Below are 115,343 nucleotides of genomic sequence, written 5' to 3' on the forward strand. Positions count from 1 at the left end.
TTGACGACATACATGGAAGCAATCATCATCAATGTCCGCTGATCTGTGACTTTCCATTTTAAATCGCTTTTTAACTCAGAGTAAATTGCTTTATATTGATCCAATCGCTGCTGCAGTTTAGCAGATGCCATTTTATCTGTCTCCTTCCTCGGTTTGCGTCGTTTTTGTATATACGAAGCAAAGGAAAATAAGTTTCATGGATTTGGCATCATACCGGGCTTTTGCTTAATAATATGGAAAAGGATACAGCGCGGCAATAATAACAAACGGGAAGATCCTGCTCCTGAACCGTCGGAATCGCCGGCGCGGATATCCGTATCCGCCGTAAAACTGCCTTTCATCTGTCACGTCTTCGGGAATGAGGAGAGATGCTTCCTGACGGTTCACCCCTTCAAGGATCCCGTGAACGGAACGGCCGTCCTTCATTTTCAGCACGACGTGATAGTGCATGTATTTGCGGCATAAATCGTGCAAAGACCTTTGATGATCATGGGGCATTGAGCAAACGGCATCTTTCGGAACACTCATATTCATTTCCATCTCCTTTTAGATTTATGGTATTCATGTAATGGATGAATGTTCCGGCTTGGAACGGTGAAGCCGTGGTATATGTAAAAAAGCCGATATGAATCGGCTTTAAAGATCAATGGTCAGCACTTCTTTCTGCGGCACTTGAAACGGTCGTCATCATCATCAGAAAAACACTTTCTTTTTCTGCATTTGAACCGGTCATCGTCAGAGCTGCGGGTTTTATCCGTTTTAACGGTTTTATCCGTATTATTTGTTTTATCCGTTTTATCGGTATCCGCCGAACGCAGCGCTTTCCTTGACTGTCTTTCTTTTTCCCGCTCAGGGCTGTATGGATCGTAATTGTCATAGTACTCTTCGTAGCTGCTCATTTTGAGGCAATCACCGCCTTTGGGTCATGATATGATAATGTATTATAAAGAGGGGCGTTTTGCCTGTGCATATGTAATGGTTTGTTGTGCCGTAAATAAGCTGATCAACTGACAAAATTCAACATTGAATAAAAGGATTTTTCGTTTCAACCGCTAATATTATTATGTATCAACTATTTTTTTTCGGCTGCGCCTGCCGATGCTTGCGAGAAAGCATTCAGGCGGACAGTCTGATAGGATAGAAGGAGCGGAATGCCGATGAAACGATCCGAAAGTGAAGGAGAGTACTTATGAAAAATAGTAGAAAAAAAGAAATCTTATCGTGGGTGAAAACACTTGTCATAGCCGCCGCGCTTGTCATGGTTTGCCGCTATTTTCTGTTTACGCCGTCAACTGTTTTGGGAGATTCAATGTATCCGACTTTAGAGGACGGCAACATGGTCATGGTTAGTAAAATCAGCGATATTCAGCGCTTTGATAAAATTATTTTTCACGCGCCTGATTCAGATGAAAACTATGTGAAAAGGGTGATCGGCCTCCCGGGGGATACGATCGAAATGAAGGACGATGTCCTTTATATTAACGGAAAAGTATATGATGAGCCTTATTTAAAGAAAAACAAACAAAAGCTGACGCTTCATGAACATTTAACAGATAATTTCACACTGGAGAAATTAACCGGCAAACAAAAGGTGCCGGAAGACCACTTGTTCGTGATGGGTGATAACCGTCAAAACAGCAAGGACAGCCGCTTTTTCGGATTTATTACAATGGACTCCGTTGTCGGCAAAGTTGAGTTCCGTTATTTTCCTTTCAATGAGATCGGCGGAATAGAATAGAAACGAAAAAGGCTTCCCATGATAGGAATGGGGAGCCTTTTTAGCATTCGCGCATTTTGGCGAGCGGGCGGTTTGAAACATTGTCTGTACAGTGAAATAATGAAAAAAGAAACTGGACAACAAGGAGGATGAACAGATGAAAGTTTTTGTAGTGGGGGCGAACGGACAAATCGGGCGCCGCTTGACGAAAAGCTTGAATGAGAGCGATGAACATCAAGTCAGAGCAATGGTGAGAAACGAAGAGCAGGCGCAGGCTTTGAAACAATCGGGAACAGAAACCGCGCTCGCTAATTTAGAAGGCACTGTGGAAAGCATCGCAGAAGCGGCGAAAGGCTGCGACGCGATTGTCTTTACCGCCGGCTCAGGCGGCAAAACGGGCGCTGATAAAACGCTTTTGGTGGATTTGGATGGGGCGGTTAAAACGATCGAAGCTGCCGAAAAAGCGGGCATCCGCCGTTTTATTATGGTCAGCACATTGCAGGCACACCGCCGTGAAAATTGGAGTGAAGCGTTAAAGCCGTATTATGTCGCCAAACATTATGCGGATCGGATTCTTGAAGGCAGCGGATTAAACTACACGATTATCCGTCCGGGAGGCCTGTTAAACGAACCGGGTACAGGCCGGGTGAAAGCGGCGGAAAACCTTGAGCGCAGAACGATTCCGCGAGAAGATGTGGCTGATACCATCTTGGCGGCGCTCACCGAAGAGCATACATTCCGGCGTTCATTCGATTTGGTTTCGGGTGATCAAACGCCCGCCGAGGCGCTTAAATCGATATAAAAGTGAATCGGGGAACCTGTGGTCAGAAGGTTCCCCGGCGTTTTTACAGAAGCGGAATATAGATGGTCATCTTCATCTCGTTCGGCGGCACCGAACGGCACACATCAGTCACTTCAAAGTCCGGTCCTTCTGTTCTCTCGTAATTGGTATTCATCAGCCATGATCCATAGATGTATCTTCTTGTGTTCTGCACGGATTCGGTCGATCCGTTCACATGAAATACGGCGTATTTGCCGCCGGGAATTTTCATATACATAAGCGGCTCCGGCACTTCTCCGGCTGCTGTTTCGCGAACGGCTTCCCCGATGATAAATGAGAAACCTCCGTCATCCTGGAAGCGGCATGACAGCCCGTAACACATATTCGGATCTGTTTTTTGAGGGATTTGCATAAAGTATCCATTTCTGCCGAAATCGTTGTAGAATTTCGGGATATCTTCGAAATACTTTTCCTCGTTTAAATTTGTCCGGTACTCATATCCGATCATATGTATATCGTTTAAATGAGTGATGTGCGGCTTTGGGATGTTCATATCTCCAGTCATCCTTTCTTTATATTCGAGAAAATTCATTTTGGTTTGAAAATCAAGCTTGACCTTTGCTTTGCGGTACTTGGCCGGAGTGATGCCGAAATACTGTGAGAATGCCCTGCCGAAAGCTTCCTGTGAGCCATAGCCGAAATCGATTGCGATATCGAGAATGGAACGGTCCGTTTTCTCAAGCAGAAGCGCAGCTTCAGACAGACGCCGGTTGCGAATGTACTGATAAACGGAAAAACCGGAGATCGCCTGAAAAAGCCTTTGAAAATGAAACGGGGAGAAACATGATTTAGCCGCAATATCCGTAATGTTTAAATCGTTTTGAAGGTGTTCTTCGATAAAATGAACCGCGTTTTGAATTCTTTCATAATCATCCATATTCATCCACAGCCTTTACGATTTGATGATCCTATTGTACAGGATCAAGCGATGGTTTTTTTGATGATTTGTGCTTTTTTAAAAGCCTCCAAATGCGGAGGCTTTTTCTTATTGATGACGAATATCCGTTACTTCAAGAGGGCGCATCATATCGTAATCTTCGTGCTCCAGAATGTGGCAGTGCCAAACATATCTGCCGCTGTACGGCGCGAAGGTTGCGATAATCCGCGTCACCGAGCCAGGAGGTACTTTGACGGTGTCTTTCAGCCCCTTTTCATTCTGTGCCGGTGGAGCTGCCGGACCTGTAAAGACTAGTTCTCCGTTTTCCTGATACTGTTCGATATCAAACGGCCGGTGGTCGAGAATCAAAAATTGGACAAGATGTAAATGGATCGGATGGATCGCTCTTCCGGCATTGATGATCGACCAGATCTCAGTGCTGCCGAGGGCGGGAGTTTCAGTTACCGGTTCATGCCATTTTGTGTTGTTTAAAAGCAGAACAGGTCTTCCATATTGGTCAAGGGACGCGCCCAACGACAGATTTCTAAGGGTATTGATCTTGTGTCTCCGGTAAAATGGGCGTTTTCTCAATATTCTCGGCAATGAACTTGTATCTTTTTGCTTCAATGGTTTTGAGATGCGGAATTGCATGATGTCGGCATCTGTATCGGGATCCGCGTCTTGTCCGCCGCAGCCGATCCGGTTTTTCAATGTCACGGTTTTTCCTTCAGCTCGTGAAAAATCAACGATGATATCGCATCTTTCAGCCGGTGCGATCACCAGTTCATTGACTTTAACCGGATGCTGCAGAAGACCACCGTCCGTGCCGATTTGGTGAAATGTGATGTCATGATCGAAATACAGCTCAAAGATTCTCGTATTGGAGGCGTTCAGTATCCGAAAACGGTATTTTCGAGGTTCCAGTTCATCATAAGGCCATACCTTGCCGTTGACTAAAATGGTATCACCGCAAAAAGCCGGAACAATCGACGGGTCGGGAAGATCCGGCGAAGGGTTGTCAGGCTGCCGCGGATAAAACAATGAACCATCTTCATGAAAGGACTTATCCTGAATCAAGAGCGGAATTTCATATTCTCCCTTCGGCAAGTTCAATGACCGCTCTTCCCTGTCGCGGATAAAATATAAACCGACAAGCCCCGCATATACATTCAGCCTTGTGATGGCCATTGCATGATCGTGATACCAGAGAGCCGTAGCATCCTGCTCATTCGGATATTCATACACCTCCCTTTCAAAAAAAGGGCCTTTGACTTGAAAATCTTTAGTGTACCAGGCTTCCGGGTAACCGTCGCTATCAGGCGGTGTCCGGCCTCCATGCAAATGAACGACCGTTTTGACTTCATGTTCATGATGGCCGTCGTCATGAATTGTATGGTCGACGGGGAGAAAATGATGATCCGGAAGCTTATTCAACCATTTGACCGCGACTTTGTCGTGTTTTTGCACTTCAAAGGTGGGGCCGGGATAGACCCCGTTATATCCAAACAGCCGGGTCGGCGGCAGATCGCGGTGGAGCTGCTGCTGAAATTCTTTCATCGTGACTTCATAATAGGTCATTTCCTTGCTTTTGCTGTGGGGTTTAAGCACTTTCGGAATGGGGAGTTTGTCAACGAATTTTTCAAGTTTCATGTTTCACCTGTCCTCTTTTGTTCTAATGAAAAGATCATTACATTATAAGACGGGTTGCATGGTCTGGTTCCTCATGATGAGAATAAGAAATGTAATTTGTGCTGAGAATGTTAAAAAAAAGAATCGATCATGACAAGAAGATGAACAGAATATTTCCTAACGATTAAAAATCGCCTTAAGGCATGTTTCGCGGAGGAAGAAAGGCGGGGATGATGATACATTATGTGTAAACCCTTTCTTATGGGGCGAAGCGGTCTGAAAGGAGATACCCGTATTGCAGAAAAGAATAGAGTGGATTGATGTTTCGAAGGGCGTGGGAATTATACTGGTCGTGTTGGGCCATACACCGACGCCGGATTGGCTGAAAACGTTCATTTTCGCATTTCATATGCCGCTGTTTTTCTTTCTGTCCGGCCTCGTTTACCATGATGGGAAGATGACTTTTACATCATTTCTTTTTAAAAAAATAAAGACGCTTCTTTTGCCTTACTTCATTTTTTCCGTTCTTGCCTATTTATTCTGGGTTCTCGTTGAGAGGCATTTTACGTTTACGGGGAGTTCGGATGTCGATCCGGTTGTACCGTTTAAAGGCATTTTTTATTCGATGCCTGATGACTACATGCTGACACACAACCCGGCGCTCTGGTTTTTAACATGCTTATTCCTCGTTGAAATGCTTTTTTTTATCGTGAAGAGATGGGGGAAAGGAAGGCTGTTTATCGTCATTGCCGTAATGGTGTCGGCCGCCTTGGGCTATTTGAATGATCAATTTGTGGGCATCAAGCTGCCGTGGAATATTGAAGTGGCCTTGACCGCCATCGTATTTTATTCGGCCGGTTTTCTGTCGAGAAATAGCCTGAGGGAGATGAGAGACAGAAGAACGCTGCTGCCAGCGCTTCTCTTATTCATCGCGGTCGGCTTTTTACAGACCCTGAACGTCAGAGTGGATATGAGGGCCAATGAGTATGGAAACATGGCGGTCTTTTATCTGACCTCATTTCTGGGAACGGCAGGCGTCATTTTCAGCAGTTTTAAACTCGAAAAAATGAAGCTACTCCAATTCCTCGGCAAAAACTCGCTGATCATTCTCGTACTGCACTACCCGGTCATCAGGATGCTGAAAGCCGTCGTCTACTACTTTACCCAGGTTTCCCTTGATGAGACATACGGTTCCCTGTTATGGAGCGCGCTTTACACCGGTATGACATTGCTTGTTATGGTGCCTTGCATCTTTTTATTGAACCGGTATCCGATCGTGCTTGGGCGGAAGAAATGCAATTAAAAAACTTGCAAAGGAGACTTTGCAAGTTTTTTTGAATTATTGAAGGTTAAAAGTGATTTTTTCATCATTCCAAAAATTAGAAGTGAAAATAACTTTATATGTTTTGCTCTTTTTTGTCTGAAAAGCGATAGTTCCAGAAACCTTACCGTCTTTTGTCAGATTTCCAGATGATAATTGGTTATCATCTGAAAGTGCATAAGTATTATGCGTAATTTGTCCATCTTCGTTTTGAATTTGAAAATCAAGCGGGTTGTAAGAAATATCTTTATCGCTTTTATTTTCTATGTTAACTGTTACAATCACATATTCATTACCTTTTTTTGGTTTGATAAATTTATTGCCCATCGATTTTTTAACGTTGGTCACTGTGATTTGGGTGCCATCCAGATCAGCTGTTTCATTTAAACCAAATTCAGTTTTTTCTTCTTTGGCATCGTCATTGCTTTTTTCTTCGCTAGTTTTTGCGGCTGTCGTCTTTGCACTGCTACCGGACGATTTGCTTTCTTGAGAAGAAGAGCCGCTTGAAGCGAATATCATGACGAATACGATGGATCCAATAATCGTGACATAGAACCACCATTTTTTAAAGACAAGGCCTTTATTCTCGCCGCTGAACAATGCTTTACATCCGCCGATTAATAGCAGAATAAGCGGAACGATATATGCCAGGCTGACGCCGACAGTTCCTCCTATTGCAGCCGCGATATAAAAAGTACCCGCTAATTTAGTATGTTTTTTTACGATACATGCACCGACGATGGCCAGTGCAGACAGCAAAATAACCGCCCAGGATGATCCGATAACTTCTCCGGCGCCATCCGCTTCTAAAGCGGCGCCTAATCCTCCGAATAATAAACCTGAAAATCCTGCAAAAATCCCGAAAATACCGCCTAGTAACCCCAGTACAAATTCTGCTGTACGTTTGACAGGGGCTTGAAAATTCGTTTGTTCTGACATGTGATGTCCCCCTTATAAGCTATGTCATAATGTCTAAAACATATTAATCCAAAAAAGGAAAAAAGTCCATATATTTTTCGTGACTATTTTACTATTATTTTATATTGTCAGAGTTTTAAGGACTATTTTCGACTTTTTTTAATATCGTTTAAATTTTGGGTTTGTTTAATGTTTTTTAGAAGAATCATGCAGGGGAACTAAAGAAAAAATATTCAGAAAGAAGATACCGACCTTTTAATCCTATGCAGCGTGAATAAATTGAGGTTTTCGCAAAATCCTTATACAGAGCGGGTTTTACCGGTTTTGACCCAACTGAAATTTGTTTCCTTAAATAAAAAAAGTTCTACTCTGACTATATTTCTGCAAGAAGTGAATCATGTTTCTATAGACTCACTCAAGTTTTGCTTTGTATGATTAAAAGCGAAAACACGGATGGGAAAGGAAGCTTTTTATGGAACGGTATGATGAATTAAAAAAAGGTGAAACCGGGGCATGGGTCAGCATCATCGCTTACATTGTACTGTCGGCTGTTAAATTGGCCGTCGGGCTTCTATTTCACTCCGAAGCCCTCAGAGCCGACGGACTGAACAATACAACAGATATTATTGCCTCAGTAGCGGTGCTGATCGGCCTCAGGATTTCTCAGAAGCCGCCTGATGAAGACCATCCGTACGGACATTTCCGCGCTGAGACGATCGCCTCGATGATCGCTTCATTTATCATGATGGTGGTCGGTCTTGAAGTGCTGTACAGCTCGGGTGAAATGCTGTTTAATCCGAAAGAAACGACACCGGACATGATTGCGGCTTGGACGGCGGCAGGCAGTGCCGTCGTGATGTTTTTGGTTTTCCTCTACAATAAAAGGCTGGCAAAAAAGGTAAACAGCCATGCCCTCTATGCAGCCGCCGCCGATAATAAATCGGATGCCTATGTCAGCATCGGAACGTTCGCAGGCATCTTTGCTTCGCAATTTAACCTTGCCTGGGTCGATACGGCAGCCGCATTTATCATCGGATTGATCATCTGCAAAACGGCTTGGGGGATTTTTAAAGAGGCGGCCCATTCTTTGACGGACGGATTCGATATTAAACATATTTCAACGTATAAAGAAACGATTCGGAAAGTTCCCGGCGTCGGCAAAATCAAAGATGTTAAAGCGCGTTATTTGGGCAGCACCATCCACGTGGAAATCATCGTGGAAGTGAGATCCGACCTCAACATTGCAGAAAGCCATGATATCGCCGATGAAATTGAGAGAAGAATGCAGGAGGAACACTCGATCGTTCATTCCCATGTTCACATCGAGCCATCTGGAGAAAAATAAGAAGCGGTCACTGACCGCTTTTTTTGTTTTTCACTCTGAAATTCGAAATAAAAAAAGACAAAACTCTATTTTCCTCCAGTTAGTTGTTTTCTGAGAGTACATCGTTTATGGTAAAGTTAAATAAATTCGATTCGTCAGCAATGAGGAGGAAGAGGATGGCATACGAAGAAACGCTGCATCCCGTTTTGGGAAAAGTAGCTGATAATATTGACAAAGTAATGGTAGGAAAGAAAGATATTGCCGTTTTAAGCCTGACTGCCATTCTTGCAAACGGACACGTCCTGCTGGAAGACGTTCCAGGCGTCGGAAAGACGATGATGGTTCGCGCCCTGGCAAAGTCAACCGGCGCTGAATTTAAGAGAATCCAGTTTACGCCAGATTTACTGCCTTCAGATGTAACAGGCGTTTCCATATATAATCCGAAAACACTGGAATTTGAATACCGTTCAGGCCCGATTATGGGAGATATCATTCTCGCAGATGAAATCAACAGAACGTCGCCGAAAACGCAGTCGGCGCTTCTGGAAGCGATGGAAGAAGGAAGTGTGACAGTAGACGGCGTGACAATGCCGCTTTCAAAACCTTTTTTTGTAATGGCCACGCAAAACCCCGTCGAGTATGAAGGGACATATCCGCTGCCGGAAGCTCAGCTTGACCGCTTTTTATTCAAGCTGAGAATGGGATATCCGACAGTGCGCGAAGAGCTTCAAGTGCTCGATCTTCAGGAAAACCGCAGCCCGATTGAGGAAGTTGAGCCTGTCATAGAGAAAGAAGAGCTTGCCGCATTTCAAAAAGAGGCTGAAAAGGTGTATGTAGACGCTGCGATTAAAGAATACATTGTTGAGATCGCCCAAAAAACGAGGAGTCATTCCGCCGTTTATCTCGGCGTGAGTCCGCGCGGCTCAATCGCCTTGATGAAGGCTGCTCAGGCGTTTGCATTTTTATATAACCGTGATTATGTCATTCCTGATGATATTCAGTATTTGGCGCCTTTTACCCTTGCACACAGAATGATTCTACGGTCAGAGGCGAAATTTGAAGGAAAGCGGCCTGAAGCTGTTCTTCAGGACATTATGTCAAAAACGGAAGTTCCGGTCAGAAGGCCGATGAGCAACTGATGAGAGAGCGCATCGGTCTTGTGAAGTACGGATGGAAGCTGTGTATCGTGTTTCTTCTGTTTGCTTCAACGTTTTGCTATGCGATGTTTCAAGGGGGATTTGTCAGCTGGTTTTTGTTCTACTCATTTCTTCCCTTTGTGCTTTATGCTTTCATGCTTGCCTTTTATCCGCTGAAGAACATGACAGCGGAGCGGAGGCTGAGCCGCGGGCAGTATAAAGCCGGTGATCAATTGGAGGCTTTTGTCGTGCTAAAGAGAAAATGGCCCTTTCCGATCATGTTTATGATCGTGGAAGACTGTCTGCCTGATTCGCTGGGGAGAAACGGGCGTTCGGCAGAAGCCAAACAGTTTCTCTTTCCTTGGTTTAAAAAAGAAATTAAGATGACGTACACGATCAATTCGGTCCCGAGAGGAGACCACCGTTTAGCAAAAATCAGGGTCCGCACAGGTGATCCGCTCGGACTGCTGGAAAGAGAATGCGAGATTCAATTGGAAGACTCCTTTCTCGTTCTGCCTTCCTATCAAGAGATTACTTTCCGCGCCAGCGGAAGCTCTTATGATGAACATGCAGGCCGCGTTTCAGAGCTTCGCCGAAAGGACAGCACACTGGCATCAGGTATCAGGGAATACCAGCCGGGTGACCGGTTTGCATGGGTCGACTGGAAGACGTCAGCACGGCGCAGCCAGCTGATGACGAAGGAATTTGAGCAGACGAAAGGGGATGACCTGCTCGTCTTCATGGATCAGTCTCCCTCTGATGCTTTTGAAGAGATCGTCGCGTTTACCGCTTCTATCATTCGTTCTGCCATGAGGAGCGGGACGAATGCAGGGCTTGTTTCCACAGGAAAAGAGCGGAATGTCTTCCCGGTACGGCAAGGGGAGGAGCATCTGAGAAAGCTGTTTTACTACTTGGCGCTTGCCGATTGCGATGCGGTCCAGCCGTTTCACAGTCTGCTGGAGGGGGAATTTGGCCATCCCGATATGAGAAAAGCCGTTAAATATATTGTGACAAGCCGCATTACCAACGAATTGGTGCAGGTTTTGAAGAAACCGCTATCCGGCGGACTGCCCGTCATTTGTTTGGTGAAGAAAAAAGGCGGAGCTCTCTCAAGTGAGGAAAGCGCCGCTGTCCAACAATTAAAAGCGCGGGGGATTGAAGTGAACGTCATTTACGGGGAACATTTTTCCCGGGGTTTTGCTGAAGCGAGGTGAGAAAATGTTGTCCGGGGGAAAAAGAAACAGTTTCGGTTTATTGCTTTTTTATGTCCTAACCTTTTTGCTGCTGTGGGAATGGCTGCGTCCTTTGCAGTATTTTACCGATACGGGGCACACCGTCTTTTTTATTTTGTTTATTGCCTTAGTATTCTTGCTTACATTTTTTAAGGTCCCTTGGTTTATCAGATTTCCGGTCAGCCTTGGCTTCGTTCTGTTTGCGCTGCACACGATTTTTTACGAAGGATCGGTGTTTTCACCTTCATGGATTGCCCTGCTTTTTCAGGATTTAAATCAAAATTTCTCCTATATTTTCTCCGGCATGTGGCGGGATATGTCGCCGTTGTTTCGGACGCTGCTTTTTTACGTCCTTCTTTGGCTGCTTGTATACTTGCTGCATTACTGGGTGATCTATCAGCGCAGAATTTTATTCTTTTTTATCATGACCGTTGTTTATATCGCGGTGATCGATACATTTACGCCGTTTGACGCATCATATGCGATCGTCCGGATCGTGCTGATCGGCTTTTTGCTTCTCGGCCTGCTGTATTTGGAACGGATCAGGGAATCAGAAGCGTTAAAATCCTCAAGATCGCGGTTTGCCAAATGGTTTACACCGCTCTTATTGATGACTGCCGCCGCCGTTTGCATCGGCGCGGTCTCGCCGAAAGCCGATCCCGTCTGGCCTGATCCGGTGCCGTTTCTGCAGACGGCTGCGACAGGCGATTTTGCTTCCTCAGGCAAAAGCAAAGTCGGCTATGGAACGAATGATGAGGCATTGGGCGGGCCATTTTCAAAAGACGATACATGGGTATTTACGTGGCAGGGAAATGAACGAAGCTATTTCAGGGTGGAAACGAAAAGCCGCTATACAGGTAAAGGCTGGATTGAAGACGAAAAAACGGGCGCGTCCATCCAGCTTGACAAGGGTGAGCTGGATTACCAGTGGTACGACGAAGGCGTGAAGACCGAAACGCGCAAAGCGATCGTCGATATCGATCCGGCTTATCGGTACGATCACGTCCTGTATCCGATTGGGACGACTGAAATCAAGCTCAACAATTTCTTTGTGCCGCTCCGCATGAACTTAAACACAGAGAAAATAAAACCGGCCGGCAAGACAGGCGCGGACATTCAGAACCTGGAAAGCTATTCGGCCACCTATAAATCACCCGTCTTTGATGTTGATCAGCTGAGGAAGGTCAGCTTTGAGTCGGAGGGAAAATGGAGCAGAAGCCATGAGAAGTATCTGCAGCTTCCCACTTCCCTTCCCGACCGCGTGAAAACATTGGCGCACGATTTAACGAAAGACGAAGATAATATATATGACAAAGCGAAAGCGATTGAGAAGTATCTCGGTTCTTCCGAGTTTTCTTATGAAACGGAAGATGTGGCTGTTCCTAAAGGAGAGCAGGATTATGTCGATCAGTTCTTATTTGAGACGAAAATCGGCTACTGCGATAATTTTTCCACAGCTATGATCGTGCTGCTGCGGTCGGCCGGAATACCGGCCCGCTGGGTGAAAGGCTATACATCCGGTGAATATGCAGGGACGACGGCAGACCGGAAACGGACGATTTACGAGGTGACAAACAACAATGCCCATTCCTGGGTTGAAGTGTACTTTGAAGGACAAGGCTGGGTTACGTTTGAACCGACGAAAGGCTTTTTAAATCCGGAGCAGCTCGTTGAAGAGTCCAGTGGCCGGCAATCTGGCGCGGCTTCTGATAAAAAAGAAGATGATAAGAAAAACGACGGAGGTCAGCGTCCGCAGGATGTAAAAGAACAAGACAACAAAGAGAAGCCCGAACCTCAGACAAAGCGTGATGCCAATGGCGGTTCTCATGCCGGCAGCGGGGATGCAGACCGTACCCTTTTGACTGGTGCGGCCGTACTCGGTCTGTTGCTGGCGTTGACAGCGGTGCTTTACTTTACAAGGGCAAAATGGATGCCGCACATCATCATCAACAGGCTGAAAAAACGGCGTGATGGCGCGGTTTTCTTCAAAGCTTACGAGGAGCTGCTCCGCCAGCTGAAGCGCCAAGGCATGCAAAAAGAAGAAGGACAGACGCTGCGCGAGTTTGCGAAGACGGTTGATGAACGCTTTCAAAACGGTGAAATGACAGCTTTGACCCGGCAATATGAACGGGCTTTGTATCGAAAGGAAGACGCCGCAAAGTTGTGGAATGATTCGGCGGAGTTATGGGAAAATTTAATTAAAAAGAGATAGTCTTGACCGCTTTCAGTCGTATTGTTAGAATAAGTGAATATTAAAAACCCTTATATATTCTTGCTGGCAGGCTCGGCGGCTTATCTATCGGACAAGCCGGGCCTTGTCCCGTGAATGGGGGCAGGACGGCCGTGTGTCTGCCGCCATTTTTTCTGTGCAAAAAGACAATTTGATAAAGAGGTGACACCATGACGAAGTTAGTAAATGAAATGATTCTTGTGTTGGATTTTGGAAGTCAGTACAACCAGCTGATTACCCGCCGCATTCGTGAGTTTGGTGTATACAGTGAATTGCATCCTCATACGTTGACGGCAGAGGAAATTAAAGAAATGAATCCGAAAGGAATTATTTTGTCCGGCGGTCCGAACAGCGTTTATGACGAAGGATCTTTCCGCTGCGACGAAAAGATTTTCGAACTGGATATCCCTGTTCTTGGCATTTGCTACGGCATGCAGCTGATGACGCATTACCTTGGCGGAAAAGTAGAAGCTGCGAGCCAGCGCGAATACGGAAAAGCGAACATTCATATCGAGGGTGAACCGGATCTGTTTAAAGATCTTCCAAATGAACAGGTCGTCTGGATGAGTCATGGTGATCTAGTTGTTGAAGTTCCAGAAGGCTTTACCGTTGATGCGACAAGCCATCATTGCCCGAATTCAGCAATGAGCAAGAAGGATAAGAAATGGTACGGCGTACAATTCCATCCGGAAGTCCGCCATTCAGAATACGGAAACGACCTTTTGAAAAACTTCGTTTTCGGTGTTTGTGAATGTGCCGGCGAATGGTCAATGGAAAACTTTATTGAGATTGAAATGCAGAAAATCCGCGAAACAGTCGGCGATAAGCAAGTGCTGTGCGCCTTGAGCGGAGGGGTTGACTCCTCTGTCGTTGCGGTCTTGATCCATAAAGCGATCGGCGACCAGCTCACTTGTATTTTCGTAGACCACGGGCTCCTTCGAAAAGGCGAAGCGGAAGGCGTGATGAGGACGTTCAGTGAAGGCTTCAACATGAACGTGATCAAAGTTGATGCGAAAGACCGCTTCCTGAACAAGCTTAAAGGCGTCTCAGACCCTGAGCAAAAACGTAAAATCATCGGTAATGAGTTTATCTACGTGTTTGACGATGAAGCGGAAAAACTGAAAGGTATTGACTTCCTTGCACAGGGAACGCTTTACACCGACATTATCGAGAGCGGAACAGCGACAGCTCAGACGATCAAATCGCATCACAATGTCGGCGGACTTCCGGAAGACATGCAGTTTGAACTGATCGAACCGCTGAATACGCTCTTCAAAGACGAAGTGCGTGCGCTCGGTACCGAGCTCGGCATCCCTGACGAAATCGTGTGGCGCCAGCCGTTCCCGGGGCCAGGCCTCGGCATCCGCGTTCTTGGAGAAGTGACGGATGAAAAGCTTGAAATCGTCCGCGAATCAGATGCGATTCTCCGCGAAGAAATCGCCAAAGCTGATCTTGAAAAAGATATTTGGCAATACTTCACTGTTCTTCCTGATATCCGCAGCGTCGGCGTCATGGGAGACGCAAGAACTTATGACTATACGATCGGCATTCGCGCCGTGACATCGATTGACGGCATGACATCCGACTGGGCGAGAATTCCTTGGGATGTCCTTGAGACAATCTCGACACGGATCGTCAATGAAGTGAAGCACATTAACCGTGTGGTTTACGACATTACGAGCAAGCCGCCTGCAACAATCGAGTGGGAATAAGACAAATGCCCCAGCCTTTATGAGGCTGGGGCGTTTTTTATTGGGAGAGGAATCAGTTATATTCATTGCTTTCATCACCGCAACAGCTCTGTTTCTGCTCAAGAAAAAAATAATTTCCCGAATGGCCTTATCAGGCGTCCTCTGTCTGTTCGCCGTACTTGCGTTCATTTTTTATTTTGCTGCAACGGTGAACTTTACATCCGTCAGTCTGGAAAACGAGAGTATTGCAGGCTTAAAAATCGGCGACAGCGTTAAAAATGACCATCGATTTGTAAAAAGTGGAACAGGGGTTGTGGAATATAAAACCAAAAATATGTCAGGCGTAAAAGCAGAAATAGATAAACAGGAGAAAATTGTGCTATTGTTCAATATTTCTTCCGCTCAAACCGTGACTATTGCAAAAGGCATCAAAATCAACGATACACTTCAAACAGTGGTATATGGAAAAGAATATAAAGAGCTTTGGTTTGTCGAAGGGTATGAAACCGGAATACAATATCAGGATAAAAAAAGAGACGTGGTGCTTGAATTTTATTTCAATGATCACAAGGTGCACTTGATTGAATTGAAGAAAACAGGGAATTAACCCGCTGCAGACCACGGTCAGAATCTGGAAAAAACAACGAACGAAACGAACATTAAAATCATTAATGTTCGTTTTTTTGTATTGTGTTCAGCGTTAGATATTGCTACAATAGTATAGTAATTCAAAAAAGACTTGTCGTATAATCATGGGGATATGGCCCATAAGTTTCTACCAAGCTACCGTAAATAGCTTGACTACGCTTGTATACAATATTTTGTCCGTGAAAAAAACATTTTTTCAGTATGAAATATGCCGTAGTCAAGCGTCCCGCCAATTGGGGCGTTTTTTGTTTAAAAGCAAAGGTTTTTGAAACAATAAAAGCGACAGACAAACGAGAGGAGTATACCATTTTGAAGCGTTACTTTCAGTTTGAAGAATTGGGTACAAACTATCGGAGAGAAATGATCGGCGGACTTACCACATTTTTGTCCATGGCATATATTTTGATCGTCAACCCGCTTACCCTTTCTCTGGCGTCGGTGGAAAATTTCCCGGATGCATTGAGAATGGATCAAAGCGCGGTCTTTACGGCAACAGCGGTTTCAGCAGCTGTCGGCTGTTTTATCATGGGGCTTCTTGCGAAGTATCCGATCGCCCTTGCGCCCGGAATGGGGCTTAACGCATTCTTTGCATTCTCCGTTATTCTGAACATGCAGATTCCATGGCAGACGGCCCTTTCCGGCGTTATGGTTTCCGGACTAATTTTTATCGCTCTTTCGCTGTCCGGTTTGAGGGAAAAAATTATCAATTCGATTCCTTATGAGCTAAAAATGGCTGTCGGTGCGGGAATTGGTCTGTTTATTGCTTTCGTCGGTTTGCAGGGTTCCAAAATCGTCGTATCCAACCCGGATACCATTGTGTCGTTTGGAAATATTCATTCAGGTCCCGTTCTTTTGACTGTTTTCGGACTGATCATTACTGTCATTTTAATGGTATTGCGCGTGAACGGCGGCATTTTCTTCGGTATGCTGCTCACGGCGATTGTCGGCATGATCTTCGGTCAGATTGATGTTCCTGATAAAATTGTCGGTGCTGTTCCCAGCCTTGCACCGACATTTGGACAAGCCTTTATCCACCTTCACGATATCTTTTCGGTGCAGATGCTTGTCGTTATTTTAACGTTTTTATTCGTCGACTTTTTTGATACGGCCGGTACATTGGTGGGGGTTGCATCACAAGCCGGTTTGATGAAGGATAACAAACTGCCGCGCGCTGGCAGGGCTTTGCTTGCCGATTCTTCCGCAACTGTTGCCGGAGCGATCCTTGGTACATCGACTACGACCGCTTATGTTGAGTCAAGTGCCGGGGTAGCGGCCGGAGCGAGAAGCGGTTTTGCGGCGATCGTAACAGGCGTTTTGTTCTTGCTGTCGCTGTTCTTCTCGCCTGTCCTCAGCGTTATCACTTCGCAAGTGACGGCGCCTGCTTTAATCATCGTCGGCGTGCTGATGGTGGCGAATCTCAACAAAATCGACTGGACGAAGTTTGAGATTGCGGTGCCCGCATTCTTCACGATGATCGCGATGCCGCTGACATACAGCATCGCCACCGGAATCGCGATCGGATTTATTTTCTACCCGATCACGATGATCTTTAAAGGCAAAGCAAAAGAGATCCATCCGATTATGTACGGATTGGCTGTTGTATTCATTCTTTATTTCATTTTCTTGAAATAAGGTGTGCTGTGCAAAAAAGGCTTGTTCATTTGGACAAGCCTTTTTTATTTTCAAATCATTAAAAACGGAACCTTCCGCCTTCGTTTTTCGTCATATATAAGGGCTGCCGCATCTATGATAAAAAGAGGTTTGTCTTGACTGTTTCACACAGCTTATGTAATTTATAAAAGTGCTTTTCATTTATGTAAAGCTTTTGAATAGAATAGGAGTTGCTTATATGATTGAAGAACATCACAAACGAAATGAAGATGATATAGAAGAACCTGCTTCGAGGATGTCGAGGAATTCCCGGAAAAAAGCGAAGAAAAGCAAGGAGACGAATCCGTCTGCGGCGAAAGTCAAATCGGTGATGGAGAGCGTGATTGCCGCTTTGTTCCGCTATTTCAGCTTTGTGCTCGATATTTTAAAATCCCCGGTGCGCAGCGCACTTGATTTTGACCGGTCTTATTTTAAGTATTCCGTTATTTCAATGACGCTTTTAGCCGTTTTCTTTTCGCTCGGCAACTTTTATCAGCTGCTTGCGGGCAGGGGGAGAATTCTCGGGTTCGGCGTGTCAGTGCCGTTCCTGGAAGTGTTTTTGGTTGTGTTTATCTATTGCATGGCTTTCATGTTTTGGATGGCAGCATCGAGCTGGGTTGTATCGAATTTTATGCTCAAGTATAAAGTTTCATTTTTCGATATCACGGCAAAGTACGGTTCTCTATTGGTTCCGTTTATCGTCCCCGCCGCTTTGTGGATGATATTCGCGATTATCAACTTCACGGCCGCGACGGTGATTCTCTCGATCGTCATCTTTATGGGATTGACATTCGGGACTTTTACGCTGATTCAATCGATTTATGAAAAAAGCGAAAAAGCGCGGTTTGACCTGATGTACTGTGTGTTTACCGTCTTTTTGCTTGAATTGGTATTCGTTGCGGCAACATGGAAGCTGGTAGGCGGATACTTGTTGTCGTCGCTTATTCCTGTTTAAGGAGATATTGCCGGTTCTTCTTGAAGAACCGGTTTTTTCTCCGCATTAATTCTGAGTTGACTCATAAGAATAATATATATTTTAACCAATAAGATGGGGGAGTGATCGATGGCTAACTTTCTTCGAAAAGCTGTAAAACAAAAAAGGAGTATTTAATCAGGCAGCTTGCAAAATCAGGGCGGCTGGACAATTTGAAAGACCTCTCGTCATACACGCTGAGCGATTTGGAAAAGGAGCACCGCAAACTGAGCGAATCCGTTGGAGATCGTCAGCGGGATCATAAGCACCAGCTCTGAAAGACGTTCATTTGAACGTCTTTTTTAATGGCGTTTCAATGCTTTGAAACCGGCAGAAAAAGGTTAAACTGATGGGAGTGAGCAATGTCGAAAAATTTTGTGGTGAAGCAGGGCCATTACAGGATTGTGTATGGAGAATTTCTCTAGTAGAATATGATTGCTTTGCATCTAAAGGAGGGATTTCAATTGCTTCACTCAGCACTATTGAATGGTGTGATCATGGTTGGAATTATTCTGGTTATCAATATTATATACGTAACGTTTTTAACCCTTCGAATGATACTGACTCTTAAAGGCCAGCGGTATCTCGCCGCTTTTATCGGGACCATCGAAATGCTTGTCTATGTCGTCGGGCTGGGGCTCGTTCTAGATAATTTAAATCAAATCCAAAACGTGATTGCTTACGCGGTCGGATTTGGAATCGGAATCATCGTCGGCACGAAAATTGAAGAAAAGCTCGCTTTGGGCTATATTACCGTTAACGCCATTACGAAAGAGCTTGATTTGGATTTGCCGAAACAGCTCAGAGAAAAAGGCTACGGCGTCACCCACTGGGTCGTCGGCGGACTTGAGGGAGACAGAACGGCGATGCAGATTTTGACGCCGAGAAAATACGAACTGCAGCTGTACGAAACGATTAAATCAATCGATTCAAAAGCATTTATCATTTCCTATGAACCGAAGACGATACACGGCGGATTCTGGGTGAAAGCCGTAAAGAAAAGGAGAATTAAAGAATAATGACAAAGCCGAAAAAAAAGCGCTTTGAAGTAACGGAAGGCGAAACGATCGAATCCGTGTTGACGAAGATGCAGGAAGAAGGCTATACACCGGTGCGCCGAATGGAGGAGCCGGTCTTCAAAGAAACAAAGGAAAATGGAACGATTCAGGTTGTTCCGTGCGGAAGAAAAATTATATTCGAAGGGAAATTACTCTAAACCCGAACATTAGAACGACAAAATATACTATCGTTCGATAATGTCGTTGACATTATCACAGTCCGTTGTTAAGATAAACATGACATGAAAACACATCCTCATATAATCTTGGGAATATGGCCCATAAGTCTCTACCCGATGACCGTAAATCATCGGACTATGCAGGAAAGTGGACAATAAACTGACATGGAGATCGCGAGAAGCGGACTAACTGACGATACACGCGCCATGCCCGGTTTGTGTTGCTTCCTACAAATGCAATACATGCCGGGCTTTTTATATGCGAAGAATAACAGCTAAAGGTGGGACAAAAAGATATGCAGCCTCTTCTTGGTGTTATCATGGGAAGCACATCTGACTGGGAAACGATGAAACATGCCTGCGGCATCCTCGATGAACTGGGAATTCCGTACGAAAAAAAGGTCGTCTCCGCACATCGGACGCCTGATTTAATGTTCGAATATGCCGAAACGGCGCGGGAAAGAGGCTTGAAAGTCATCATTGCCGGAGCGGGCGGAGCCGCTCACCTGCCGGGAATGGTCGCAGCCAAAACGACGCTGCCCGTCATCGGTGTGCCGGTTCAGTCAAAAGCGCTGAACGGTCTCGATTCGTTGCTTTCAATCGTTCAAATGCCGGGCGGTGTACCCGTTGCGACCGTTGCCATCGGCAAAGCGGGAGCGGTCAACGCCGGACTGCTTGCGGCGCAGATTTTGTCAGCTTTTGACGAAAAGCTTGCCGGAAGATTGGATGAACGAAGGGAAAGCATCAGAAAAACCGTGTTGGAAAGCAGTGATCAGCTTGTATAAACAAACGATTTTTCCGGGAGCGACAATCGGCATTATCGGAGGCGGACAGCTTGGCAAAATGATGGCGGTCGCGGCCAAACAAATGGGCTATAAAGTCGCTGTTGTTGACCCTGTCCCTTCATCACCGTGCGGACAGGTCGCAGACCTTGAAATTACGGCTGCTTATAATGATCGCGAAGCGATACGGAAGCTTGCCGAAGCGAGCGATGTGATTACTTATGAATTCGAAAACATCGATTATGATGCGCTGAATTGGCTGAAAGAGCACGCTTACCTTCCGCAAGGGAGCGAGCTGTTGCTCCTTACGCAAAACAGGGAAACCGAGAAAAAAGCGATTGAATCAGCGGGCTGCAAAGTCGCCCCGTACCGAATCATTCACGACCGGACGGAACTGGAAGCGTCCGTAGCGGAGCTCGGTCTTCCGGCGGTGCTGAAAACTTGCCGCGGCGGGTATGACGGAAAAGGGCAGTACGTCCTGAAACAACAAGCACAAATCGGGGAAGCCGCAGCACTTTTACAGCACGGCACATGCATTTTGGAAAGCTGGGTTCCTTTCAAAATGGAATTGTCCGTGATCGTGACGAGATCGGTTCACGGAGAGACAACCGTTTTTCCGGCGGCAGAGAACATCCATAAACAAAATATTTTATTCCAGAGCATCGTCCCGGCACGGGCCGATGAAGCGGTTCAGGAACAAGCGGCAGCACTTGCCCTCAGGCTTGCCGAAAAGCTTCAGCTTGTCGGAACACTGGCCGTTGAGCTTTTCCTGAAAGAAGACAGCGAACTTCTCGTCAATGAGCTAGCGCCGCGGCCGCATAATTCCGGCCATTACACCCTTGATCTTTGCGAAACGAGCCAGTTTGAACAGCATATCCGTGCTGTCTGCGGACTGCCGCTCGGCAAAACGGACCTTCTGAAGGAAGGAATGATGGTAAACCTTCTCGGAGATGAAGTGTACATGGCTGAAGAAGATCCCGAACTATTAAAAGAAGCGAAGCTTTATATATACGGAAAGCATGAAGTCAAACCGGGCCGCAAAATGGGGCATATCACATTTTTAAGAACACCCGACAATGAATGGATCGGGAAGATGACAGAAAAGTGGATTGAAAGAGATGGAGGACGAAAACAATGATCGAACGTTATTCAAGACCGGAAATGGCTGCGATTTGGACGGATGAAAACAGATTCCAAGCATGGCTGGAGGTTGAAATACTGGCTTGTGAAGCTTGGGCTGAGCTCGGCGTCATTCCGAAAGAAGATGTGAAGGTTTTGCGGGAAAAAGCGTCATTTGACATCAACCGCATCTTTGAAATCGAGCAGGACACGCGCCACGATGTCGTCGCATTTACCCGCGCCGTATCGGAAACGCTTGGCGAAGAGAAAAAATGGGTGCACTACGGACTGACATCAACAGATGTGGTCGATACCGCTCTTTCCTATCTATTAAAACAGGCGAACGATATTTTGCTCAAGGACATTGAGAGATTTGTTGACATCTTGAAAGAAAAAGCAAAGGAACATAAATATACGGTCATGATGGGACGCACACACGGCGTGCATGCAGAACCGACGACATTTGGCTTGAAGCTCGCCCTTTGGTATGAAGAAATGAAGCGCAACCTGGAACGCTTCAAGCAGGCGAAAGAAGGCATCGAAGTCGGTAAAATTTCAGGCGCCGTCGGAACGTACGCGAACATCGATCCATTCGTCGAGCAGTACGTATGTGAGAAGCTCGGCTTAAAACCGGCGCCGATTTCAACACAGACGCTACAGCGAGACCGCCACGCCGATTATATGGCTGCACTGGCGCTAGTTGCGACAAGCATCGAGAAATTCGCCGTTGAGATCCGCGGCCTCCAAAAAAGCGAAACCCGCGAAGTCGAAGAATTTTTCGCAAAAGGCCAAAAAGGTTCTTCTGCCATGCCGCATAAACGCAATCCGATCGGTTCGGAAAACATGACGGGAATGGCGCGCGTCATCCGCGGCTACATGCTGACCGCCTATGAAAATGTACCGCTTTGGCATGAACGCGACATTTCGCATTCGTCAGCAGAGCGCATCATTCTGCCTGATGCGACGATCGCGCTGAACTACATGCTGAACCGCTTTGGCAACATTGTGAAAAACTTGACCGTGTTCCCTGAAAACATGAAGCGCAACATGGACCGTACACTCGGATTGATCTACTCTCAGCGCGTTCTTCTCGCTCTCATTGATACAGGCATGGCGCGTGAAGAAGCGTATGACACTGTTCAGCCGAAAGCGATGGAAGCATGGGAGAAACAAGTGCCGTTCCGCCAGCTTGTCGAGGCTGAGGAAAAAATTACGTCCCGACTGTCTCCGGAACAAATTAACGACTGCTTTGATTACAATTACCACTTGAAAAACGTCGACTACATTTTTGAACGTTTAGGCTTAGCGTAGAATCGACCGCCCGCTTTAACAGGCGGGGGTCTAAAAGATGAAATATTTCCAACATTCGGGTTAGGAGGCCTTCTGTGAATATTGTGAAAAATGAACTTTTATATGAAGGAAAAGCGAAAAGGATATACCTGACGGATGATGACAGCACGTTGTTTGTCGAATACAAAGACTCGGCGACGGCTTTTAACGGAGAAAAAAAAGCCGAGATTGATGGAAAAGGCCGTTTAAATAACGAAATTTCCAGCCTGATTTTCACAAGGCTTCACGAGAAGGGAATCAACAACCACTTTGTTGAACGAATTTCAGAAACGGAGCAGCTCATTAAAAAAGTGACGATCATCCCGCTTGAAGTCGTTGTCCGCAATGTCGTTGCGGGAAGTATGTCCAAACGGCTCGGCATTCCGGAAGGCACGGAGCTGGAGCAGCCGATTATCGAGTTTTACTACAAGGATGACGCGCTCGGCGATCCGCTGATCACAGAAGACCATATCCGGATTTTAAACGCGGCTGAGCCTGAACAGGTGGAGAAAATCAAATCGATTACGAGACAGGTAAACGAAGAGCTGCAGACGATTTTCGCGGCTTGCGGTGTCAGATTGATAGATTTCAAGCTTGAGTTCGGGCGCGATAAAGACGGCGAGGTCCTGCTGGCCGATGAGATTTCCCCGGATACGTGCCGGCTGTGGGATAAAGAAACGAATGAAAAGCTTGATAAAGATGTGTTCAGAAGAAACCTGGGCGGATTGACGGATGCATACGAAGAAATATTCAAAAGACTTGGAGGCATGTAATATGTACAAAGTGAAAGTGTATGTCAGCTTAAAAGAGAGTGTTTTAGATCCTCAGGGGAGCGCCGTTCAGCATGCTTTGCACAGCATGTCCTACAAAGAAGTTCAGGACGTCCGCATCGGCAAATACATGGAGCTCACAATTGAAAAATCGGACCGCGACCTTGACGTTCTCGTCAAAGAAATGTGCGAAAAACTTTTGGCCAACACGGTGATTGAAGATTACAGATACGAAGTCGAGGAGGTTGTCGCACAGTGAAATTTGCGGTGATTGTGCTGCCGGGCTCAAACTGCGATATCGATATGTTCCACGCGATCAAGGATGAGCTTGGCGAAGAAGCTGAATACGTCTGGCATACAGAAACAAGTCTTGATGAATATGACGGTGTCCTCATTCCGGGGGGATTCTCATACGGGGATTATTTAAGATGCGGCGCGATCGCCCGCTTCGCAAACATTATGCCGGCCGTCAAAAAAGCGGCTGAAGAAGGGAAGCCGGTGCTCGGCGTCTGCAACGGCTTTCAAATTTTGCAGGAGCTCGGTCTTTTGCCGGGCGCGATGAGACGCAACAAAGATTTGAAATTTATTTGCCGTCCGGTTGAACTGGTTGTCCAAAACAATGAAACGCTTTTTACATCTTCCTACGGCAAAGGCGAATCCATCACGATTCCGGTCGCGCACGGCGAAGGAAACTTCTACTGTGATGAAGAAACGCTTGCCGGATTACAAGAAAACAACCAAATCGCTTTCACATACGGAACGGATATCAACGGAAGCGTCGCCGGCATTGCAGGCGTCGTCAATGAAAAAGGCAATGTATTAGGCATGATGCCTCACCCTGAACGCGCAGTCGATTCTCTGCTCGGAAGCGCCGACGGTCTTAAACTGTTTCAATCTATCGTGAAAAATTGGAGGGAAACTCATGTCGCTACTGCTTGAACCAAGTCAAGAACAAATTAAGGAAGAGAAGCTCTATCAGCAAATGGGTGTCAGCGATGACGAGTTTGCCATGATTGAATCGATTCTCGGAAGGCTTCCAAACTATACGGAAATCGGGATTTTTTCGGTCATGTGGTCAGAGCACTGCAGCTACAAAAATTCCAAGCCGATCCTGAAAAAGTTCCCGACAAAAGGCGAACGCGTCCTGCAAGGGCCGGGGGAAGGCGCAGGAATCGTCGATATCGGCGACAATCAGGCGGTTGTCTTCAAAATCGAATCGCATAACCATCCGTCAGCGATTGAGCCTTATCAGGGAGCTGCAACAGGTGTGGGCGGCATCATCCGCGACGTCTTTTCAATGGGCGCGCGTCCGATCGCTGTTTTGAACTCTCTCCGGTTTGGTGAACTCACTTCACCGCGTGTGAAGTACTTGTTTGAAGAAGTAGTCGCGGGCATTGCCGGATACGGAAACTGCATCGGCATTCCGACCGTAGGCGGTGAAGTTCAGTTTGACAGCTGCTATGAAGGCAATCCGCTTGTCAACGCGATGTGTGTCGGTTTGATCAACCATGAAGATATTAAAAAAGGGCAGGCGAAAGGCGTCGGCAATACGGTCATGTACGTCGGTGCGAAAACGGGGCGCGACGGCATCCACGGCGCCACGTTCGCCTCAGAGGAAATGTCTGACCAATCAGAAGAAAAACGCTCGGCTGTGCAAGTCGGCGATCCATTCATGGAAAAGCTGCTTCTTGAAGCGTGTCTGGAAGTCATCAAATCAGACGCCTTGGTCGGTATTCAGGACATGGGTGCGGCAGGACTGACAAGTTCAAGCGCGGAAATGGCATCCAAAGCCGGATCGGGCATCGAGATGAACCTTGACTTGATCCCGCAGCGCGAAACAGGGATGACGCCATACGAAATGATGCTTTCCGAATCTCAGGAGCGCATGCTTTTAGTCATCGAACGCGGCCGCGAACAAGAGATCATCGATATTTTTGACAAGTATGATCTTGAAGCTGTGGCTGTCGGTCACGTGACAGACGACAAGATGCTGCGCCTTTTCCACAACGGGGAAATGGTTGCCGATCTTCCGGTTGATGCGCTTGCAGAGGAAGCGCCGGTTTACCATAAGCCGTCAAAAGTTCCGGCTTATTATAAAGAATTCCTTGAAACAGACGTCCCTGCACCAAAAGTCGAAGATGCGAAAGAAACGCTTCTCGAGCTGTTAAAGCAGCCGACTATTGCGAGCAAAGAATGGGTTTATGACCAATATGACTACATGGTCAGGACGAACACGGTTGTCGCACCGGGCTCTGATGCAGCCGTCCTGCGGATTCGCGGCACGAAAAAGGCGCTTGCCATGACAACGGACTGCAATGCCCGCTACTTGTACCTCGATCCGGAAAAAGGCGGGAAAATCGCTGTCGCGGAAGCGGCCCGCAATATCGTCTGCTCCGGAGCAGAACCGCTTGCCGTTACGGATAACCTCAACTTTGGGAATCCGGAAAAGCCGGAGATTTTCTGGCAGATCGAAAAAGCGGCAGACGGGATCAGCGAGGCGTGCAACGTGCTCAGCACACCGGTCATCGGTGGAAACGTCTCTCTTTACAACGAATCAAACGGAAGCGCGATCTACCCGACGCCTGTCATCGGAATGGTCGGACTGATCGAAGATACAGACCATATTACGACCCAGCACTTTAAAGCAGCGGGCGATTTGATTTATGTCATCGGCGAAACATTCCCTGAGTTCGCCGGAAGCGAGCTGCAAAAACTGTCCGAAGGAAAGATTTACGGCAAAGCGCCTGCCATCGACTTGGAAGTCGAACAAGCGCGTCAAAAAGCGCTTCTGAAAGCGATCCGCACAGGGCTCGTGCAGTCCGCGCATGACGTCTCAGAAGGCGGCATTGGCGTGGCGCTGGCGGAAAGCGTCATATCTTCTCAAGGACTCGGCGCCAATGTAACGCTTGCAGGCGAATCTGCATTGTTATTCAGCGAAACACAATCACGGTTTATCGTCTCTGTGAAAAAAGAGCATCAAGAAGCGTTCGAAAAGCTTGTCAAAGACGCCGAGCTCATCGGCGAAGTAACGTCAGACAGCGCGCTGTCTGTTCAAAGCCAGGAAGGACAACAATGGATTCATGCGCAGACAGAAGAGCTCGAAAGCGCATGGAAAGGAGCTATCCCATGCTTGCTGAAATCAAAGGCTTAAATGAAGAATGCGGCGTATTTGGGATTTGGGGGCATGAAGAAGCACCGCAAATTACGTACTACGGCCTTCACAGCCTTCAGCACAGAGGCCAGGAGGGCGCCGGCATCGTGGCAACAGACGGCGAAAAAATGTCCGCCCACAAAGGCCAGGGGCTGATTACTGAAGTTTTTCAAAACGGCGAGCTCAAAAAGGTGACAGGAAAAGGAGCGATCGGCCATGTCCGCTATGCAACGGCGGGCGGCGGCGGCTTCGAAAACGTCCAGCCGTTCCTTTTCCATTCGCAAAACAACGGCAGCCTTGCGCTTGCGCACAATGGAAACTTAGTGAATGCCACTCAGCTGAAACAGCAGCTTGAAAACCAGGGCAGCATTTTTCAAACGTCTTCTGATACGGAAGTGCTCGCCCATTTAATTAAAAGAAGCGGCCACTTCGAGCTGAAAGATCAGATCAAAAACGCTCTTTCCATGCTGAAAGGCGCTTATGCTTTCCTGATCATGACGGAAAAGGAAATGATCGTGGCGCTTGATCCGAACGGACTCAGACCGTTATCTGTCGCAATGCTCGGCGACGCGTACGTCGTCGCTTCTGAAACGTGCGCGTTTGATGTGGTCGGCGCGACATATTTGCGAGATGTAGAACCGGGCGAGATGCTGATCATCAATGATGAAGGCATGAAGTCTGAGCGGTTCTCCATCAACATCAACCGTTCGATCTGCAGCATGGAGTACATTTATTTCTCAAGGCCTGACAGTAATATTAACGGCATTAATGTCCACAGCGCGAGAAAAAATCTCGGTAAAAAGCTTGCTGAAGAATCAGGCATTGAAGCAGATGTGGTGACAGGGGTTCCGGATTCAAGCATTTCAGCGGCCATCGGCTATGCCGAAGCGACGGGAATTCCTTACGAACTCGGACTGATTAAAAACCGCTATGTCGGCAGAACGTTCATTCAGCCGTCACAGTCGCTCAGGGAGCAGGGCGTGAGAATGAAGCTGTCAGCCGTCCGCGGGGTCGTTGAAGGCAAGCGCGTCGTCATGGTGGACGATTCCATCGTGAGAGGCACGACAAGCCGCAGGATTGTGACGATGCTGCGCGAAGCCGGAGCGACGGAAGTGCACGTCAGAATCAGTTCCCCGCCTATTGCTCATCCGTGCTTTTACGGAATTGACACATCAACGCATGAAGAACTGATCGCGTCCTCCCATTCAGTGGAAGAAATCCGTCAGGAAATCGGCGCCGATACATTGTCATTCTTGAGCATTGAAGGACTCCTTTCCGGGATCGGAAGACAGTATGAAGACGAAAACTGCGGGCAGTGCATGGCCTGCTTTACAGGAAAATACCCGACCGAGATTTATCAGGATACGGTTCTTCCTCACGTGAAAGAAGCCGTTTTGACAAAATAAACCGGCCGGCGCTCTTGAAGCGCCGCGCCTCCTGAAATGAATAAAGGGCAGCAGAAGCGATGCGGCTGCTCTTTTGATTTTGAATATTACGAATGGACAAGCGCGGAATAAGGAGTGGATTGTGTTGTCTGAAAGCTATAAAAACGCCGGGGTTGATATTGAAGCCGGATATGAAGCCGTAAAACGAATGAAAAAACATGTGGAAAGAACGAAGCGAATCGGCGCAATGGGCGGTCTTGGCGGATTTGGCGGCATGTTTGACCTGTCAGAACTGCCGTACAAAAAGCCGGTTCTGATTTCGGGAACGGACGGTGTCGGCACAAAGCTGAAGCTCGCTTTTGCGATGGACAAGCATGACACGATTGGCATCGATGCCGTCGCTATGTGTGTCAACGATGTGCTCGCTCAAGGAGCGGAGCCGCTGTTCTTCCTCGATTACCTTGCGGTCGGAAAAGCCGACCCCGTCAAAATTGAAGAAATTGTAAAAGGTGTCGCAGAAGGCTGTGTACAGTCAGGATCAGCGCTAGTCGGCGGAGAAACGGCGGAAATGCCGGGTCTTTATACAGAGGATGAATACGATATTGCCGGGTTCTCGGTCGGAGCCGCTGAAAAAGATGGCATCGTCACGGGCGAAAACATCAGCGAAGGGCACCTTTTAATCGGACTTTCTTCAAGCGGACTTCACAGCAACGGCTTCTCTCTCGTTCGTAAAGTTCTTCTTGAAGATGCCGGTCTGAACCTTGATGAGACGTATACACCTTTTGAACGGCCTCTTGGCGAAGAGCTTTTAGAGCCGACGAAAATTTATGTCAAGCCTGTCCTTGAAGCGGTGAAATCAGGTAAAATCGCAGGCATGGCGCACGTGACCGGCGGCGGTTTTATTGAAAACCTGCCGCGCATGATGCCTGATGGTCTCGGTGTTGAAATCGACATCGGCTCCTGGCCCGTCCCTCCTGTCTTTCCGTTCATTCAGGAGAAAGGCGGCCTGAAGTCCGAGGAAATGTTCAATGTTTTCAATATGGGAATCGGGTTTGTCCTTGCGGTGAAAGAAGAGGATATGACAGACGTGATTCAAACGCTCGAAAACAACGGTGAAAAAGCCTATCTCATCGGCAGAGTGAAAGCCGGAAGCGGCGTTGAGTTTGGCGGTGCCGGTCTTTCATGAGAAAATTCGCGGTATTTGCATCAGGAAGCGGAACGAACTTTGAAGCGATCGCAAGAAGAATGAGAGAAGAGAACTGGGATGCCGAAATCGTTCTTGTCGTCTGTGACAAGCCCGATGCGAAAGTGCTTGAAAGAGCTGAAAAAGCCGGAATTCCATCGTTCGCATTCCAGCCGAAATCGTTCGAAAATAAAGCGGCTTTTGAACAAGTGATCGTTGAACAGCTCCGCCTCCACGGAGCAGAATGGATTGTCCTGGCGGGGTACATGAGACTGATCGGCGATACGCTTCTGTCGGCTTACCGGAATAAAATCATCAACATCCATCCGTCGCTCCTGCCGGCGTTTCCCGGCATCGACGCGATCGGACAGGCGTACAGAGCGGGTGTGAAAGTGGCGGGCATCACTGTTCACTATGTTGACGAAGGCATGGACACCGGTCCGATTATCGCCCAGCGCGCCGTTGAGCTTGAAAAAAGCGAAACACTCGCGTCTCTTGAAGAAAAGATACACAAATTGGAGCATGAGCTTTATCCCGAAGTAATCAAAGAGCTTCTTGAACTAAATGGCAGAGGTGAAAAGGAATGACGATCAAACGCGCATTAATCAGCGTATCAGATAAAACGAACATTGTCCCTTTTGTAAAAGAATTGACAGAGCTTGGCGTAGAAGTGATTTCAACAGGCGGCACAAGCAAACTTCTTCAGGAAAACGGCGTTGACGTCATCGGCATTTCTGAAGTGACGGGCTTTCCCGAAATCATGGACGGCCGTCTGAAAACCCTTCATCCGAATATTCACGGCGGGCTTCTTGCCGTCCGCGGCAACGAAAAACACATGGCGCAGCTCAATGAACAGGGAATTCAGCCGATCGACCTTGTCGTTGTTAATTTATATCCGTTTAAAGAAACGGTTTCTAAAGAAGACGTCACATTCGAAGAAGCGATTGAGAATATCGACATCGGCGGTCCAGGCATGCTTCGCGCAGCAGCGAAAAACCACCAGGACGTGGCGGTCATCGTCGATCCCCGCGACTACAGCCCTGTACTGAACGACTTGAAAGAAAACGGCAGCGTCTCTCTTGAGAAAAAACGCGAGTTGGCAGCGAAGGTGTTCCGCCACACGGCAGCGTATGACGCGTTGATCGCTGACTATTTAACAAAGGTAACCGGCGAAAAAGAGCCTGAACAGTTCACCGTCACTTTTGAGAAAAAGCAATCGCTCCGCTACGGCGAAAATCCGCATCAGGAAGCAGTCTTTTATCAAAGTGCGCTCCCTGTCAAAGGGTCAATCGCTTCAGCTGAACAGCTGCACGGAAAAGAGCTCTCTTACAACAATATCAAAGACGCGGATGCAGCACTTCAAATCGTCCGCGAGTTCACGGAGCCGGCTGCGGTTGCCGTCAAGCATATGAACCCTTGCGGCGTCGGGACGGGCAACACGATCGAAGAGGCGTTTAACAAAGCATACGCCGCTGACGAAACGTCAATTTTCGGCGGCATCATCGCTTTGAACCGGGAAGTGGATAAAGCGACGGCTGAAACGCTTCACAAAATCTTTTTGGAAATCATCATCGCGCCAGCATTCAGCCAAGAAGCGCTTGATATTTTAACATCCAAGAAAAACCTTCGCCTCTTGACCCTTGATGTCAATCAGCCTGTGAAAAACGAAAAGCAGCTGACATCTGTTCAAGGCGGGCTTTTGATTCAGGATCTGGATATGCACGGTTTTGACGACGCCGACATCACAATTCCGACGAAAAGAGAGCCGACCGAACAGGAATGGGCTGACTTGAAGCTCGCTTGGAAAGTTGTGAAGCATGTCAAATCGAATGCGATTGTCCTGGCAAAAGACGATATGACGATCGGCGTCGGCGCTGGACAAATGAACCGAGTCGGCTCCGCGAAAATCGCAATTGAGCAAGCCGGCGGGAAAGCGAAAGGAAGCGCGCTCGGATCAGATGCGTTCTTCCCGATGCCTGATACGGTCGAAGAAGCGGCTAAAGCCGGTGTGACGGCGATCATTCAGCCGGGCGGATCGGTTCGTGATGAAGATTCGATTCAAAAAGCGGATGAATACGGGATCGCGATGGTGTTCACCGGAATCCGCCATTTCAAACATTAAGGGAGTGACCAGCGTGAACGTATTGATTATCGGCAGAGGCGGCAGGGAGCACACGCTCGCCTGGAAAGCGGCGCAAAGCCCTCTTGTCGGCACTGTATATGCGGCGCCCGGCAATGACGGAATGGCCGGGACCGCCGTACTCGTTGATCTTGACGAAGGCAATCACGAAGGGCTTCTCGCTTTCGCAAAGGAAAACAATATCGGACTGACGATTGTCGGTCCTGAGGTCCCTTTAATCGAAGGGCTTGTTGATGCATTTGAAGAAGCGGGCCTTCCGGTGTTCGGTCCGTCGAAAAAAGCAGCGGTGATTGAAGGAAGCAAGCAGTTTGCCAAAGATCTGATGAAAAAATATCAAATACCGACAGCAGAATACGAAACGTTTACATCTTTTGAAAAAGCAAAGGCGTATGTTGAGGAAAAAGGTGCGCCGATCGTCATCAAAGCTGACGGGCTTGCCGCTGGAAAAGGCGTCACAGTCGCGATGACAGCCGAAGATGCGGTTCAGTGTCTGCATGACTTTTTAGAAGATGAAAAGTTCGGCGATGCAAGCGCCTCTGTCGTTATCGAGGAATTTTTGAGCGGTGAAGAATTTTCGCTGATGGCTTTTGTCAAAGGTGAAAAAGTGTATCCGATGGTGATCGCGCAAGATCACAAGCGGGCATTTGACGGAGACAAAGGCCCGAATACAGGGGGAATGGGCGCATATTCCCCGGTGCCGCAGATTTCGGATGCGGTCGTTGAAGACGCCGTTAAAACGATTTTGGAGCCGGCGGCCGAAGCGATGGTTAAAGAAGGCCGTTCGTTTACGGGAGTCTTGTATGCTGGCTTAATGCTGACCGAAAAAGGAACAAAAGTGATCGAATTCAACGCGAGATTCGGAGATCCGGAAACCCAGGTCGTACTGCCGCGTCTTGAATCAGACCTTGTACAAGTCTTGCTTGACCTCCTCGCGGACAAAGAAGTGGAGCTGAAGTGGAAGGATACGGCGGCAGTCACCGTTGTTCTTGCATCTGACGGCTATCCGGAAAGCTATGAAAAAGGCACGCCGATCGGCATGCTTGAGCCTGATATGGAACAGACCGTCGTCTTTCACGCAGGCACGAAAAAAAGCGGCGGTCAGTTTGTGACAAACGGCGGCCGCGTCGCCAATGTCACGGCGTTTGCCGAGACGTTTGAAGCGGCCAGGGAAGCAGCCTATCAAGCGGTGGAACGAGTAAGAAAACCGGGGCTGTTTTACCGGACGGATATCGGCGCGCGTGCGCTCAAGGCAGCGCAGAAATAACCGGTGAAGAGACAGAGCGGGAGCACCCGTTTTGTCTCTTTTTTTGCCGTCAATTTTTTTGGATCATTTTAATCAACGATTCAGCCATCAATTCGGGCGGATAAGGCATGTCGTTTTCAAGCCACCATGCGGCTGTGCCCGCAAAGGCGGAAATCACAAATCGCCGCTGGATATCAAGAGGCACTGAGCGGTTAGTATCGGCAGCTGCTGTTTTTTTGATTCCCGTCAAAAAGCTGTCATTCCAAAAGTCATTGAGCAGCTCCTTAATGTTCAGCTCATATCTTCTGTTGATGATAATCGCAAAATCATCGCAGTTCTGTTGTAAATGCTGATAAAAGCGCAGCACATACCAGTACGCTTCAGGCTTTTCCCCGCTGCAATCTATATCAAGCGGCGAAAAAATATCCTCTTTCATCGCTTCAAACATGTCTCTCATATTTTGATGAAGCAAATCGTATTTATCTTGATAATGCTGATAAAATGTCGTTCGATTCAAGTTTGCCCGTTGCGTAATATCCTGTACAGAGATTTTTCCCCATTCTTTTTTAGCAAGCAGTTCAAACAAGGCTTTTTTTAAATTTGTTTTCGATTTTGTAATCCGCTTGTCCCCGCGATAGCTGTCAGCCACTTCAGCCGCCTCCTCAAACACTTTTTCGACACTTCTTTTCCACTTGTTGGTTGAATGATCCGGTGGGTTCTTTTAATTTTAAACTAACATATTGAACTTCATGAATCAGCTGACAAGAACCGAAGGAGTGAAAACGAATGAGTCAAACAAAACAGCAGAACCCTATTCAGAAAGCGCTGCTTAACGGAAAGAACAGACAAGACCCGTATGATCCGTTTCCATGGTATGAAAAAATGCGCACCGAATCACCGATTCACTATGATGAAGACAGCAAGGTATGGAGTGTGTTCCGTTATGACGATGTCAAAAGAGTGATCAGCGACAAAGACTTTTTTTCAAATCAGTTCCATCAGCTTGGAACCGGCAATACGTTTGCGAAAACGTTGATTAGCATGGATCCGCCGAAACACACGAGAATCAGATCGATCGTCAACAAGGCTTTTACTCCGCGTGTCATGAAAGAGTGGGAGCCGCGCATTCGCGAACTGACGAATGAACTGCTCGCTCAAATCCGCGGCAGGGAAGAGATCGACCTTGTACAGGATTTTTCATATCCGTTGCCCGTCATCGTCATTTCGGAATTGCTCGGCGTTCCTTCAGTATATAAGCACCATTTCAAAGAATGGTCCGACGTGTTGGTCAGCCTGCCGAAGAGCGATCGGCAAGAAGATGTGAACGAGTGGAAAAACATCAGGGATCAAGGGGAAGAAGAGCTGACCGCGTTTTTTGAAAAGATGATCGAAGAGAAAAGACAAAACCTCGGCAATGACTTGATTTCGCTCTTGATCAAAGCCGAACAAGAAGGGGACAAGCTTTCCCCTGATGAATTGGTTCCGTTTTGCAACCTGCTCTTGATGGCGGGGAATGAAACCACGACCAATTTGATTTCAAATGCGGTCTACAGCATTCTCGAAACACCGGGTGCGTATGACGAGCTCGCAAGGCATCCTGAACTGATTCCGCAGGCCGTCGAGGAAGCCGTCCGTTTCCGGGCGCCCGCGCCGATGATCGTGCGCTTCGTTAAACAGGATACCGAGATCAGAGGAGTAAGTTTGAAAAAAGGAGAAGGCGTCGTCGCTTTTCTTGCTTCTGCCAACCGTGATGAAGCGAAATTTGAGAGGGCGCACGAATTTGATATTCACCGTCATCCGAACCCGCATATCGGATTTGGCCACGGCATCCATTTCTGCTTAGGCGCTCCGCTCGCGAGGCTGGAAGCGGCGATCGCTCTTGAGGCGCTCCTCAAGCAGTATTCTTCGATGGAAAAGCTTGCGATCGCGCCGATGGCGGACAGCAGCATGTACGGCTTGAAACAATTCCGTCTGCGGGTGAAGTCAGCGGGGAAAACGGCGCCATACTAATTTTAAAAGCGCCTGAAGTGGTGCTTTTTTGTTGTTGGTGGAAAAATCGCCTAACCTTTAGTACCATTTTATTAAGACAGTGATAGGGAAGGAGAAAGCATATGAGTCATGTAACCTGCAAAAGGTGTAAAAAACAAATATCAAAAGACGAGACATTTTATTACATAGACAAGCCCGTCGGATTATCAGGAATCACCCATGTCAAAAGGTTTCTGGAGAGCAACGGCTTGATTTTATGTGAAGATTGTATAAGAGAGCATTTGCAAAAATGACCTCATTCAATATCAAAAAAGCCCCTATAAAAGATGACGAAATCCTAAAACTTTAAACCGTTTTAGGATTTCGTCAACAATCTGCCACTTTCATTCCCAAGAAGGTGTTTTTTTACGGACAGGGCATTTCTTTCATAAGCCGGCCAGCAGGAATTTGACTGGATAAGCCTTGTGCCTTAAAATGAAAGTAATAAAAATGAATACTCCAAAGGGGAGTAGCTGTCACAGTAAAGTCGTCATTACGGGATGTCCTAGATCCTCGGCTTTGCTGGCAATCTAATTGTTAGCGAGACCTTTGCCAAATCTGATTTGGTGAAGGTCTTTTTGTTTATCCACTTCACCAAATCGGTGGAGTTTTTTCATTTTTATCAAAAGGGAAAGGAGACTGACCGTGTCTAAGCTCGGGAAATGGCTGAAGCGTGAATTGGTGAAGAAAGGTCTGCCTTTGGCGAAAGAAAAATTAATTCCGATTTTGAAAGAAAAAATGAAAAAGAAACGATAAGGAGGCAAACAATGAAAAGAATTCTTATAGTTCTTGCCGGAATGGGCCTTTTAGGTGCAGGCGGATGCGGAATGCTTGATCAGGTGAATGACGGATTGAACTATACAAATGAAGCGGCCGGCTATATCCAAGAAGTGAAGACATTTGCGGAGGAGGCGCCTTCCTTGGCTGAACAGGCTGTAAACGACACGGGTGCAAAAGAAAAGCTGGAAACTCAGCTTGAGTCTATCCAGCAGGCTGCAGCCGATTTTAATGAATTAACCCCTCCCGATGCCGCAGCCGAGATTCATAACACCATCGAGAAGCATAATGAAACACTGCAAAAAAGCGCTGAGGATGTTTTGAAAAGTGTTGAGGAAGGAAAATTAACAGTCGAGAAGCTGGAGCAGTCAGAATTGGTGCAAAGCGCTCAGCAGATCAGCGATGTGATGGGCCAGATTGAAAAATTGACCGAATAGAAAAAAGCATCCCGGTTTGGGATGCTTTCAGCTTGTCGACAAAGCATAAAAAGTGGCTTCATCGACAAGCTTTTTTTAAAAAAATGTGAGTGGAATCTAGTTTTGGAGGTTTTACTATGTTGTCCAAGCACTCAAAAGATCAGCGTGAACAGCTTGAAGTCGTTGCCTTAAGTGAACTTGTCCTTGAAGATGATCTGGTCAGGAAGATGGAAGAAGTTCATGGATTTTTCATTTATTTATGAAAAAGTTGCCCCTCTTTATTCTTCAAAAGCACGTCCAAGCATTGATCCTGTTGTATTGATCAAAATGGTTCTGATTCAATACGTGCTTGGGCATCGCTCCATGCGCGAAACCATCGAACGGGTTTTTTGCGGCATGGCCTGCGCTGGACAACCCTGTGGGGAAAGAAAAAATTGTCCATGCAGGCGATGCTTGTTTTCGCTGACATGAATGGACATGGAAAGGCCCTAACCGCCGTCCTTTTCATCGAAAAAACAAAATAAACTTGACAAAAAATAGGCAGGACCTTAGAAATCCGAATTTTGTCAACGGTCTGAAATCACCTATAAAAGGTGCTTTTTACGATTGTTCGCCAGTCTCTCCCTGCTGCTTCATATAAGTTTGGCAAACATATGTCATGGGACAAAATCGCAAGATGCCGGAAGCGGCCTTCATCGCCCCCATAAACATGCAGAAAAGCGTCATTCTGCACCACGGTTTTCTCGTAAACTTTGCCGCTGCCGCCGACAGGATCGTCAGTCCGCAGGCAATGCGAAAAACGGCGTCAAACAGTCCGATGTTTTGCTTCATGCTTCATTCCTCCTATTTAAATAATTAAATAAAGTGTTTTTTCGAAAAATTGTAACGGATTGGTAATGCGTGACGATAGTAAATGTGTTAACATAGGATCATTACATGTAAAGGAGAGTATGTGAATGTCCGAACGCACCTTAATTTGGAAAAACAAACACATCAGATCGCAAGTTGATGTTGTAAGTTCAAGGCTGCAGCCAACGCTCCTTTTACGAAATGCCTCTGTACTGAACCCGTATGTAAAGCAATGGATTCTGGCAAACGTATGGATTCATCATGACAGAATCGTTTACGTCGGCCGTGACTTGCCGAAGACGGCTGTTAAAACTACAATAGATTGTGAAGGAAAATACATTGTACCCGGGTATATTGAGCCGCATGTCCATCCTTTTCAAATTTATAATCCCCAAACTTTGGCTGAATATGTGTCACAGTTTGGAACGACGACATTCGTAAATGACAACTTGTTTCTGCTTTTGCATTGCGGAAAAAAGAAAGCGTTTTCTATATTGGAAGAACTGAAAAAACAGCCTGTCCACTACTATTGGTGGTCAAGGTATGACTTGCAGACTGAAGTGTTGAATGAAGATCAAATTTTATCGATCGATTACCGAAAACGTTGGGGAGAACACCCGGACGTCATCCAGGGAGGAGAAATGACAGGCTGGCCGCGCCTCTTGGACGGCGATGATCTGCTCCTTCATTGCATGCAGTGCACGAAAAGAAGGAGAAAGCGGATCGAGGGTCATTTTCCGGGGGCATCGGAAAAAACGCTCACGAAGATGAAGCTTTTCGGCGCTGATGCAGATCATGAAGCCATGACTGGAAAGGAAGTGCTGAAGCGGCTTGAACTTGGATACCACGTCGGCTTGAGGCAGTCTTCCATCCGTCCTGATTTGCGAAAGATTTTGCGCGAGCTGCACGAAGACGGCTTTCACCATTATGACCATATGTTTTATACAACGGACGGTGCAACGCCGAACTTTTATAAAGAAGGCATGACAAACAAGCTGATTGAAATTGCCATCGAAGAGGGTGTGCCGCTAATCGATGCCTATAATATGGCTTCGTTTAATATTGCTAAGTATTATCATATGGAGGATATCCTCGGTGTGGTGGCACCGGGCAGATACGCAACGCTCAACATTTTGAATAGCCCTGATGAACCGAATCCGGAGACAGTTTTGGCAAAAGGGCGGCTGATCAAATCAGGCGGCGTAAATATGAATGCGTTTACAGTTCCGGATTGGCAAAAAGGGGGTCTTGTCCCTCTGAACCTTTCATATGATCTAACGATGGATGACTTGCAGTTTTCCATGCCGCTCGGCTTAAAAATGAGGAATTCCGTGATTATGGAGCCTTATACGATTGAGATTGACAACTCTGTCAACCAGCTTTCTTTTGACCATGATGAAAGCTATCTCTCGCTGTTCGACAAATATGGAAAATGGCGTGTCAATACGATGCTGAAAGGCTTTGCAACCCGCGTCCAAGGGTTCGTCAGCTCCTATTCGACAACGGGAGATATTATCGCGGTCGGCAAAAACAAGGAAGACATGCTTTTGGCCTTCAAGCGGATGAAAGAAATCGGGGGAGGTATCGTATTAGCGGAAAACGGAAAAATCCTGCACGAAATTCCTCTTCATTTAAGCGGCGGCGCATCAAATGAGATGTATGAAAAGGTGCTTGAAAGGGAAAAGACGTTAAAAGAGCTTTTGTTTGAAAGAGGCTATACGTTTGACGACCCGATCTACACCCTGCTCTTTTTGCAAAGCACTCATCTGCCTTATATCAGGGTGACGCCGAAAGGGATCTTTGATGTGATGAAAAAAACTGTACTCTTTCCATCGATAATGCGTTAAAATATAAAAGAGCGGGAGCTAATCTATGGTGAATCGATATGTAAGAGTACTGCTTTGTTTTGCTTCTCTTTTACTGCTTGCATCGTGCCAGTCGCAGGAACAGCAGGAAAAGGAAAAGAACATTCATCCGCTGACAGGATTGAAGGCGGACGGAGATATTCGGCAGCGGCCCATTGCCGTTGTGGTGAACAATCATTCAAAAGCACGGCCGCAGTCGGGATTAAGCAAGGCTGACATTGTCATTGAAGCTCTCAGTGAAGGACCGATCACACGATTGTTGGCGATCTATCAAAGCGACATGCCTGAAGCGGTTGGCCCAGTCCGCAGCGCCCGGGAGTATTTCATTGATTTGGCTCTCGGTTTTGACAGCCTCTTGGTGCATCACGGCTGGAGTCCGGGTGCAAAAAGCCGCCTGTTGAACGGCGACGCCGATCATATCAATGGGATGGATTACGACGGCAGCCTGTTTTGGAGGGCCGATTTTCGGGAAGCGCCGCATAATTCGTACACGTCATATAAAAATGTAAAGCAAGCAGCAGATGACAAAGGATATGCCATCGAAACCCGCACAGAACCGCTCACTTTTAAAGCAAGCCCTGACAAACCTTCGGATGCGCTTTATTCTATACGGTTAGATTACGGAACAAAATCCGTTACAAACCGTGTCGAATATGGTTATGATAAAAAGGTTGAAGGCTATGTGAGAAAGTCAGACGGTATTTTGACAACAGACCTTGAAACAGAAGAACCGGTTGTTCTTCAAAACATTCTAATAGCGGAAGCCGAACATCATATGAAAGATGCGTACGGGAGAAGGGATATTGACCTTCGTTCAGGCGGAAAAGGACTCCTTTTGCAAAACGGGGAAGTCCATCGGATCAGCTGGAAGAACGAAAACGGCCGGATCATACCGAAGACGGACGGCAAGACCGTTCCGTTTGTGCCGGGAAAAACGTGGATCAATGTCGTTCCCGATCTCAGCAAGGTTTCTATTAGCAAAGGAGAAGGTGTGTAAAGATGCAGATCGATAAATTGCGCGGGAGAGAGCTGGACCAGCTTTTTCAATCCATACTATCACTAAAAGATCTCGAAGAATGCTATCGTTTTTTCGATGATTTATGCACAATAAATGAAATTCAGTCATTGGCTCAGCGGCTCGAAGTAGCCAGAATGCTGCGCGACGGTAACACGTATCACAAAATTGAGACGGAAACCGGAGCGAGCACCGCGACCATTTCCAGGGTGAAACGCTGCCTGAACTACGGAAATGACGCTTATATCATGGCGCTGGACCGCGTCAAAGCAAATCAATCTGAATCATCTTCATGATGTCATGAAACCGCCTGGCTCAGGGCCCTGAGCACCGGCGGTTTTTTTGTGCTTTCTGCACGTTTATCGTTTATTCGTTATCCGTTTTTCGAAAGGGGCTGAATTTGTTATAATATTTAAATGGTAAGAACGAATGGAGGAGCTTTTTTCATGTACGATATTACCGAGTGGAAGCATGTCTTTAAACTCGATCCGAATAAAGATATTACGGATGATCAGCTTGAACAGCTGTGCGAATCTGGAACAGACGCGGTTTTGATCGGCGGAAGCGATCATGTCACAGAAGATGATGTCCTTCGGCTGATGTCAAAAGTGCGCCGCTTTTTAGTGCCGTGCGTCCTGGAAGTGTCGACGATTGACGCGATCGTCCCGGGATTTGATCTCTATTTTATTCCGACTGTGCTCAACAGCAGAGATACCGACTGGATTGCCGGCTTACATAAGAAGGCGATGAAAGAATACGGCGAGCTGATGTCACCTGATGAGATTGTTGTTGAAGGGTACTGTATTTTGAATCAGGACTGCAAGGCTGCCGCTTTGACAAACGCAGATACCGAGCTTGACATTGAGGATATTAAAGCATACGCCCGCGTGGCAGAACATCTTTTCCGCCTCCCGGTCTTTTATCTTGAATACAGCGGCATGCTGGGGGATTCGGAGACCGTTAAGGAAACAAAAGCGGTGCTTCAGGAAACGACGCTGTTTTACGGCGGCGGCATCAAAGATGCGGAGACGGCGGTAAAAATGGCTGAGCACGCCGATGTGATCGTCGTCGGAAACGCGATTTATGAGAATTTCGAAGATGCGCTGCAAACGGTAAAGGCCGTAAAAGGATGAGCACAACGAACCGGATTGGTTTATAATAGAACATATGTTTGAATAGGCGGTGAACGGAATTGAATTACATTAGCGACCAATTATTAAGCGGATTAAACAAGATGCAGCAGGAAGCGGTCAAAACGACGGACGGTCCGCTTTTGATCATGGCCGGAGCAGGAAGCGGAAAGACGCGGGTATTGACGCACCGCATTGCGTATTTAATGGCGGAGAAGCGCGTTGCCCCGTGGAACATTTTGGCGATTACATTTACGAACAAAGCGGCCAGAGAAATGAAAGAACGTGTGGAACGCATTCTCGGACCGGGAGCGGACGACATCTGGATTTCGACGTTCCACAGCATGTGTGTGAGAATTTTACGGAGAGACATCGACAGAATCGGCATCAACCGGAATTTCTCGATTCTTGATACGTCAGATCAGCTTTCCGTCATTAAAGGAATCTTAAAGGAAAGAAACATCGATCCGAAAAAATTCGATCCCAGAAGCATACTCGGATCGATCAGCAGTGCGAAAAACGAATTGATCGACCCGGAAGAGTACGAGAAAACAGCCGGCGGTTTTTTTGAACAAGTCGTCAGCGATGTCTACAAAGATTATCAGAAAAAACTGCGGAAAAACCAGTCGCTCGATTTTGACGATCTGATCATGACGACGATCATCCTGTTTGACCGGGTGCCGGAAGTGCTCGAATACTACCAGCGGAAATTCCAATACATTCATGTCGATGAGTATCAGGATACGAACAGGGCGCAGTATTTGCTCGTCAAAAAAATGGCGCAGCGCTTCGAAAACATCTGCGTCGTCGGGGACTCCGACCAGTCGATCTACAGATGGCGCGGCGCGGACATTGCCAACATTCTGTCGTTTGAAAAAGACTATCCGAATGCAAGCGTCATTCTACTCGAACAAAACTACAGGTCGACAAAGCGGATATTGAACGCGGCCAATGAAGTGATTCAGAACAACTCCAACAGAAAGCCGAAAAACCTCTGGACCGAAAATGACGAAGGAGCGAAAATCTCCTACTTCAGAGGCGACAACGAATTTGGCGAAGGCCAATTTGTCGCGGGCAAAATCAGGGAGCTCGTCGGCTCGGGAAAACGATCTTTCTCTGATATCGCGATTTTGTACCGGACGAACGCTCAATCGCGTGTCATCGAGGAAACGCTGATGAAAGCGAACATCAACTACAACATTGTCGGCGGCACGAAGTTCTATGACAGGAAAGAGATCAAAGACATCCTTGCGTATTTGCGCCTCGTCGCAAATCCTGACGATGATATCAGCTTTGCGCGGATCGTAAACGTGCCGAAGCGCGGCGTCGGTGCGACTTCAGTCGATAAAATTGCGGCTTATGCCGATATGAACGGAATGTCTTTATTTGAAGCGCTCGGACAGGTTGACTTTATCGGCCTCAGCGCAAGAGCGGCGAACGCGCTTGACGAGTTCAGACAGACGATCGAAAACCTGACGAACATGCAGGAATACTTATCTGTCACAGAGCTTACGGAAGAAATCCTTGAAAAAACCGAATACCGCGAAATGCTAAAAGCGGAAAAATCCTTGGAAGCGCAGAGCCGTCTTGAAAATATCGACGAGTTTCTCTCCGTAACGAAAAACTTTGAACAGCAAAGCGAAGATAAATCGCTCGTCGCCTTTTTGACGGATTTGGCCCTTATCGCCGATATCGATCAGCTTGATCAAAAGGAAGAAGAGACCGGAAATCAAGACGCGGTCATCTTGATGACGCTTCATGCCGCGAAAGGACTCGAATTCCCGGTCGTGTTCCTGATGGGGCTTGAAGAAGGGGTATTCCCGCACAGCCGCTCCCTGATGGAGGAAGCGGAGATGGAAGAAGAACGGAGACTCGCATACGTCGGCATCACGAGGGCTGAGGAAGAGCTTTATTTAACTAACGCGCGGATGCGGACATTGTTCGGGAGAACGAATATGAACCCGGAATCAAGGTTCATTGCGGAAATACCGGAAGAATTATTGGACAATCTAAACGAGAAGAAAAAAGATCTGAAAACGCCGTTTGGAAGAAAGCCGGAGCGGAGAGGCCCGGTTACCCGGCCGGCTGCATCGTACAGCAAAACCGGCGGCGACGGTGTCAATTGGGCAGTCGGCGACAAAGCCTCCCATAAAAAGTGGGGCGTCGGAACCGTTGTCAGCGTCAAAGGATCCGGCGAATCGACTGAGCTTGACATCGCCTTCCCGAGCCCGACCGGAGTGAAGCGTCTTCTCGCGGCCTTTGCGCCTATTGAAAAGCAATAAATGGCAAAAGACCTGAAATGAAAGGACGAAACCAATGGAAAAAGAAGCAGCTAAACGCCGTGTGGAACAACTGCATGCATTGATTAACAAATACAACTACGAATATCACACCCTTGACGACCCAAGCGTGCCTGATTCCGAATATGACAAGCTGATGAAGGAACTTATTGCTCTTGAAGAAGAGCACCCCGACCTGAAAACGCCGGACTCTCCTTCTCAGCGTGTCGGCGGAGCCGTTTTGGACGCCTTTCAAAAAGTGCAGCATAAAACGCCGATGCTGAGCCTCGGCAACGCGTTTAATGAAGAAGATCTGCGCGACTTTGACCGCCGCGTCCGCCAGGCGGTCGGAGATGTTGAGTACAACGTCGAATTTAAAATAGACGGTCTTGCTGTTTCACTGCGCTATGAAAACGGCGTATTTGTCAGAGGTGCGACAAGAGGCGACGGAACAACGGGCGAGGATATTACGGAAAATTTGAAGACCATCAGAAACATTCCCCTCCGAATGAAGCGCGCTCTTTCAATTGAAGTGCGCGGCGAGGCTTTTATGCCGAAGCGCTCCTTTGAATTGCTGAACAAAGCGCGGCTCGAACGGGATGAAGAGCCGTTCGCCAACCCGCGGAACGCCGCTGCCGGCTCATTAAGGCAGCTCGATCCGAAAATCGCCGCGAAACGAAATCTCGATATCTTCGTCTACAGTATAGCGGAGCTTGACGAAATGGGCGTTGAAACGCAAAGTCAGGGACTCGATTTCCTCGACGAACTCGGCTTTAAAACCAATCATGAAAGAAAAAAATGCAGCACGATCGAAGAAGTCATTGAGATCGTCGAAGAGCTCAAGACAAAACGCGCCGACCTCCCGTATGAAATCGACGGGATCGTCATTAAAGTCAACTCCCTTGATCAGCAGGAAGAACTCGGCTTTACGGCAAAAAGCCCGCGCTGGGCAATCGCCTACAAGTTTCCTGCCGAAGAGGTTGTCACAACGCTTTTGGACATTGAATTAAGCGTCGGCCGGACGGGTGCAGTAACCCCGACTGCGATTCTCGAACCTGTAAAAGTGGCGGGAACGACCGTCCAAAGAGCTTCTCTCCACAACGAAGATTTGATTAAAGAGAAGGATATCAGACTGCTGGACAAAGTCGTCATTAAAAAAGCAGGAGACATCATTCCCGAGGTTGTCAACGTGCTCGTCGAACAGAGGACGGGAGAAGAGAAAGAATTCAACATGCCGAAGGAATGCCCGGAATGCGGAAGCGAGCTTGTCAGAATTGAAGGAGAAGTCGCGCTTCGCTGCATCAATCCGGAGTGCCCGGCTCAGATCAGGGAAGGCCTGATCCATTTCGTTTCCCGGAACGCGATGAATATAGACGGTCTTGGCGAGCGCGTCATCACCCAGCTGTTCCGCGAAGACCTCGTCCACAATGTCGCCGATCTGTATAAGCTGACGCGCGAGCAGCTGATCAATCTCGAGCGGATGGGGGAAAAATCGACCGACAACTTATTGAAGTCGATTGAAAAATCGAAGGAGAATTCATTGGAACGGCTTCTCTTCGGACTCGGCATCCGCTTCATCGGCGCCAAAGCGGCCAAGACACTGGCGATGCATTTTGAAACGCTTGACAGGCTCAAAAAAGCGACAAAAGAAGAATTGGTCGAAGTCGATGAAATCGGCGAGAAGATGGCGGACGCCCTCGTCACTTATTTTGAAAAAGAAGAGATTTTAAAGCTGTTGGACGAGCTTGAAGAACTCGGGGTGAACACCGAGTATAAGGGCCCGAAAAAAGCGGCCGCTGAAGCGAGCGATTCGTATTTTGCGGGGAAAACGATCGTCCTGACCGGGAAGCTCAACGAAATGTCGCGGAACGACGCGAAAGCGGAAATCGAAGCGCTCGGCGGAAAAATCACAGGCAGTGTAAGCAAAAAAACCGATCTCGTCATTGCCGGCGAAGCGGCAGGCAGCAAACTGGCGAAAGCTGAAGAGCTGAACATCGAAGTATGGGATGAAGCAAGACTGATCAGTGAGCTAAAGAAATAAGAGGAGTGTTTTCTATTGAAAAAGATATTATGTTTGGCGGCTGCTGCGGGTATGCTCATGCTCTCGGCCTGTGCGCCGAATTTTGGGGGAGAAGAAGAGCAGGAGATGGTGCAGAAAACGGATAAGTCGAAAGAAAAAGCCATCATTCCGAAATACAACATCTCCGATTCTTATTATAAAATGGTTCTTCCTTTCAAGGCGGGGAAAGCCCGCGGCTTGACGACCGAACGCCTGAATACGCGGCTGGATATCGATGAATTTGAGACAGGCATGATGCGCCTTGCGCAAGATTCATTTTCTACTGACGATTACCTTTTTCAAGAAGGACAATATCTGGATGAGGATACAGTTACGAGCTGGCTCGCCCGCAAAAAAACGGGAGACGACCTGAAAAAAGCGGAGAAAGACGATAAAAACTTCAAAAACCTCGGACTGAACCCCGCCCTTTCCGGGAGCGGGTCAACAGAGAAGCAAAACGAAGAAAGCCCGGTATACCTCGCCCATATGCTTGAGCATGACTACCTCGTCCGCAAAGACAAGGATACGATTGAGCTCGGCGGCGTCGTGATCGGCCTTGCGCTGAACTCTGTCTACTACTACCGCGAAAATGTCGGCGACCCGCAAAAAGAAGTGACCATCAGCGACAAAAAGCTGAGGCAGGAAGGCGAAAAAATCGCCGAGGAAGTGGCGAAACGGATCAGAAACATGGATGATTTGAAAAACATTCCGCTGACCATCATGCTCTACAAGCAGGCGCCTAAGTCATCGATCGTCCCTGGAAACTTTATCGCCAAAACCGATGTGAAATCAGGGACAAGCGAGCTCGGCGGCTGGGATAAAATCAATGAAGAGTACACGTTCTTCCCTTCAACAGAAGGTTCAGAGAAACATCCGGATGACGCGGAGCTTTTCAAACGCTTTAAAAACAAAGTCGATACGTATTTTCCAAACTACACAGGGGTTGTCGGCACGGCTCTCTATAAAGACGACCAAATGCAGGACATGAAAATCAACATCCCGATGCAGTTTTACGGCAAAAGCGAAGTCATCGCCTTTACCCAGTTCTTGACCGGTGAAGTAATGGATTACTACGGCAAAAGCGGACTGAACGTTGAGATCAACATTAATTCGTCAGCCGGGCAGGAAGCCGTTATCCTGAAAAAGCCGGGAGACAAGGAACCGACTGTTCATATTTATGATTCATAAAAAAGAAGCAGCCTTCTCGGCTGCTTCTTTTTGTCACGCGGAAAAAGGAATAAGGAGACCTATCATTCATTCACGGTGCGCCAACAAGATATTTTTTTATAGTGTTCTGAATAAAATACTATTGCAAAATTAGGATACAACTCTTATAATTGATTATACAGAATATAGTATATTGTTTTGAGGAAGATGAATTATGTGGGAAAAATTTTACTCTAAAAATGGTTTGGCTGCTAAAAATATTGCTAAAGAATTGATGAATATCAAAGCAGGTGAAAAAATTCCCCGCATCTCAGACTACTGTCATAAGTTATCCATCGGCAGGGGGACTGTCCAAAGTGCGCTGAATTTATTGGTTGATATGAAAGCGATTCATTTGGAGGCTAGAGGCCATTTAGGAACGTTTTTGGTAAGTAAGGATAACAATTTATTACTTGAGATTGCAGGTATTGCACCATTAATCGGCTCAATGCCACTTCCGTATTCAAGGAAATATGAAGGGCTGGCAACAGGGATTGTGGAAGGGTTTGAATCAACCGGAAAAACAGTTAACTTGATCTATATGCGTGGCGGAGTGAATCGAATCGAAGCAGTCCGAACAAAAAGAAGTGATTTTGCAATTGTTTCTAAGATGACGGCAGATCATATCATAGCAGAATATCCAAATTTGAAAATTTTTAAGAAATTCGGGGAAAGCAGTTATGTATCTTCCCATAAAATCTTCTTAGCTCATCCAAATGAGGAAATAGGTAAGGATGTTGTAAGAGTAGGTGTTGATTTGGAGTCCCTGGATCAGAAACAATTAACATTGGCTGAATTTGAAAATAAAAATGCTGAGTTTGTCAATATGAATTATATGCAGCTTTTCGATATGCTTCTTTCAAAACAAATTGATGCAGCAGTTTGGAATGCCGATGACAAAAGAATGATTCAAACGTTTAAAGCAATCGATTTTTTTTCACCGAAAGCCAAGAAAATTTCCAAGGATACAACTGAAGCCGTTATTGTTATTGAAGGAGACAGAGAAAAAGAAATAGCAGAAAAGTGGCATTTGGTTAATGAGAAACAAATATTAGACACTCAAAAAAGTGTAGAAAAAGGAGAGAAAATACCGCGCTACTAAAATGCCGGCCCATCCGACTTGTCATTCAATACATGAGGCGATGGGTCAGCATTTGAAATTTAAAATACTAAATACAGTATATTGGAGGAACTGGCGTGAACCAAATACAGCTGGAAGAAAAGTTGTCTATTTTACTAACGAGTCGAGTGATTACAAAAAATGCTTTCAACACAACTTTGAACACATTTGTTTTCTTATCAAAAAAGCTGAAAAAGGAGGTGATCAAAGACTCTGAAATGTTTTGGACGCACATGGCGATGGCTTTAACTAGAATTGAGAGGGGAGAAAGCGAAGAAAGTCCTGCAATTGCCATCATCAATGAAGTGTACGAAACACCATATAAAAATGCTATAGAAGAAGTGATAGATTTTATACATTCACTGGCAGGTTTAGAACTTCCAGAAGGTGAGCGTGTCTATTTTTATCTTCATCTTCATAAAGTCATAGAATCTAATGAATAGGAGGGTTTTATTATGGTGAGAATCGTAATAGGCGGACAGTTGAAAAAACAAGCGATTGAAAAACTTGTTAAAGAAATTGGGGGAAGCAATGTAGAAGTTTTGGTTAAAGGTGATTTGGACGCTGTTATGGCTGTGAAAAACAATAAGGTAGATTATTATATTGGCGCCTGTGAAACAGGATCCGGTGGTGCGCTTGCAATGGCAATTGCATTATTAGGCAAAGATAAATGCGTCACCTTGGCTTCGCCAAGTACCATAAAAAACAAGGAAGAGATCGAGAAGGAAGTAGAAAGCGGCAAAATTGCCTTTGGTTTTACAGCTTCGTCTTCACAAAATATATTAAACATTTTAATTCCTTATTTATTAAAATAAATGAATTTTTTTCTTTATATTTTGTTACACCGGCTTCAACTGTATACATTTTTTTCAGTTAAAGAAAGCGCTTTCCTGGATGATTTAAGAAGCACGGATGACATGATGTACAGAAGATGAGAAAAATCATAGAGGTGAATAATGAATGGACCTTTCTTTAATTCAATGTCTTGTCATAGCGGCTGTTGGTGCATTAGGTTCTATACTAGTAAATCGCGGAGTAGCAGTGTTTAATGATGGTTTGCGACCGATTATGCCTGAATACCTTGAGGGGAGAATGACAAGAGGGGAGCTTGCTGCAACAAGTTTTGCATTAAGTTTTGGCTTAATCATAGGGTTTGGTATTCCGCTTTCAATAGGAGCAACAATCATTATTGGACACAGCATTTTATTGGCGTGTGACATTATTGGCATTTGGACTCCGGAAAACAAAATAGGCATGATAACTGCAGGGGTTATTGGTGCCGTTTATAGTATTGGAATCGTTTTAGGACTGCAATTTGTAGTAGATTTATTTGGCATGTTTCCCGTGAATTTTATAGATTCTTTAAGTCTTATTGGTCAGCCTATTATTATTGCATTTACAGTATTTCCAGCTGTAGCGGTTGGATATCAGCACGGTTTAAAAAAAGCCGCCGTCACTGCAATCGTCACTTTGGCTTCGTTTCTCTTATTCGAGAAGTTTGGAACATTTCAAGCTGCAGGATATAAAATTTCGCTCAGTCCTGAAGGAATGGCTTTATTAGCAGGAATGTTAATGATGATTTATTATGCAGCGAGAATTAGAGGCGGTGATGAATCTACTAATGCAAATTTAGTGAATATATTTAATGAGCGTGTAAATCGAATTAAGAAAAACCGCTGGTTATTAGCTCTTATGGGAGGACTTGTTTCTTTAACATCATCCATGCTGATTTTAGCAGTGGATGCAATGCCTCAAGCATTGATTAATAAAGAGCTTTACACAGAGGCGGCAATCGCTACATTTGCACGTGGAATTGGCTTCATCCCTTTAGTTTTTTCAACTGCGATCGTAACAGGAGTTTATGGTTTAGCTGGTACCACTTTGGTATTTGCAATCGGTCTTATTTTCAGGGATATACCGATTTTAGCATTTCTGTTGGGCTTTTTAGTCATGTATTTAGAGGTCGTATCATTATCCGCAGTATCAAAAAGTATGGACAAACTGCCTGGTGTAAGGGAGATGGGGGAGCATATTCGCACTTCGCTGTCAGATGTTCTAGGAATGGCTATATTAATTGGCAGTGCGATGGCAGGGGAAAAAATTGCTCCCGGTATTGGCTTCTTCTGGGTGATTGGATTTTATTTAATAAACCGAATTGCATCAAAACCACTTGTTGAATTGGCTGTCGGCCCTATTGCAGTTATATTGTTGGGGATTGTTGCCAATCTTCTCTATGCAGTCGGTTTATGGCAGGTTGGCTAAATCATCGAAAGAGGGGAAGTTTCCGAATGTTGAAAGACGGAATGACCTATATGCATGAACATACAACGATAGACCTTTCCGAAGTAAAAAACAATGAGGATTGTAAGTTGGATGTATTTTCTGAAACCGTTAGAGAATTTAAAAGTTTATACGAAAAGGGCGTACGCAATATTGTGGATGTCACGAATATTGGAATGGGGAGAAATATTACATACGTTCAAAAAGTAGCAGAAGAAACAGGCATTAATATTGTCTTTTCAACTGGTTTCTACCAAGATACTTTTTACCCGATCCATGTGTTTCGCGAACCAAAAGAAAAGTTGGCAGAAAGAATGGTAATGGAGATTGTTGAAGGAATTAGAGGAACAGATGCTAAAGCCGAGCTGATCGGTGAAATTGGAACAAGTTATAATAAATGGACGGAAACCGAACAAAAAGTATTTGAAGCGGTTGTTGTGGCGCATAAGCAAACAAAAAAACCAATATCAACCCATACTTCCATAGGAACATTAGGGCATGAACAAGTAGAGTTTTTTAAAAAACATGAAGTTGATTTAAACCGAGTGGTGATAGGGCATGTTGATTTATCAGGAGATGCCGATTATATATTGAAAATGCTGAGAGAAGGTGTGTATGTAGAATTCGATACAATAGGTAAAGAAAATTATATGCCTGATCGTGTTCGGGCAGAAATGTTGAAAAAGATACAGGCTAAAGGGTATATAGACAAGGTTCTGCTGTCTATGGACATCACCAGAAAATCACATTTGGTATATAAAGGCGGGGTGGGCTATTCATATTTGATAGACACGTTTATCCCTCTCTTGCAAACCTATGGAATAACTGATGAATCAATTGATAAGATGTTGATTAAAAATCCTCGCGCTTTTATGAAAGGGGAGAGTGAATGAGCATGGAAACTTATCCTCTATATAGTCTATCTATTGAAGAAGCCATGCATAGACAATTTAAGTTGGTGGATGTCATCACAAGACATTTTCGAGGAGAGGAATTGCTTTCACTTGGCGATTTAGGCGTTGTAAAAGGAATGAATAAACCGCGGTTCACAAAAAAAATAGAAGAGACACTAGCCGATTTCTTTGGCACAGAGAAAGCAATGTTAGTTCGTGGTGCAGGAACAGGGGCATTGAGATTTGGTTTTATGAGTTTTTTAAAGCCAGGTGACGAGATCCTAGTCCATGACGCACCTATATATCCAACAAGTAAAACAACGTTAGAGTCGATGGGGGTCTTGCCAATATACGCGGATTTTCACGATTCTGAACAAATAAAAAAAGCCATCCTCAAACACCCGAAGTTAAAAGGTGTATTGATTCAGCATACGAGGCAAAAAATAGATGACCATTACGATTTGGCTGAAACGATAAAAAAAATTCGTTCCATTCATTCTAGTCTAGTCATTATTACGGATGACAACTATGCTGCGATGAAAGCGGAAAAGGTTGGAGCGCAAGTCAAAGCCGATTTGTCCACCTTTTCATTGTTCAAGCTACTAGGTCCGGAAGGTATTGGAGTCATTTTAGGCAAAAATGATTTGATACAAAGAATAGAAAATTTAAACTATTCAGGCGGAAGCCAAGTTCAAGGTTATGAAGCTTTAGAAGCTTTAAGGGGCCTGGTATATGCGCCAGTTATGCTGGCAATTCAAGCAAGTGTCAATGATCAGTTAGTTCACTCGCTTAATAATGGAGCCATTAAAGGTGTTAAAAAGGCTTATTTGGCAAATGCACAATCAAAAGTCTTACTTGTAGAGTTTGTTAAACCAATTGCCGAAAAAGTGCTCCATCATGCTAATGAATTGGGAGCGGCACCCCATCCGGTAGGTGCTGAATCAAAATACGAGTTTGCACCAATGTTTTATAGAGTGTCTGGCACTTTTTTATCTGCAGATCCATCACTGGCCAAAAAAATGATCCGCATTAATCCATTAAGAAGCGGTCCTGAGACCATTTTAAGAATTCTAAACATATCCGTTCACCGAGCAACAGAAAATCTTAGTGTAAATCCTTCAATAGGGGATGATATAAATGAATAAAAGAGTCATTATCATAATATTAGACAGCTTAGGTGTCGGTTATATGGAAGATGCAAGCGATTATCACCCTTTAGACGTTGGCGCTAATACTTTCTATCACATACTTGATACGGTGCCTTCTTTAAACATTCCAAATCTCGAAAAATTGGGTATAAACAAAATCTTGCACCATCCTAAATTGAAAAATGTAGACCATATTGCCAGCTATGGTGTTTTGAACCTGATGCATCAAGGAGCAGACAGTTTTGAAGGGCATAATGAAATCATGGGGACAAAGCCAAAAAAGACATATTTAGCTCCTTTTGCAGAACATATCAATCATGTTAAACTCGCTTTGGAAGATCAGGGTTATAAAGTTAACATACCAAATTCAGATTTGCCGTATCTATTAGTAAACGATTTAGTAGTCGTGGCTGATAATATCGAAACAGATTACGGGCAAATTTATAATGTAAGCGCTCCGCTGGATTATATTCCGTTTGATGAAGTGTTGAAAATAGGAAGATGTGTCCGTCATCATGTTAAAGTAAATCGTGTGATTGTTCTTGGAGGAGAAAATGTAACACCCGAACACTTGCAGAGGTCAGTTGAAAGAAGAGAAGACGGATTAGTAGGAGTGAATTCGCCTAAATCTAATGTATACAAGCAAGGGTATCAAGTCCGTCACTTAGGTTTTGGTATCTCTCCCGAGAAGCAGTTGCCATCATTGGCGAAAAATGGGGGAATGGAAGTTTCTCTTATCGGAAAAATGCAGGACATTATTTATTGTAAAGGTGCAAATAGGTTTCCGGGTGTAGATACGGAACAAGTTATGAAGGATATTATACAGGAGATGGACCGTGTCAAAAAAGGCGTGATTGCTGCCACAGTACAAGAAACCGATTTAGCCGGACATGCACAGAATCCTGTGCGTTATGCGAATCGGATTGAAATGGTAGATCAATATTTGCCGGAAATTCTCCGTAAAATGACAGATCAGGATCTGATGATGATTAGTGCAGATCACGGGAATGACCCTACGATCGGCCATAACCAACACACACGGGAAAAAACGTATTTGCTGGCTTATCACAAAAAGTTATCCCCCGTAAATATCGGGGAAAGAAAAACGCTATCCGACATTGCTGCAACTTCTGCTGATTATCTAGGGCTTCGCAATACTGAAAACGGCAGTTCATTCCTTCATTTAATGCAAAAAGGAAAAGAGGAGACAGACTGATGTTTTTGGAATCTACATTAAAATATAATAAAAAATTAATAGAAGCTGCATTGGATTTTCATCAGCGGGGAATCATTTCACCTAACACTTATGTATTAGATTTGGACACTGTCAAGAAAAATGCAAAAGTTTTAAGCGAAAAAGCCAGAAAACAGGATATTGAACTGTTTTTTATGACAAAGCAATTTGGCCGTAATCCGTTGGTAGCACAAGCTATCGCCGAAAGCGGAATTGACAAAGCGGTTGCTGTAGACCCGTGGGAGGCAATCACACTCAGCCAAAATGGAATCAAAATTGGGCATGTCGGACATCTTGTTCAAATACCTATTCATATGATTCCGGCTATATTAAAGCTTCATCCTGACTATGTTACGGTTTTCAGTCTTGCAAATGCTCGAAACATTAGTAGAGCAGCTAAGGAAATGGGAAGAAAACAAAAAGTGTTTTTACGTATCGCAAACAAAGAGGATTATATATATAAAGGTCAAGAGGGAGGGTTCACTTTTGAACAAATCGTTAAGGATATCGAATCGATTGAACAGTTAGAAGGAATTGAAATTGCAGGTTTAACAAGCTTTCCTTGTATATTGATTCAAGACGGCCTTCCAACAGTTACTCCGAATGTAACATCCATGCAAACCGTAAAATCTTTTTTAATGGAAAGAGGGTATAAAAGGCTTGAGATGAATATGCCAAGTGCAACATCTTGTGGAACAATCAAATTGTTGAAGGAAAATGGTGCAACTCAAGGCGAACCCGGTCATGCTTTAATTGGAACGACGCCCATTCATGCAACGAAAAAACTCGCAGAAAGACCTGCAATGGTATATGTAACTGAAGTATCCCACATATCTAATCATCATGCTTATGTTTTCGGCGGTGGATTCTATCCGCGTTCACATATGAAAGCGGCGCTGGTTGGAACAAACAAAAATCATCTTAAGAAGGTTCAAGCTATTGAAATGACACCTGATCATATTGATTATTATGGCGCATTAAACACAGTTGAAGCAAAAGTCGGCGATACGGCAATATTTGCTTTTCGTACACAAGTCTTTGTCACGAATGCACATATTGCAATCTTAAAAAACGTTTCTGAAGATCCTGAACTTATCGGTGTATTTGATTCTAAAGGAAATGTAATCGAGTAAATGATCGTTATCAGCGGAATATCGGAGTTCTTGAATAATGGATTGTCTTACTGAGGTATAGCGAAGATGCCTTGTCTTTTTGAAGTGCAGTTTAATACAGTAGTCCGTCTTGGACATGTTATTTTGCGGAAAGGAGAACGACGTGAAAATTATTCATGTATCAGGTTATGAAGAAATGAGTGAAAAATCAGCTGATTTAATGACTGAGCTCATTAACAATTCAAAAAATCCTGTTATCGGTTTTGCAACAGGTTCGACACCGCTAGGTTTGTATAAATGCCTGATCAAAAAGTATCGGCAAAAGGAAATATCATTTAAGAATGTTACTGCTTTTAATTTAGACGAGTACGTTGGACTGGCTAAAGAAAATAAAAACAGCTACCATTATTATATGAATGAAATATTATTCAAACATCTGGATATTAGGCAAAGGAATATCAATATCCCAAATGGGATGGCGGAAGATTTGGAACAAGAATGCATCAGTTACGACAGACTTGTTTCCGAAAAAGCAATTGACATACAAATATTAGGGATGGGATTGAATGGTCATATCGGTTTTAATGAACCGGGGACAAGCTTTAAAAGCAGAACCCATATCGTTGATTTGGATAAATCAACCCGGCAGGCAAATTCCCGGTTCTTTCGTTCCTTGGACGAAGTACCGACAAAGGCATTGACCATGGGAATTGAAACAATAATGGACAGTAAGCGGATCCTTCTGCTCGTGTCTGGAAATGAAAAATCTGAAGCATTGGCACGGCTGCTGAACAGCACCCGTGTCTCCCAAGAGTTCCCTGCTTCAATTTTAAGGAAACATAATGATGTGATTGTGATGGCAGATGATGCGGCCTTAAATAAAATTCAATAACAGACATTGGTTGATGACATTTAAAAATTTCAAGAGATCTCCTAGCGATCAAACAGTAAAAAACGACTGAATATAGCAAATTTCCACCCTGCTGATAAGGACTTACATATACAGGTTTTGCTTGTCTCATATTGTTTACTCGAACAGTTGAAAAGGGGAGAATGGAGGAAAATGAATAACTCCTCTAGGCGAGAGAAAGCCATCATCCTATAGAACCGACTGTCCATATTTATGATCCACAAAAAAAGCAGCCAAAGGGCTGCTTTTTTTAAAGCGTATCGCATTTTACGCCGACGACGCCGTCGATCGCTTTGATATCGTAATAGACATCGGTGACATACCGTTTCTTATGAACCATGATTTTCGTTTCCATGACCGGAAATTCATTATCGCGCATATCATCGATCCGGACGGAATGAATCCGGATTTTTTTCGCTTTCATTTCCTTAAGGATATCCGTCAGTTTATCCTTGTCATTCAGAGACATGCGGACGCGGATTTCTTTTTCCTGCAAGCGGTTCGGGCCGATTTTGCCGACGATCCACGGCAAAAACTCGACGCTGATTAAAATGAAAATGAGACTGACAAATGCTTCTTTATAAAAGCCCGCTCCGATGGCGACGCCGAGGCCGGCTGCTCCCCAGATCATCGCTGAAGTGGTCAGGCCGGAAATGACGTCGTTGCTTTTGCGTAAGATCACGCCCGCTCCGATGAAGCCGATCCCCGATATGATTTGTGCGGGAAGCCGCAAAGGGTCCATCATAATTCTGTTCGACTTTGGAAAATGGTATGCCGCATCAATGCTGATCATTGTCAGAACACAGGAACTGATCGCAATCACGATGCACGTTTTTAAGCCGAGCGGCTTGTTTTTCAGCTCCCTTTCGAGACCGATGACCATTCCGATTAATGTTGCGATGCCAAGCTTCAACAGTGTTTCTGTTTCAATATGCCAATCCATGCCCATGATCTCCTTTCCGACAATATCTTATATGATTGATATGATTTTCTCACAGACGCTATGGATCGACAACTGTTTTTGAAGGGGATGTCGCGGAACCATTCATCAGCAAGAAGCCCAATACTCCTACCATTATATTGCCGGTGTGGCATCAAAAGAATTCCGTCTGAGCAAAAAAGCCGCCGGATATCGCCCGGCGGCTTTCATTGCCTGATCATTTAAGAATGTTCTTCCTCATGCGTCTGTTCCATTTCTTCAAACATATCTCTTGCTTCTTTTGCCGGTTTGTTCGTGATCATGCTGACAGCGTAAACGACAATCAAGCTCAGGAAGAAACCAGGGATCATTTCATAGATTCCCGTCTTCTCCTGCAGACCGGTCAGAATGCAAATCAGCACGGTCACGGCTCCTGTGATCATACCGGCCAATGCGCCCCACTGGTTCATCCGCTTCCAGTACAAGCTGAGAAGGATGGCGGGTCCGAATGCGGAACCAAACCCGGCCCACGCATAGCCGACCAAATCAAGGATCGTGTTGTTCGGTGTCAGAGACAGAAGGATCGCGATGACGGCGACAAGCAGAACGCTCAGACGTCCGACAAGAACGAGTTCCTTATCCGTTGCTTTGCGCCGGAAAAACGTCCGGTAAAAATCTTCCGTCATGGCGCTTGATGTGACAAGCAGCTGGGAAGACACCGTACTCATAATCGCCGCGAGCAAAGCGGAAAGCAAAAATCCGGTAATCAGCGGATGGAATAATACCTTTGAGAACACGATAAAAATCGTTTCCGGATCTTTAAGCGCTGTACCCGTTTCATGGACATACGCCACACCGATCAGTCCGACAAGCAGTGCGCCGATTACGGAGATGATCATCCAGCCCATTGCGATGCGGCGCGCAGGCTTCAGCTCTTTTACGGATGAAATCGCCATAAAGCGGACGATAATATGCGGCTGACCGAAATAGCCCAGTCCCCAGGCGAGAAATGAAATAATGCTAATGACGGTCGTTCCTTTGAAGAAATCGAGCAAGCTTGGATTGATTTCTTCGATCACATTGAAAGTCGGCGTAATTCCGCCTAATTGAGTAAAGGCAACGATCGGCACGAGCACTAAAGCGATAAACATAATCAAACCTTGCACAAAGTCAGTCAGACTGACGGCCAAAAACCCTCCGAACAGCGTATAAGCAATCACGACTGCTGCCGTTAAGAAAAGACCCATTTTATAATCGAGGCCGAACGCCGTTTCAAACAGTCTTCCTCCGGACACCATACCCGCCGACGTGTACAGTGTGAAAAACACCATAATGACGATGGCTGATGCCAGGCGCAAGATTCTCGTCGTATCATTAAACCGATTTTCGAAAAAATCCGGAATTGTAATCGCATCGTTTGCTACTTCTGTATATGTGCGCAGCCGGGGAGCGACAACCAAGTAGTTCACATAAGCTCCGATTGTTAAACCGACGGCAAGCCAGGCGCTCGAAAGTCCTGTCACATACATGGCTCCGGGCAGTCCCATCAGCATCCATCCGCTCATGTCCGACGCGCCGGCCGATAAAGCCGTAACAGCAGGCCCAAGACCTCTGCCGCCGAGCATGTAGTCATTCAAATTGGATGTCTTTCTGTAGGAATACCAGCCGATTAAGAGCATCGCGGCAAAATAAATCCCTAACGAAATAAATATTTCAACACTCACGTTTCATATCTCTCCTCTTTAAAAATAATGTGGCATCACCTCTTTAAAATTTTCGACAATACTGACTTGCGGTACGAAGAAAATTGCAGGGCCCCCTCTTTAAAAAATCAAGTATTGGAATTAAGGCGCTGCCGGTTAGATCGTACTTAGTTACCTAACCTATCAAACTATTCCCCATCAATCAACCGTGAAAAACATCCGATTTTATTGAAAAAGAGCGTGATGGTTCTGATAAGCATCATAATGAAAACGCTTACAAATATTATATAAAGTAAAAATATTCTGAATATTAGTACGTGCTATTTTACTGAATTTTTCATGTGCGATAAAATAAAAGCCGCCTAATGGGGCGAAGATCGTGGTTTTGTTGATTTAGAAGGCTAAAATTTGATATGATCAGTATTATGACTAAGCGAGAATAACCTTGGAGGTGTTTTTAGTATGTCGCGTATTTCTATAGAAGAAGTAAAGCATGTCGCCCATCTTGCCAGACTGGCGATTACGGACGAAGAAGCGGCGATGTTTACCGAACAGCTTGACAGCATTATTTCATTTGCAGAAGAGCTGAACGAAGTCGATACAGAGAATGTTAAACCAACAACGCACGTATTGCAAATGAAGAATATCATGAGGGAAGATGTCCCTGATAAAGGCCTTCCGGTTGAAGACGTCGTCAAAAACGCGCCTGATCATAAAGACGGCTACATCCGCGTGCCGTCAATCTTGGACTGAATAAAGGAGGGAGCGAGAAAACATGTCACTGTTTGACCATAAAATATCTGAATTAAAACGTCTCATACATAATAAAGAGATCAGCATATCAGATTTAGTCGATGAATCTTACAAACGGATTCACGAAGTTGACGGAAAGGTACAAGCCTTTTTGCAGCTTGATGAAGAAAAAGCCCGCGCATACGCCAAAGAATTGGACGAAGCGCTTGATACCCGTGATGAGCACGGCCTTCTTTTCGGGATGCCGATCGGTATTAAGGACAATATCGTAACAAAGGATCTGCGGACAACGTGCGCAAGCAAAATTCTCGAGAACTTTGACCCGATCTATGATGCAACCGTTGTTGAGCGTCTTCACGAAGCTGAAGCGGTCACCATCGGAAAGCTGAACATGGATGAATTCGCGATGGGCTCTTCCACAGAAAACTCAGGCTTTAAAAAGACAAAAAACCCGTGGAATCTCGAAACTGTTCCGGGTGGATCAAGCGGAGGCTCTGCGGCTGCAGTTGCGGCCGGGGAAGTGCCGTTTTCACTTGGATCTGACACGGGCGGATCGATTCGCCAGCCGGCATCTTTCTGCGGCGTCGTCGGCTTAAAGCCTACATATGGACGCGTTTCCAGATACGGCCTTGTCGCATTTGCTTCTTCATTGGATCAAATCGGCCCGATCACAAGATCTGTCGAAGACAACGCCTACCTTCTTCAGGCGATTTCAGGCGTCGACAAAATGGATTCGACGAGCGCCAATGTGGACGTGCCCGACTATCTGTCAGCGTTAACAGGCGACATTAAAGGACTTAAAATCGCCGTGCCGAAAGAATACCTCGGCGAAGGAGTGGGAGAAGAAGCGAGAAATTCCGTGCTTGAAGCGCTGAAAGTGCTCGAAAGCCTTGGCGCGACATGGGAAGAAGTATCGCTTCCGCACAGCAAATACGCGCTGGCGACTTACTACCTGCTTTCTTCATCTGAAGCATCGGCAAACCTGGCGCGCTTCGACGGCATCCGCTACGGCTACCGCACGGACAATGCCGACAACCTGATCGACCTGTACAAACAAACGCGTTCCGAAGGATTCGGAAACGAAGTGAAACGCCGCATCATGCTCGGCACGTTCGCGCTCAGCTCAGGCTACTATGATGCGTACTATAAAAAAGCGCAAAAAGTCAGAACGCTGATCAAAAAGGACTTTGAAGACGTATTTGCAAACTATGACGTTATCATCGGACCGACAACGCCGACGCCGGCATTTAAAATCGGCGAAAAAACGAGCGATCCGCTGACCATGTATGCCAATGACATTCTGACGATTCCTGTCAACCTTGCGGGCGTACCGGGAATCAGCGTCCCGTGCGGCTTGGCGAACGGCTTGCCGCTCGGCCTGCAAATCATCGGCAAACACTTTGACGAAAGCACAGTATACCGCGTCGCCCATGCATTCGAACAGGCGACAGACCACCATAAAGCAAAACCTGAACTGTAAGGGGTGAAAAAACATGAACTTTGAAACGGTAATCGGACTTGAAGTCCACGTGGAGCTCAAAACAAAATCGAAAATTTTCTCCAGTTCTCCAACGCCATTCGGCGCGGCGGCCAACACGCAGACAAGCGTTATCGACTTAGGCTATCCGGGTGTACTGCCTGTGTTGAACAAAGAAGCCGTTAATTTCGCGATGAAAGCCGCGATGGCGCTCAACTGTGAAATTGCGACAGAAACGAAATTCGACCGGAAAAACTATTTCTACCCCGACAACCCGAAAGCTTATCAAATTTCTCAATTTGATAAACCGATCGGCGAAAACGGCTGGATCGAAATCGAAGTCGGCGGAAAAACGAAGCGCATCGGCATCACCCGCCTTCATTTGGAAGAGGATGCGGGAAAACTGACGCATACAGGCGACGGCTACTCCCTTGTCGACTATAACCGCCAGGGAACACCGCTCGTTGAAATCGTCTCCGAGCCCGATATCAGAACGCCTGAAGAAGCTTACGCCTACCTTGAAAAACTGAAATCAATCATTCAGTATACAGGCGTTTCCGATTGTAAGATGGAAGAGGGCTCGCTCCGCTGCGACGCCAACATCTCCCTCCGTCCGATCGGACAAGAGGAGTTCGGCACAAAGACAGAGCTGAAAAACCTGAACTCATTCGCCTTTGTTCAAAAAGGCCTTGAGCACGAAGAAAAACGCCAGGCGCAAGTTCTTTTGTCAGGCGGTGTCATTCAGCAGGAGACGCGCCGCTATGATGAAGCATCCAAAACGACGATTTTGATGAGGGTCAAAGAGGGATCTGACGACTACCGCTACTTCCCTGAGCCTGATCTTGTCGAGCTTTACATTGACGATGAGTGGAAACAGCGCGTGAAAGACAGCATTCCTGAGCTTCCGGACGAGCGCCGCAAGCGCTACATCGAAGAGCTTGGCCTGCCTGCCTATGACGCGAAAGTGCTCACTTTGACAAAAGAAATGTCCGACTTCTTCGAAGCAGCCGTCGAAAAAGGCGCAGACGCGAAGCTGGCGTCGAACTGGCTGATGGGTGAAGTGTCGGCTTACTTGAACGCTCAGCAACAAGAGCTTGCGGATGTTGCGCTCACGCCTGAAGGCCTTGCCGGATTGGTCAAGCTGATCGAAAAAGGCACGATTTCATCGAAAATCGCGAAAAAGGTCTTCAAAGAATTGATCGAAAAAGGCGGAGACGCAGAAAAAATCGTCAAAGAAAAAGGCCTTGTGCAAATTTCTGACGAAGCGACGCTCAGAAAGCTTGTCACAGAAGCGCTCGACAACAATCCGCAATCGATCGAAGACTTCAAAAACGGAAAAGACCGTGCGATCGGCTTCCTTGTCGGCCAAATCATGAAAGCCTCAAAAGGACAAGCGAACCCGCCGATGGTCAACAAGCTTCTTCTTGAAGAGATTAATAAACGATAAAAAAACAGACTTATGCTACTTAAATGGAGGTCCTCATATTGGGGACCTTTTTTTATTTGTGTAAAGATGTAAATAAATAAAATTAAAATTTATTTGAACTTTATTTAGAAATATATTATCATTAATTTAAGTTTTGTTTTTAAATTTATTGATAAGAGGGGCTGTCTATGGAAAGAAAAGATGTACCCGAATGGATATTGGCTTTAGAAGAAGAGGATGTAGAATTTATTAAAAACTTTACGCTGAAATCTGGTTCGTTAAAAGAAATTGCAAAGAGTTATCAAGTATCTTATCCAACAGTTAGGGTTAGGTTGGATCGATTAATACAAAAAATTCAACTCATTGATGAATTGGAAAATGAGACTTTTGTTCATTTTATTAAACAGTTAGCTATCGATGATCAGATAAGTCTGGAAAATGCAAAGTTAATCATTGAGAAATATAAAAAAGAGCGGGGTGTTCATAAATGAATACTATATATATACTACTGATCGGATTTGCAATACTGGGAATTCAATATTTTTTATCGACCAGAAATCGTACTTTTTGGGGAGCTATACTCCCAACAGCTTATATCATTTTTCTCGTTGCATTATCCATTCATGAAGGAAAATCTTTCGCATCATTTTATCTTCCTCTTATTGGCGGACTGGCTTTATTGCTGGGGGAATGGATTAAAGGCAGAGAAGCTTTGAAAAAAAAGCAGGAAAGAGAAATGAGAGTTATGAAAGCCATGGATATTAAATAACAGGACCAGCCTCAAAAGGACAGAACAAGCTGCTTAAAAAACCTTGGAGAATAATTCTCCAAGGTTTTTTCGTTATTCCACAACAGGCGTCAAAGAACCGCCGTCCCAGATGTCTCCTTTATTCAGCGTCCATGGATGAAGATAGAGGGCGCCCGCTCCCTTATTCACAGCAGGGCTCCACCCATCGTTCCACGCCAGGAAGTACGTCGTATTCGGGTATTTCTCTTTGATTGCATGGATAAACCGCGCGTAATCCAGCCCGCCGTTTGTCGTCTGTGGCCCGACCTCTGTAAAGGCAAACGGCTTGTTCAGAGATGTGAGCTGATCGTAGCCATCAATGGCGTGCGGGTCATCAAAATAAGCGTCAAGCCCGACGATGTCAACATATGATGCGCCCGGATAAAAGTCTGTTTTAAAGTCTCTGTTGGCATCAGGCGCATACACCCACAACAGATGATCCAAGCCTCTTGTCTTTGTCATATAGTCATAGATTTTCACATAGAGCCGTTTGTACAAGGAGATTCTCGCGCTGTCTTTTTGATTATATTGCGTCAGTCCCCACCAGAACCATTCGCCATTCATTTCGTGAAGGGGTCTGAACAGAACGGGCACACCTTCATTTTCAAGCTCCTGAAGGCCATCGGCGATTTTGCTCAGCATCGCCTCAAGCCGTTTTCCTTCGGGTGTGGAAGAATCTAAAATTCTCTCATACTGGCTGTTTGAAATCTGAGTTTTATAATGACCCGAAGTAAACGCGGGGTTTGCGAGGTGCAGGCTGATTTGCGGAATGCCTCCGCTTTTCCAGTATGCGATCAAATCGCTGTTGCAGCTGTAGTCAATCGTATCGGCGATCTCTTCCGGCTCCAGCCATCCCCTTGCATAATCGCAGCCGTATACGGCTGGCAGCTGTCCTGTTGCCTGTTTGATCCGGTCGGCTTCAGCCAGCGAAAATGTGTCGAGGCTGTATCCTCCGAATGCCCCGGACATCACTCGGTTTTCCGTCCGATTGGGCAGGTGGGCAAGCCAGTTCATCACCGCTTTCGTCGTCGGCTGGGCATTCGGATTCACCGGGGAAACGGTGTGTGCGTAGCTCGGCTGCGAAACGGCAAAAGCAAGGAGCAGCGCGAAGATGGAGCAAACGATGCTTTTTTTCACTAAGGTAAAACCCCCTAAAAATCTAGATTGTCTTAAGCGATCTTATTATACATGCTGCTTCCAAAATATTCATGGTCAGATCGTCGTATTGTAGGGAAATAAAAAACAGCCATCAGGCTGTTTTATGAATGAAGGAAACGGGTGATCATTCCATAGAGATGCTGGACATTGTCCTGATGCTCCAAATTTGTCAGCATGCCCTGGAGCACGGGGACGCGGGGCGAATCTTTTCTCAGCTCTTCCTCGATCACATCCAGTGTAATGAGAATGTCTTCCGCCAGCGCTGGCTGACGTTTGGCATCTTCAAGCTCCCGCAAAATCGTATGTTTATCGGCCGTACTGCCGGCGTTCCGGTAATAGCTGTACGTCCGTCCGGCCAGGATCGGCTGCTCCCCGTTTTGAACCATGCCATCAATCATGTCATCGATTCTTCTCATAATAAAATCCGCAAGTTCGTAAAAATCGATATCCAGTTCATTAAAGATAAACAAATTTTGATAAGACTGCACGATGCCTTGAACGATCACGGACAAGTCTGACAGATAGGGCTTCACAATGTCCCCGTAGGCTGCTGACAGCGCGTTTTTATACGTCTCGTGAAATTTTTGGCTGACATTTTTAAAATATTCTTCGATCTTGCTGTTTTCCGGGATGCTGTGTTCGCTGATCATCACGAGAATAAAGTCGCGGTGCTCCTTGCTCTCACTGAATTGATAAGCAATCTGCTCCTTGAACGTTTCCTTCGGAGGAAAATTCTTTTGCTGAATGATCTTCATATTTTCCATCGTTCGATCGATATAATACTTAATGATCGCAAGCAAAAGCGCTTCTTTCGACTTGAAATGCAGGTAGAAAGCTCCTTTTGAGATATTGCATTCATTGGCGATGTCCTGAATCGTTGTGGAAGCAAACCCGTTTTTCGCGAACAGGTGCAGACCTGCTTTAATGATTTTTTCTTCTTTTTCTGTCATGAATGTACCCCTTTAACACTTCTTTAAAATTGAATAAATTTTAACATATATAAGTTGACGCTGTTTACTTTTGAAGTTTATTATTGTATAGAATGACCAGTCAGTCAATCTGTATTCTGAAAATGATATACACAATGGAGGTCGTAATGAATTCTATCATTAATTTTGTACTAAAGAACAAGTTCGCTGTGTGGCTGATGACGATTATTGTTACGGTTGCCGGCATTTATGCGGGTTTAAATATGAAGCAGGAATCAATTCCTGATGTGAACATGCCTTATTTGACCGTCAGCACGACATACCCCGGAGCCACTCCGAGCCAGGTAGCTGATGAAGTCACAAAGCCTGTTGAACAAGCCGTGCAAAACCTGGACGGCGTCAGCGTTGTGACGTCCACTTCGTATGAAAACGCATCATCGGTGATGATTGAATACGATTATGAAAAGGATATGGACAAAGCGAAGACGGAAGCCGCTGAAGCATTGGCGAATCTCGATCTGCCGGACAATGCGAAAGAGCCGAGCATTTCGCGCTACAGCATGAATTCATTCCCGATCCTCGCGCTCAGCGTGTCCAGTGATAAAGACGATCTTCAAAGCTTGACGAAAAAAGTGGAAGACAGCCTCCTGACGAAGCTTGAAGGCCTTGAAGGCGTAGCTTCCGTTCAGCTTTCCGGACAGCAGGTTGAAGAAGTCGAATTTTCATTTAAAAAAGACAAATTGAAGCAATATGGGCTTGACGAGGATACAGTCAAGCAAGTGATTCAAGGATCTGATGTGACGACTCCGCTTGGGTTGTACACATTCGGCAAAGAAGAAAAATCGGTCGTCGTCAGCGGCGATATCGAAACAATTAAAGACTTGAAAAATATGAGAATTCCAGCGGCGTCTGCCGGAGGCGCAAGCGCGCAAGCCGGAGCGCAAAGTGCGCAAGCGGCCCAGGGCGCGCAGGCTCAAGCCGGAGCACAGAGCGCCGGACAAGCTCAGCAAAGCGCTGGAATCCCGACGGTTAAGCTGTCTGACATCGCAACGATTAAAGATGTCAAAAAAGCCGAATCCATTTCACGAACCAATGGTAAAGACAGCATCGGCATCAGCGTCATTAAAGCAAACGACGCCAATACCGTCGAGGTAGCCGACAACGTAAAAGCTGAACTCGAACAATTCAAAAAAGACCACAAAGGCTTCAAATACAGCTCGACATACGATCAAGCCGAACCGATCACCGAGTCGGTCGAGACGATGCTGAGCAAAGCGATTTTCGGAGCGATCTTTGCGGTTGTGATCATTCTCTTATTCCTAAGGGATATTAAATCAACATTAATCTCGGTCATTTCGATTCCATTGTCATTGTTAATCGCACTGCTCGTCTTGAACCAGCTTGATATCACGCTCAATATCATGACGCTCGGCGCCATGACGGTCGCCATCGGACGGGTTGTCGACGACTCGATCGTCGTCATTGAAAACATTTACCGCCGCATGAGGCTGAAAGATGAGCCGCTGCGCGGAAAAGCGCTCGTGCGCGAAGCGACGAAGGAAATGTTCATGCCGATCATGTCATCAACGATCGTGACGATCGCGGTATTCCTGCCGCTCGCACTCGTCGGCGGTCAAATCGGCGAATTGTTCCTGCCGTTTGCCTTAACGATTGTATTCGCGCTTGCCGCATCCCTGCTGATCGCGATCACGCTCGTGCCGATGCTTGCGCACACCCTCTTCAAAAAGTCGTTGACAGGTGCGCCGGTGAAGGCGAAAGAACACAAGCCTGGGGTACTGGCCAACTTCTACAAAAAAGTGTTGAATTGGTCGCTCAGCCATAAATGGATCACTTCGATCATCGCGGTTCTGATGCTGGTCGGAAGCTTGTTCCTCGTGCCGCTAATCGGAGCGAGCTACTTGCCTGCTACAAAAGATAAAATGGTGCAAATCACATACACTCCTGAACCGGGAGAAACGAAAAAAGAAGCGGAAAAAGAAGCGCAAAAAGCTGAAAAAGTCCTATTGGACCGCAAACACGTCGATACGGTTCAATATACGTTAGGAGCGGGAAATCCGCTGATGGGCGGAAGCTCAAACGGCGCGTTGTTCTATATCAAATATGAGGAAGACACACCTGATTTTGATAAAGAAAAAGACAACGTCCTAAAAGACATTCAGAAGCAATCCAAACGCGGAGAATGGAAAACCCAGGATTTCAGCTCTTCAGGCAATAACAATCAGTTAACGTATTATGTGTACGGAGATTCAGAAAAAGAGATTAAAGGCACTGTAAAAGAGATCGAAAAGATTATGAAAGACCAAAAAGACCTGAAGAACGTAAACTCAGGCCTGTCCAGCACATATGACGAATTTACTTTTGTCGCTGACCAGGAGAAATTAAGCAAACTCGGGTTAACGGCATCACAGATTTCTCAGGCGCTCATGAAAGAAACATCGCAGGCGCCGCTTACAACCGTGAAAAAAGACGGAAAAGATCTTGATGTCACGATTAAAACAGAAGAAGAAACTTATAAAAGCGTCAAAGATTTAGAAAACAAGAAAATCACAACTCCGACCGGCCAGGAAGTAAAAATAGGCGATGTCGCGAAAGTGAAAGAAGGCACGACATCTGACACGATTTCAAAACGCGACGGAAAAATCTATGCCGATGTCACGGCGGAAGTCACATCTGACAACGTCACGGCCGTATCAGTCGACGTACAGAAAAACATCGACAAGATCGAGCTGCCTGACAACGTCACAATCGATACAGGCGGCGTATCCGCTGATATCGAAGATTCCTTTACAAAACTCGGACTCGCGATGCTTGCGGCGGTCGCGATCGTCTACCTTGTGCTTGTGATTACATTCGGCGGAGCACTGGCGCCATTTGCGATCCTGTTCTCGCTGCCGTTTACGATTATCGGCGCCTTGGTGGGACTATACGTATCAGGAGAAACGATCAGCCTGAACGCAATGATCGGAATGCTGATGCTGATCGGAATCGTCGTCACAAACGCGATTGTCTTAATCGACCGCGTCATCCATAAGGAAGCGGAAGGGCTCTCAACGAGAGAAGCGCTCCTTGAAGCCGGCTCTACAAGGCTCCGTCCGATCCTGATGACGGCCATCGCCACAATCGGCGCCCTGATTCCATTGGCGCTCGGATTTGAAGGCGGCAGCCAGGTCATTTCAAAAGGACTCGGCGTCACCGTTATCGGCGGTTTGATCAGTTCGACGCTCCTTACCCTTCTGATCGTACCGATCGTATACGAAGTGCTGGCGAAATTTCGCCGGAAAAAACCGGGTATGAAAGAAGAGTAAGTCGATAAAACATGAACCCCTTGGAATGCTTCTTTCCAAGGGGTTTTTTCTTTGATGAGACGATCGTCGGTGTTTAACAAATATATCCTGTGTTATGCTTTGTTTAAAAAAGGCAACAGAGGAGGCAGTGAATGGAATCGAAAGGAAACAACGAACCAAGCCCCAAAGCCGTAAAGCGGCTCACCTGGATCATACCGATCGTGTTGATCGGAGTCATTTTTCTCTTGAAAAATATAAGAAATCCTGTGACTGATGTTTTATTTTATATTGTATGTGCAGGTGTTATCGCCTTAGTCATTTTCAGCATCATGAAAGAGACAAAAAGCAGATGAAAACTTGTCGATAAAGGTTGGAATGATCTTCATCGACAAGCTTTTTTAATGCTGCTGATTTCGTTCTCCAGCCCCTCAAAGAAGCGGTTAATCATGCGGATTGATTACCGCCAGCAGCTGATGGTCTTCCCATTTTCCGTTGATCTTAACGTTTTTCCGGGCGATGCCTTCTTTGTGAAAGCCCGCCTTCTCCAGCACCCGGATCGAGGCAAGATTACGGGGCATGACGCCGGCTTCGATGCGATGGAGCTTGAGATCTTGAAAGGCGAACTCGACCATCAGCTTGACGGCTTCTGTCGTGTAGCCTTTGCCGTTGTGTTTCTGATCCAAAAAATAGCCGATGAAGGCGCTTTGCAAGGAGCCGCGCAGTACCTGGAAAAGGTTGATCGTTCCGATCAGCGTATCGTTTGCAGGATCAAAGATGCCAAAATAATAATCTTCGTCATTCTGCATATTTTCATATAAACTTTGAAGCCTCTTCTGTTGTCCTTCGATTGTATAAAACTCTTCGTTCCGCTCCATTGAAAACTGTTCAAAAAACGGGCGGTTTGCGTTCTGCAAGTCAAGGCAAGCCTCGGCGTCTTCAGCCGTGAGCGGCCTGATATAAATGTTTGTCCCTTTTTTGATCATGGAAAGTCTCCTTTTATAAAGATGGAATGTGGTCGGCTTTTTTCATCAACTCTTCAAAATACGCAAAAAATTGATCCCTGTCGACTTGATCGACGACTTCGACCATTCTGCCGTGAGGATGCTCTTCTGTCGTTCCTTGGCGCGGACTTTCCGTATGGACAACCGCCTTGACGCTGCGCGAGCGTGTCATATCGACTGTGCCGAGTGTCAGCGTCGTCAGCACATCCCAAAGGTAGTATGTCGAATTCGTCTCGTTATGGACAAGCGGCGGACACATCGCATAGCACTGGCCGATAAAATCGATCCCGACATGCTTTCTGAGGCTTGCCCAATGGGAGCGGATATCGTTTGTCAATGGCACCTGGTTCGTGCTTTCAAGCGCGACCATTTCGATCTGAATATCGCGTTCAAACACCGTCTTGACGCTGTAAGGGTCCCAAAAGGCGTTCCATTCCGCCGTCCCGTCGTGCTCAGGCTCTTCCACATTTCCTTTCTCAAGGAAAGTGCCGCCCATCCAGACAAGCTTTGCAATGTGTTTGATGATCTCAGGCTCTTCCTCAAGCGCCCTCGCCAAGTCTGTCAGCGGGCCGGTGAACAGCAGCGTCACCGGTTCGGGGCTCTGTTTGACGCATTCAATGAGATGAAGGTGGGCGGGCAGGTCTGACACCGGGGTCCGGACTTCGCCTTTTTCATTTAAAAGCGGCAGGGCGTCGACATAAAAAGCGTGCATGCGCCACTCCTTCGGGAACGGATGTACCCCTCTCGAATCGGATGCCGCAGTCTCGACCTGGTACGAACCGAAGCGGTCAATGATTTTTCGGCTGGCACTGAGAGCCGGCTCCAAATAGCAATCCGCCGGTATGACGGATGCTCCGATCAATTTGACATCTTCCATCTGCAATAGCAGAAATAAAGAGACGAGATCATCGACGCCTCCGTCATGGTTAAAATAAACGGGCTTTTTCACAGCAACATCTCCTTTTTTCTTAATATTAATTATTTTACATCAATTAGATCCTGAAGTCTTTTTTACCATGAATTAGGGCATTTTATCTAAAATTAAACAAATAATAAAACCCATTTTGTTGCGATTTTTTCAACAACTAGTATAATTAAAGGTTGTTGGTAAAGAAATGATACGGATACTCTAATAGGATGATGAAAACATGAAACGTGCACGAATCATATACAATCCGACTTCCGGACGCGAAATCTTCAAAAAAAACCTTGCCCAAGTTCTGCAGAAGTTCGAGCAGGCAGGCTATGAAACGTCTTGCCATGCGACAACAGGGGAAGGGGATGCCGTACAGGCCGCCAGAAACGCCGCTGAGCGGGAATTTGACTTGATTGTTGCGGCCGGAGGAGACGGCACATTAAATGAAGTCATCAACGGACTGGCGCCGTTGGAACACCGTCCCAAGCTCGGAGTCATTCCGGTCGGGACGACGAATGACTTTGCGAGAGCGCTCGGCATTCCGCGCGAGGATATTTTAAAGGCGGTAAACACAATACTAGAGGGAGAAGCCCGTCCGATTGACATCGGCCGCGTCAACGGCCAATATTTCATTAATATTGCCGGCGGCGGACGCCTCACCGAACTGACATATGACGTACCAAGCAAATTGAAGACGATGCTCGGCCACCTCGCCTATTATTTAAAAGGAATGGAAATGCTCCTTCCTTCGCTGAGGCCGACCGAGGTTGAAATCGAATACGACGGCAAGCTGTTTGAAGGAGAAGTGATGCTGTTTCTCGTCATGCTGACGAACTCCGTCGGCGGCTTTGAGAAGCTCGCTCCAGACTCAAGCTTGAACGACGGCATGTTTGACCTCGTTATTTTAAAACGGGCAAACCTCGCCGAATTCATCAGACTTGTCGGACTTGCCCTCCGCGGCGAACATATCAATGACGAGCATATCATCTACACGAAAGCAAACCGCGTCAAAGTGACGGTCAAAGACAAAATGCTCCTCAACCTTGACGGCGAATACGGCGGCGAACTGCCGGGCGAATTCGAAAACCTCTACCGCCATATCGATGTCGTCATGTCAAAAGAAAAAGCGAGAAAATTGGATGATTGAACTTGGTCTAAAGAGCTGGCCAAGTTTTTCTTATAGCAGGTGAAAAAGATGAAACAAAAAGCCCCCGTTCAAAAAAATGAATATTACAATGTCGTATTTGAAGATTTAACACACGAAGGAGCCGGCGTCGCCAAAGTCGACGGCTTCCCGATTTTCGTGCCGAACGCGCTCCCTGACGAAAAGGCGCAGATCAAAGTGACCCGGGTCAAAAAAGGCTTCGCCTTCGGCCGCCTCATCGACTTGAAAGAAGAAAGCCGCTTTCGCACAGACGCGCCGTGCCCGATCTACAAGCAGTGCGGCGGCTGCCAGCTTCAGCACATCAACTATGAAGGCCAGCTTCTCTACAAGCAGAAGCAAGTCAAAGACGTGCTTGAGCGCATCGGCAAGCTCGATTTAAGCCGGATCACCGTCCACCCGACCCTCGGCATGGAAGACCCGTGGAACTACCGAAACAAAGCGCAGGTCCCTGTCGGCGAAAGAGAAGGCGGTCTGATCGCAGGTTTCTACCAGCAGCGCAGCCATGAAATCATCGATATGAACGAGTGTCTGATCCAGCAGACGGAAAACGACCGCGTCGTTCAAGCAATCAAAGAGATCTGCGGCAAATACGGCATCAAAGCGTACAACGAAGAACGCCACAAAGGCTGGCTCAGACACATCATGGTCAGATACGGCGCCGTCACAGGCGAAATGATGGTCGTCTTCATCACAAGAACAAACGACTTCCCGCATAAAGCGAAAATCGTCGAGGAGATCACCGCGGCATTCCCGCACGTCAAATCGATCGTCCAAAACATCAACCCGAAAAAAACAAACGTCATCTTCGGCGACGAAACAACCGTCATCTGGGGAGAAGAATACATTTACGACACCATCGGCGGCATCAAATTCGCCATCTCCGCCAGATCGTTCTACCAAGTCAACCCTGAGCAAACAAAGGTGCTCTATGACAAAGCGCTTGAATACGCCGAACTGAACGGCGAAGAAACCGTCATTGACGCATACTGCGGCATTGGCACGATTTCGTTGTTTTTAGCGAAGCAGGCGAAGAAAGTGTACGGCGTTGAGATTGTACCGGAAGCGATTGAGGACGCGAAGCGGAATGCTGAGTTGAACGGCATTGAGAACGCTGAGTTTGCCGTGGGCGAAGCGGAGACCGTGATTCCGAAATGGTATGAGGAAGGCATTGCGGCTGACACGCTAGTGGTTGACCCGCCGCGCAAAGGCTGCGATGAAGCTTTGCTGCAGACGATTATTGAAATGAAACCGAAGCGTGTAGTGTATGTGTCATGCAACCCGGGAACCTTGGCGCGCGATTTGCGGGTGCTGGAGGATGGCGGGTATGTGACGCGTGAAGTGCAGCCTGTTGATATGTTTCCGCATACTAGCCATGTGGAGTGTGTGGCGAAGTTGGTTTTGAAAGGTACAGTTGATTAAACTGTGCCTAATAGTTTAAAACTTTACGGTGGCCAGATAGTAGTGGAGTGGATGACATCTTTTCTTCTTCAAAAATGAGTCGACAAGGCTCATTATTGTGGATCTTTCATTTGATAACTTTTTTGAAGGCCTGGATTTTATCCCGGCCTTTTTTGTTGTAATTCGTAAAAATTACAGGGTAAATTGTTGACGGGGTATTTTTAGAGTGATATGATTCAAATTGTAATTAGGTTGCGTAATTTTAAAGAAATACTCTGTCGATGAGGGTGGGATATGAAACTTGAAGATATTGTAACGGTTAAGATAGGAAGAAACCTTTCTAGAGGCAACGTTAAAAATGATCATACATTAGTTGCTTATACATATGAGGATTTAAAAAATGATTTAGATGGCTCATTTCTAGACTCACAAGCTAGGTTTGATGCTGGACTTTTAAATCAAAAAGAAAGCTATTTGAGCAATGCCGGAGACGTTGTTTTCAGTTTTGTTAGTTCCAAAGCTGGGATAGTGAGTGACTTAAACAAAGGAAAGATCATCAACCAAAATTTTGCAAAACTCATGATCGAACATGATGAATTGGATCGTAGCTATTTATGTTATGCGTTGAATGAATCGTACGCAATGAAAAGGCAAATGGCAATTTCGATGCAAGGAAGTGCTGTGCCAAAATTAACTCCAGCGATTTTAAAAGAGTTGGAAATCCAGTTACCAAGTATTGAGAAACAAAGGGTAATTGGAAAAGCTTATTTCTGTTTAAGAAAGCGTCAAGCTTTGGCAAAGAAGAAAGCAGAACTTGAAGAGAAACTTTTTTTAGAAGTATTAAAACAATTAGACCAACAATAGAAAAAGTGAGGAACAAAACCATGGCTGAATTACACTCAAAACTATTTAGTGCCGCAGACAACTTACGAAGTAAAATGGACGCATCAGAATATAAAAACTATTTATTAGGTTTAATCTTTTACAAGTACCTATCTGATAAGTTATTAGAAAAAGTAGTAGAAATAGCGGGTGAATCGTTAGAAGAATACAACATACAAGACAAACAAACTCAATTGTATATGGAATCCTTAGCAGATGAAGAGATAAAAAATGACTTGATTGAAACGTTAGTCGACACATTGGGCTATGATATTGAACCAAAGTATTTATTCAGTGTATTAGCCAACCAAGCAAAACAAAACACGTTTCAGCTGAATGACTTGAATAAGGCATTTATCGATTTGTCTACGAAGTATGATCAATTTAATGGGTTGTTTGATGATGTAGATTTGACATCAAAAAAACTGGGATCAGATGATCAACAGCGAAACATTACGATTACAGAAGTACTGAAGAAACTAAATGATGTGAATGTAATCGGTCATGATGGAGATGTGATTGGGGATGCCTATGAGTACTTAATTGGCCAATTTGCCTCAGAGGCTGGTAAGAAAGCGGGGGAATTTTACACCCCTCATCAAGTATCTGACATGATGGCGCGTATTGCCGCGATTGGTCAAGAAGACAAAAAATTGTTTAGCGTATTTGACCCTACCATGGGATCTGGTTCTTTAATGTTGAATATTCGAAACTATATTCATTATCCAGATAGTGTGAAATATCATGGGCAAGAACTAAACACAACAACTTTTAATCTAGCGAAGATGAACTTAATATTGCATGGTGTTAATAAAGAAGATATGCGGTTACGCAATGGGGATACATTGAACAAAGATTGGCCGACAGATGAGCCTTATACTTTTGATGCTGTCCTTATGAATCCTCCATACTCTGCAAAATGGTCTGCAGATACTACATTCTTAGATGATTCTCGTTTCAATCGTTACGGAAAGTTAGCACCGAAATCAAAAGCAGACTTTGCTTTTCTTTTACATGGGTTCTACCATTTGAAAGATTCGGGAACAATGGCCATCGTCTTACCGCATGGAGTACTGTTCCGTGGAGCTGCAGAAGGTGTGATTCGCAAGAAATTATTAGAAGATGGCAGCATTGATGCCGTGATTGGCATGCCAGCAAACTTATTCTTTGGCACATCGATCCCAACAACAGTCATCATCTTGAAGAAAAATCGTAGCGCTCGTGATGTGTTATTTATTGATGCAAGTAAGGAGTTTGTGAAAGGAAAAAACCAAAATAAACTTTCCAAAGAAAACATTGATAAGATTGTCGAAACGTATAAGAAGCGAGAAGATGTGGAGAAATATGCCCACGTTGCAACATTCGATGAAATCAAAGAGAATGATTTTAATTTGAACATTCCTCGATACGTAGATACCTTTGAAGAAGAAGAACCTGTGGATATGGCTGCGATTGGCTCAAAAATCAAAGACATTCGAAAAGAAAAAGCAGAACTAGAATCTAGCTTGTATGAGATGATTTCTTCGCTGCAATATGATGAAGAAAATGCTGACTGGATTAAGGGTGCGATAGAGGTGTTTAATCGTGGAAAATAACAATACACCAGAAATTCGATTTCCAGGATATAGAGGAGATTGGGAAGAGCGTAAGATTGGAGAATTTTTGACTGAAAGTAGAATTTCAGGGACAAATGGTCTTAAGGCTAAAAAATTAACAGTAAAACTTTGGGGAAAAGGCGTCGTTCCAAAAGAAGAAATTTACCAAGGTAGTGAAGAAACCAAATACTATATTCGCAAAGCAGGCCAATTTATTTATGGGAAGTTAGATTTTCTCCATCAAGCTTTTGGAATTATTCCTAATAATCTAGATGGTTATGAATCAACATTAGATTCACCTGCGTTTGATATCGCAGAAAATCTCAACTCATATTTCTTTCTAGAATACGTATCAAGAAAACAATTTTATCTATATCAAGGAACGATTGCTAATGGGTCTCGAAAAGCTAAAAGAATTCATTCAGATACTTTTTTTAATATGCCTTTAATAATGCCTTCGGTGGAAGAACAAACTGATATAGGAACCTTCTTTAAAAAGATAGACGACACGATCGCTCTTCATCAGCAAGAACTAACCACCCTCAAACAAACAAAACAGGGATTCTTTCAAAAAATGTTTCCAAAAGAAGGGGAGTCTATTCCGGAGGTTCGGTTCCCGGGATTTACTGGAGAGTGGGAAGAGCGTAAAGTCAAAGATTTCTCAGAAGAGACTTTTGGAGGTGGAACTCCAAAGACTTCAATTAAGGAATATTGGAATGGTGAAATACCGTGGATTCAAAGTTCTGATTTAGAGGAGCATCAAGTTTCAAGTATTTTTGCAAAGAAAAAAATAACTGAAAAGGGTTTGCAAAATTCGGCAACTAAATTAATTCCTAAAAATTCAATAGCTATAGTGACAAGAGTTGGGGTTGGAAAAATTGCATTAATACAATTTGAATATGCAACAAGTCAAGATTTTCTCTCATTAAGTAACCTTAAAGTAAATGAGTGGTTTGGAGTTTATTCGTTATATAACCAATTACAAAAAGAGTTACATAATGTCCAAGGAACCTCTATAAAAGGAATAACGAAAAATGAACTTCTAGAAAAGAAAATCAATATTCCAACTGATTTAAAAGAACAAATTAAAATAGGTAATTTTTTTAAAAAACTAGATAATACTATCGCTCTTCATCAACGTGAACTAGATGCCTTAAAAGAAACAAAAAAAGCATTCCTACAAAAAATGTTTGTCTAAGCAAATAGAAGAGGGGAAGGAAAATGGCAAAGATACCGCATAAAGACGAAGCTGAAGTAGAACGTCGCCTGATTGAAGTGTTGGGGGAAGGGCACAATCAGTGGAATTATCGTCCTGATTTAAAATCTGAAGAAGATCTATGGAAGAACTTGCGTCAAAAGATTACGCAAAATAACTTAGCAGAAATTGGGGAACATCCAATTACTGATAAGGAATTTGACACAATAAAGACAGAGTTATTATCGAAAACACAGACCCCCTTTGATGCCGCTAGATGGCTCAAAGGGGAAAATGGAATTGCTCGGATTACGATTGAGCGTGAAGATGTCTCTTTAGGTTCGATGTCTTTAGTTTTGTATTCCAACCAAGACATTGGTGGCGGAATTTCTACATATGAAGTTGTTCATCAGATTGCGAAACAAAAGGCAAACCTTGATGGACGTGATCGCCGATTTGACGTGACACTTTTAATTAATGGATTGCCAATTGTTCAAATTGAATTGAAAAAGGTCAGTGCCAAAGACGGCGTATTTCAAGCCTTTAATCAAATCAAGAAATACTCAGAAGAAGGGATGTTTAGAAATAATATCTTTTCGACTCTTCAGTTATTTGTCATTTCCAATGAACAAACTACTCGCTATTTTGCTAATGCGATGCCAAAAGACATGCATAAGAAATTAGTCTTTAGCTGGCGGACAACGGACAATCGAAAAGTAGAAAATCTCTATGAATTTGTAAAACGCGTCTTAAATATTCCAGATGCGCATCGATTGATTGCCGATTATACAATTGTAAGTGAGGACCAAGACAACAAAGCTGTAATAGTATTAAAACCGTATCAAATTCATGCGATCCAAGCCTTGTTTACATCTGCCATGAAACATCAATCCGGGTATGTTTGGCATGCGACTGGTTCAGGAAAAACGTTGACAAGTTTTGTTTCTACGAAGTTATTAGCTCGCAAAGCAGGTGTAGATCGTACCATTATGCTCATTGACCGAAAGGACTTGGACAATCAAACGACGACCGAATTCACCAAGTTTGCTTCCGAGTTTAATACTGGTATTTCTTCTGGTGATGCAATATCGAATAGCTTGGTTGTCGGAACTGGAAGTGCGAAGGAGTTAAGTGATACTCTACTGTCTGATGCCAATTCCAATACAGTGATTATTACCACTCGTCAAAAATTAGAAGCTGCCTTGCGCTATGCCCAAAGGCAAGAGGAGCAAAAAGGTACTCAGCGCTTTAAGAAACTGCTAGGGCAACATATTGTCTTCGTCGTGGATGAGTGTCATCGTGCGTTAAGTGCAGAAGGGATGCAAGTCATTAAGGGCTTCTTTCCAAATTCAACTTGGTTTGGATTTACAGGTACACCGATATTTAACGAGAATAAAAAACAGGCTAAAGGTCAATTAGCTCGTACCACTCGTGATCAATATGGAGAAGTTTTGCACACCTATACCATTAAAAATGCATTAGATGATGGTGCTGTTTTAGGGTTTCAAGTAGAGCACGAAGATACGATTGATCCAACATCATTAAATAATTATATTTTTAATCAACTGCGTCAAAATGAAAAATATGCCAATTTGACTGCAGATGAAATTAATCACATCATTGATCAAATGGATGGAATAGAAAAGGAAGCATATCTTGAACCATCTTCGTTTGAAAATGATGATCATATTCAAAAAGTTATTCATAAGATTTTCAGGCCGGATAATGCCTATACTAAATTTGATTTCCAAAATGGTCGCCCGCAAAAGTCTGCCATTTTAACAACCAGTTCAATTGATATGGCGAAACGCTACTATCGGGCAATCAAGGAAATGACGAAAGATCCAGAATGGTTGACGAAAGAATTTGCTGGACATCCGATCCGAACCGGACGTACGATTGAAGATCCGGATTTTCCACGAATTGCAATCACCTATTCGATTCAAGAAAACGAAGACAATTCGAAACAAATTCAAGATGAAATGAAAGAGATTATTAAGGAATATAACGATTATTATCACACTGCTTGGTCGATAGAAGATATTGAACGATATAATGGTGATATTAACAATCGTTTAGCTCGTAAGAAAGCAGAGTTCAAAGAATTTGGTAAACAAATTGACCTTGTCATTGTTGTCGATCGATTATTGACTGGTTTCGATGCACCAACGATACAAACATTATTTGTGGATCGAAATTTAAGTTATGCGAATTTGATTCAAGCATTCTCTAGAACCAATCGTACTTATCCAGGTAAGACAAAAGGATTAATTGTGACATACCGGAAACCTTCAACAATGGAGCAAAATGTAAAGAATGCGACGAAATTATATTCACAAGCACAAGAGGAATCTAGTCTTGTTTATCCGACTTATGATGAATCGAAGAAACGCTTTAAAAAGGCTCACAAAGCGCTAACTACGTTAGTTCCAAACCCAACCGATATTGATGAGAACACATCTCTTGAAACCCGAATTGAGTTCGTGAAAGCATTTCAAGAGCTAAACAATTCATACGAAGCTTTAGTTACATATAATGACTACAACGATGATATGGAGAAATCAACAGCACTTCAAGAACAGGTGAAAACCTTAGAAGAATATATTGGTATATATAACACGGTTAAGGGTTCACTCGAAGATGAAGGAAACCAAGATGGACCGGGCCCAGATTTCTCAGACATTGAATTCTATGGAGAAAATGCAGTTAAGATCTATGATATCGACTCAACTTATATTGACCGACTATTAGAAACATACTCGGCCAATAATCAGAACATCCGCGACGAAATCGAAAATGCCCTTCAAAAACTGAAGAAATCAGAAATTGTTAAGGACGTATACCGCACGATGTTAAATGCTATTGATACCAATGAAATAGATGGAGAGCAAGATATTCTTGCAGTGAAACGAAGCTTCTTCACTAAAGCACGTGACAAAGCGATTCATGAATTTGCGAATACTTGGTTTGTGGAAGAAGATGAGCTACATTTATCTGCAATTCAATATGTTGTAGGAACAGATCCTATTCCGAATATTAGTCGTATTATCAACAGTAAGCAATTTGATAAGTATAAAGCCGTATATCCAGATGCAAAACCATTGAAATACGGACCAGAAATGAAGCGTCAGTGGAGAAAGACTTTAGATGAAATTATTGTACCTTTGGATGACGAGTTGAGATAAATTCGTTTTGAAATTAATATCTTTAAAAAAGTCAGAGTCGGAGGATTTTTTAAAAGGTATTTAATAATAATTAGCTGTTTGAATATAGATCTAAGACAGTAGCCAATCTTCACATAAGTGAGTGTGTGGCTGTACTTTTCAAAAAAGATAAATAAAAATTTAAAAACATAAGCCTTTCCACTCCAGGAGAGGCTTATAATGTTATATGAAGGTTCCATTTCTTGCATAAAGTCCTAGCCTTTCTTAATAAAGAGGTGTATCAAAATAGAACAGAAAATCTCGAATCAACTGATTAGTGAACAAATGAAGCGCGTTTTATCAACATATCAACGAGCAAAAAATGAGGAGTTTAAGGGGCACCCTTTGTCACACCTTATTTGTCATGAAATAAAGGACACTCTTTTTAAAGTTGTTGACTTAGATCCTAATATTTATCATGTAGCAGGTTCGGTTGGAAAAGGCCGTTGGGCTGAGATTCCTTGGGTTTCAATTTTTATAAAGAACTTAACGACTTCTGCGACAAGAGGCTACTATATTGTTTACTTATTTAGTGCAGATGGAAGCGGTGTTTATGTTAGTTTGAATCAAGGATGGACATACTTTAAAGAAAAGTATGGAACAAAAATAGGTAGGGCCAAAATCCAAAAAACAGCTTCTATTATTAGAGAAAAACTAAATACCATACCTCAAAATATGAATCTTTCAAATATCGATTTAAAGGGTAAAGGTGATCTTGCGAGGGGATATGAGTTAGGACATGTATGTGGTCGTTTTTATGATGTAAGCAATTTTCCGAGTTCAGAAGACATTATAAACGATTTACAAGCTCTATTAGTTACATACAAAGAAGTAGAAGGTCTTATCGGACATCGATCGATAGAACAGTTTAATGATTTTATTCTGTTGCAGGAAGATGGCCAATTTTTAGAAGACCGGGTTAACGAAGAGGAGTATCAGATAGCGGCTCAAACCTTCATCATATCCGAGAATTCGAATATCGGATATGAAATCAATCAAAAGAGAGAACGTCCGCAACCTATCATTAATCAAGGTGGTCAAAGGCAATGGACAAGAAATGCAAGTCTTGCATCAAAAGCTATGATGCTTTCAAATTATACTTGTGAAATTGACCATTCCCACAAAACTTTTATCTCTAAATCTACCAACATGCCTTATGTTGAGTGTCATCATCTTATCCCTATCGCCAAGCAAGAGGAGTTCAAATATGACTTAGATCAACTGGCAAACTTGGTAAGCCTATGCTCACACTGTCATCGTCTTATTCATTATGGTCAAGATGAGGAGAAGCAAAGACTGTTGAAAAAATTGTATGATCAGCGGAAGGATCATTTGAAAAAGATAGGAATTGAAATTACCTTTTCAGAACTTAAACGAATATATGAAATATCGAATATTTAGATTCAGATTAAAAGCTTTGGTCAAGCGCTACCAAGGCTTTTTACTGTTTAATATAATTGACAAAAGGATAGTACAAAAATTTACACATGTGATGAGATCATTTTAATAATAGATAACAATCTTAAAGGGAAAGAGGGGTTCGGCATGAGCAAGGTTGGTTCAGAAATGGTTGCAGGGGTGTTGAACGAATTCCATTTGGCAACTAAGAAGCATAAATATTGAACAGGCGAAGTCAATGTTTTTCGAGATGGAAGAGAATTAGAATGTGCTTGTCTACTTCTCGCTGCTTGAGGAGCGGTGTCGGATGATGCATTGCTGCGGACGATGATTGAGATAGAAGCCGAAGCGTGCAGTTATGTGTCTTGTAACCCTGGAACCTTGGCGCGCAATTTGCGGGTGCTTAAAGATCTTCATGATCGCTATTAGAAATAAACCGTAGGCTATTCAACCAAGAAATTTCCTTCTTACCAAAAAAACAAAATAAATGTTGACGCTTTCATAAAACCGATATATACTTTAATCAAATCCAATATTGATAAATTAGACATGTGACTGGTCATGCAGGCAGGATCTAAAACCGATAAATTTTTTAATTTGTCGGTTTGGGTCCTTTTTTTATTGCCTAAATATAGGTCTCATGTTTCGGAAAAGGGGGAGAAACAGTGAATTATACACAAACAGCAAGAGACGTATTGCAGCATGTAGGCGGTAAAGAGAATATTGCCCACTTGGAGCATTGTTCGACACGACTCCGTTTTACATTGATTGATCAAAACAAGGCGAATGTGCCGGCGCTTGAGAAAACACCAGGTGTCATCGCTGTCCGTATGTCGGGCCAATGCCAGGTTGTGATTGGAAACGATGTCATTGAAGTCTATGAGAAATTGACCGGCCTTCTCGGAGGATCACCTTCTGAACAAAGTGTGTCTTCCCATCAGCCGAAGGAAAAGCGAAAAGCGGGGACTGTACTATTAGACTTCATTGTCGGCGTTTTTCAACCGCTTGTTCCAGCCATTGCGGGTGGAGGGATTTTAAAATCGTTTCTCCTCCTCTTCTCGTTATTCGGATTAATGGATGCCAAAGGGCAAACGTATCAGATTTTAAATATGGTTGGCGATGCGCCGCTTTACTTCCTGCCATTGCTAGTAGCGGTGACGACAGCCAATAAACTGAAAGTGAATCCGCTTGTTGCATTATCGGCAGTCGGCGCTCTTATTCTGCCAAACATGACGGCTATGCTGACAGAAGGCGCTCAATTATTTTCATTCGATGTGAAAAATATTGCGTATGCCTACCAAGTGTTTCCGGCGATTTTATCTGTTCTGTTGTATGCACAGATGGAAAAATGGTTTACTCGTATTTCGCCAAAACCCATTCGTATCTTCTTCGTACCGATGATGTCATTGGTTATGACAGTTCCGATCACTCTCCTGTTGCTGGGACCAATCGGTTTTACAGCTGGGCAAGGCTTCACAGCAATCATCCTTGCTATGTTTGACAAAGTGGGCTGGGTTGCGGTTGCGATTCTGGCAGCAGTCCTTCCATTTATGGTCGCATCGGGGATGCACAAAGCGATGGTGCCGTACGCTGTAACAACAATGGGCAATCTCGGAAAAGAAGCACTTTACTTGCCTGCTTCACTTGCACATAATATCGCTGAAAGTGGGGCGTGTTTCGCAGTTGCCCTTCGCACAAAAGATAAAGTGCTTCGTTCAACTGCCATTTCTGCAGGGATTTCCGCATTCTTTGGGATTACCGAACCGGCATTATACGGGGTGACACTGCAAAATAAACGTGTGCTTAGCAGTGTCATGATCGGTTCTTTCATCGGCGGAATCTTCATTGGACTTGTCGGACTTCAAGCGTTTGTTCTTGTTGGACCTGGGCTTGCAAGTATGTCGATGTTCATATCTGACGAGCTTCCACGCAACTTTATGTTTGCAGTTATCGGTTTTGCCATCTCATTTGTTGTTGCTTTTGCTGCCGCCTTTATTTTAGGAAAAGATCGAAAGACAGAAGAAACGGAAAAAGAAGCAGAGCAAGGTGTTTTCGCTGAAAAACTTGGCGCAGATGAGACATTCAAAAGTCCAGTCATCGGTCAAATGATTTCACTATCTGATGTAGAAGATGACATATTTTCTTCAAAGGTAATGGGAGAAGGAATTGCCATTATTCCTTCAAAGGGTGAACTATATGCACCGGTAGATGGCGAGATTTCACTTCTCTTTGAAACAAATCATGCGCTCGGCATGAAAACAGCAAACGGAGTTGAGGTTCTTTTCCATATTGGGATTGACACCGTTCAGCTAGAGGGCAAGTTCTTTAAACCATTGGTGCAAGCAGGAGACAAAGTCAAAGCAGGTGATCTGCTCATTCAATTTGACCTAGAAAAAATTAAAGAAGCAGGTTATGATCCAGTTACACTAGCAGTTATTACGAATACGGATCAATATGATATAAAAGTAACGCAATTAAAAGAGGTCAATCGTCAAGATACATTGATGGTTGTTACACAATTAGGAGGGTAATCATGATGACAAAGACAAAAGGATTTCCAAAAGGTTTTTTATGGGGCGGTGCGATTGCCGCAAACCAAGCAGAAGGAGCTTGGAATGTTGATGGAAAAGGACCGTCTGTTGCAGATATTGCCATGTACCGTTCGAATTTGAGTGTAGAAGATTACGAAGGACACCTTGCTGTTACTTCTGAAAACATTGAACGCGCAATGAAAGACCCGGACGTAAAAAAATATCCGAAGCGCAGAGGCATTGACTTTTATCATCACTATAAAGAAGATTTGGCTCTTTTTGCAGAAATGGGTTTTAAAACATTGCGTATATCGATTGCATGGAGCCGAATTTTCCCGACAGGGGAAGAAGCTGAGCCGAACGAGAAAGGTCTTCAGTTTTATGACCGTCTGTTTCAAGAAATGAAAAAACATAACATTGAACCGATCGTGACGCTGTCACATTATGAAATGCCATTAGCACTTAGTGTGAAATACAACGGATGGGTTGAAAGAAAAGTGATCGACCTCTTTGTGAAATTCGCCAATGTGTGTTTTGAACGCTATAAAGATGTCGTGAAATATTGGCTTACCTTTAATGAAATAGACAGTATACACCGCCATTCTTTCATTACAGCGGGAATCATTCCTGACCGCTGTCCAGAGGGGAAGGTAGAAGAAACCGTTTATCAAGCATTGCACCATCAATTTGTGGCATCCGCTCTTGTGACTGCAGATTGTCATCGCATCATTCCCGGAAGTCAAGTGGGATGTATGCTAACGAAACTTACGACTTACCCGCACACTTGTTATCCGAATGATGTCGAACGCGCACTGAAGCAAAACCTTGATAACTATTTCTATGCAGATGTTCAAGTGTTTGGCGAATATCCGCCATTGATCAAACGCATGCTGGAACGAAAAAATATCAATATTAAGATGGAAGCGGACGATCTTGCCATTTTGAAAGAACATACGGTAGACTTCGTTTCATTTAGCTACTATATGTCCCTGACAGAATCTGCACAAGAAGGGCTGGAAAAAACAGATGGCAATACGATTCGCGGTGTGAAAAACCCTTATTTGCCTTCAACAGATTGGGGTTGGCAAATCGATCCGGTCGGTTTAAAAATTTCGCTCATTGAATTGTATGATCGCTATCAAAAACCTCTCATTATTGTGGAGAACGGCATGGGTGCGAAAGATGTTGTTGAAAGCGATGGATCGATCCATGATGATTATCGTATTAACTATTTCAGAGAACATTTCCGTCAGATGAAAGAAGCCATTGAAGAAGGTGTAGATCTCTTCGGATATACGAGCTGGGGATCCATTGACATTATTAGTGCGGGAACATCTCAAATGTCCAAACGATATGGGTTTATCTATGTTGATCAAGATGACGATGGCAACGGGACATTGAAGCGCTTACGTAAAGATTCATTTTACTGGTATAAGAAAGTGATCGAGTCAAATGGAGAAGTATTAGACTAAAAAACCGCATTCATGAAAAGGTGATGGCGATGTTTAAAATAAAAAAGGTTTTAAACTCGAGTGTGGTACTGGCTGTAGATCAGAACCGCCAGGAGCTGGTTTTATGCGGCAGAGGCATCGGTTACGGACGAAAACCTGGGCATATGATTGAAGAAAAACAAGCTGATCAAGTGTTTATGCCAGTAGACAATATGAAGGCAAAAGAATTTCTTCAACTGTTGGATTCAATACCGCAAGAATTTATTGAATTGACACAGCAAATTGTTCATTATGCAGAAGAAAAATTAAAAACAAAGCTAAATTCCGGCGTTTACTTCACATTAATGGATCACTTAAATTTTGCAGTAGAGCGTTATAAAAAGAACATCAATATTACGAATCGCGTCTACTGGGAAATTAAAAACTACTATACAGAAGAGTTTGAGGCAGGGAATTATGCACTGCAGCTCATCAATGAAAAACTAGGGATCCAATTACCGAAAGAGGAAGCGGCAAATATTGCGTTCCACTTAATTAATGCATTAGGTGAAGAAACAGAATCAAAAAATGGAATGAAGTATGCAAAAATGATCGGGAGCATTGTCAATCTTGTCCGGTACACATTAAATATGAAATGGGATCAAGAAAATATCCATTACAGCCGATTTATCACACACGTTAAATTTTTTGTTGAAAGATTTTACGCTGATAAATTGCTGGCAGATCAGGAGAATGAATTGTTTGAGCAAATTGCAAATTTATATCCGCAAGCAATGGATGTAGCTTTCAAAATCAAAGATTATATCAAACAGGTACACGGAATCGTCATTCCGAACGATGAACTAACATACTTGGGAGTCCATATTCATCGCTTGATTTCTTATCAGCAATTAAAATAAATGAAGAACCACTTGCCTTTGTGGAAGGCGAGTGGTTTCTTGTTTTTGAAAAAGAAGGAGCATTTCTGTTTATAGGCCAGATGAGTTGATTGATCTATACCAACAGTTAAAATTGACAACAAAAGGCTTTTTCAATTGTTGACAAAAACATATCACTAATTGACAAAAGGTCATTACAAAAATTTACACATGTGATAAGATCATTTTACAGATAGAGAACAATCTTAAAGAGAAAGAGGGGGTTCGGCATGAGCAAGGTCGCTTCAGAGGTGGTTGCGGGGGTGTTGAACGAATTCCATTTGGCAATTAAAAAGCATGCTATTGAGCAGGCGAAAAGTCTTTTTGAAGAGGCGAAGTCGATGTTTTCCGAGATGGAAGAGGATCAGAATGTGCTGGCTTATTTTTCGCTTCTTGAGGAGCGGTACCGGATGATGCTTTATGATGCGAGGGGAAAGCGGCTGCCGCGGGAGTCTTACTTTAATGATTCGCAAATCGAGTGCATCGAGCAGACGGATCATATGATCGATTACTATTTCTACTTTTTTGAGGCGATGCATGAAGCGTACAACAAGAATGTTGAGCGGGCGATCAGTCTGTACAAGGTTGCCGAGAAAAAACTGGCGAAGGTGCCCGATCAGATCGAAGCGGGCGAATTTTATTTTAAAGTGTCTTGGCTGTATATGTCTCTCCGGCAAAATGCGGTTTCTCTCAATTATGCGAGAGACGCGATGAATATTTACAAAATGCATGACGGGTACGAAAAAAAGCTGGCGATTTCCCAGGTTGTGATGGGGACAAATTACATGCAGATGCAGCGCTTTAAAGATGCGGAGAAGTACTTTGAACAATCGATTGAAATTTCCAAAAAGATCGACGATTCGTTTTTAGAAGCAATGCTTCATCACAATATCAGCATTCTGTATTCCAATTCCGGCCGGTCTCAGGAATGCATTCTCGCCGTCCAGCATGCGTTGAGCAACCCCGAATGGTGCGAGTCAAGCTACTATATCAACTCGCTTTACATGCTGATCAGAGAGTTTTTCAAAATCGGCGAAACAGAAGCGGCCCTGTTCTATTATAAAAAAGGACAGGAGGAATTAGAGAAAAACGGGAATAAGCATTATGAAAAGAAAATAAATATTATGTATGAGCTGTATTGCCATGAAAACGTAAAAAGCATCAAAGACGACATCGATTCCTTGGACGAGATGAATGATTTAGACGGTGTTTGCGACCTTTCTCTGCTCATCTCAAGCTATTTCGAGAAAAAAGGAGATGACAAGAAAGCGCTGGAATTTGTTAAAATATTCATGAAAGCCGAAAACAAAATGAGATCATTAGGGAGTGAGGTATTGTCATGAAAAAATTGATTCTTTGCTTATCGTTAACTGCTATGGTCTTAGGCGGAGCAGCTTTATCCCAAAGCCACAATCAGGTGTCAGGCGGCGTTCAAACAGCTGAGCTGCCGGTTGGGGGTTAAGTTTCTGAAGTCCTTTTACAGGGCTTCTTTTTTAAAGGCATGAAATGGGGTGCGATTACAGTGAATTTACAAGAGCATGAAATATAAAAACCTTCCAAATTCGCGAGAGGCCCTCCAATCGTTTAAAACATATTTAAACATTAAAATTGGAGGGGGATACTATGAATGACAAAACATTTCTTTCATATTTAAAACACGCAGATAAGCCTTTCAGCGGCTGGGATTTTTCTTTCATTGACGATACGGGAAGAATGAAAAGCGACCTGCTTTCATGGTCATACGGAAGCATGGCTCTGTCTCTTATTCAAGATTCCAAATCCATGCTCGATATGGGGACAGGCGGCGGAGAGTTTTTATCGAAATTGGGGCCGTTTCCTTCGTCAGCATACGCTACTGAATGCTATTTGCCCAATGTGCCAGTTGCAAAGGAACGATTGACGCCTTTAGGGGTTCAGGTCGTCCAAATTGATGATGATGAAGATCTTCCATTTGAATCCGGCCAATTTGACCTGGTCATCAATAAACACGAGTCATATTCAGCACAAGAGGTGAGGAGAATCCTTTCAAAAGGAGGACTGTTTCTCACTCAGCAAGTCGGCGGGCATGATTGCGAAGAAATCAATGAAAAACTTGGTGTGCCGCTAAATGAAGAATTTAAGGACTGGAACTTGGAAAAAGCGTTAAAAGAAATAGAAAAACATGATTTTAAGGTTTTGAAAAGCAGGGAAGAGTGTCCGACTCAAAGGTTTTATGATATTGGGGCTCTGGTCTATTACTTAAAAGCCATTCCCTGGCAGGCGCCCGGTTTTGAAGTGGATCAATACACGGATGAATTGTACGCGATTCATAAAATGATTGAAGAAAAGGGTTATTTTGATGTCACACAGTACCGGTTTATCATTTTAGCGGAAGCGATTTAGAGTTTGATCAAAGATTTGCCTAAGAAGGGTGTCTCATATTATATGATGACATCCTTTTTTATTTTCCTATATTTTTGTAAAGCCAGTTATTTATCCATATATTCATTTAGGATATAATTGTTACTACTTAATGTTATTACCAGTATCATGTTTTTTTACACATCAGGAGGAAAAGCGATGGCATCCCAAACTGTAACCAAGTATTTTCGCGATAGTGTCGCTGCGAAACTAAAAATCAACTTTAAAAACAGTCGTTTTATGATTTCAGATTTGAATAGCCTTATACAAGGAAAGATAGACAGTAAGTACTACGCGGTACTTTCAGACCACAAAAATGTCTCCGGTAAACTCGATGTTATCGTTGTGGCAAAGACGATCAAGACGAAATTCGACGTGCAGCAAAGGGTTGAGACAAATATTGAAGATATGACCGGAATTCTTTATATCCCGGCAGTTTTGACTGCCAATGGTATGTTGTTGCCTTCAGAAGACAAATATCCATGGATTCCGAGAGAGCATCTTCATCCAATCATTGACGAAGAGCTTGCGATCGGCTATGTCAATGACTTTGATGAATATATGAGCAACAATTATCAGAGGTTGGAAAGCAACCTCACTTGGAAAAGCTATTTTGAGTTTGCAAAAGATATGTATGAGTCAGTTACAGAAACCGAAATAACTTCAAATACAGTTAAAGAAATAGAATTAGAGAAAAATGTTTATATCTTTAAGGATGATTCCATCAATGCAACCAGAAATATATTAAAGTTATATGATCACCTTTTATCCAGCCAGCCGAATCATCTGCAGCTTTATCAAAATTTTATCAACCAAAAATTCACTTCTTTATCGCCGCTTATTCCAAACCGGATGTCAGAAATGCAGAAGCATGTCGGACAAATGGGCGGGGAATATCCTTTGTCGCCATCGCAAAGGGAGTGCCTGAACCATTTCAACAATATGGAAGATGGAGAAATTCTTGCAGTCAACGGTCCGCCGGGTACGGGGAAAACGACGTTATTGCAGTCGCTCGTTGCCAATCTTTATGTCGAACGAGCATTAAAAAAGGAAGATCCTCCTGTCATTGTCGCTTCATCAACAAACAATCAGGCAGTAACCAATATTATTGAATCATTCGGAAAGATTAAACCAAAATGGGAAAACAATCATTTAGAGCAGCGATGGATCGAAGGAGTCGACAGCTTTGCTGTTTATTTTCCGTCCGGCAGCAAGGAGAAAGAGGCGCAAGAAAAAGGATTTCAATATACGAACCCTCGGGGAGAAAACTTTTTTGACGAAGTTGAAAGCAACGAGAACATTGAGCGATCAACCGAAAAGATGCTCAAAGAATGCAGTCGATATTTTGAAACAAACCATACTGATATTAAGCAATGTGAGCAAACGATTTCAAATCGGTTAACAGCGCTTGAAGAAATCAGACAAAAAGTTTTATCCTTATTCTCCGAATATGATCAAATAGCTCCCAAAGGCGTTTCTTTAGATACATACATGACGCAATTGACCGAGGAAAAAACCGAGTGGGAAAGCACGTTTCAATCGATACAACAAAGAATAAAAGAGTGGCAGACGCACTTTTCAAACTTGCCGTTCTTTGTTCGCTTATTCAAGTTTCTGCCGTTCTTCAAGAGCAAATTAGTCAGTTATGTCAGATATTTTATTCAGCCGGATGAAGAATTTATTGATGAGTCAATGAATCTCGATAAAATTCTCTCTCTGTATAGCGAAAAAGCAAAAGAGACGAGAGAAAAAATAAAGCAGGTCGATGCGACATACCAACAAGTCAGCAAATTGAACACAAAATATAAACAATTAATGGTGGAACTTATATCACTGAACATTCTTGAGAAATATCCTGGTTCATTTTCTTCTTTAGATAAGGCGAATGAATTTTTAGATACAACCATAAAATACGCCTCTTTTTGGCTAGCAGTTCATTACTATGAGTGCAGATGGCTTTTAGAGAAAAGACTGTCGGAAAAACAAAGAGGCACAAATTTCGATAATGTGTTAAATCAGTTTTATACAAATTTAAGTATGTTGACCCCTTGTTTTGTGATGACTTTTTATCAGCTTCCGCGAATGCTGCTGGCCTATAACAATGGGAAGGAGCATTTTCTCTACAATTATATTGATTTACTAATCGTAGATGAAGCAGGACAGGTGACTCCTGAGATTGCGGCATGTTCATTTTCGCTTGCGAAACGGGCAGTTGTTGTCGGAGATGTTTATCAGATTGAACCGGTGTGGAATATCAACGAAACATTGGATATTTCATTAGCTCTTTCAAATGATGTTATTACTTCGATCGAACAGTTTGAGAAGCTTCGCGAACTCGGCTTGAATACGTCAGAATCTAGTGTGATGAGGGTAGCGTGCAAAAGCTGTAAATACGAAAAACATCAGCAACGCGGTTTGTTTTTGAGCGAACATAGGCGCTGTTATGATGAAATTATTGAATACTGCAACAATCTGGTGTATAGAGGAAAACTTGAGCCAATGAGAGGTAAAGCGGCAGAGGATAAGAAAAATCCGCTTGTTCAATTATCGATTCCACCTCTTGGTCATATGCAGGTTGACTCATACCAGTCAAGCAAAAAAGCGGGCAGCCGATATAATGAAATAGAGGCAAGGGCCATCGCCACATGGATCAATGAGCATTTCTACAACATCCGAAATGCATATCATGAAGATGATCCAAAAAGTCTCATTGGCATTATCACCCCTTTTAAAATGCAAGTCGGCATCATCAAGCGTGCGCTATCACCCGATGTTAAACCGTTTATCGACGTAGGAACGGTCCATACCTTTCAAGGCGGCGAAAGAAAGGTCATCATCATGTCGACGGTGTACGGGAAAAATGACGGCTGCTTTTTTATAGACGCCAATAAAAGCCTTCTAAACGTCGCAGTTTCAAGGGCAAAGGACAGCTTCCTTGTCATGGGTGATATGAATTGTTTATCAGACAGCGCGAATAAACCGAGCGGATTGTTGAAGAGGATGCTTTTAGAAAATGACGTTGTTCATTCTTAATGAAGGTAAGGAGCGCAGCCATGAATCTCTTTCAATTACACCATCAAGATATGAAAGAAATCCGGGAAATACCGTTTGAGAAAGAAAAAGACATACAGCACCTATGTGAAAAAAATTTAAAGCAATTATTAGGCCTCAAGTTCATTGCCTCTGAGTTTCGAGTCGCCGGATTTCGGATTGATACGCTAGCATTTGATGACCAGACACAATCGTTTGTTATTATTGAATATAAAAACAAGAAACATTCCAGCGTAATAGATCAAGGCTATGCTTATCTGTCCATCATGCTTAATAATAAAGCTGACTTTATTCTTGAATATAATGAAAATCAAGAGAAGCTTTTAAAAAGGAACAGTGTCGATTGGTCGCAATCAAGGGTCATCTTTATTTCGCCTGAGTTTACTACACACCAAAAGGAATCCATTAATTTTAGAGATTTGCCGATGGAATTGTGGGAAATCAAAAGGTATGAAAATGACCTGCTACAAATGAATCCTATTAGACCAAATGGGGCATCGGGGTCGATAAACACAATTTCGAATCAAAGTGAAGCAATCGAACAAGTGAGCAGGGAAATCAAAGTTTTCACAGAAGAAGATCATCTAGTCCGTAAGCCTGATGAGGTGATTGATCTATACCAGCAGTTAAAAGAAGAGATTTCAAATGTGGGTGACAACATATCTGTCAAAGCAACAAAGCTGTATATCGCATTTACTGTTCATAAGCGTAACATGGTAGACGTTCTTCTCTTAAAAAAGGGCTTAAAAATTTGGATAAATGCCAAAAGAGGCGAGTTAGATGATCCCATGGATTTATTTAGGGATGTCGCAAACACCGGCCACTGGGGGAACGGTGATTATGAAATTCAAATCGATGATGAAAAACATATCGAATATATCGTTGATTTGGTTAAACAAGTTTATGAGAAAAATAAAGTTTAAGAGCCTTTTCCATATAAAAAGGCTTTTTTCTAATGTGAAACCATTCTTTGCCTGACAACTGATCGATTAAAAAATGAAACGAGATTGCAGCATCCATTGGGAAATTTTCGTTTTCGCAAGCGGCGCCCATTCCATTGAAAAAGGATGCCCCCGGGTCCGGACATCCTTTCTAGTTTTCTTGGAGATAAGCAGAATTAAATTATTCGAGTTTGTAAATGCTATTTTTCGTTCCTCTGTATGTAAACAGTACACCGCCTATCGTTATGATTCCCCCGGCAAGTGATAGGAAAGCGGGAATTTCGCCTATCCATACCCATGATATGAAAAGTGTTGCGGCTGGCGTTAAATAAAGCGAAATCGCGGCCTCTGAAGATCCTCTGTACGAGGTGATATAAGCAAGCGCAAAATATGGGACAACTGTAGGGAGCAATCCTAAATAAACAACACTTGCAGTAGATTGAATGGAAGCATGAGAAAGCTCTTCTAATAGCCCGGGCAAAAAGAACAGCATGGGGATGGTTCCTCCCCAAATCGCGTATGAAACAAAAGGGATAAAACCGTATTTTTGAATGTAGCGCTCTTGAAAAACGAAATAGATGCTTTCACATATCGCGGCCAGTAAAATGAACAACACCCCAGCCGCCGTGTTTTCAAAGTTTCCGACGCCGAGTGATATAAGCATGACGCCTAAAAAGCTGATCCCTGATCCGAGCCATTTCGCTGCACCAAATCGTTCTGCGAAAAACAGCCTCGCTAACAATGCTGAAAAAATAGGCGTTGTCGTGACCAGGAGGCTTGCCATTCCGGCGCTGACCGTTTCCTCGCCTTGATTGAGCAATGTGTGGTAAGCGGAAAATCCTAAAAAACCGAGCAGCAAAATGATGGGGATGTCCTTTGCTTCCGGCAGGCGCATCCGGACGGCAGCAGCCAGCAATATTAGAGCCGAAGAACCTGACAGCAGCCGAAGCAATGTGAGGTGCTGAGGCGTATAATCCTCCAGCCCGACTCGAATCCCCGGAAAAGCCGAAGCCCAAAAGCCGATCATCAGGCAGTATGACAACATGATGTACATCCTCTGTTTCTTCATCATTTTTCAATCTCCTTTTTAAAAAAACCAACCGGTTTAAATGTGTGTATCCATCTTAATAGACGTTTGGTAAAATGGCTTCAACCAGTTTTGAGAATATAAACCCAACCACTTATCGATAAAAGGAGATCCATTTATGCCCCACGCGCCAAAATACAAACAAATCATTCAATTTATAAAAGAGAAGATTGCAAATGGAGAATGGCCGATCGGCACCAAAATTCCGAGTCAGCGTTCATTGGCCAAACATTTCGCTGTGAACAGAAGCACGGTGATTACAGCTTTGGAAGAATTAATAGCCGATGGATTAATAGAAGGCAGAATGGGGAAAGGCACGATCGTTATAAACAATACATGGACATTGTTGGCCAAACATTCGACCCCTGATTGGGATAAATACGTGGCAGCCGGATTCCAGCAGCCCAGCCGGAAAACGGTTCAGGAGATTAATCAATCTGAATCGAATTCAACATTGATACAGCTCAGCAAAGGCGAACTTTCAAATGAATTGTTTCCGCTGGACATTATGAAAGAGATGATGGAGAAGGTTGCTCATAACATGGATGCCTTTGGGTATGAGGAGCCAAAAGGCTATCTTCCTTTAAGAGAGGCGTTGAGCAGCTATTTACAAACGGTCGGCATCCACGCTTCCCCGTCTTCCATCTTAATTGTTTCCGGCGCGCTGCAAGCATTGCAGTTAATCGCAATGGGGCTTTTGCAAAGCGGATCAACCGTTTTTCTTGATCAGCCGTCTTACCTTTATTCGCTGCATGTCTTTCAATCTGCGGGAATGAGGATGGCCGGATTGCAAATGGATGAAGAAGGCCTCATGCCAGAAAGCATCAAGATGACGCCAAACATGCGGACGAGAGCCATTTTGTACACCAACCCTTGTTTTCAAAATCCGACCGGAGTGTTAATGTCCAAAAAGCGGAGGGAAGAGATTCTGGCTTTCAGCGAACAACAGCACCTGCCTATCATTGAAGATGATATATACCGCGAATTATGGATTGATGCACCGCCGCCTGCTCCAATGAAAGCGATGGACAAAAACGGCCGCGTCTTATACATTGGCAGTTTTTCGAAAACGTTGAGCCCGGGATTAAGAATCGGCTGGATCGTCGGCCCGGAGCCGGTCATTGAACGTTTATCAGATATTAAAATGCAGACGGACTACGGCTCGAGTTCACTGTCTCAGAGAGTCGCAGCCGAATGGCTGACATCTGGGCTTTATCAGAAACATTTGGAAAACGTCAGAGAACAGCTAAAAATAAGAAGAAACTTTGTGTTGCATGTGTTAAAAACAGAGTTGGAAGGACTCGCGGAATGGAGCGTTCCAGCAGGCGGCTTCTTTATTTGGCTGAAGATATTGCCGCCGGTATCCATGAAAACTCTTTATGCCAAAGCACTTTCAAAAGGAATTCTCTTTAATTCCGGCGTCATATACGGGCAGGAAAGAGGCGATTACATGAGGCTGTCATATGCATTTGCTTCCTGTGAAGACCTGAAGAAAGGGATTACGCAATTAAGCGGACTGATTAAAATGCTGTCTGGTTGATGTGCATGAGTTGAAAATATTTATTCCAAAAGAAATAAATTTTACCTTATTTTTGTTAAACTTAAAAAGGATTTTAAATACATCATGACAGGAGAAACCTTATGCGGAACCCAATTTCAGTTTATTTTTCTTTAGCTCTCGCCATGGCGATCGTCGGGAGTTCGGTTGTTGTCGGCAAGCTGATGGTGAAGACGATTCCGGTGTTTTTGTCGTCGGGCATTCGTTTTTTTATCGCGGCTGCCGTTTTAATGATCTTGCTTTTTTGGATTGAGAAAGGCATTCCCGCTCTATCGAAAAAAGATGTCTTTGTTCTTTTGCTGCAGTCTTTTACGGGTGTCTTTCTGTTCAGCATCTGCATGCTTTACGGGGTTAAGCTGACGACGGGGATGGAGAGCGGCATTATTACGAGCACGACGCCGATGGCTGTCGGTGTTTTAGCTTTCTTTTTATTAAAAGAAAAAATAGAAAAAAGAATGGCTGCCGGTATCGTACTTGCCGTTATCGGCGTGATGGCGATCAACCTGTTCGGGGCCGGCGGCGAAGCAGGGAGCCCTTATGCATTGATGGGAAATCTGTTAATCGCGGCCGCAGTGATCGGTGAAGCGATGTTTACGCTAATGGCAAAATTATTGTCGCCTCATATTTCCGCATTGGCGATTTCGGCGTTTGTTTCGTTGTTCGGTTTTTTGTTTTTTCTGCCGTTTGCGGTCATTGAGGCTGTCTCGTTTGATTTTAGCGGTCCCGGACTTCTTGATTGGTCATATGTCCTTTATTACGCGCTGATTGTTACGGTGCTTGCTTTTTACTTATGGTACAATGGCGTGACGAAAGTGCCGGCGAGCGTTTCCGGGATTTTCACTTCGGTTCTCCCCGTATCGGCCGTTGTGCTGTCAGGCGTCATTTTGAAGGAGCAATTCTCACTGGTTCATTTGACCGGAATCGTGTTTGTAATTGCAGGAATTTTCATTACTGTTTTGAAAAAAGAGCAGAAGAAAGACAGCGGAAAACTCGCATCTTAAGACGGATTTCCAAAAAAATGTCGTAAATTCGATGCATCAATTTGATGAAATCGCCTGGCCCTGCGGTATAATAGATTTTGTGAATGAAAGATTCAATGTTGAAAGAGAGTGGTTACATCATGGGCCGTAAATGGAACAATATAAAAGAGAAGAAAGCGTCCAAGGATGCGAATACGAGCCGAATCTACGCCAAGTTCGGCCGCGAAATCTATGTGGCGGCAAAGCAGGGAGAGCCCGACCCCGAACTGAACCAGAACCTGAAATTCGTGCTAGAGCGCGCCAAAACATACAATGTCCCGAAAGCGATTATTGAGCGGGCGATTGAAAAAGCGAAGGGCGGTTCTGAAGAAAATTATGACGAACTGCGCTATGAAGGCTTCGGGCCGAACGGAGCGATGGTGATCGTTGACGCGTTGACAAACAACGTCAACCGCACGGCTGCCGATGTGCGCTCCACATTTGGCAAAAACGGCGGAAACATGGGTGTGAGCGGATCTGTCGCTTACATGTTTGATCCGACGGCCGTCATCGGCTTTGAAGGGAAAACGGCTGATGAGACGCTCGAATTATTGATGGAAGCGGATATTGATGTCCGTGATATTTTAGAAGAAGACGATGCGGTGATCGTCTATGCCGAGCCCGATCAGTTCCACGCCGTACAGGAGGCGCTGCAAAACGCCGGCATCACAGAGTTCACGGTGGCCGAGCTGACCATGCTCGCGCAAAATGACGTCGCCCTTCCTGAGGATGCGCGCGCGCAGTTTGAAAAACTGATTGACGCGCTGGAAGATTTGGAAGACGTTCAGCAAGTTTACCATAATGTCGATTTAGGGGCGTAAAAAGAAATCGTGAAGTAAAAAGATAGATGAACAGGCGAAAGTCTGTTTTGTCTATCTTTTTTTATTTGTAAAGTTAACTTGACACCTGATTTTTTGTTAAGTATACTTTACGTATAGTAAACTTTACATTCCGATGGAGGAAAGATGAAAACGTTAATAAAGGAAAAGCGCACTTCGCTGAACATGACACAAGAAGAACTGGCTAAAAGGCTCAATGTGTCGAGGCAAACGGTGATTTCCCTTGAAAAGGGGAAGTATAAACCTTCACTCGTTCTGGCGCATAAACTGGCTCAAATTTTTGAATGTCTGATTGAAGATTTATTTATTTTTGAGGGGGATGAAAATATTGACTGAAACGATGACAAACACATTGATCGCTTTAGCAGGTTTAGGAATAGGCGTGCTCGGGATCGTCATTGTTTACAGCGTAAACAGACGAATTGGAAAAAAAGAGAGGCTGTTCGATGAACGTCAGCAGAAGATTAGCTATCAGGCTAAGGCGCTCTCCTGGAACATTACAATGGCCGCCATTTTAATGGCCTGGGCATTGGTGATCATTTTCCAAGGGATATCCTTTTCATTTTTCTTAATAACAGGTTTATATATCCTGCAATGCTTATCAATGCTGATCACAACCGTTTACCTTGCACAGAAAAACTAAGATGGTGCTGTTCCCCTTGTATCCGGATTTTACCGATTTATCGGTAAAATCTTTTTTTGTGGAAAAGAAAACCCGAGGCAAGGCCTAGGGTTCCGATCGACACGCAAATCTGAAATACAGATACGAGTCGGTATTTTCGGTGTGCTGGACATTACGTAGATAAAGTAGGAAGAAACAAAAAGTAATAGAAACATATATACGAAATCAGATCGAAGATAATATCGTCGCGTGGGGATTTAAGGGATATATGGAATCCTTTGTAGATGAAAAGGTCAAGAAAAGGAAGCAAAAATAAGAAAAGACCTTTGAGCTTGCCACTAAAGTGGTACATTAAAACGAACCATTAAGCCCGTCACCCAATCAAGTCATTCAGCTGGATATCATCTTGAGGGGAAGATTATTGCAAACAAATCCCCATCATACAGATGACTGAATTGGGAAAATTTTTATTCTACGTCTTTTAGTATGGCTTCAATTTTCTCAAGCCGCTGCTTGATATCCTTTATTTCCTCGTTTTCAAGTCTCAATTTCTCTTCGGCCAATTTGCCGTTCCTTAAATATCTTTTGACAACCTTTGTTAAGGCAACGATACCCGCAATGACAAGTGCTGCCATTACAAAATAGTATACTGGTATTAAAATTGTGATAATATCAACTGTCCCCATCTTTAGTCTCCTTACATTCTGTAGATTGTTGTTTCCCCAAATTCTCGATTAAATCATTATCAATCGTAAAGGAAAATTCTTTTAGATAATAGTACTTAAGAGCTTTACCATCTAATGAAACTTTCATTTCACTAAATATAATTCCTGTCTCCTCGAGCTTGGTTAGATGCAAATAAAGTAATGTCCTATTGATTTCTAACTTGCGTGCAAGCTCACTAACATAGCAACCTCCTTTTGATAAGATGGTTAGAATTTGTAAGCGAATTGGGTTTCCAAGTGCCTTTGCAATTAAGATTAATTGGTTTGGTTCATTTATTTTATTCATATGTAACAATAATTTAACACATGTGCATCTAAAAAAAAAGGTGTTTTTTCAAAAGAATGATTCATTTGTTATATTATGTGAATCATAAAAAGGAGCATTATCTTAAAACACATTTTAATCAAAAAATAAATTTTATAGAGAAGAAAGATAAAATTAAAAGTATATTTTAATATAAATGCAATTAAAGTATATTTTTTCCGATTTGTTATTGTCTCTAAGTATTATACATGATAATATTAACAATAGTTGAATAGACTTCCAGTTAAATACACCTAAAAAAATTACTTTATTCGGAGGGTGATTTGAATGAAGAGATTCTTATTATTAGTATCCTTTTTGCTAGTGTTCCCTACTGCCTATGGGACTGCCATTGCAAAGGAAAAAACGCAAGGTTTAAGTTTGGAAGAAAAAATTTTTGAAATTGATAAAAGTGATGATTTATCAAAACAAGTTAAAAAACAAAAGTTTATCCAAGCTTTGGAGGATTCAACTGATGAGGAGAAGACTGAATATCTTGAAGAAGTAGGAGAGCGAGTACAAAATACTTTAAGTGAAGTTGATGTTCAATTAGGTGAAAATAAAGAAATAGATTTAGGCATGGGGACGACTATTGAATTAGAGTCTTCCGATGTTATAGAGTCAAATGAAGATGAATTAGTAAAGACTTCTGGATATGATTTTTCAAAAGGAAATGTACTCGAAAAAAAATATGGTGCTAGAAGATTTACATGTAGGGTTAGTGTGAAATCCCTTGGCATCACATTAGGATCTTTAGTGCTACGAAACCACTATACAGTGGGGAATTTTGGATTGAAAATGAGGTATGCATCCGATAGTGGAACATCTGGAATAGATCCTTTAATGATTATCACAAGTTCTTCTACATCGGTTCCTGACGGTAAAGCTGAAAAGGTAGGGTATGATATGAATGCAAGAGGTTCGTATAAATGGAAACTAGGTATTTCAGGTATATATGCATCTTTTACATCAGAAATATACAGTACAATCAAGTTACATAAGCTAAATAAGAAAAAGAAATTTGCTGTTGTATATCAAAATTACAAATTTACTGAGTGATCATGCCTTAAACATCAGCTGAAAAAAGATGAAAAGACAAATGTCAGACTGTTTCAGATTTATGAAAACAGAGTTTGATGATCGATTCCGGATTTTACCGATTTATCGGTAAAATCTTTTTTTATATCCAAAAGACCCGTAAGATTGAATTTTCTTGAAAGACTGCCGATACATAAGATGTAGTCTAACTTTTCCCAAAACTGTTTGATAGGAGATGGACTGAATGATTCAAATGACTGACCTCAACCGTCAATACATAGGAGGGGAATGGAGAGACGGCCAAAGTGAAAGCGTCTTGGCCGATCTGAATCCTTTTACCCATAAAACGATTACCTCTTTTCGGAAAGCGACGCGGGAGGATGTCGATGCGGCGTACAAAGCTGCGCTTGAGGCGAAAAAGAAATGGGATAACGTCAATCCTTATGAAAAAAGAGCGATTTTAGAAAAAGCCGCGGCTTATATTGAAGACAATAAAGAAGCGATCGTGTACCTCATTATGGAGGAACTTGGCGGAACACGGCTGAAAGCGGCTTTTGAAATCGATCTTGTCGTCAATATGATCAAAGAAGCGGCAGGTTTCCCGCTCAAAATGGAAGGTAAAATTCTCCCTTCACCGGTTGATGGGAAAGAAAATCGGATATACCGCATTCCGGCGGGAGTGGTCGGTGTCATCAGTCCGTTCAACTTTCCGTTCTTTTTATCTGTAAAATCGGTTGCACCTGCGCTTGGCGCAGGGAACGGCGTTGTCTTAAAGCCGCATGAAGAAACACCGATTTGCGGCGGCACGCTGATTGCAAAGATTTTTGAAGAAGCCGGTCTTCCGGAGGGACTTCTGAATGTTGTCGTCACGGATATCGGGGAAATCGGCGACAGCTTCGTTGAGCACCCGATTCCGAGAATCATCTCGTTTACCGGATCAACGAAGGTCGGCAGCTATATCGGGCAGCTGGCGATCAAACATTTTAAAAAACCGCTGCTTGAACTCGGCGGAAACAGCGCATTGATCGTTCTTGAGGATGCCGATTTGGAATACGCTGTCAATGCCGCGGCTTTCAGCCGCTTCACACATCAGGGGCAAATCTGCATGTCGGCCAACCGGATTCTCGTTCAAAAAGAAGTGTATCCGGAATTTTTAAAGCTGTTCAGCCAAAAAATCTCCGGGTTTAAAACGGGTGATCCGCTGGATCCTGAAACTGTGATCGGCCCTGTCATTAATGAACGTCAAGCTGAACATTTAAGAAAATCGATTGAGAAAGGCATCGAAGAAGGCGCCACACCGCTTCTGAAAGGCGATATTAAAGGCAATCTCGTCGAGCCGACGATTCTTGCGGATGTCACGTCTGACATGTCTGTCGCCAAGGAAGAGCTGTTCGGCCCGGTTGTGTGCGTCATGCCGTTTGAGACCGAAGCAGAAGCGGTTGAGATCGCGAATGACACTTCGTTCGGACTGAGCGGAGCCGTACACACGGGAAATGTGGAGCGCGGCGTTGCCATCGCGAAGCAAATCGAGACGGGCATGATCCATGTCAATGACACAACGATCAACGACGAGCCACATGTCGCTTTCGGCGGTGAAAAGCAATCTGGAATCGGCAGGCTGAACGGTGAGTGGAGCCTTGACGAATTTACAACGTTAAAATGGATTTCCGTCCAGCACCAGAAAAGGATTTTTCCATATTAAAAGGAGGATTTGATACATGAATGAAGCAGTAAAAACGGACATCCACCCGCTGCTGGATGCTTTTGTGAAAGTGGCGCCGTTTCTGAATCAGCTGATTCAGGACGATGTGACAGTGGGGATTTACGATACTGAAAAGCTGATCGTCAACATTCCGGGAAAGACATTTTCCCTTGATGTCAAAGCGGGTGATCCTTTGCAGGAAGGCGATATTATTACAGACGCCATCCGCCAAAACAAAAAGAAAGTGAGCATGGTGCCTAAGGAACTGTTCGGCTTCCCTCTTGCGGCGAGAGCGATCCCGCTCCATGACGAGAACGGAAGGGTTATCGGCGGAGTCGGACTCGGTACGAGTCTTGAAAAATCGGATCAGCTTCACCGCGTCGCAGAAAGCCTGTCGGTCATCGTCGAGCAGACGGCCTCAGCTATTCAGGATATCGCCGAATCTGTCAGCGGGTTTTCCGGACAAATGTCTGACATTTCCAAGCAGGCGAAAGAAGTCAGTGAAAGCGCCGGAGAAATTGAGAAAATTTCAGTTACCGTAAAAGGCATTTCAGATCAAAGCAACCTGCTCGGACTGAACGCGGCGATTGAAGCGGCGAGAGCCGGAGAGTCAGGAAAAGGGTTCTCCGTCGTCGCCGACGAAATCCGCAAGCTCGCGACACACTCAAAAGAAAACGTCGGGCAGATTGACCAAATCACGAAGAAAATCCACGCGTTATTGAAAGACCTTGAGCATTCGATCGAAGTCATCAATGAACATACGAGCGGCCAGGCCGCCGGCGTTGAACAAATTTCCGCCACCATGCAGGAGATCAGCAGCAACGCGCATAACCTCGCCAAGATGGCGGAACATCATTTTGAAGACTAGATATAGAAAAAAACTGCCTGACAATGTGTCGGCAGTTTTTTTACTAACACTACTACACTAGCGATTGAAATGACTGCCGTAAATATGGCTCATGAGTATGCTCTTTCCCGTCACACTGCAATTCCTTCAAACGTGTAAAAGAGACGAAATCAAATAACTATATATTGAAAATAACTCCGATAAGAGAATAGATAATGACAGTCGAAAAAAGAATTGTCATATGAATCAGAGAGTAAATAAACATGGATTTTGCCCATTTCTCTGAATCCATTTTTTTGTAACCATACACACTAAGAACCAACCATATGACACCTAATATAAGGGAAACAAGCATAATGCCGAGGCTCAAAGAAATAAAAAGGAGACTTGTCCCGATAAGGATGATTAAATAAATATTAGTTTGTATATATGTTCTTTTAACTCCTTTGATAACAGGGAGCATTGGAACTTTCGCAGCCTTATACTCATCATTTTTTCGAATGGCTATAGCATAGAAATGAGGCATTTGCCATATCACAGATGTCACAAAAAGACCGAGAACAGCAGGATGTGTGATGTCCGGATAGACAGCTGACCATCCAATAAGAGGCGGCATAGCTCCGCCGATACTCCCGACCTCTGTATTGTAAACTGTTCTTCTCTTACTCCACATGGTATACGGGACAATATAAAAAAACAATCCTAGAAACCCTAGGAGTGCTGCCAGAGAGGTGGTGAAACCAAGGATTATTACACCAAAAATCATCATAAAGATACCGAGCCATAGAACTGTTTTAGGCTTTATTTCTCCTGTAACGGTTGGTCTGTTTTTGGTTCTCTCCATAATAGAATCTATATCCCGGTCATATAAGTTGTTAAAAGCTCCTGCCGCTCCCATTACTAAAATAGACCCAATTAATGCAAAAAATATTTCTGGTAATTTCTCAGAAAGGCTGATTTTATAAGTATATAAAGATAATGTTAATCCAGAAAACATCGGAATAAGGTTAGATTTAATAATTCCTGTTTTAATGGTTTTTGACAATATGATGGACACAGGTCGTTTATCCGTTTTGATATTATTTTCAATTTGCATGATTCTTCTCCTCTTTTTAATGGCCACACGTTGATTTAGTGAAGTGCTAGTGATACCTTTTAGAATATACATACTATATGGTATGTTAATTCTGAACAGTATGATTGTCAATAAGAGGAGGAAGAAGAATGCTTAGAAGAAGGCTAACCCAAAAAGAGCGAAAAGAGGAAACACGTCAATTGTTGTTAGAATCGGCTGTTGAGATTTTTTCGGAGCTTGGCTTTCATGGGGCTTCTGTTGAAAAAATTGCTGAACATGCCGGATTTAGCAAAGGAGCGGTTTACTCCAATTTTAAATCTAAGGAAGAGCTCTTTCTGGCCTTATTGGAACAACAAATGAATTTACAAGTGAATAACATCGATCAAATCATAAATAATCAGCATTCACTTTCATATTTTATTGAAACAATGAATGATCATTTTGTCTCAGTGGTGAAAGAAAATCAAAAGTGGATGATTTTAAATATGGAATTTCTTCTTTATGTGATGCGTAATGAGTCAGTGCGCTACAAATGGTCTTGCATGATCAGGGAGTCTGTGGACCGGATCTCCAAGTCTGTCGCGAAACTAATGTTGAAAGAGAATCATGAGGTTACGCTATCTTCGGAAGAAATCGCTTGGACTATTTTTTCACTTGAAAATGGTCTTGCGATATTCAATTTTATTAATGGAGAAAGCGTCCCGATGAATTTATATGGAAAAGCGCTAAAAAATTTGCTTTCAGCCTCTGAGTGACTTTTTAATAGAAAAGTTGTACTTTTCAATTTCTAGGCTCAGTGTCATACATTAATTTAAATTTTATTTTAAATTTTTTAGAGGAATTTTCCCCGGGCGAAGCGAAAGTGATGAATGGGAAATCGCTTTCAAAGGGGGAAGGGGTAAATGAGAGTATATACACCGACTAAACTGACCGGATTGTTATTGGGGCCGATCAGTTTTTTGCTGATTCTCGGCTTGATACCGGAAGCTGAGTTGGCTTACGCGCCGCGGATCGTTCTTGCGGTTACAGCTTGGACGGCCGTCTGGTGGATTACGGAAGCCGTGCCGATTCCGGCGGCATCGCTCTTGCCAGTCATTTTGCTGCCGACATTGGGCGGTTTAGATATGGAAACGACGGCCAAAGCATACGGCGATCCGATTGTGTTTATGTATATGGGGGGATTTATCATTGCGATCGCCATCGAAAAATGGAATCTTCATAAACGGATGGCCTTGCATATTTTGAAGCGGATCGGGGCTGAAAGCCATCGAATCGTGCTCGGCGTGATGGCGGCGACGGCGTTTTTATCGATGTGGATTTCGAATGCAGCCACCGCTTTGATGATGCTTCCCGTAGCGCTTGCAGTTATTAAAGAAGTGCAGGAAAAAGAAATTTTAAAAGGCGAATCGCTGCAGAAGTTCAGCAAAAGCATTTTGCTGGCTGTCGCGTATGCGGCTTCGATCGGCGGACTTGCGACATTGGTCGGTTCCGTGCCGAATGCGGTCTTTGCCGCGATGTCCAAACAGATGCTCAATCACGAAATTATGTTTTTTGAGTGGTTTTTATTCGGGTTCCCGGTTTCCGTTCTGTTTCTTGCTATTTTATATGTTTATTTAACGAAAATAAAATTTAAAGTGAGCGCCTTTCAAGGAAAAAAACCTGATTTTATCGATCATGATTTAAAGGCGCTTGGCGCAATGACGAGGGAGGAAAAATCGGTTTTTGCCGTTTTTTTGTTGACCGCATGTTTGTGGATGTTCAAATTCATCCTGCCGTTTCAAATTTCAGATACGTCGATTGCGATTTTCGGAGCGGTTTTGCTGTTTTTAATTCCGAGTACAAAGGATGAACGGATTTTGGAATGGAAGGATATGCAGACGCTGCCATGGGGGCTTCTTCTGTTGTTTGGAGGCGGCTTGTCGCTTGCGGCCGGTTTTTCGGCGACCAATCTGACGGCATGGATCGGCGGCAAGCTCAAGCTGTTGGAAGGCCATCCTTACTTATTTGTACTGATCATTTTGACGGCTGCCATTTTATTTATGACCGAAATCATGTCTAATACGGCTGTCGCCAATATGGTGATTCCGATGACGATCGGTCTTGGCGCCGCGCTTCAGGTCGAGCCGTACGGGCTGATGGCGGCAGCTGCGCTTGCTTCATCATGCGCCTTTATGCTCCCGATCTCCACCCCGCCGAATGCGGCCGTTTTCAGCTCCAATCTGCTGACGATGAAGGATATGGTCAGGGCGGGCTTTTGGCTCAATATCGCAGGTGTCGTCTTGATCGTGATCAGCGTATATTTCTGGCTTCCGGCCGTCTTCCTGTAATGTCCGTGAAAAAGCTCTCACTAGTTTTCTTGCATCATCTGCATTAAAATAAGGTTATGACATTACGTTAGGATTGGTAGACAGATGAGCATTTTTAAAGCGGAAGGTTTATATAAAACTTACGGAGATAAAACATTATTTGACCATATATCGTTTCATATCGAAGAAAACGAACGGATCGGCTTGATCGGACCGAACGGAACGGGAAAAAGCAGTTTGCTGAAAGTGATCGCCGGCCATGAATCGACCGAAAAAGGAGACATCACCAAGCCTGGCAGCCTCCATATCGAGTACTTGGATCAGGATCCTGATTTGGACAGTCCGGAAACCGTACTTGAGCACATTTATTCGGGAGATTCCGTGATGATGCGGACGATGAGGGCGTATGAGCAGGCGCTTCAGGAGCTGAATGCTTCGCCTGATGATCCGAAGAAGCAGGAAAACCTGCTGGCGGCACAGGGGAAAATGGACGAACACGGCGCCTGGGACGCGAATACAGCGGCAAAAACGATTTTAACGAAGCTTGGAGTCGCGGATGTGGCAAAAGAAGTAAGCTCGCTATCAGGAGGGCAAAAAAAGCGGGTTGCGATTGCGAAAACATTGATTCAGCCTGCTGACCTCCTCATTTTGGATGAGCCGACAAACCACTTGGACAATGAAACGATCGAATGGCTTGAAGGCTATTTGAGCGGGTATCCGGGCTCCGTCGTCCTCGTCACCCATGACCGCTACTTTTTAAACCGGGTGACAAACAGGATCTATGAACTGGATCGCGGGCGCCTATACACATACAAAGGGAACTACGAAGTGTTTTTGGAAAAGCGGGCCGAAAGAGAAGCGCTCGCCGAACAAAGCGAAACGAAGCGGCAAAACCTTCTCCGCAGGGAGCTTGCCTGGCTGAGAAGGGGAGCCAAAGCCCGTTCGACAAAACAAAAAGCAAGAATTCAGCGGGTGGAGGAACTAAAGGAACAAGATGCGCCTGAAACCGGATCTTCCCTTGATTTCGCCATCGGCTCCCACCGTCTCGGCAAGCAGGTGATTGAAGCTGAAGGTGTTGACATCAGCCGCGGCGGCAATCAGCTTGTCCGTTCATTCGATGAACTGATTGTGCCGGGGGACCGGATCGGCATCATCGGACCGAACGGGATCGGCAAAACAACGCTTTTAAACGCGCTTGCCGGCCGCATCAAGCCTGATGGAGGGCAGATCACGATCGGCCAGACTGTAAGAATCGGATACTATACACAGGATCACAGCGAAATGAACGATGCGCTGCAGGTCGTCGAATACATTAAGGAGACGGCTGAGGTCGTCAAAACGGCCGACGGACAAGTGGTCACAGCTGAGCAGATGCTGGAAAGGTTCCTTTTTCCGCGGAGCATGCAGCGCAACTTGATTCGCAAGCTGTCAGGCGGAGAAAAGAGGCGCCTTTATCTTTTGAAAGTGCTGATGGAAGAGCCGAACGTCCTGTTCCTTGATGAGCCGACAAACGACCTTGATACCGAGACGCTCGGAGTGCTGGAAGATTATTTGGAACAGTTTCCCGGCGTTGTCGTGACCGTTTCCCATGACCGCTATTTCCTTGACCGTGTCGTCGACAGGCTGCTTGTATTTGAAGGCAGCGGAAACGTTTCGCGTTTTCAAGGTTCATACAGCGAATATATGGAGAAGCAAAAGGAGACCAGCCGTCAAAAGCCGGCGCCTGAAGCCGCAGAACCTGCCAAACCTGAGAAAAAGAAAAGAAAGAAGCTGTCTTATAAAGATCAGCTGGAATGGGACGGCATCGAAGACAGAATCGCCGCTCTCGAAGAAAAGCATAAACGGCTTGAAGAGGAAATCGCCGCCGCCGGCAGCGACTTCGCCAAGATTCAGACATTGATGGAAGAGCAGGCGCAAACAGCCGCAGAACTCGATGCGGCAATGGAGCGCTGGACCGAGCTGTCTCTGATGATCGAGGAGCTGGAACAATCGTAATGGAAGCTGCCGGGAAATCCCGGCAGTTTTTAATTTGTCGGGCTTTTTTCAGCATCGTTACAAAAATAGCCGATTAATTTTTCCTTTAATAAAGACGCCGCCAGACTCAGCTCTCTGTCTTGATGGACGATGAGCCCGTGGGTGGAGACAATCGGGGCAGTCACAGGCAGCAGTTTGAATTGCTTGGCTTCAAGTTCTTGTTTGACGGCGATTTCAGGAATGAAGGCAAAGCCGATGCCGCATTTTACCGCCTCTTTGATCATGGCGATGCTTGGGTACTCTAGGGCGCTGTTTCCTTCAATCCCGGCATCTTGCAATAATCTACCCGCTTTTGTGTGGTAGACGCAGCTTGTGCCGAAGCTGATGAATGTTTCACGGCTAAGAGCGCCAAGGCTCTCAGATTCAACCTTTTCAGCGAGATCATTGGAAGCGATGAACACCAGCTTTTCTTCGAGCAAAGGGGTAAAAAGGATGTCGGGCCTATTCGGATTTTGCGGTACGATTCCGAAATCGACGGCATGATTTTGCACCTGCTGAACGATATCGTGCTGAAACCCGTTTTCCAATTGCAATCTAATCTTTGGATATTCTTTAAGAAAATCCCGGATCAGGAGAGACGCGCGCGTCAGAAAAAACGATTCCTGCATGCGGATGCGGACGGTTCCTTGCGGCTGATCCAGTTCATTCATCGCTTCTTCCAAGGTGCTGCCTAAATGAATAAATTGATAGGCATATTTGCTTAGCTTCAAACCGGCCGGTGTCGGCTTCACACCTCTTGACAGCCGGTGAAACAAACGCTGTCCGCAAGCCTGCTCCAAAAGCTGAATATGGCTGGTGACTGTCGACTGTACATACCCCAGCCGATCAGCGGCGCGGCTGAAGTTTTTTTCTTCTATGACGGCGATGAAGGTTTTAAAAAATTTACCCTCTAAAAGCTCAATCATAGCTTGTCATCTCCTTGATATCGGAAATCAAAATGATTTCTATCATAATCATTCATAAGTAAAATGTCTCTCCCCATGATATCGTAGGTTTTGCAAGAATAAAAGAAAAATTGAGGAGGAAAACAATGAAAAGAACGAGAGGATTCAGACTTGGCGTGTACATTTTCAAGGATGCTGAAATCATCGACTATGCCGCCCCATACGGAGTGTTTTCAGTGGCGAGGAGGCTCGATCCTGAACTGGACGCCTTTCTTGTGGCGGATGCGATGAAACCGGTTCAGACGCAAGCCGGGCTTACTGTTCATCCGAATTACAGCTTCAATGACCAGCCTGATATGGATGCTTTCTTAATTCCGGGCGGTTTCGGTACACGACAGGAGACCAACAACAAACGGCTGCATCAGTTCATCCGTTCCCTGCCTGAGTCGACGCTTTTGGTGAGCGTATGTACAGGTTCATGGATTTACGGGCGCATGGGGCTCTTAAACGGGCTTTCCGCTACAAGCCGGAAAGAGCCGGATCGGCTTGAGGCGTCAGAGATGGGGCAAGTACCGATCGACCGCTTGGCGGACATCGCGCCGGCCTGCCGCGTCAGCCGGGCGAGAATCGTCGACAGCGGACGGATCATCACCGCCGGGGGAATTGCTTCAGGCATGGAAATGGGCTTTCACTTATTGAGAAGAGCGGGCTATGATGAAAGCTTCATAGAAGAAACGGCGCGTGTTATGGAGTATCAAGAGGGGTACAGCCAGTATCAGGATGATATTGAATACGTGCGGAAAGAGAAATAAGTCGAAGCTGCCGGGGAGAACCCGGCAGTTTACAACGGTTCGTCTGCCTGTAAAACGATTTGAAGCAACCCCGGAAAACGGCTGTCCAAGTCCTCTTGGCGAAGCGAAATAAACCGTTGTGTTCCTTCTATTCTTGTATGAATGACTCCCGATTCCCTAAGGAATTTAAAGTGATGAGACAAGGTTGATTTTGGAATGGGAACGTTAACAGCGCTGCACGATTGTTCGCCGGCTTCTGCAAGATTTTTTATGATTTGAAGTCTGATTTGATCACTGAGGGCGTAAAGAACAGCGGATAAACTGATGTCAGAGCGGTTTGTCTGTTTGCATCGGTATTATACATTTTTTCAATGCTCCTGTTTAAAAACAGCCGGGCGCTGAATCAATCAAAAACTGCATAAGGATCGAGTCTGCCGGAAAAACCGGCAGCTCTTTTTAATTTATATTTTGGAAAACGACAGCCGCGCCACCGCATCATGCATGTGAATCGATTCTTCGTTCCGGCATTCGATCTCAAAGGCGGAGATCCAGTTCATTTCGTATAAGTCGGCAGCCGTTAAGCGGATGACGTCTTCTACAAATCTTGGATTTTCATAAGCCTGTTCAGTCACTCTTTTTTCGTCGGGCCTTTTTAAGACGGGATGGAGCTTTGCGCTTGCGTTCGTTTCCGCTGCGGCAAGAAGCTCGGTTTTGAAATCGTCCGGCATCTCCGCCTGCTCATTGATATGTGCGGTGATCTTGATTATGCCGCGCTGGTTATGGGCGCTGTATTCGCTGATTTCTTTTGAACACGGGCAGAGCGTCGTCACATGGGCCGTGATGCCGACGGTTTGTGAAAAGCCTTTGTTTTCATGATAAGAGACTGTCATATGGATATCGGCGTGCATCAATCCTGACAGTTTGGTTTCCGGGCTAAGGCGTTCGAAATACCATGGAAAACTGACAGAGACGGATGCGCTTTGCTGTTCCATATTGTCGGCTAAATCCTTTGCAAAATCTTTCAGTGTATGGACATCAATCGTCCAGTTTGCTTCGTGATAGCGCTGCAGCTGTTCTGTCAGGCGGCTCATATTGATTCCTTTGCGGCCGCGCGCAAGGCTCGTCGTAAAGGAAAAAGCGCCGATCGTCGTTTGTGTAAACGGCTTGAGCGAGGATGCAATCAAAATCGGATGAGAAACGTTTGAGACACCGACATGGTCAATGTCAAAAAAATAGTCGTTCGGTGTATTTTGAATATCCTTCATCTGTTCTTTATCGGAAGGTTTTATTCCTTTCACGGCTTCGACAGATCCGAAGCGGCGGTGGCGTTCGGGTTTTGCGGGCAAATGCAGTATACGTTCCATTGATGAGACCCCTTTCTGTAGTAAATCGAAATAGTTCCTATTTATTTTGAGGGAATGCTGTGATAAAATCAAGTGGTCATGTCTAAAGCATGCAAATTAAATCGAAATGATTTCGTTTAGGGAGTGGTTGTTTTGCAGCATAGCGAAATCGTCATTGTTGGAGCGGGACCCGCAGGTATTGGAATGGGAATCGTTCTGAAAAAACTCGGTTTTCAATCGTTTACGATTTTGGAAAAAGACCGTGCAGGAGCTTCATTTCGAAGCTGGCCTGAAGAAATGAAATTGATAACACCGTCCTTTACCGGGCAGGGATTCGGGGCTTTGGATTTAAATGCTGTTGCTCCGGGAACATCCCCTGCCTTTACTTTTCACCGTGAGCACTTGAGCGGGCAGGAGTATGGAGATTATTTGGCGCTTTTGGCCGATCATTTTCAGCTTCCAATTCAAGAAGGCACATCGGTTCGCAATGTTTATAAAGACGACGGCGGTTTTTCAGTTGAAACTAATAAAGGCACGATGAAGGCCAAAGACGTTATTTGGGGAGCCGGTGAATTCCAATTCCCGAAATATTCGTTTCATGGTGCAGAGATTGGCATCCACAACAGCAAGGTCGCCAGATGGAGCCAATTTGAAAAAGCCCATTATTACGTGGTAGGCGGCTATGAAAGCGCAATGGATGCGGCGGTTCAACTGGCGTCCTATGGCAGCGATGTGACGGTTGTGATGCCGAATTCGCTCCGCGAAAACGCTGAAGCCGATCCAAGCCGGTCGCTTTCACCTTATACATGGGAGCGTCTTGAAGATGCATATGAAAAAGGGAAGGTTCAGTTTTTGGAAAAAGCCCTGGTAGAAAAACTGGCGAAAAATGGACCAGCCTATGATTTATATTTGTCAGACGGGAGGAAAATACGCTCGGAAACACGGCCGATTATCGCGACAGGCTTTCATTCCGGGGCAAAACAAATCGAGCATTTGTTTGAATGGGGAGAGAACGGCAAACCGCTTTTAACGAATGAAGATATGTCGACCGTGACGGACGGTCTTTATTTAATCGGGCCGAGCGTTCAGCACCAAAACGCCGTCTTTTGTTTCATTTATAAATTCAGGCAGCGATTCGCCGTCATCGCCGAGCATTTGTTGGAAAAACGAAAGTTTTCGATTGATGAAAAGGTGCTGACAGAATACAGGGAAAATCAAATGTTTCTCACGGATTTGAGCTGCTGTGAGGTGCAGTGTGAATGCTGAAAGAGCCAACGCGGCGGCAGCGCATGCTCTTTATCGGACTCGAATCGGTCGGAAAAACAACGCTTTTTTCCGCGATCACAGATCAGAGAGCAGGCGAAGCAGCCAATGTGAAAGGATCGACGATATTTGCGGCTGAACGGGAGATCAAAAGCCTTCCGGGCTGGCAAGCCATTGATACACCGGGCATTCGGGAGGATGACAGCGTGTCGAAAAGAGCGCTGAAAAAAGAGATCGAAAAGGCCGATGAGGTGGTTGCCGTCTTGCGCGGCACCCATTTTTCAGAAGAGCTGAACGCGGTCTTGGACCTGATTCCGCCGGATGCCAGGCGCGTCTGCTTTATCGTTACGTTTCAGGATAAAATGACGGACGCCATGCGCCGGACGCTTTCTGAGCAAGTGGCCAAGCACAGTCTCCCGGTCCTGTTGGTTGATACGAGAACTGTGACAGACGATAAAAAAGAGCATATCATCGCTTTTTTAAGAAAAGAGGCTGAATTTCATCCGCTGAAACGGAAACGGATGAAACAGATTAAACTTGAAAGTGTGGCTGTTCAGCAGTTTGTGTTTCATCGTCCCGTAGTTGGGCCTGTTGTGAGTACTGCACTTTTATGTTTGTTATTTATGGTGCCGATCGTATTGGCTTATCATACATCAGAGTGGATGCAGCAATACGCGGACGAATGGGCGGTTGAACCTCTCCAAAATGCGGTCGGAGGCTTGCCGTCATGGCTGAGCGCGGCATTGGCGGGGAATTATGGCCTGTTATCCCTTGGCATTTACTCGTTTGTTTGGGCGTTTCCTGTCGTTTTGTTTATGTCTATAGCAAATGCGGCAGCAGATGATTCGGGTTTAAAGGACCGGATCGTCGATTCACTGGACCCGCTGATGCGGAAGATCGGTCTGAACGGCCGCGATTTAGTTCCGCTTTTGACCGGATTTGGCTGCAATGTCGTTGCCGTTCAGCAGACGCGGTCGTGCAGCATGTGTACGAGAAAGCGCTGTGTATCATTTATTTCTTTCGGATCAGCGTGCAGCTACCAAATCGGCGCGACGCTGTCGATTTTTCATGCTGCGGGAAGGGAGTGGCTGTTTATCCCTTACCTCGCTGTTCTTGTTGCCGCAGCAGCCGCTCATAACCGGATATGGTATCGCATCGATCAGAAATGGGCCGCTTACTTCGAGCGCCGGCAAACGTTTTTACAGATGCCGTCCTGGAAAGGGATCGTCTTTCGAGTAAAAGAAGTGCTCCAGCAATTTATCTTTCAGGCGATGCCGATCTTTCTCATCATTTGCCTGGCGGCGACAGTATTGAATGAACTCGGTGTCATCCGTCTTGTGACATTGCTTGTCTCGCCTGTTTTAAGCCTGTTCGGTGCTCCGGAAGATGCGGCGCCGGGCCTTGTTTTTTCTCTGATCAGGAAAGACGGCATTCTCTTGTTCAATGAAGGGAATGGAGCGCTTCTTGATGTGCTGCCGGGGGCAACGCTCTTTCTGCTCATTTACTTGGCATCAACCTTTACTCCATGCATGGTGACGGTTTGGACAATTGCCAAGGAACTGGGGATGAAAACGGCGGCAGCCATTATGGGAAAACAGATGGCCACTTCAGTCGTGTCAGTTTTGATCATCATGATCATCTGGAAGCTGACACTTTGCATTTTTAAATAAATTGTGGTGAAATAAAATACAAATCGTAATCATTACGATTTGATAAGAGGAAGGAGAATGAAAAAATGAGTAAAAGGATTCCTGTAACAGTATTAAGCGGATACCTGGGGGCGGGTAAAACGACGCTGCTGAATCACATATTGCAAAACCGCCAAGGGCTGAAAGTCGCCGTTATCGTTAATGACATGAGCGAAGTCAACATTGATGCCGGGCTTGTCAAGCAAGGCGGCGGCCTGTCAAGGACGGATGAAAAGCTGGTCGAAATGTCAAACGGCTGCATTTGCTGCACACTCAGAGAGGACTTGCTGGTTGAAGTCGAAAAACTGGCGAAGCAAGGAAATATCGATTATATCGTGATCGAATCGACCGGTATCAGCGAACCGATCCCGGTCGCTCAGACGTTCTCTTACATCGACGAAGAATTGGGTATTGATTTGACGCGGTTCTGCCGTTTGGACACAATGGTCACGGTGGTCGACGCCAATCGTTTTTGGCACGATTTTCAGTCGGGGGACAGCCTGCTGGACCGGAAAGAGGCTGTCGGTGAAGAGGATGAACGCGACATCGCCGATCTGCTCATCGATCAAATCGAGTTTTGCGATGTGCTGATTTTGAATAAATGCGACCTTGTCTCCGAGGAAGATCTGGAAAAGCTTGAGAAAGTGCTGAAAACGTTGCAGCCTAAAGCAAACATCATCAGAGCGGTCAAAGGAGAGGTCGATCCGAAGGTCATCTTAAACACCGGTCTTTTCAATTTTGACGAAGCAAGCGGCTCAGCAGGCTGGATCAGGGAATTAAACGAAGGACACCACCAGCATACGCCTGAGACTGAAGAATACGGAATATCTTCGTTTGTATACGAAGCGCGCCGTCCTTTTCATACCGAGCGGTTTTATAACTGGATTCATTCGCTGCCGGAAAACGTCGTCAGGGCGAAAGGAATCGCCTGGTGTGCGACGCGCAACAGCCTTGCCCTTTTGATGTCGCAGGCAGGGCCATCCGTGTCGCTGGAACCGATCTCTTATTGGGTGGCCGCGCTGTCCAAGGCGGAACAGGAGCAAATCCTCAGACAGAATCCAGAGCTATTAAAAGAATGGAATGAAGAATTCGGAGACCGCCACACAAAGCTCGTCTTTATCGGATTGGATCTGTCCCCGTCAGAAATTACCGCCGAAGCGGATCGATGCCTTTTGACAGATTCGGAGATGGCGGACGACTGGTCGCTTTTATCTGACCCGTTCGATTGGCAGATTGAAAGAGCTAGATAAATGAATTTCCACATTAAGACAAAAGAGATATCTCTTTTGTCTTTTTTTATTTCAAACAAACCGGTGTTTTGTACACCATGTTGACATATCAGGAAAGGAATACTAATATTTTATTGTAATGTTAACTTAAATTATTTAAAGGTTAACATATGAGTGCGGTGTTTAGAGGGGGGATGAAAGCATGAAGGGAGAAGCGTATTACAGTGTGAGAATGAGAGCCTCCGAGAACGGTCCCCATGAAGAGGGGGGAAAACACATATCCGGAGGAGAGCGGCTTGCGCCTTTCATCGGTGTAAAGGATGCCGTCAGCGATTTATTGGAAAAAGCATTGTCTCATTCGCGGGGCAAGCCGGACTTTATGCAAATTCGCTTCGATCTTGTAAATGAACCGATAAAGTTTGTCCAGCCTCTGCGCATTGAAACGAATGAAACAAAATCAGCGGAAGAAGGACAAGCGCTTGCCCGTAAGCTGATCAGCCGCGCCGGCGTACCGAAAAACGCGGTAGACAAAGCGTTTCAAGGCATTGCCGAATACTCGGACGTAAGGGGCGCCGTTTTGTTTGACATTCATTCAGGCCGGAGGATTGACGGAAGAAAACAAAAAGGAGTGCGCGTCTCACGGCTCGATTGGCCGGAAGCCGATTTTCAAATGTGGGCGGCTTTGTGCGGAATGCCGCCGAATCCGCGGTTGAAAGAGGCGCTTGCCATCGCTTCTAAGGTATGTGAGCATCCGGCTGTCGTCGCCGAATTATGCTGGTCAGATGACCCTGATTACATAACGGGCTATGTTGCCGCTAAAAAGCTGGGTTATCAGCGGATAACAAGGATGAAAGAGCATGGAGACGAGAGCGGCTGCCGGATTTTTTTTGTTGATGGATTAACAGATATCAAGAGCTGTATAGACGGCTTGGAAAAACAGCCTGTATTCATTCGGTCGGGAGGTAAAACATGAATCAATCATTCGTTGAAAAAAGCAAAAAATATCTTTGGCTGCCTTTTACCCAAATGAAAGACTATCACGAAAACCCGCTGATCATCGAAAGCGGGGAGGGCATCAAACTGAAAGATATCGACGGCAGGGAGTACTATGACGGATTTTCTTCAGTATGGCTCAATGTCCACGGCCATCGCAAGAAGGAACTGGATGAAGCCATCAATAAACAGCTCGGCAAAATCGCTCATTCGACATTGCTGGGGATGACAAATGTTCCGGCGACAGAGCTTGCCGAGGTGTTAATCAAGATCACGCCGGAAAAGCTGACGCGTGTTTTTTATTCGGACAGCGGCGCTGCAGCAATGGAAATCGCGCTGAAAATGGCCTTTCAATATTGGAAAAACATCGGCAAGCCGGAGAAACAAAAATTCATTTCGATGAAAAACGGCTATCACGGCGATACGATCGGCGCTGTCAGCGTCGGTGCGATCGAGCTCTTCCACCATGTATACGGGCCGCTTATGTTTGAAAGCTTTAAGGTAAATGTTCCTTACGTATACCGCTCGAAAAGCGGCAACCCGGACGAGTGCCGCGATGAATGCCTCGCAGAACTCGAACAACTCCTGAGCGAGCGGCACGATGAGATCGCCGCGCTGTCGGTCGAATCGATGGTCCAAGGGGCATCG

103 protein-coding genes, 3 pseudogenes and 2 riboswitches (2 of these 108 running past the window's edge) are annotated in these 115,343 nt (G+C 44.7%); of the genes and pseudogenes, 84 read left to right on the forward strand and 22 right to left on the reverse strand.

Annotated elements, in window-relative coordinates; all coding sequences use genetic code 11:
• The 3 genes from MKZ04_RS20515 to MKZ04_RS20525 form a co-directional block, all read right to left on the reverse strand.
• Positions 1-131: the start of a DUF4003 domain-containing protein gene (locus MKZ04_RS20515; protein WP_035337070.1), read on the reverse strand. It extends 862 nt beyond the left edge of the window; 131 of the gene's 993 nt are visible here — the first part of the coding sequence; it begins with the start codon at positions 129-131; its stop codon lies beyond the left edge, outside the window.
• Between the two features lie 94 nt (positions 132-225).
• Positions 226-528: a small nuclear ribonucleoprotein gene (locus MKZ04_RS20520; RefSeq protein WP_023855574.1), complete on the reverse strand. Its 303-nt coding sequence runs from the start codon at positions 526-528 to the stop codon at positions 226-228.
• 122 nt (positions 529-650) lie between these two features.
• Entirely contained in the window at positions 651-899 is a 249-nt protein-coding gene (locus MKZ04_RS20525) for a hypothetical protein (RefSeq protein ID WP_035337068.1), read from the reverse strand.
• 290 nt (positions 900-1,189) lie between these two features.
• Between MKZ04_RS20525 and lepB the strand changes: the two genes are divergently transcribed.
• Positions 1,190-1,738, forward strand: coding sequence for a signal peptidase I (gene lepB / locus MKZ04_RS20530; protein ID WP_020450416.1), 549 nt, complete (start codon positions 1,190-1,192; stop codon positions 1,736-1,738).
• A gap of 136 nt (positions 1,739-1,874) precedes the next feature.
• A complete protein-coding gene (locus MKZ04_RS20535; protein WP_026578946.1) occupies positions 1,875-2,519 on the forward strand; it encodes an SDR family oxidoreductase in 645 nt (214 codons plus the stop codon).
• A gap of 43 nt (positions 2,520-2,562) precedes the next feature.
• On the opposite strand, the gene MKZ04_RS20540 is transcribed toward MKZ04_RS20535, so the two are convergent.
• The gene (locus MKZ04_RS20540; protein WP_020450419.1) at positions 2,563-3,435 is read right to left on the reverse strand and encodes an AraC family transcriptional regulator; all 873 of its coding nucleotides are present in this window, start codon (positions 3,433-3,435) and stop codon (positions 2,563-2,565) included.
• A gap of 108 nt (positions 3,436-3,543) precedes the next feature.
• Positions 3,544-5,085, reverse strand: coding sequence for a multicopper oxidase family protein (locus tag MKZ04_RS20545; RefSeq protein ID WP_341046913.1), 1,542 nt, complete (start codon positions 5,083-5,085; stop codon positions 3,544-3,546).
• Positions 5,086-5,359: 274 nt separating this feature from the next.
• Between MKZ04_RS20545 and MKZ04_RS20550 the strand changes: the two genes are divergently transcribed.
• On the forward strand, positions 5,360-6,367 hold the full coding sequence (locus MKZ04_RS20550) for an acyltransferase family protein (protein ID WP_020450421.1): 1,008 nt from the start codon (positions 5,360-5,362) through the stop codon (positions 6,365-6,367).
• Positions 6,368-6,403: 36 nt separating this feature from the next.
• Here MKZ04_RS20550 and MKZ04_RS20555 read toward each other — a convergent pair whose 3' ends face one another.
• On the reverse strand, positions 6,404-6,904 hold the full coding sequence (locus tag MKZ04_RS20555; protein ID WP_025810309.1) for a DUF4352 domain-containing protein: 501 nt from the start codon (positions 6,902-6,904) through the stop codon (positions 6,404-6,406).
• A gap of 75 nt (positions 6,905-6,979) precedes the next feature.
• Positions 6,980-7,324, reverse strand: a pseudogene (locus MKZ04_RS20560) (DUF4064 domain-containing protein); the annotation flags it as partial.
• 451 nt (positions 7,325-7,775) lie between these two features.
• On the opposite strand from MKZ04_RS20560, the gene MKZ04_RS20565 reads away from it, so the two are divergent.
• The 22 genes from MKZ04_RS20565 (at position 7,776) to purD (ending at position 32,547) form a co-directional block, all read left to right on the forward strand.
• Entirely contained in the window at positions 7,776-8,648 is an 873-nt protein-coding gene (locus MKZ04_RS20565; RefSeq protein ID WP_020450423.1) for a cation diffusion facilitator family transporter, read from the forward strand.
• A gap of 155 nt (positions 8,649-8,803) precedes the next feature.
• The gene (locus MKZ04_RS20570) at positions 8,804-9,766 is read left to right on the forward strand and encodes an AAA family ATPase (RefSeq protein ID WP_020450424.1); all 963 of its coding nucleotides are present in this window, start codon (positions 8,804-8,806) and stop codon (positions 9,764-9,766) included.
• Positions 9,766-10,977, forward strand: coding sequence for a DUF58 domain-containing protein (locus MKZ04_RS20575; RefSeq protein ID WP_023855580.1), 1,212 nt, complete (start codon positions 9,766-9,768; stop codon positions 10,975-10,977). The genes MKZ04_RS20570 and MKZ04_RS20575 overlap by 1 nt, the downstream gene beginning before the upstream one ends.
• A 4-nt stretch (positions 10,978-10,981) precedes the next feature.
• Positions 10,982-13,207, forward strand: coding sequence for a DUF4129 domain-containing transglutaminase family protein (locus MKZ04_RS20580; RefSeq protein ID WP_020450426.1), 2,226 nt, complete (start codon positions 10,982-10,984; stop codon positions 13,205-13,207).
• A gap of 188 nt (positions 13,208-13,395) precedes the next feature.
• A complete protein-coding gene (guaA, locus tag MKZ04_RS20585) occupies positions 13,396-14,937 on the forward strand; it encodes a glutamine-hydrolyzing GMP synthase (protein ID WP_341046917.1) in 1,542 nt (513 codons plus the stop codon).
• 40 nt (positions 14,938-14,977) lie between these two features.
• Positions 14,978-15,523 (forward strand): hypothetical protein, encoded by a 546-nt coding sequence (locus MKZ04_RS20590; protein ID WP_341046918.1) that lies wholly within the window; start codon positions 14,978-14,980, stop codon positions 15,521-15,523.
• A 115-nt stretch (positions 15,524-15,638) separates the two neighbouring features.
• A riboswitch (purine riboswitch) is annotated at positions 15,639-15,740 on the forward strand.
• Positions 15,741-15,873: 133 nt separating this feature from the next.
• The gene (locus MKZ04_RS20595) at positions 15,874-17,196 is read left to right on the forward strand and encodes an NCS2 family permease (RefSeq protein WP_035337056.1); all 1,323 of its coding nucleotides are present in this window, start codon (positions 15,874-15,876) and stop codon (positions 17,194-17,196) included.
• A gap of 217 nt (positions 17,197-17,413) precedes the next feature.
• Positions 17,414-18,169 carry a hypothetical protein gene (locus MKZ04_RS20600; RefSeq protein WP_341046921.1) on the forward strand — a complete coding sequence of 252 codons (756 nt, stop codon included), beginning with the start codon at positions 17,414-17,416 and terminating at the stop codon, positions 18,167-18,169.
• A gap of 449 nt (positions 18,170-18,618) precedes the next feature.
• Positions 18,619-19,206: a DUF2179 domain-containing protein gene (locus MKZ04_RS20605; protein WP_370510518.1), complete on the forward strand. Its 588-nt coding sequence runs from the start codon at positions 18,619-18,621 to the stop codon at positions 19,204-19,206.
• Positions 19,206-19,403: an NETI motif-containing protein gene (locus MKZ04_RS20610; RefSeq protein ID WP_020450432.1), complete on the forward strand. Its 198-nt coding sequence runs from the start codon at positions 19,206-19,208 to the stop codon at positions 19,401-19,403. The genes MKZ04_RS20605 and MKZ04_RS20610 overlap by 1 nt, the downstream gene beginning before the upstream one ends.
• Positions 19,404-19,481: 78 nt before the next feature.
• Positions 19,482-19,584: riboswitch (purine riboswitch) on the forward strand.
• A 136-nt stretch (positions 19,585-19,720) separates the two neighbouring features.
• A complete protein-coding gene (gene purE, locus MKZ04_RS20615; protein WP_020450433.1) occupies positions 19,721-20,209 on the forward strand; it encodes a 5-(carboxyamino)imidazole ribonucleotide mutase in 489 nt (162 codons plus the stop codon).
• Entirely contained in the window at positions 20,202-21,344 is a 1,143-nt protein-coding gene (gene purK / locus MKZ04_RS20620; protein ID WP_341046922.1) for a 5-(carboxyamino)imidazole ribonucleotide synthase, read from the forward strand. The genes purE and purK overlap by 8 nt, the downstream gene beginning before the upstream one ends.
• A complete protein-coding gene (gene purB, locus MKZ04_RS20625; RefSeq protein WP_020450435.1) occupies positions 21,341-22,636 on the forward strand; it encodes an adenylosuccinate lyase in 1,296 nt (431 codons plus the stop codon). Before purK ends, purB begins: the two co-directional genes overlap by 4 nt.
• Positions 22,637-22,710: 74 nt before the next feature.
• Complete coding sequence (gene purC, locus MKZ04_RS20630; protein WP_161517409.1) at positions 22,711-23,427, forward strand: phosphoribosylaminoimidazolesuccinocarboxamide synthase; 717 nt, start codon at positions 22,711-22,713, stop codon at positions 23,425-23,427.
• 1 nt (position 23,428) lies between these two features.
• A complete protein-coding gene (gene purS / locus MKZ04_RS20635) occupies positions 23,429-23,683 on the forward strand; it encodes a phosphoribosylformylglycinamidine synthase subunit PurS (protein ID WP_003179532.1) in 255 nt (84 codons plus the stop codon).
• On the forward strand, positions 23,680-24,363 hold the full coding sequence (gene purQ, locus MKZ04_RS20640) for a phosphoribosylformylglycinamidine synthase subunit PurQ (protein WP_020450437.1): 684 nt from the start codon (positions 23,680-23,682) through the stop codon (positions 24,361-24,363). Before purS ends, purQ begins: the two co-directional genes overlap by 4 nt.
• Positions 24,347-26,575: a phosphoribosylformylglycinamidine synthase subunit PurL gene (purL, locus tag MKZ04_RS20645; RefSeq protein WP_023855587.1), complete on the forward strand. Its 2,229-nt coding sequence runs from the start codon at positions 24,347-24,349 to the stop codon at positions 26,573-26,575. Before purQ ends, purL begins: the two co-directional genes overlap by 17 nt.
• Positions 26,551-27,981, forward strand: coding sequence for an amidophosphoribosyltransferase (purF, locus tag MKZ04_RS20650; RefSeq protein ID WP_023855588.1), 1,431 nt, complete (start codon positions 26,551-26,553; stop codon positions 27,979-27,981). Before purL ends, purF begins: the two co-directional genes overlap by 25 nt.
• Before the next feature lie 124 nt (positions 27,982-28,105).
• The gene (gene purM, locus MKZ04_RS20655) at positions 28,106-29,146 is read left to right on the forward strand and encodes a phosphoribosylformylglycinamidine cyclo-ligase (protein WP_101561728.1); all 1,041 of its coding nucleotides are present in this window, start codon (positions 28,106-28,108) and stop codon (positions 29,144-29,146) included.
• Positions 29,143-29,730 carry a phosphoribosylglycinamide formyltransferase gene (purN, locus tag MKZ04_RS20660; RefSeq protein WP_020450441.1) on the forward strand — a complete coding sequence of 196 codons (588 nt, stop codon included), beginning with the start codon at positions 29,143-29,145 and terminating at the stop codon, positions 29,728-29,730. Before purM ends, purN begins: the two co-directional genes overlap by 4 nt.
• Positions 29,727-31,265, forward strand: coding sequence for a bifunctional phosphoribosylaminoimidazolecarboxamide formyltransferase/IMP cyclohydrolase (gene purH / locus MKZ04_RS20665; RefSeq protein WP_020450442.1), 1,539 nt, complete (start codon positions 29,727-29,729; stop codon positions 31,263-31,265). The genes purN and purH overlap by 4 nt, the downstream gene beginning before the upstream one ends.
• Before the next feature lie 13 nt (positions 31,266-31,278).
• Positions 31,279-32,547, forward strand: a complete 1,269-nt coding sequence (gene purD / locus MKZ04_RS20670) for a phosphoribosylamine--glycine ligase (protein WP_020450443.1) — start codon at positions 31,279-31,281, stop codon at positions 32,545-32,547.
• A 49-nt stretch (positions 32,548-32,596) separates the two neighbouring features.
• Here the strand turns inward: purD and MKZ04_RS20675 are convergent, their stop codons facing one another.
• Positions 32,597-33,175 (reverse strand): TetR/AcrR family transcriptional regulator, encoded by a 579-nt coding sequence (locus tag MKZ04_RS20675; protein ID WP_341046928.1) that lies wholly within the window; start codon positions 33,173-33,175, stop codon positions 32,597-32,599.
• A gap of 137 nt (positions 33,176-33,312) precedes the next feature.
• Here MKZ04_RS20675 and MKZ04_RS20680 point away from each other — a divergent pair, with 137 nt between their 5' ends.
• The 3 genes and pseudogenes from MKZ04_RS20680 to MKZ04_RS20690 form a co-directional block, all read left to right on the forward strand.
• Positions 33,313-34,536 carry a cytochrome P450 gene (locus MKZ04_RS20680; protein ID WP_268462549.1) on the forward strand — a complete coding sequence of 408 codons (1,224 nt, stop codon included), beginning with the start codon at positions 33,313-33,315 and terminating at the stop codon, positions 34,534-34,536.
• Positions 34,537-35,321: 785 nt separating this feature from the next.
• Entirely contained in the window at positions 35,322-35,768 is a 447-nt protein-coding gene (locus MKZ04_RS20685) for a DUF6376 family protein (RefSeq protein WP_020450446.1), read from the forward strand.
• Positions 35,769-35,884: 116 nt separating this feature from the next.
• Positions 35,885-36,149: pseudogene (locus MKZ04_RS20690) on the forward strand (transposase); the annotation flags it as partial.
• A gap of 198 nt (positions 36,150-36,347) precedes the next feature.
• Here MKZ04_RS20690 and MKZ04_RS20695 read toward each other — a convergent pair.
• A complete protein-coding gene (locus MKZ04_RS20695; protein ID WP_003179554.1) occupies positions 36,348-36,578 on the reverse strand; it encodes a YgaP family membrane protein in 231 nt (76 codons plus the stop codon).
• Positions 36,579-36,703: 125 nt separating this feature from the next.
• Between MKZ04_RS20695 and MKZ04_RS20700 the strand changes: the two genes are divergently transcribed.
• The 16 genes from MKZ04_RS20700 (at position 36,704) to nagB (ending at position 54,829) form a co-directional block, all read left to right on the forward strand.
• Positions 36,704-38,443, forward strand: a complete 1,740-nt coding sequence (locus MKZ04_RS20700; protein ID WP_095292965.1) for an adenine deaminase C-terminal domain-containing protein — start codon at positions 36,704-36,706, stop codon at positions 38,441-38,443.
• A 28-nt stretch (positions 38,444-38,471) separates the two neighbouring features.
• Positions 38,472-39,458, forward strand: a complete 987-nt coding sequence (locus MKZ04_RS20705) for a DUF3048 domain-containing protein (protein ID WP_025810323.1) — start codon at positions 38,472-38,474, stop codon at positions 39,456-39,458.
• A 2-nt stretch (positions 39,459-39,460) separates the two neighbouring features.
• Positions 39,461-39,772: a YerC/YecD family TrpR-related protein gene (locus tag MKZ04_RS20710; RefSeq protein ID WP_003179568.1), complete on the forward strand. Its 312-nt coding sequence runs from the start codon at positions 39,461-39,463 to the stop codon at positions 39,770-39,772.
• A gap of 150 nt (positions 39,773-39,922) precedes the next feature.
• The gene (locus MKZ04_RS20715) at positions 39,923-40,609 is read left to right on the forward strand and encodes a heptaprenylglyceryl phosphate synthase (protein WP_020450451.1); all 687 of its coding nucleotides are present in this window, start codon (positions 39,923-39,925) and stop codon (positions 40,607-40,609) included.
• A 59-nt stretch (positions 40,610-40,668) separates the two neighbouring features.
• A complete protein-coding gene (pcrA, locus tag MKZ04_RS20720; RefSeq protein WP_025810325.1) occupies positions 40,669-42,888 on the forward strand; it encodes a DNA helicase PcrA in 2,220 nt (739 codons plus the stop codon).
• Positions 42,889-42,922: 34 nt separating this feature from the next.
• On the forward strand, positions 42,923-44,926 hold the full coding sequence (gene ligA, locus MKZ04_RS20725) for an NAD-dependent DNA ligase LigA (protein ID WP_075213011.1): 2,004 nt from the start codon (positions 42,923-42,925) through the stop codon (positions 44,924-44,926).
• Positions 44,927-44,941: 15 nt separating this feature from the next.
• Positions 44,942-46,132, forward strand: a complete 1,191-nt coding sequence (locus MKZ04_RS20730) for a CamS family sex pheromone protein (RefSeq protein WP_023855598.1) — start codon at positions 44,942-44,944, stop codon at positions 46,130-46,132.
• 193 nt (positions 46,133-46,325) lie between these two features.
• The gene (yhfZ, locus tag MKZ04_RS20735) at positions 46,326-47,252 is read left to right on the forward strand and encodes a GntR family transcriptional regulator YhfZ (RefSeq protein WP_341046934.1); all 927 of its coding nucleotides are present in this window, start codon (positions 46,326-46,328) and stop codon (positions 47,250-47,252) included.
• Positions 47,253-47,347: 95 nt separating this feature from the next.
• On the forward strand, positions 47,348-47,713 hold the full coding sequence (locus tag MKZ04_RS20740) for a PRD domain-containing protein (RefSeq protein WP_020450456.1): 366 nt from the start codon (positions 47,348-47,350) through the stop codon (positions 47,711-47,713).
• Between the two features lie 12 nt (positions 47,714-47,725).
• Positions 47,726-48,085 (forward strand): DUF2620 domain-containing protein, encoded by a 360-nt coding sequence (locus MKZ04_RS20745; RefSeq protein ID WP_020450457.1) that lies wholly within the window; start codon positions 47,726-47,728, stop codon positions 48,083-48,085.
• A gap of 145 nt (positions 48,086-48,230) precedes the next feature.
• The gene (locus MKZ04_RS20750) at positions 48,231-49,532 is read left to right on the forward strand and encodes a YhfT family protein (RefSeq protein WP_020450458.1); all 1,302 of its coding nucleotides are present in this window, start codon (positions 48,231-48,233) and stop codon (positions 49,530-49,532) included.
• Between the two features lie 26 nt (positions 49,533-49,558).
• Positions 49,559-50,443, forward strand: a complete 885-nt coding sequence (locus MKZ04_RS20755; RefSeq protein WP_020450459.1) for a phosphotriesterase family protein — start codon at positions 49,559-49,561, stop codon at positions 50,441-50,443.
• Complete coding sequence (locus tag MKZ04_RS20760; RefSeq protein WP_020450460.1) at positions 50,440-51,588, forward strand: aminotransferase class V-fold PLP-dependent enzyme; 1,149 nt, start codon at positions 50,440-50,442, stop codon at positions 51,586-51,588. The genes MKZ04_RS20755 and MKZ04_RS20760 overlap by 4 nt, the downstream gene beginning before the upstream one ends.
• Entirely contained in the window at positions 51,581-52,807 is a 1,227-nt protein-coding gene (locus MKZ04_RS20765) for a phosphopentomutase (protein ID WP_050820902.1), read from the forward strand. The genes MKZ04_RS20760 and MKZ04_RS20765 overlap by 8 nt, the downstream gene beginning before the upstream one ends.
• A complete protein-coding gene (locus MKZ04_RS20770) occupies positions 52,807-53,958 on the forward strand; it encodes a YhfX family PLP-dependent enzyme (protein ID WP_050820901.1) in 1,152 nt (383 codons plus the stop codon). Before MKZ04_RS20765 ends, MKZ04_RS20770 begins: the two co-directional genes overlap by 1 nt.
• 142 nt (positions 53,959-54,100) lie before the next feature.
• Entirely contained in the window at positions 54,101-54,829 is a 729-nt protein-coding gene (gene nagB / locus MKZ04_RS20775) for a glucosamine-6-phosphate deaminase (protein WP_026578930.1), read from the forward strand.
• Between the two features lie 268 nt (positions 54,830-55,097).
• Here nagB and MKZ04_RS20780 read toward each other — a convergent pair whose 3' ends face one another.
• Together MKZ04_RS20780 and putP are read right to left on the reverse strand one after the other, a co-directional pair.
• On the reverse strand, positions 55,098-55,790 hold the full coding sequence (locus MKZ04_RS20780) for an MgtC/SapB family protein (protein WP_020450464.1): 693 nt from the start codon (positions 55,788-55,790) through the stop codon (positions 55,098-55,100).
• Between the two features lie 218 nt (positions 55,791-56,008).
• Complete coding sequence (gene putP / locus MKZ04_RS20785; protein WP_026578929.1) at positions 56,009-57,490, reverse strand: sodium/proline symporter PutP; 1,482 nt, start codon at positions 57,488-57,490, stop codon at positions 56,009-56,011.
• 441 nt (positions 57,491-57,931) lie between these two features.
• Here putP and gatC point away from each other — a divergent pair, with 441 nt between their 5' ends.
• From gatC to MKZ04_RS20810, 5 genes are all read left to right on the forward strand, one after another.
• Positions 57,932-58,222, forward strand: coding sequence for an Asp-tRNA(Asn)/Glu-tRNA(Gln) amidotransferase subunit GatC (gene gatC / locus MKZ04_RS20790; protein ID WP_003179590.1), 291 nt, complete (start codon positions 57,932-57,934; stop codon positions 58,220-58,222).
• Between the two features lie 22 nt (positions 58,223-58,244).
• On the forward strand, positions 58,245-59,702 hold the full coding sequence (gene gatA / locus MKZ04_RS20795) for an Asp-tRNA(Asn)/Glu-tRNA(Gln) amidotransferase subunit GatA (protein WP_023855604.1): 1,458 nt from the start codon (positions 58,245-58,247) through the stop codon (positions 59,700-59,702).
• 13 nt (positions 59,703-59,715) lie between these two features.
• Entirely contained in the window at positions 59,716-61,146 is a 1,431-nt protein-coding gene (gene gatB, locus MKZ04_RS20800; protein WP_020450467.1) for an Asp-tRNA(Asn)/Glu-tRNA(Gln) amidotransferase subunit GatB, read from the forward strand.
• Between the two features lie 167 nt (positions 61,147-61,313).
• Positions 61,314-61,616 (forward strand): DUF2089 family protein, encoded by a 303-nt coding sequence (locus tag MKZ04_RS20805; RefSeq protein WP_020450468.1) that lies wholly within the window; start codon positions 61,314-61,316, stop codon positions 61,614-61,616.
• Positions 61,613-61,894 carry a hypothetical protein gene (locus tag MKZ04_RS20810; protein WP_020450469.1) on the forward strand — a complete coding sequence of 94 codons (282 nt, stop codon included), beginning with the start codon at positions 61,613-61,615 and terminating at the stop codon, positions 61,892-61,894. Before MKZ04_RS20805 ends, MKZ04_RS20810 begins: the two co-directional genes overlap by 4 nt.
• 72 nt (positions 61,895-61,966) lie before the next feature.
• On the opposite strand, the gene MKZ04_RS20815 is transcribed toward MKZ04_RS20810, so the two are convergent.
• Positions 61,967-63,049, reverse strand: a complete 1,083-nt coding sequence (locus MKZ04_RS20815) for a glycoside hydrolase family 26 protein (RefSeq protein WP_020450470.1) — start codon at positions 63,047-63,049, stop codon at positions 61,967-61,969.
• Between the two features lie 122 nt (positions 63,050-63,171).
• Positions 63,172-64,020 carry a TetR/AcrR family transcriptional regulator gene (locus MKZ04_RS20820; protein WP_023855606.1) on the reverse strand — a complete coding sequence of 283 codons (849 nt, stop codon included), beginning with the start codon at positions 64,018-64,020 and terminating at the stop codon, positions 63,172-63,174.
• Between the two features lie 146 nt (positions 64,021-64,166).
• Here MKZ04_RS20820 and MKZ04_RS20825 point away from each other — a divergent pair, with 146 nt between their 5' ends.
• Entirely contained in the window at positions 64,167-67,325 is a 3,159-nt protein-coding gene (locus MKZ04_RS20825; RefSeq protein WP_023855607.1) for an efflux RND transporter permease subunit, read from the forward strand.
• Between the two features lie 131 nt (positions 67,326-67,456).
• Complete coding sequence (locus tag MKZ04_RS20830; RefSeq protein ID WP_020450473.1) at positions 67,457-67,657, forward strand: hypothetical protein; 201 nt, start codon at positions 67,457-67,459, stop codon at positions 67,655-67,657.
• Between the two features lie 87 nt (positions 67,658-67,744).
• Here the strand turns inward: MKZ04_RS20830 and MKZ04_RS20835 are convergent, their stop codons facing one another.
• Both MKZ04_RS20835 and MKZ04_RS20840 read right to left on the reverse strand, forming a co-directional pair.
• Complete coding sequence (locus MKZ04_RS20835) at positions 67,745-68,287, reverse strand: GNAT family N-acetyltransferase (protein WP_031304869.1); 543 nt, start codon at positions 68,285-68,287, stop codon at positions 67,745-67,747.
• 13 nt (positions 68,288-68,300) lie between these two features.
• Positions 68,301-69,254 (reverse strand): nucleoside hydrolase, encoded by a 954-nt coding sequence (locus MKZ04_RS20840; protein WP_341046947.1) that lies wholly within the window; start codon positions 69,252-69,254, stop codon positions 68,301-68,303.
• Positions 69,255-69,453: 199 nt separating this feature from the next.
• Here MKZ04_RS20840 and MKZ04_RS20845 point away from each other — a divergent pair, with 199 nt between their 5' ends.
• From MKZ04_RS20845 to MKZ04_RS20915, 16 genes and pseudogenes are all read left to right on the forward strand, one after another.
• On the forward strand, positions 69,454-70,368 hold the full coding sequence (locus MKZ04_RS20845) for a diacylglycerol kinase (protein ID WP_023855610.1): 915 nt from the start codon (positions 69,454-69,456) through the stop codon (positions 70,366-70,368).
• A gap of 48 nt (positions 70,369-70,416) precedes the next feature.
• Positions 70,417-71,805, forward strand: coding sequence for a 23S rRNA (uracil(1939)-C(5))-methyltransferase RlmD (rlmD, locus tag MKZ04_RS20850; protein WP_145625465.1), 1,389 nt, complete (start codon positions 70,417-70,419; stop codon positions 71,803-71,805).
• A gap of 273 nt (positions 71,806-72,078) precedes the next feature.
• Entirely contained in the window at positions 72,079-72,648 is a 570-nt protein-coding gene (locus tag MKZ04_RS20855; RefSeq protein ID WP_145625463.1) for a restriction endonuclease subunit S, read from the forward strand.
• A gap of 20 nt (positions 72,649-72,668) precedes the next feature.
• Positions 72,669-74,261, forward strand: a complete 1,593-nt coding sequence (locus MKZ04_RS20860) for a type I restriction-modification system subunit M (RefSeq protein ID WP_145625461.1) — start codon at positions 72,669-72,671, stop codon at positions 74,259-74,261.
• Complete coding sequence (locus MKZ04_RS20865) at positions 74,251-75,459, forward strand: restriction endonuclease subunit S (protein ID WP_145625459.1); 1,209 nt, start codon at positions 74,251-74,253, stop codon at positions 75,457-75,459. The genes MKZ04_RS20860 and MKZ04_RS20865 overlap by 11 nt, the downstream gene beginning before the upstream one ends.
• Positions 75,460-75,482: 23 nt before the next feature.
• Positions 75,483-78,641 carry a type I restriction endonuclease subunit R gene (locus MKZ04_RS20870; protein WP_145625457.1) on the forward strand — a complete coding sequence of 1,053 codons (3,159 nt, stop codon included), beginning with the start codon at positions 75,483-75,485 and terminating at the stop codon, positions 78,639-78,641.
• 303 nt (positions 78,642-78,944) lie between these two features.
• Positions 78,945-80,060, forward strand: a complete 1,116-nt coding sequence (locus tag MKZ04_RS20875; RefSeq protein WP_145625455.1) for an MrcB family domain-containing protein — start codon at positions 78,945-78,947, stop codon at positions 80,058-80,060.
• A gap of 303 nt (positions 80,061-80,363) precedes the next feature.
• Positions 80,364-80,468 (forward strand): annotated as a pseudogene (locus tag MKZ04_RS21855) (hypothetical protein); the annotation flags it as partial.
• A 254-nt stretch (positions 80,469-80,722) separates the two neighbouring features.
• Positions 80,723-82,588 (forward strand): beta-glucoside-specific PTS transporter subunit IIABC, encoded by a 1,866-nt coding sequence (locus MKZ04_RS20880; RefSeq protein ID WP_145625453.1) that lies wholly within the window; start codon positions 80,723-80,725, stop codon positions 82,586-82,588.
• 5 nt (positions 82,589-82,593) lie between these two features.
• The gene (locus MKZ04_RS20885; RefSeq protein WP_328031741.1) at positions 82,594-84,060 is read left to right on the forward strand and encodes a glycoside hydrolase family 1 protein; all 1,467 of its coding nucleotides are present in this window, start codon (positions 82,594-82,596) and stop codon (positions 84,058-84,060) included.
• A gap of 29 nt (positions 84,061-84,089) precedes the next feature.
• A complete protein-coding gene (locus tag MKZ04_RS20890; protein WP_328031738.1) occupies positions 84,090-84,938 on the forward strand; it encodes a PRD domain-containing protein in 849 nt (282 codons plus the stop codon).
• 248 nt (positions 84,939-85,186) lie between these two features.
• Positions 85,187-86,299, forward strand: a complete 1,113-nt coding sequence (locus MKZ04_RS20895; RefSeq protein WP_328031736.1) for a Rap family tetratricopeptide repeat protein — start codon at positions 85,187-85,189, stop codon at positions 86,297-86,299.
• The gene (locus tag MKZ04_RS20900) at positions 86,296-86,418 is read left to right on the forward strand and encodes a PhrK family phosphatase-inhibitory pheromone (protein ID WP_023855795.1); all 123 of its coding nucleotides are present in this window, start codon (positions 86,296-86,298) and stop codon (positions 86,416-86,418) included. The genes MKZ04_RS20895 and MKZ04_RS20900 overlap by 4 nt, the downstream gene beginning before the upstream one ends.
• A 161-nt stretch (positions 86,419-86,579) precedes the next feature.
• The gene (locus MKZ04_RS20905; protein WP_039073293.1) at positions 86,580-87,338 is read left to right on the forward strand and encodes a class I SAM-dependent methyltransferase; all 759 of its coding nucleotides are present in this window, start codon (positions 86,580-86,582) and stop codon (positions 87,336-87,338) included.
• A gap of 177 nt (positions 87,339-87,515) precedes the next feature.
• Positions 87,516-90,389, forward strand: a complete 2,874-nt coding sequence (locus MKZ04_RS20910; RefSeq protein ID WP_341046956.1) for an AAA domain-containing protein — start codon at positions 87,516-87,518, stop codon at positions 90,387-90,389.
• A gap of 20 nt (positions 90,390-90,409) precedes the next feature.
• The gene (locus tag MKZ04_RS20915) at positions 90,410-91,330 is read left to right on the forward strand and encodes a DUF5655 domain-containing protein (protein WP_145625447.1); all 921 of its coding nucleotides are present in this window, start codon (positions 90,410-90,412) and stop codon (positions 91,328-91,330) included.
• Positions 91,331-91,529: 199 nt separating this feature from the next.
• Here MKZ04_RS20915 and MKZ04_RS20920 read toward each other — a convergent pair whose 3' ends face one another.
• Positions 91,530-92,417 (reverse strand): DMT family transporter, encoded by an 888-nt coding sequence (locus MKZ04_RS20920; protein ID WP_145625519.1) that lies wholly within the window; start codon positions 92,415-92,417, stop codon positions 91,530-91,532.
• A gap of 136 nt (positions 92,418-92,553) precedes the next feature.
• On the opposite strand from MKZ04_RS20920, the gene pdxR reads away from it, so the two are divergent.
• The 5 genes from pdxR (at position 92,554) to MKZ04_RS20945 (ending at position 96,494) form a co-directional block, all read left to right on the forward strand.
• On the forward strand, positions 92,554-93,975 hold the full coding sequence (gene pdxR / locus MKZ04_RS20925) for a MocR-like pyridoxine biosynthesis transcription factor PdxR (RefSeq protein ID WP_145625445.1): 1,422 nt from the start codon (positions 92,554-92,556) through the stop codon (positions 93,973-93,975).
• Between the two features lie 101 nt (positions 93,976-94,076).
• On the forward strand, positions 94,077-94,994 hold the full coding sequence (locus MKZ04_RS20930) for a DMT family transporter (protein WP_145625443.1): 918 nt from the start codon (positions 94,077-94,079) through the stop codon (positions 94,992-94,994).
• A 119-nt stretch (positions 94,995-95,113) separates the two neighbouring features.
• Positions 95,114-95,833 carry a YebC/PmpR family DNA-binding transcriptional regulator gene (locus MKZ04_RS20935; RefSeq protein ID WP_003179658.1) on the forward strand — a complete coding sequence of 240 codons (720 nt, stop codon included), beginning with the start codon at positions 95,114-95,116 and terminating at the stop codon, positions 95,831-95,833.
• Positions 95,834-95,977: 144 nt separating this feature from the next.
• Positions 95,978-96,187 (forward strand): helix-turn-helix transcriptional regulator, encoded by a 210-nt coding sequence (locus MKZ04_RS20940; protein WP_003179660.1) that lies wholly within the window; start codon positions 95,978-95,980, stop codon positions 96,185-96,187.
• The gene (locus tag MKZ04_RS20945) at positions 96,171-96,494 is read left to right on the forward strand and encodes a DUF2178 domain-containing protein (RefSeq protein WP_341046958.1); all 324 of its coding nucleotides are present in this window, start codon (positions 96,171-96,173) and stop codon (positions 96,492-96,494) included. The genes MKZ04_RS20940 and MKZ04_RS20945 overlap by 17 nt, the downstream gene beginning before the upstream one ends.
• A gap of 446 nt (positions 96,495-96,940) precedes the next feature.
• On the opposite strand, the gene MKZ04_RS20950 is transcribed toward MKZ04_RS20945, so the two are convergent.
• Both MKZ04_RS20950 and MKZ04_RS20955 read right to left on the reverse strand, forming a co-directional pair.
• Positions 96,941-97,159 carry a hypothetical protein gene (locus MKZ04_RS20950; protein ID WP_020450496.1) on the reverse strand — a complete coding sequence of 73 codons (219 nt, stop codon included), beginning with the start codon at positions 97,157-97,159 and terminating at the stop codon, positions 96,941-96,943.
• Positions 97,146-97,484, reverse strand: coding sequence for an ArsR/SmtB family transcription factor (locus tag MKZ04_RS20955; protein ID WP_095292926.1), 339 nt, complete (start codon positions 97,482-97,484; stop codon positions 97,146-97,148). The genes MKZ04_RS20950 and MKZ04_RS20955 overlap by 14 nt, the downstream gene beginning before the upstream one ends.
• Before the next feature lie 306 nt (positions 97,485-97,790).
• Between MKZ04_RS20955 and MKZ04_RS20960 the strand changes: the two genes are divergently transcribed.
• The 3 genes from MKZ04_RS20960 to MKZ04_RS21860 all read left to right on the forward strand — a co-directional run bounded on the left by MKZ04_RS20960 (position 97,791) and on the right by MKZ04_RS21860 (position 101,110).
• Positions 97,791-98,561, forward strand: coding sequence for a hypothetical protein (locus MKZ04_RS20960; RefSeq protein ID WP_105979189.1), 771 nt, complete (start codon positions 97,791-97,793; stop codon positions 98,559-98,561).
• A gap of 223 nt (positions 98,562-98,784) precedes the next feature.
• The gene (locus tag MKZ04_RS20965; RefSeq protein WP_095292924.1) at positions 98,785-100,242 is read left to right on the forward strand and encodes an aldehyde dehydrogenase family protein; all 1,458 of its coding nucleotides are present in this window, start codon (positions 98,785-98,787) and stop codon (positions 100,240-100,242) included.
• Positions 100,243-100,708: 466 nt separating this feature from the next.
• Positions 100,709-101,110 carry a methyl-accepting chemotaxis protein gene (locus tag MKZ04_RS21860; RefSeq protein ID WP_373367318.1) on the forward strand — a complete coding sequence of 134 codons (402 nt, stop codon included), beginning with the start codon at positions 100,709-100,711 and terminating at the stop codon, positions 101,108-101,110.
• Between the two features lie 157 nt (positions 101,111-101,267).
• Here the strand turns inward: MKZ04_RS21860 and cyoE are convergent, their stop codons facing one another.
• Complete coding sequence (gene cyoE, locus MKZ04_RS20975; RefSeq protein WP_023855785.1) at positions 101,268-102,185, reverse strand: heme o synthase; 918 nt, start codon at positions 102,183-102,185, stop codon at positions 101,268-101,270.
• Between the two features lie 128 nt (positions 102,186-102,313).
• Here cyoE and MKZ04_RS20980 point away from each other — a divergent pair, with 128 nt between their 5' ends.
• The 3 genes from MKZ04_RS20980 (at position 102,314) to MKZ04_RS20990 (ending at position 106,465) form a co-directional block, all read left to right on the forward strand.
• Positions 102,314-102,919, forward strand: coding sequence for a TetR/AcrR family transcriptional regulator (locus MKZ04_RS20980; protein ID WP_020450502.1), 606 nt, complete (start codon positions 102,314-102,316; stop codon positions 102,917-102,919).
• A 147-nt stretch (positions 102,920-103,066) separates the two neighbouring features.
• Positions 103,067-104,491 (forward strand): SLC13 family permease, encoded by a 1,425-nt coding sequence (locus MKZ04_RS20985; protein ID WP_023855784.1) that lies wholly within the window; start codon positions 103,067-103,069, stop codon positions 104,489-104,491.
• An 84-nt stretch (positions 104,492-104,575) separates the two neighbouring features.
• Positions 104,576-106,465 (forward strand): ABC-F family ATP-binding cassette domain-containing protein, encoded by a 1,890-nt coding sequence (locus MKZ04_RS20990; RefSeq protein WP_328038336.1) that lies wholly within the window; start codon positions 104,576-104,578, stop codon positions 106,463-106,465.
• Positions 106,466-106,494: 29 nt separating this feature from the next.
• Here MKZ04_RS20990 and MKZ04_RS20995 read toward each other — a convergent pair whose 3' ends face one another.
• Entirely contained in the window at positions 106,495-107,409 is a 915-nt protein-coding gene (locus MKZ04_RS20995) for a LysR family transcriptional regulator (protein ID WP_328038335.1), read from the reverse strand.
• 125 nt (positions 107,410-107,534) lie between these two features.
• Between MKZ04_RS20995 and MKZ04_RS21000 the strand changes: the two genes are divergently transcribed.
• Entirely contained in the window at positions 107,535-108,200 is a 666-nt protein-coding gene (locus tag MKZ04_RS21000) for a DJ-1/PfpI family protein (RefSeq protein ID WP_341046961.1), read from the forward strand.
• A gap of 29 nt (positions 108,201-108,229) precedes the next feature.
• Here the strand turns inward: MKZ04_RS21000 and MKZ04_RS21005 are convergent, their stop codons facing one another.
• Together MKZ04_RS21005 and folE2 are read right to left on the reverse strand one after the other, a co-directional pair.
• Positions 108,230-108,505, reverse strand: a complete 276-nt coding sequence (locus MKZ04_RS21005; protein WP_328038346.1) for an ArsR/SmtB family transcription factor — start codon at positions 108,503-108,505, stop codon at positions 108,230-108,232.
• A 135-nt stretch (positions 108,506-108,640) separates the two neighbouring features.
• Positions 108,641-109,543 (reverse strand): GTP cyclohydrolase FolE2, encoded by a 903-nt coding sequence (gene folE2, locus MKZ04_RS21010; RefSeq protein WP_328038333.1) that lies wholly within the window; start codon positions 109,541-109,543, stop codon positions 108,641-108,643.
• A gap of 132 nt (positions 109,544-109,675) precedes the next feature.
• Between folE2 and MKZ04_RS21015 the strand changes: the two genes are divergently transcribed.
• From MKZ04_RS21015 to bioA, 5 genes are all read left to right on the forward strand, one after another.
• Positions 109,676-110,788: an NAD(P)/FAD-dependent oxidoreductase gene (locus MKZ04_RS21015; RefSeq protein WP_095292918.1), complete on the forward strand. Its 1,113-nt coding sequence runs from the start codon at positions 109,676-109,678 to the stop codon at positions 110,786-110,788.
• On the forward strand, positions 110,782-112,455 hold the full coding sequence (locus MKZ04_RS21020) for a nucleoside recognition domain-containing protein (RefSeq protein ID WP_105980798.1): 1,674 nt from the start codon (positions 110,782-110,784) through the stop codon (positions 112,453-112,455). Before MKZ04_RS21015 ends, MKZ04_RS21020 begins: the two co-directional genes overlap by 7 nt.
• Before the next feature lie 65 nt (positions 112,456-112,520).
• Positions 112,521-113,723, forward strand: a complete 1,203-nt coding sequence (locus MKZ04_RS21025; protein ID WP_145625439.1) for a GTP-binding protein — start codon at positions 112,521-112,523, stop codon at positions 113,721-113,723.
• Between the two features lie 181 nt (positions 113,724-113,904).
• Positions 113,905-114,675, forward strand: coding sequence for a 6-carboxyhexanoate--CoA ligase (bioW, locus tag MKZ04_RS21030; RefSeq protein WP_341046965.1), 771 nt, complete (start codon positions 113,905-113,907; stop codon positions 114,673-114,675).
• Positions 114,672-115,343, forward strand: the 5' end (the start) of a protein-coding gene (gene bioA / locus MKZ04_RS21035; protein ID WP_341046966.1) for an adenosylmethionine--8-amino-7-oxononanoate transaminase. It continues 675 nt past the right edge of the window; 672 of the gene's 1,347 nt are visible here — the first part of the coding sequence; the start codon lies at positions 114,672-114,674; its stop codon lies off the right edge, out of view. The genes bioW and bioA overlap by 4 nt, the downstream gene beginning before the upstream one ends.

It is taken from the genome of Bacillus sp. FSL W7-1354 (assembly GCF_038002405.1).
Lineage (GTDB): Bacteria > Bacillota > Bacilli > Bacillales > Bacillaceae > Bacillus > Bacillus paralicheniformis.

Coding starts and splice junctions, on each gene's coding strand:
- MKZ04_RS20520 (WP_023855574.1), bottom strand. CDS start 528: ATGAGTGTTCCGAAAGATGCCGTTTGCTCAATGCCCCATGATCATCAA.
- MKZ04_RS20525 (WP_035337068.1), bottom strand. CDS start 899: ATGAGCAGCTACGAAGAGTACTATGACAATTACGATCCATACAGCCCT.
- lepB (WP_020450416.1), top strand. CDS start 1,190: ATGAAAAATAGTAGAAAAAAAGAAATCTTATCGTGGGTGAAAACACTT.
- MKZ04_RS20535 (WP_026578946.1), top strand. CDS start 1,875: ATGAAAGTTTTTGTAGTGGGGGCGAACGGACAAATCGGGCGCCGCTTG.
- MKZ04_RS20540 (WP_020450419.1), bottom strand. CDS start 3,435: ATGGATGATTATGAAAGAATTCAAAACGCGGTTCATTTTATCGAAGAA.
- MKZ04_RS20545 (WP_341046913.1), bottom strand. CDS start 5,085: ATGAAACTTGAAAAATTCGTTGACAAACTCCCCATTCCGAAAGTGCTT.
- MKZ04_RS20555 (WP_025810309.1), bottom strand. CDS start 6,904: ATGATATTCGCTTCAAGCGGCTCTTCTTCTCAAGAAAGCAAATCGTCC.
- MKZ04_RS20565 (WP_020450423.1), top strand. CDS start 7,776: ATGGAACGGTATGATGAATTAAAAAAAGGTGAAACCGGGGCATGGGTC.
- MKZ04_RS20570 (WP_020450424.1), top strand. CDS start 8,804: ATGGCATACGAAGAAACGCTGCATCCCGTTTTGGGAAAAGTAGCTGAT.
- MKZ04_RS20575 (WP_023855580.1), top strand. CDS start 9,766: ATGAGAGAGCGCATCGGTCTTGTGAAGTACGGATGGAAGCTGTGTATC.
- MKZ04_RS20580 (WP_020450426.1), top strand. CDS start 10,982: ATGTTGTCCGGGGGAAAAAGAAACAGTTTCGGTTTATTGCTTTTTTAT.
- guaA (WP_341046917.1), top strand. CDS start 13,396: ATGACGAAGTTAGTAAATGAAATGATTCTTGTGTTGGATTTTGGAAGT.
- MKZ04_RS20600 (WP_341046921.1), top strand. CDS start 17,414: ATGATTGAAGAACATCACAAACGAAATGAAGATGATATAGAAGAACCT.
- MKZ04_RS20605 (WP_370510518.1), top strand. CDS start 18,619: ATGATTGCTTTGCATCTAAAGGAGGGATTTCAATTGCTTCACTCAGCA.
- MKZ04_RS20610 (WP_020450432.1), top strand. CDS start 19,206: ATGACAAAGCCGAAAAAAAAGCGCTTTGAAGTAACGGAAGGCGAAACG.
- purE (WP_020450433.1), top strand. CDS start 19,721: ATGCAGCCTCTTCTTGGTGTTATCATGGGAAGCACATCTGACTGGGAA.
- purB (WP_020450435.1), top strand. CDS start 21,341: ATGATCGAACGTTATTCAAGACCGGAAATGGCTGCGATTTGGACGGAT.
- purS (WP_003179532.1), top strand. CDS start 23,429: ATGTACAAAGTGAAAGTGTATGTCAGCTTAAAAGAGAGTGTTTTAGAT.
- purL (WP_023855587.1), top strand. CDS start 24,347: ATGTCGCTACTGCTTGAACCAAGTCAAGAACAAATTAAGGAAGAGAAG.
- purF (WP_023855588.1), top strand. CDS start 26,551: ATGCTTGCTGAAATCAAAGGCTTAAATGAAGAATGCGGCGTATTTGGG.
- purN (WP_020450441.1), top strand. CDS start 29,143: ATGAGAAAATTCGCGGTATTTGCATCAGGAAGCGGAACGAACTTTGAA.
- purH (WP_020450442.1), top strand. CDS start 29,727: ATGACGATCAAACGCGCATTAATCAGCGTATCAGATAAAACGAACATT.
- MKZ04_RS20680 (WP_268462549.1), top strand. CDS start 33,313: ATGAGTCAAACAAAACAGCAGAACCCTATTCAGAAAGCGCTGCTTAAC.
- MKZ04_RS20685 (WP_020450446.1), top strand. CDS start 35,322: ATGAAAAGAATTCTTATAGTTCTTGCCGGAATGGGCCTTTTAGGTGCA.
- MKZ04_RS20695 (WP_003179554.1), bottom strand. CDS start 36,578: ATGAAGCAAAACATCGGACTGTTTGACGCCGTTTTTCGCATTGCCTGC.
- MKZ04_RS20700 (WP_095292965.1), top strand. CDS start 36,704: ATGTCCGAACGCACCTTAATTTGGAAAAACAAACACATCAGATCGCAA.
- MKZ04_RS20710 (WP_003179568.1), top strand. CDS start 39,461: ATGCAGATCGATAAATTGCGCGGGAGAGAGCTGGACCAGCTTTTTCAA.
- MKZ04_RS20715 (WP_020450451.1), top strand. CDS start 39,923: ATGTACGATATTACCGAGTGGAAGCATGTCTTTAAACTCGATCCGAAT.
- ligA (WP_075213011.1), top strand. CDS start 42,923: ATGGAAAAAGAAGCAGCTAAACGCCGTGTGGAACAACTGCATGCATTG.
- yhfZ (WP_341046934.1), top strand. CDS start 46,326: ATGTGGGAAAAATTTTACTCTAAAAATGGTTTGGCTGCTAAAAATATT.
- MKZ04_RS20745 (WP_020450457.1), top strand. CDS start 47,726: ATGGTGAGAATCGTAATAGGCGGACAGTTGAAAAAACAAGCGATTGAA.
- MKZ04_RS20750 (WP_020450458.1), top strand. CDS start 48,231: ATGGACCTTTCTTTAATTCAATGTCTTGTCATAGCGGCTGTTGGTGCA.
- MKZ04_RS20755 (WP_020450459.1), top strand. CDS start 49,559: ATGTTGAAAGACGGAATGACCTATATGCATGAACATACAACGATAGAC.
- MKZ04_RS20760 (WP_020450460.1), top strand. CDS start 50,440: ATGAGCATGGAAACTTATCCTCTATATAGTCTATCTATTGAAGAAGCC.
- MKZ04_RS20765 (WP_050820902.1), top strand. CDS start 51,581: ATGAATAAAAGAGTCATTATCATAATATTAGACAGCTTAGGTGTCGGT.
- MKZ04_RS20770 (WP_050820901.1), top strand. CDS start 52,807: ATGTTTTTGGAATCTACATTAAAATATAATAAAAAATTAATAGAAGCT.
- MKZ04_RS20780 (WP_020450464.1), bottom strand. CDS start 55,790: ATGGATTGGCATATTGAAACAGAAACACTGTTGAAGCTTGGCATCGCA.
- gatC (WP_003179590.1), top strand. CDS start 57,932: ATGTCGCGTATTTCTATAGAAGAAGTAAAGCATGTCGCCCATCTTGCC.
- gatA (WP_023855604.1), top strand. CDS start 58,245: ATGTCACTGTTTGACCATAAAATATCTGAATTAAAACGTCTCATACAT.
- gatB (WP_020450467.1), top strand. CDS start 59,716: ATGAACTTTGAAACGGTAATCGGACTTGAAGTCCACGTGGAGCTCAAA.
- MKZ04_RS20805 (WP_020450468.1), top strand. CDS start 61,314: ATGGAAAGAAAAGATGTACCCGAATGGATATTGGCTTTAGAAGAAGAG.
- MKZ04_RS20810 (WP_020450469.1), top strand. CDS start 61,613: ATGAATACTATATATATACTACTGATCGGATTTGCAATACTGGGAATT.
- MKZ04_RS20820 (WP_023855606.1), bottom strand. CDS start 64,020: ATGACAGAAAAAGAAGAAAAAATCATTAAAGCAGGTCTGCACCTGTTC.
- MKZ04_RS20825 (WP_023855607.1), top strand. CDS start 64,167: ATGAATTCTATCATTAATTTTGTACTAAAGAACAAGTTCGCTGTGTGG.
- MKZ04_RS20830 (WP_020450473.1), top strand. CDS start 67,457: ATGGAATCGAAAGGAAACAACGAACCAAGCCCCAAAGCCGTAAAGCGG.
- MKZ04_RS20835 (WP_031304869.1), bottom strand. CDS start 68,287: ATGATCAAAAAAGGGACAAACATTTATATCAGGCCGCTCACGGCTGAA.
- MKZ04_RS20845 (WP_023855610.1), top strand. CDS start 69,454: ATGAAACGTGCACGAATCATATACAATCCGACTTCCGGACGCGAAATC.
- rlmD (WP_145625465.1), top strand. CDS start 70,417: ATGAAACAAAAAGCCCCCGTTCAAAAAAATGAATATTACAATGTCGTA.
- MKZ04_RS20855 (WP_145625463.1), top strand. CDS start 72,079: ATGAAACTTGAAGATATTGTAACGGTTAAGATAGGAAGAAACCTTTCT.
- MKZ04_RS20860 (WP_145625461.1), top strand. CDS start 72,669: ATGGCTGAATTACACTCAAAACTATTTAGTGCCGCAGACAACTTACGA.
- MKZ04_RS20870 (WP_145625457.1), top strand. CDS start 75,483: ATGGCAAAGATACCGCATAAAGACGAAGCTGAAGTAGAACGTCGCCTG.
- MKZ04_RS20875 (WP_145625455.1), top strand. CDS start 78,945: ATGAAGCGCGTTTTATCAACATATCAACGAGCAAAAAATGAGGAGTTT.
- MKZ04_RS20885 (WP_328031741.1), top strand. CDS start 82,594: ATGACAAAGACAAAAGGATTTCCAAAAGGTTTTTTATGGGGCGGTGCG.
- MKZ04_RS20890 (WP_328031738.1), top strand. CDS start 84,090: ATGTTTAAAATAAAAAAGGTTTTAAACTCGAGTGTGGTACTGGCTGTA.
- MKZ04_RS20895 (WP_328031736.1), top strand. CDS start 85,187: ATGAGCAAGGTCGCTTCAGAGGTGGTTGCGGGGGTGTTGAACGAATTC.
- MKZ04_RS20900 (WP_023855795.1), top strand. CDS start 86,296: ATGAAAAAATTGATTCTTTGCTTATCGTTAACTGCTATGGTCTTAGGC.
- MKZ04_RS20905 (WP_039073293.1), top strand. CDS start 86,580: ATGAATGACAAAACATTTCTTTCATATTTAAAACACGCAGATAAGCCT.
- MKZ04_RS20910 (WP_341046956.1), top strand. CDS start 87,516: ATGGCATCCCAAACTGTAACCAAGTATTTTCGCGATAGTGTCGCTGCG.
- MKZ04_RS20915 (WP_145625447.1), top strand. CDS start 90,410: ATGAATCTCTTTCAATTACACCATCAAGATATGAAAGAAATCCGGGAA.
- MKZ04_RS20920 (WP_145625519.1), bottom strand. CDS start 92,417: ATGAAGAAACAGAGGATGTACATCATGTTGTCATACTGCCTGATGATC.
- pdxR (WP_145625445.1), top strand. CDS start 92,554: ATGCCCCACGCGCCAAAATACAAACAAATCATTCAATTTATAAAAGAG.
- MKZ04_RS20930 (WP_145625443.1), top strand. CDS start 94,077: ATGCGGAACCCAATTTCAGTTTATTTTTCTTTAGCTCTCGCCATGGCG.
- MKZ04_RS20935 (WP_003179658.1), top strand. CDS start 95,114: ATGGGCCGTAAATGGAACAATATAAAAGAGAAGAAAGCGTCCAAGGAT.
- MKZ04_RS20940 (WP_003179660.1), top strand. CDS start 95,978: ATGAAAACGTTAATAAAGGAAAAGCGCACTTCGCTGAACATGACACAA.
- MKZ04_RS20945 (WP_341046958.1), top strand. CDS start 96,171: ATGAAAATATTGACTGAAACGATGACAAACACATTGATCGCTTTAGCA.
- MKZ04_RS20950 (WP_020450496.1), bottom strand. CDS start 97,159: ATGGGGACAGTTGATATTATCACAATTTTAATACCAGTATACTATTTT.
- MKZ04_RS20955 (WP_095292926.1), bottom strand. CDS start 97,484: ATGAATAAAATAAATGAACCAAACCAATTAATCTTAATTGCAAAGGCA.
- MKZ04_RS20960 (WP_105979189.1), top strand. CDS start 97,791: ATGAAGAGATTCTTATTATTAGTATCCTTTTTGCTAGTGTTCCCTACT.
- MKZ04_RS20965 (WP_095292924.1), top strand. CDS start 98,785: ATGATTCAAATGACTGACCTCAACCGTCAATACATAGGAGGGGAATGG.
- MKZ04_RS21860 (WP_373367318.1), top strand. CDS start 100,709: ATGTCTGACATTTCCAAGCAGGCGAAAGAAGTCAGTGAAAGCGCCGGA.
- cyoE (WP_023855785.1), bottom strand. CDS start 102,185: ATGCAAATTGAAAATAATATCAAAACGGATAAACGACCTGTGTCCATC.
- MKZ04_RS20980 (WP_020450502.1), top strand. CDS start 102,314: ATGCTTAGAAGAAGGCTAACCCAAAAAGAGCGAAAAGAGGAAACACGT.
- MKZ04_RS20985 (WP_023855784.1), top strand. CDS start 103,067: ATGAGAGTATATACACCGACTAAACTGACCGGATTGTTATTGGGGCCG.
- MKZ04_RS20990 (WP_328038336.1), top strand. CDS start 104,576: ATGAGCATTTTTAAAGCGGAAGGTTTATATAAAACTTACGGAGATAAA.
- MKZ04_RS20995 (WP_328038335.1), bottom strand. CDS start 107,409: ATGATTGAGCTTTTAGAGGGTAAATTTTTTAAAACCTTCATCGCCGTC.
- MKZ04_RS21000 (WP_341046961.1), top strand. CDS start 107,535: ATGAAAAGAACGAGAGGATTCAGACTTGGCGTGTACATTTTCAAGGAT.
- folE2 (WP_328038333.1), bottom strand. CDS start 109,543: ATGGAACGTATACTGCATTTGCCCGCAAAACCCGAACGCCACCGCCGC.
- MKZ04_RS21020 (WP_105980798.1), top strand. CDS start 110,782: ATGCTGAAAGAGCCAACGCGGCGGCAGCGCATGCTCTTTATCGGACTC.
- MKZ04_RS21025 (WP_145625439.1), top strand. CDS start 112,521: ATGAGTAAAAGGATTCCTGTAACAGTATTAAGCGGATACCTGGGGGCG.
- bioW (WP_341046965.1), top strand. CDS start 113,905: ATGAAGGGAGAAGCGTATTACAGTGTGAGAATGAGAGCCTCCGAGAAC.